The following is a 115,343-nucleotide window of genomic DNA, read 5'->3' on the forward strand; positions in this document are numbered from 1 at the left end:
GGGTTTGTGCTGTGATGAAAAATAGAGTACGATTAATTTTATACAAGCAGTATAATGAAAATCAGGTGATATAATGAACAATCGAAGGCAGAATGTCATCGATACGGCTCATAAGCTGTTTATTGACAAAGGCTACCAAGCGACGTCCATTCAGGACATTTTAGACGGCAGCGGTATATCAAAAGGTACATTTTATAATTATTTCCCTTCGAAGGGTGAATTATTTATAGCTATTTTCCGCTCATTTTATACAAAGATTCGCCATGAACGGGAAAAACTGTTGATTGGTCAAGATTCCGCCGATATTGAAATTTTCATCCGGCAGCTCGAACTGCAATTGATGGTGAACAAGCAAAGCAAATTGCTTATCCTGATCGAAGAAGTCCGTGTTTCCAATGATGAAGAATTAAAGCAATTCATCAATAAGACGCTATTGTTGAGCTTACGCTGGATGTATAACCGTTTTATCGATATCTTCGGTGAAAGTAAAAAACCCTATCTTTTAGATAGCGTCATTATCTTTCATTCGATGATGACCCACATGAATCATTTTAGTTACCGTGCTAATCCCGCCGGTACACCGGATATACAAATTATCCGCTATTGCATGAATCGCATTGTCCATTTAGTCAATGAAGTGGCTGAAAGCGGGGAACAGATCATTGATCCGGAATTAATGGATACATGGTTTCCAAATTTCACAAACCAGCTTGATGCTTGCCATAATGATTTGCTTCATTCCACCACGGAATTGAAAAAAGCGATAAACAAAGCTATTCCTTGCGATGAAGATCGAAGAAGAGCCATTGAATTGGTCGACTTCATCCAAGATGAGCTGATGCAGTCAGATAAACCGCGAGAATTCCTGATAGAAAGTCTGCTGGCCACTCTGAAAACCGGATATGCTTCACAGATCCAAGCATTGGAGACTTTTGAAGAAAGCATCCATTCTTGCTTGAGCCGATGAAGATTGAAGATACACACCTACCGAAAGCGGCAGGTGTTTTTTTTATGGCTTTTTGAATTAGCCTGATTTAAAAAAAGAGTTGGTTTTATAAAAGCTACCTCAGGAAACACTATCCTTATCATAATAAAGGGAGGTCTATCTACTTGAGTGTGAAAGAAAATGCTTTGTCCATATTGGCTCTGGGCGGAGTGAATGAAATCGGTAAAAACATGTATGTGATTCAATATTCTAACGATATCGTCATTATTGATTGTGGTGCAAAGTTTCCTGATGAAAGTTTATTAGGAGTCGATTTGATCATTCCTGATATTTCCTTTCTTCAGGAGAATAAGGAGAAGATCCGCGCTTTGATTGTGACTCATGGGCATGAAGATCATATCGGCGGTATCCCTTATTTCTTGAAAAAATTGAATGTGCCCATTTATGCCACACGTTTAACACTTGGTTTGATTGAATTGAAGTTAAAAGAACATAACCTTTTGGGTGATACGGAATTAATCCAGATCGATTCGGATTCAAAGCTGGAATTCGGGGAAATGGTTCTGGACTTTTTCAAAACGAATCATAGTATTCCCGATTGCCTCGGAGTCACCATGCATACGCCGGAAGGCACGGTCGTTCATACTGGGGACTTCAAGTTTGACTTGACTCCGATGAATGATCAGTATCCCGATATTCATAAAATGGCCAAAATCGGGAGTGAAGGTGTCCTCGTTCTACTATCGGAAAGCACGAACGCAGAGCGTCCCGGCTCCAGTCCCTCGGAGCATCTGGTTGGCAGCCATATTGAAGAGGCCTTCATGCAGGCAAAACAGAAAGTCATCCTTTCGACATTCGCTTCAAATGTCAATCGTGTCCAACAAGTTGTGAACGCTGCACAGAAGACAAACCGGAAACTAGCCCTGATTGGACGAAGCATGGTGAACGTCGTAACCGTTGCCATTGAACGCGGCTATCTCGAGGTTCCTGATGGGATGCTTATCCAACCACAAGAAGTCGATAGTTATGCTCCGGAAAGGGTCGCGGTTTTATGTACAGGAAGTCAAGGAGAGCCGTTTGCCGCCCTTTCCCGCCTTTCCAGTTCGAATTATCGGGATATGAGCATATTGCCTGATGATACAGTGATTCTTGCCTCCACACCAATACCCGGAAATGAACGGGATGTTTCACGTATCATCGACAACCTGTTTCAACTGGGCGCGAAAGTCATTTACGGTTCTGGGACTGTAACGGGCATGCATGTATCCGGACATGCTTATCAGGAAGAGTTAAAACTCATGCTTACCCTGATGAAACCTAAGTATTTCATCCCGATTCACGGTGAGTATCGGATGCTGCACCAGCATCGATTGTTAGCTGAGTCTGTCGGGGTGGAGAAGGACCATACTTTCATCATCAATAATGGTGATGTGGTGGATATTGAAAACTCCGTTGCCCGTCAAACAAGAAAGGTGGCTGCCGGCAATACCTTTGTCGATGGTGTTGGCGTCGGGGATGTTGGAGAGATCGTTCTGCGGGACCGCAAGCAGCTTTCCGAAGATGGAATGCTCGTCATCGTCATAACACTAAGCAAGACAGAAAGAAAAATAGTATCAGGACCCGATACCATTTCCCGGGGATTTGTATATGTTCAAAATTCCGAGGACCTCCTAAAAAATGTAAATCGTATTGTCACGAAAACGGTCAACGACTTACAAAGTGAAAAAATATACCGGTGGAACATCATTAAACAAACCATTAAGAAGGAACTGGGGCAATATCTCTTTAATCAAACTAAGAAAAAACCAATGATCCTTCCAATTATCATTGAAATTTAGCGCCAAATTGAAAGGAACTCGACTTTGAATTAGTCGAGTTCCTTTTTTAATCGAGTCCTGATTTACTCGCTTTTGCGGCCATTGCCTTGTTCTTATTCCATACCTTGAACTTCATGAAAAGGGCTGCAAGACCGATGATCACGATGAATAAAAGGCTGATGAAAAATCCTGGACGTATCTCTTTTTCAAGCAGTGTTCCACTTACTGCCGCTAAAATTAAAAGCAGTCCGAAAACCGCCGTAATCTTACTCCACATCTTATTTTCCAAGATTTTGAATGAAGAAAGAATGATGAATGCCCAGTTATACAAAAGCAATATACCAGCAGATGTTGTAATGTATTCATAAATCTTTCCTGGCAGGAGCAAGGCAGTGATGATTGATCCTAAAAGACCTAAGGCTCCAAGCCCCAGTGACGGCAGCGGAAGATCTTTGAATTTCTTGATCTTTTGCATGAATAATGTGGGTGCATTCCCATCATTGGATAGCGTTACCAATAAATTGGTTACACCGAATAGTGAAGCGGTCATCGTCGAGAAACCGGCAATGATGATCGCACCATTAAAAACGTGCGGGAAAAATGTCAGGTGATAACTGTCCAATGCCGAAACGAATGGGCTTTCTTTTTCACTGAATGCCCCTAATGAAATCATGGATACGGCTAATCCCAATGAAACCACATATATAATGGTAAGGACCAAGAGCATGATCGTCCCTGCCTTTGGTGCATCTTCTTTCTTTTTAAGCTGCATCGCCATCAATCCAATGACCTCAATGCCGCCAAACGCATAAAAGGCATAGATAAGGGATGTCCAAAACCCCTTTAACCCTATTGGGAATAATTCATTGAACGTATTCGGAAATGATGGCGGTTTCGCTCCAGCAAGACCGAACCAGCCGCAAACGGCACATATTGCAATGATGATAAACATTACGATAGCTGCTGTCTTAATTACAGCAAGGATGTTTTCCACCCCGTCGAACCCTTTTGTTCCCAGCAATACCACCACAATTGAAACAATGGCAAAACCGGATGCAAATAGCCAAAGCGGCACTTTCGGGAACCAAAATTGAGATAATAGCGAAAGCGCAGTAAGCTGGCTTCCCATGATCAATATATTGGAGGACCAATAATTCCAGCCACAGCTAAAGCCTGCCCAACGTCCAAATGCTTTATTGGCATAATAACAAAAAGAACCTTCTTGAGGGTCGGCAGCCGTCATCTTGGCAAGCAGATTATAAACGATATAGGTACCCAGTGCAGCCAATACAAATGAAAATACAATGGATGGCCCAGTCGTTTTAATCCCTATGGTCGATCCGAGGAAATACCCTGTCCCGATCGTACAGCCTACGCCGACCAATGAAAGCTGCCACCATTTCATGTCGCCCTGTTGTTCACCCGAAGCATTGGAATCTTGGACAGCCTTTCCTTTCGCTGAACTGCAATTGGCTTTTGTTGTCATAACATTACCCCCTTCCATCATTCATAGTGTTGATAATGCCACAATGAATTATGCAAGAAAGAAGTTTTCAAATACCTTATGTAATAATCTAATGCATTCTGCTTTATGATAGGATGGCAGCAATTCCTTGGTAAGCAAAATAAACCCCAAAGCCGACCAATGATAATCCAGAGATGATCGAAATGGCCATTAAGCTTTTTTCATTTAAAAACCTGCGAAATCCATTCGTTAATGCCGCTACAAAAAAATCCCAGCAAGTAAGACCAAGAAAGATCATCCCGCTATAAATGAAAAGTTGGGATGTCCCATAACTTGAAGCCGTTTTAGCTAAAACAGATCCATATATCCCCAACCAAAATAAAATGGACAATGGACTGGTCACGGACATGATGAACCCAGTCAAAAAACAGGAAATTAAAGAATCTCTATTCCTGTATTCATTTAATAATATCGTATTAACCCGTAATATACTTTCGATCCCGGAATAAATAAGCACAAATCCGCCAAAAAGCCAAAGAAATATCTGGACGATCGGGATTTCTAAAAACCGCACCATTCCTACATATACTAAAATCATGAACAAGGCATCTGCGATCATCGACCCTGCCCCAACGATCCACGCGTGCCAAAACCCGTTCTTGATTCCTTTATCGATACGAGCGGAGTTCACCGGGCCGATCGGTGCTGCAAGGGTAAGTCCTAAGAAAAAGTAACTTAGCAGTAAATGTACACTCAAAAAGCATCACTCCTTCGAGCTAGTTCATGACTTGTACATTTTATGTGACAACCCTCTGCCTATAACCACATGCCAAAAAAATTTCCCGATTCACAAAAAAAGCCGTGGAAAGCCCGGCTTTTTGGAGATGTATTGAAGCCGATTAGGCAGCAGCTTCTTTTTTGTCTGAACTAATGAATTTCATAACAATCAATACGATGCCTATACCGATGATCCCAGAAATGATATAGGTCATATTGATATGATTTTTCATGACAAGGGACATGACCGGAGGGCCTGCCGCAACGCCGATGAACCTTGATGACATGTAGAAGGAGGTTATCGTCCCCCGCTGTTCCTTTTCTATATTTTGAGTGATGATTGCGTCGAGTGTCGGCAATAAAGCACCAATTGCTATGCCCACCAGGCTTGTTATTATCAATAGAAGGACGACCCTGTTTTTAGTAAAACCGACAAATACAAGGCTGATTGAAAGGACAGCTAAACTGATCATGATGATCTTTTTCATGATTGGTAATTCCCCCTTGATTTTTTTCCCTGCAACATAAGAAGATACGCAAAGAAAAAATAGCGGGATCGCTATCACTAAACCTTTTTTGATACCATGCAAATCATGGATTTTTTCCAGATTATCAGACAAAAAGAAAAGAACACCGAACAAAACCAACATGACAAAGACACCAATGAGGAAAACCGTATATAACCATTTTCCTTCCTTTTTGAATATTTTTTTCGTATCATGCCAGAAATCCTTGAATTTCTTCGGCTCATCCTTCTCCTTTGGTACCTTTATAAAGAAAAAGACCAAAACAATAGATATTAAACTGAAGAATGAAATCGAGAAGAATGGTAAAAACCAGATAAATGCAGCAAACAGGGAACCCAATATTGGACTAAGCACTTTCCCAAACGTATTCGAGGTTTCTATGATTCCCAAACAAGAACTCGTTTTTTCATCATCATCTTTGTATAAATCCCCCACCAAAGGCAATATGATGGGTGAAGCCCCAGACGCCCCAATCCCTTGCAATACCCTCCCAATGATGATCCATGTATAGGGATTTTCCATTTTCCATGACGCATAACCAGCTATCAAACCACCGATAAGGGCTAGGATCAAGCTTGGCAGAATGACCATTTTCCGTCCGAATCGATCTGATAAATAACCAGCAATGGGAATTAAAAAGATGGATGCAACGGAATAGCTTGTTATCACCATACTTGATTGAAATGAGGATATCCCCACCTTTTCCTCGAAAATGGGCAAAACCGGGATAAGCATTGAATTTCCAAGTGTCATAACCAATGGAATCGATGCCATACTAATCAAGCACCACACGCTTACATCTTTATTTTGCTTCTCATGAACTTCCATACTTACACTCCTCATCCATTATAAAAGCAACTTATTGCATAAAAGGTAACTATTTGTGAAACCAATTTGTTTTGCCATCATATATTAGATGTCTTAAATTATTATGTTATAGTGCAGAAACATTTATTCAGTTGCGCTTCTCCCAAAATTACCCCTATTCCCTTTAAAACAAAAAAACCATTCTGTTTAAGAATGGTCTATCTTTTTTTTGCTTGTACAAATTTGGATAGAACTCCATTTGCCTACAGTCTAACCATTCTGTTTAAAAATGGGTTTCCCGCTTTCGTCTTTATAAAAGAATAATATTCCTTTTTTCACATTCCTCTATTATTTGGTCATTCCATACCGAAACCTGAACCTCGCCAATATGTGCTTTCTTCAACAAAAACATGCATAATCTGGATTGCCCTATTCCCCCGCCTATTGAATACGGAAGCTTTCCTTCCAATACGGCCTTATGATAATCGAGTACCTTACGATTCTCGTTTTTGGATAATCTTAATTGTTTTAACAATGACCTTTCATCTACTCGAATGCCCATTGAAGAAACCTCAAAAGCACATTCCAAGAGTGGGTTCCATAAAACGATATCTCCATTTAGATCCCAATCATCATAATCCGGTGAACGTCCATCATGCTTTTCCCCCGATTGTAAAGCTCCGCCAATTTTCATAATGAAGATTGCACCATATTTCTTCGCTGCCACGTTCTCTCTTTCCTTCGGAGTAAGATCCGGGTATAAATCCTCCAACTCCTGGGTCGTAATGAAGTGAATGTCCTCAGGTAACACAGGCTTAAGCAGATGATGGAATTCAAACATATAACGTTCGGTCGATTTAATGGCACTATATATTTTTTTCACTTCGGATATTAATGTATCCACGTTACGTTGTTCTTTCGTTATGACTTTCTCCCAGTCCCATTGATCCACAAATATCGAGTGTAAATGATCCAGTTTTTCATCACGTCTTATTGCATTCATATTCGTGTAAATGCCTTCATCACAAGCCAAACCATACCTAGAAAGAGTGATTCTTTTCCACTTTGCCAAAGATTGAACCACTTCTATTTGTTTATCCTTAATATCCAGAGCATCAAAGGTAAGAATCCGCTCCACACCATTTAAATTGTCATTGATACCATTACCTTCATGTAAAACGAAAGGGGCTGATACTTTAATAAGGTTTAACTCATTTGAAAGTCCTTCTTCAAAATGATCCTTCATTTCATTTATTGCAATATCAGTATGCATGATATCAAGTATTGTTTTGTATTTATTCGGCATTGATAATTCAGGCATAATACTCCTCCAATTCCGCTTTGAATAGCGCATGCACTAAAATAGGCGTCTTTCCATTTGACTAAATTACATTATGAAGGAGTTTTCTGTGTTGTTACAAAAATACCAGGTCAGACAAGGCGGACTAAACTCAAGAAATAGAACTAAAAAGGTGGTACAAGTCCAAATGTTTGAATACATTCAAATAAGCGAAGATGTATAAACGATGAGGTGATGAATTGGGTGTTTTTTTCAGCTTTGTATTATTAGGTTTATCACTGGCGGCTCCTATCGGTCCCATAAACGCTGCTCAATTGGACAAAGGAATCAAGAAGGGTTTTTGGCATGCCTGGGTATTTGGCTGGGGTGCCATTTTAGCGGATTTTGTTTTTATAGCCCTCGTCTTTTTCGGTGTCGTCCACTTTTTGGACAACTCCTTCATGAAGACATTTTTATGGCTTTTTGGATTTTTCGTCCTGACCTATACCGGAATCGAAAGTCTGCTAAGTGCAGGTAAGATTGAAGTGAATGCACGAAAAGCGAAAGATTCCCTTTTCTCTTCATTCCTGACAGGATTCATCATGTCCCTTTCGAATCCTTTATCCATTTTGTTTTGGCTGGGAATTTACGGATCCATTCTCGCAAACTCCGCTTCAAAATATGATATGGATCATTTACTTTTATACAGCTCAGGAATCCTTATCGGCCTCTTAATCTGGGATTTCGCAATGGCCATCATCGCCAGCACCTTCAGACGCTTTTTATCCAAACCCATTCTAATGGGCATCTCGATCATTTCGGGGATATCCCTTATAGGAATCGGCATATACTTTGCCATCCAGGCAGCAAAGGTTTTATTTACATAAGTATTTACTCGTGAGTTCGCATTAAATAGATAAATTAGGCCGCCTATTTTAATGTCCTTCTTTGTCCCCTCATTGTTCATAGCCTGAAAGGGTAAACACAAAGGGAGGATTTCTTGAATGTATAATTACGGCTACTACCATTATAATGTTCCATATTATACTGCTCCATATTATTACGATGATTCTTATGCTAATTTGCCTTATTATGATGACAGACTGCCAGTACAAACACTGGTTCCAGTAGCCACTATCCAGAGCCATTTAAACGCAGGCCGGCAAGGTCATTGCTTCAGAGGATTTTGGGGTAACACCCCGCACACCTTTATTTTAATGGGGATAAATAATACTACTGGAATGGTACAGATACTCGAAGGCGGCATACCAAATGAGGTACATCATACAGATATAGTTGGATTACAATACCTAGGATTAACATGCCTGTCGAAGGTCATGGCGGTGGACAAGGCGGTGGACAAGGCGGCGGACATGGTGGCGGACAAGGCGGCGGTCATGATGGCGGTCATGGCGGCGGACAAGGCGGCGGTCATGGCGGCCCTGGGGGTAACTGTTTTCAGCAGTTCATTCCTAGTGTTGGCTGGGTATGGATTTGTAGATAAAAAGAAACAGCCGATTTATTCGGCTGTCTTTTTTATTCCATTTACTCGTGAGTTTCTCGCTTTTACTCGTGAATTCTGGCCTTTTACTCGTGAGTTTCTCGCTTTTACTCGTGAATTTCGGCCTTTTACTCGTGAGTTCCAATTTAAGCTGCTTTCTTGTTAGATGCTGCGTTCTTTTATTTGCTGGACCATTTTCTTGATGAACGTTTCTATTGTGACATTTTCAAATTCTTGTTCCCCATATTTCCGGACATTTACTTCATTTTCTTTTTCTTCTTTATCTCCAAGGACCAGCATATATGGGATTTTCCCCAGCTGTGCTTCCCTGACTTTATACCCCAGCTTTTCATTCCGATCATCGATTTTCACTCTTATGCCTTGATTCTTCAGTGCATTTTGAACCTGTAAACAATAATCCAGATGAACTTGTGAGACTGGGATGATCTGTACTTGCACCGGGGCGAGCCATACCGGAAAAGCACCGGCAAAGTGTTCTATCAGGATTCCGAAAAAACGATCGATCGATCCAAAGATGGCACGATGAATGACCACCGGACGAACTTTTTCATTATTTTCATCGATGTAAGTCAGATCAAATTTGTCGGGCATTTGAAAATCAAGTTGGATTGTTGCACATTGGTGGCTTCGTTTTAATGCATCTTTAATATGAAAATCAATTTTCGGTCCATAAAATGCCCCGTCTCCTTCATTTACTTGATATTGTATCCCGATGCTTTCCAGAACATTTTTCAGGGCTGTTTCAGAAGCTTCCCAAAGGGAATCATCGCCCATTGAATCCTCCGGACGAGTCGAGAGCTCAACGGAATACTCGAATCCGAAAGTGCGATACACCTTATCGATCAGATGAAACACTTGTTTTATTTCACTTTCGATTTGATCCTGCCGTACATAGATGTGGGCATCATCCTGACAAAATGTACGGACACGCAGCATCCCGTTCAATGCACCGCTATATTCATGACGGTGGACTTGACCGAATTCGGCCATCCGGATGGGTAAATCCCTGTAAGAATAAAGACTGTTTTTGAAAATAAGCATATGACCCGGACAGTTCATTGGCTTCATCGCGAATTTTGTTTGATCCACCTCAGTGAAGTACATATTCTCGTGATAATGATCCCAGTGGCCCGACTGTTCCCATAACCGCTGGTTCATCATGAAAGGAGTCCGAACTTCGTCATAATCAGCTTCAGTCTGAAGCTCCCGCGAGAACTTCTCCAATTCATTTCTAACGATTTGTCCTTTCGGTAAATAAAATGGCATTCCAGGGGCTTCCTCCGAAAACATGAATAATTCCAACTGCTTCCCTAATTTACGGTGGTCGCGTTTGGCCGCTTCTTCAAGGAATTTAAAATGATCCTGTAAATCCTTATTCTTTCGAAAAGCCACGCCATACACCCTTTGGAGAACTTCATTTTGATTGTCTCCCCGCCAATAGGCACCAGATACACGAGTCAATCTGAATGATTTTACAAATGATGTGGATGGAAGGTGCGGCCCTCTGCAAAGATCGATGAATTCCCCCTGTTGATAGAGCGTTAATTTTTCACCATTGGGGATGTTCTTTGCTATATCCAACTTGAAAGACTCCCCTCTGCCCTCGAATAACTTCACAGCTTCTTCATAAGTCACTTCTATCCTTTTAATTTCCAGATTTTCACTTATGATATGTTCCATCTCTTTTTCAATGGCCTGCAGATCTTCTGAGCTCAAAGGATGATCTAACTTAAAATCATAGTAAAAACCGTCTTCCACGACTGGTCCCATCCCTAATTCCACATTTTTGTATAATCTTTTCACAGCCTGTGCCAAAACATGCGCAGATGTATGTCGCAATACGTGTAATCCTTCATCCGAATCGAGAGTCAAGATCGACAGTTCACCATCCTGAATAAGCTTGTGACTTAAATCAACCAATTGCTTATCCAGTTTTCCAGCTACTGCCTTTTTCCTTAAACTTGGGCTGATTGAGCCTGCCACACTTTCCACTGTGATCCCTTGCGGATACTCCTTTTGCTGCCCATCCGGGAATTGTACTTTAATCATTTTTTCATCCATCACATAAACACCCCTTTTTAATAATAAAAAAACGCACACATCCCTATGCAAGGGACGAGTGCGTTTACCCGTGGTTCCACCCAATTTCCCATAAGCAAAAAACACTCATGGCTCTGGAGCTTGTAACGCAGCTTAGACGATATCAGTTACTTTTTGTTCACCGATATAGCTCAAAGGCGGTAAATCAGTTTCCTAAGCCAGGAAGTTCGCAGCTGCCCTTCCCTCTCTGCAGGCCGTAAAAATGATTCATGTCCTTATCATCGCCATATTTTTATATAGAAAAAAACGCACTCATCCCTATGCAAGGGACGAGTGCGCTTACCCGTGGTTCCACCCAATTTCCCATAAGCATAAATCACTCATGGCTCTGGAGCTTATAACGCAGCTTAAACGATATCTGTTACTTTTGTTCACCGATATAGCTCAAAGGCGGTAAATCAGTTTCCTAAGCCAGGAAGTTCGCAGCTATCCTCCCCTCTCTGCAGACCGTAAAAATGATTCATGTCCTTATCATGGCAATAATTATAAAAAACGCACCCATCCCTATGTAAGGGACGAGTGCGTTTACCCGTGATTCCACCCAATTTCCCATAAGCAAAAAATACTCATGGCTCTGGAGCTGTAACGCAGCTTAGACGATATCAGTTACTCTTGTTCACCGATATAGCTCAAAGGCGGTAAATCAGTTTCCTAAGCCAGGAAGTTCGCAGCTGCCCTTCCCTCTCTGCAGACCGTAAAAATGATTCATGTCCTTATCAATGCTTCTAAAATTTTATATTGTTATATATATTACAATATATTCCCATAAGTGACAACCTTAATTTTTTTCATTTCATTACTGACACCAAATTGGTATAATTAGTAAAAAAGGAGTCTCTATGAAACGTTTAAGCAATTGGTCAATCGTATTTGCAGTGATTGGTATCCTTTCATTTTCCTGTTCCCTAGCTTTTTCAAAAGCCTCCGAGCTGCTTATGATTTCAGGATTCGGTGCGTTGCTAATTGGTTTGTTATGCAGCTTAGGGGCCATATATAAAAATGAAAGAGGAATGTCAAAATTTTTGGCTGTGGCTGCATTCTTTCTTTTAAGTTTCATTATCGTTTGGAATGAACCATTTCAAATTGTCAGGCTCTTGACCTGGATGAAAAATTAAATGAAAAAACCCGTTCACCATGACGGGTTTTTTTATTAATTCATTCTTCATCGGTTATCGTTCGGCTTGAATTCTTTATTCCTAGCCATAGCGTAAGTCCAGTGGCCCAGAGTATTAGTGCGCATCCAAGGCCGAGCAATGATAACGGTGCAAGGATTTGGTGCTCCCCAACCATGACGGTGTCTGGCACAATCAGCCATGTAATAAGCGCCAATAAACAGAGAAGCACACCTGTTGCATAATAAACCTTGATTTGGAAAAGTGACGCCAATGGTAAAAAATGAATCCCTACAATAATGGCGATGACTCCCGGTATAAGATCGGTCTGATTGATCAAGTTACAGATGGCAATGGCAATCCCAATCAGCAAACCTTCGGCAATGAAGACCATATTAAACAAAAATCCGATACGCTTAAGACGTCTTGCCCCATCATCTGAAACTTGATTGGACATTTTTTGTGAAGCATGTATTAATGAAATGCCAACGATAACCATGATGATTCCCACGAATATGGCTGCGAGTTCCACGTATGGAAACCCCCACCCCTGCAATCCCATTACACCAGTACCCGCCCACAGTGTTCCGAAGACCGCCATGAAAGTGACTCCAATTCCAGAACCGCGAAAAGCCTCTTTCATCATCAGTTTCCTTTCATCCACAGTATAATCGTACATAGAATAATATTGCACCACTTCCCCAATTATTCAGCTATAAAAAAATCATTTGAGATGAGATAATGGCCGTTTCGCAGATATATTCTGTTTTTCGCAGATATAATTCGATTTTCGTTGATATAATTCGATTTTCGTTGATATAATTCAATTTCCGCAAATATATTCCGTTTTTCGCAGATATAACTCGATTTCGATACAAATCTTCATAAAAAAACCTGAGTCTCCAAAGGGAAGCTCAGGTTTTTTCCATTGGTATCAAGCCACATCTGATTTATCGAATTGACAATCTTTTAATGCTATTAATTTGGTCTTGTGATAAATCTTGTATCCTAGCCAGACTCCCAGGAATATCGGTAATCCGATATAGGAGACGGCGACTCCATACCAGTCGATGCTGCCGCTTAGGAATGCTCCATAGTTCTGTCCTGCTATGACGAGTATGCACAGGGTGAATGAAAGAATCGGACCGAATGGAAACCATTTTGCTTTATATTTGAGTTCGTTCAGGTCACCACCCTGTGCAACATAGGCTCGTCTAAAGCGATAATGGCTTATGGCGATTCCAATCCAGGCGATGAAGCCAGTCAGCCCGGATGCATTCAATAGCCATGTAAATACATGGTCCCCGAAAATGGAGGTCAAGAAGGCGAATCCCCCAATTATGGATGTCATGATCAAGGCATTCATCGGGATCCCCCTGCGGTTGACTTTGGCCAGGAATTTGGGAGCTTGATGATCTTTTGCCATCGACCATAACATCCGCGTTGATGCATATAGCCCCGAGTTCCCGGCGGATAGTAAGGAGGTTAACACGACCGCATTCATGACGGATGCAGCGAATGCCAGCCCTGCCCGTTCAAAAACAAGCGTGAAAGGGCTTACAGAAATATTTTCGACATCTCCGTTCAACAAGCTTGGACTCGTATACGGTATTAAGAGACCAAGTATCAGGATGGCCCCGATGTAAAATAATAGGATGCGCCAAAATACTTGGCGGATTGCATTCGGAACATTTTTTTCGGGTTCTTCACTTTCCCCGGCAGCAATACCAACCAGTTCTGTGCCTTGAAAAGAAAATCCCGCGATTAGAAAGATTGAGATGATCGATAAAAATCCTCCCTTGAATGGTGCCTCATCCATGGTGAAGTTTTCAAATCCGATCACCTTTCCGCCAAAAATCCCCAATATGGTCAATAAACCAATAATGATGAAGCAAATGATGGCAATGACTTTTATTAGTGCAAACCAATATTCAGATTCACCATAGCTTTTAATGGATAGGGCGTTGAGGGTGAAGACGATTCCAAGAAATAAGGCACTCCAAATCAGGCTGGGTACATCAGGGAGCCAGAATTTCATGATGATGGCTGCTGCAGCTATTTCCACGGCAAGGGTGACTGCCCAGTTAAACCAGTAATTCCAGCCAAGTGCAAAGCCGAATGCGGGATCAACAAAGCGTGTGGCATAGGTGGAAAAGGATCCCGACACAGGCATATATGTCGCCATTTCCCCTAAGCTCGTCATCAGGAAATAAACCATGATCCCAATGCAGGCATAGGCAGCGAGGGCACCGCCGGGCCCTGCGCTCTGGATGGTTGCCCCGCTCGCCAGGAATAATCCGGTTCCTATTGAACCGCCAATGGCAATCATGGTCATATGTCTTGCTTTCAGTTGCCTTTTAACTGTCGGTTCTTCATTATCAATGGGATTCCTTTTAACTGTCGGTTCTTCATTATCAATGAGATTCATGTCCATAAGGTTCCTACCTCATTTTCTTTTAAAGTTAAAAGTTCAAGAATAAAAGAGTTTTTTAACAACCGCTTTGTCAAAGACTTAATCGTTCGCTTCACTTGCTGGGATGCCGTCCAGTTCAATTGCCATTTCCCGGTATAGTCTCTCTCTTCCCGGATTGGGTGACCCCATCCTGCTCAGTCTCCATTCCACACCATTGAATTAGAGTGAGCGCAATGATTTCGGCTGTGGAGAACACGTTGTCGAGCAGGATGTATTCATTTGGATAGTGGGCAACCTCGGTTACTCCCGGTCCGAAAACGATTGCTGGCGTTTCACCGACATGTGTCAGCAATCCCCCGTCCGTTCCCCAAGGGGAGGCTTCAATGACCGGGTCCTGTCCGGCAACCTGCCGATATTGATGAACAAGTGCATTCATCAGTTCATGCTCTACATCAATTGCCCCTGGAACCCAGCGTGCCCCGAACCATTCCAATACGGGCGGGTTTTCCTTGAACCATTGGTCCGCTTCCCCGAGTTGCAGCAACCAGGCCGCCATTTCGTCTTTCGCCTGCTCCATCGTTTCCTCCGGCGCAACACCCATCCTTCCTTCGACTTTCACAAGGTCGGGAACGGATGACGGCCAATTACCGCCTTCAATGACGCCTAGATTGATTGGAATCGGAATGGGCGTGTTCTGATAAAGCGGATCACTGATAAGTGCATTTCGCTTTTCTTCCAAGGCACGAATATGATTGATGACGGTCATGCTTTTTTCAATCGCACTTACGCCTTCATACCTTGTTCCGCCATGGGCTGACCTGCCTTTAACATGGATTCGGAACCACATCGAACCCTGCTGTTTCGGGAAGATCCTCATATTCGTCGGTTCAGGGATCAGGGCGGCATCGGCTTTATATCCCCTCAGGACAGCCGCTAATGTTCCGGCACCGCCGCTTTCTTCTTCAATCACACTTTGAAAAATGACATCTCCTTTTAATTGGATGCCATTTTCCTTCAAAGCCTGCATCGCCAGGATCAGCGAAACATTTCCACCCTTCATATCGGTTACGCCGCGTCCAAACATCCTTCCATTCTTAATCGCTCCGCTATATGGGTCGTCGTCCCACTGATCGCGGTCTCCGTCCGGAACGACATCGATGTGTCCGTTCAAGATGATGGAACGTCCGCCTCCAGTCCCTTTCATGATACCCACCACATTGGGGCTGTTGGAAAATTCACTGCGCGGTGAATAGAAATAAGAATGCTTTTTCAGCTCGCTGCCGTCTGGTTCCCAACTATCAATCTGCAAACCCATTTCCTTCAGCTTTTGGGCGACGATAGCCTGTGCCCCCGCTTCATTCCCTTGTGTACTCGGGGCTTGTACCATTTTTTGCAATAGGTTCGTTCCTTCTTCCCGATGATCCTTGATCCATTGGTTTATCCGTTTTTGTATATCCGGCACGTTTATCCTCCTTAATCACACATATTCTCATAGATTACTGAAAGACCCATTCCTCCTGCCATACACAACGTTACCATTCCGTACTTAACTTGTGAACGCAACATTTCATGCATCAGTGTGACTGTCAATTTTGCACCTGTTGCTCCTACAGGGTGACCAAGTGCAATTGCCCCCCCATTGACATTGACAATATCCGGATTCAAATCTAACTCCTTGATCACTGCAAGTGCTTGGGCAGCAAAGGCTTCATTAAGTTCAATCAGTCCGATATCCCGTAAAGATAGACCTGCTTTTTCCAATGCCTTTCGAGTAGCGGGTACTGGTCCAATCCCCATAACTCCAGGTTCAACTCCTGCACTGGCGAAAGACTTTATTTTCAAGAGCGGTTTTAATCCCTTTTCTTCTGCTTGCTGCTTGGACATTAAAAGTATAGCTGCAGCCCCATCATTCATAGGACAGGCATTTCCTGCCGTAATGGTTCCTTCATTTTTGAATACTGCTGGAAGACTGGCTAGTTGATCTAGATGAATGTCCTCGCGTACCCCTTCGTCATGGTTGAAGATTTGAAGTCCTTTTCGATCCTTGATTTTAAGCGAAATAATTTCTCTATCAAAGCGACCCTCTACTATAGCTTTCCAAGCCTTCTTGTGGCTTTGATAAGCAAATTGATCCTGTTCTTCACGACGGATACCGTATTTTTCAGCCAAGCGCTCGGCAGTTATTCCCATATGTTCATTTCCCAAGGAACATATTAATCCATCTGCCAGCAGAGCATCCTCCATCGTTACGTTTCCAAATTTACCGCCCCATCTATTTTTCACGATATAAGGCACATTGCTCATGCTCTCCACTCCGCCGGCAATGATGACGTCTTCTTGACCAGCAGCGATAGTTAAAGCGGCGTTGGTAATGGCCTTTAAACCTGATCCACATGCTTTGATTACAACGTGTCCTGGAACACTGTGCGGGAAACATGCCAGCTGCGACGAAATTCGTGCCGAGTTAAGTCCGCCTCCGTGGACATAGCCGTGTCCGAAAATCACTTCATTTACCTTTTCTTTACCCAAACCGGAATTCTCCATTAAACCTTCCAATACTTGACGGCCCAATTCGGTGGCTTTAACATTCCTGAGTGATTTTCCAAAAGTTCCAACTGCAGTTCGTGCCCCAGCAACGATGACAACCTCATTCAAGCTTTTTTCCTCCTCTTACCTATTCAATGGTGTTGACGGCAGCATGGATTTTCAAAGATGCCTCTGTATTCCTTAGCACATCATCCACTGTATATGGCGCCATGACTTCCATTAGCACCAATCCCTCTTCAGTAACTTCCATGACAGCCATATCCGTAATGATTAAATCCACACTCTTTCTAGCCGTCAATGGCAGCGTACATGTCTTCAAGATCTTAGATTCACCCTGCTTATTCACGTGATTCATCAGGACGATCACCTTTTTGGCTTTCTGGGCAAGCTCCATTGCCCCGCCCATACCCGGCACCCGCTTTCCTGGGACGATCCAATTCGCCAAATCCCCTTTTTCACTGACTTCCAGGGCCCCAAGGATAGTGATGTCGATGTATCCTTTCCTGATCATCCCAAATGCCGTTGCACTGTCAAAGTAAGAAGCTCCCATTACAGTGGTGATCGGGAAACCTCCCGCATTACAGAGGGCAGGATCTTCTTTTCCGGGATCAGGACTTGGACCTGTACCGAGAACCCCATTTTCCGCATGGAACAGCACATGGATATCTTGAGGAATATGATCTGCCACCAAGGTTGGGATGCCGATGCCTAAATTGACGATCAACCCGTCATGGATTTCCTTGGCGGCGCGTTTCGCGATGCGATTTCGTACATCTACTGCCATGCCCATTTCCAATTCACCCCTTTTGTCGGAATCACCATATCTACATAAATGCCTGGTGTGGCAATACATTCCGGATCCAATTCGCCTGCAGGAACGATTTCCTCCACTTCCGCAATCGTGAAGGCCCCTGCCATCGCTACCAGCGGATTGAAATTACATGCAGTCTTGTCATACATTAAATTCCCAAGTGAATCGGCCTTTTTGGCATGGACGATGCTGACCTCAGCCGTCAAAGCGGTTTCCACCAAATATTCTTTTCCTTCTATCACAATCTTGTCCTTGCCTTCTTCGGCTATCGTACCAATCCCGACATCGACAAAAATCCCGCCTAAGCCTACACCGCCGGCACGAATCCGTTCGGCTAATGTACCCTGCGGTGAAAATTCGACTTGCAGCCTTCCTTCAGTCATGAGCTTGCCGGCATTAGGATTGGATCCAATATGCGAGGCGATCACTTTCTTTGCCCTTTCAGCGGTCACAAGCCGGCCAATGCCGATATCAGGGAATCCAGTATCATTGCCAATCAACGTCAATTCCTTAACGCCCTTGTCAAGGATACCCTGTACAAGTGTCGGAGGCGTCCCCACTCCGCCAAATCCGCCATACATGAGTGTGCATCCATCGGAAATATGCTCCAGCGCTTCTTCCATGGTCACAATTTTGTTTTTCTTCGTAATGACCTGCTTCATACCGTTCCTCCTAAATAGCCTGCATGTCCTCAATCAAACCTTCCGCGTGCAATTCTTGCTGCAACTCATCGAGGGAAGCTTCCAGTATCATGACGAGGCGGTCGATTTCTTCATTCGTAATGATTAATGGCGGAGATAAAATAACCGCATCGCCAGCGATTCCTTCAATCGCACCTGCAGCAGGATAGATTAACAACCCCTTCGCAAAAGCCTTATTGACAAGCCTTGTAGTCAGGCCGATTTGCAAGTCGAATGGAGTTTTTGAAATCCGATCGGAGACAAACTCAAGCCCAAGGAGCAGCCCTTTTCCTCTGACATCACCGATGATGTTGAATTTCTCAGCCAATCCTTGTAGCTTCTTAAACAGATATTGACCTTTCTTTTCCGCTGCCTGAACCAGGTCATTTCCCTCAATGTAGGAAAGCACTTCCAATGAAACGGCAGCAGATAGAGGGTTTGCACTATATGTGTGTCCAGCCATGATTGATTTCGAGCCTTTTAAAATGGGCTCCATGACACGGTCAGTAACCATTGTGGCTGCCATTGGAGTATAGCCTGCGCTCATTCCTTTACCCAATGCGATGATATCCGGAGTGACTCCCCAGTGTTCCATCGCGAACATTTTTCCTGTCCGTCCGATTCCCGTCATTACCTCATCGGCAATAAAAAGAATGTCATAGGTTTCGCAGATTTCCTTAATCCTTTGATAGTAGCCATCCGGCGGTGTTACAGCACCAGCGGATGCTCCGATTATTGGTTCTGCGATGAAGGCGGCGATATTCTCGGAGCCGACCCTTTGAATGGCTGTCTCCAGTTCATTTGCACACTGAAGCTTGCATCCGGAAGTTTCATTATTATAAGGACAGCGATAACAGTATGGAGCCGAAATGCTAGGGAAATCCTCCAATAGCGGCACAAAACGCTTTCTTCTTGGTACATGGCCGGACATCGATAAAGCGCCCATCGTGATCCCGTGATAACTCGTCCACCTGGAGACGATGCGGTTTTTTCGCTCAAACCCTTTTTCTTGCCAATGTTGAATCGCGATCTTCATCGCCGTTTCGGTCGCTTCCGATCCACTATTCACGAAAAATGACCAATTCAAATCCCCTGGAGCCAACTCACTTAGCTTTTTGGCCAATGCCTCTGCGGCTTCACTCGTAAAATGAGACCTATATGCAAAAGAAACTTTGCGGGCCTGCTCTGTCATTGCCTCGACAACATCCAATACGCCATGGCCAATACTTGCTGTGACCGCTCCTGATGATCCATCTATATACTGATTTCCATCTATATCATAAAGATAAATTCCATTCCCATGAGAGATAGTGGGATAGTCATGATCTAAAGTAGGCTTAATCAAATAATTGCGTGTCATGTCATCTCTCCTTTTAACGTTCGTACACATTATCTATTAATCTATTACGTTCTTAAAAGACTAAAAGGCTCATCCTGAATCAGGATGGATTCTGTAGGGCAGCCTTCCATAGCATCTTGCATGTCATCATGCAGGATTTCAGGAACCTCGGCAATCCCCTGATTATCGTCCAAGATGACGAAAGCGATCCCTTGATCGTCATAGTCATAAATCTCAGGACCTGTTGAACCGCACGCCCCGCACGCAATGCACGTTTCTTTATCAACCCATGTGTATTTAGCCATAGAAAAATCCTCCTACTTGAGGGATAAATCTTTACCCCAAATATTCATGTCCTCATACTTATCCCAAATATTGCAATTCTTCGTTAATCTGCCTCCATATTCATAACCCAGCTGATGAAAGACGGCGTTCATGCCCATTGACAATGATCGGGCCAATGAATATGAGCAATAAATGTTTTTCCTGAACAATTCTTGTTCCAATGCGGAGATGAGCACCTTCATGAAACCATGCTTCCGATGCTGGGGAATTGTTGCACAGTCCGTTATTTCAGCATTATGATACATCTCATTCACTTCAGCGGATGCAGCACTCACGATGGTTCCTTCATATTCGATAACACTAAAGATCGTCCCTTCCTTCATCACTTTCTTGATATACCGTTCATCATTCATCGGTGTAGGATAGGTTTCAAAAATGGCACCATATAGCTTCGCCAGCTCTTGTGCATCTTTCTCCGCAGCAGACCGGAGGATATAACCATCAGGTATTTGCTGGGATTCAATCGGTCTAGAAACCTTGGTTACATCTTGGATGACCATATCTTCCTTGACCCAAAAGTCGCTAGTCCGCCTTTCATCCGTTAAATAGAAGGCCATGCAATAGGCATCATTCCCTTTGAAATACTTGCTCAATATTCCTTCCAGCATGAATCCCTGACCCAACGCCGCTGATAAATCTTCATTCCTTGCTTTAAGTATCACTTTTGTAAAGCCCTGCTCCTTTGCGATGGCAAGGGCCCGATCGATCGCTTTTTTGATATTTCCCCGATAATCATCCATGCGCAAGCGCTGATTGGCATGATCATGATAGAGCTCCATCGTATAACAATCCCCGGTCTCCATTTGGGTGAAAAAAGGCAGCTTTTGAACAGGCATCATGTATCCCCCTTATTTAAAGAATTCGGGAGAAGAGATGCCTAACATCCGCTTCTCCCGGCATTCTATTTCCAATTGAATAATTTTTTGACAGGTGCCTGAAGAAGCTGTTCATACGTAAACTCATCAGGATATTCACTCACATCATATATGGATAAGGCTTCATCCACCTTTTGATTCATTGAATCAGACACATAGATTCCGCATTCAGGACAGTTTATGGCCGGAACTTGAAGGACTTTTATTGAGCGTTTCCCGTCAGGCATGATCCAGTAACAATCCTTCTTTTCACTTTCTTCTACGTTTGGGGTATTGCACCATAAGCAGTCCATCTTCATTCCTCCTTGCCATCAGATTTCACCGAGCCGCTAGCGGCCAACTTTTTTTCTTGGGCCAATCTTAATTTTTCCTTCATTTCATCCCGTTTATCACGGCGATCCTTCAAGGAAGCATGTTCATCAGTGCTTTCATACGCTTTTCTCTTGTCAAGACGACGAAGGCCCTCTGGCACCAAGTTGAATTTCTCATCCGTCATGAGCGCGGAAATCCCGACGGCTTCTTTCCTATCCGCAGTACCATACACTTCATCAAAGTAAGCATCCGCACTGCCGGCAACATAGTTCTTCGGCTCCGGATAGCTAGTGATTACTCCTTCAAAGTTCCGTAAAACGACTTTATCCGGACTTTGCGAAAGAAGGTAATTCGGGGTCAAGGCAATCTTTCCGCCGCCGCCAGGAGCATCCACCACAAAGGTTGGCACTGCATATCCTGATGTATGGCCGCGCAGCGCTTCAATGATTTCCAGTCCTTTTGAAACCGGCGCCCGGAAATGGCCAATCCCTTCAGATAGATCACATTGATAAATGTAATAAGGTCTTACCCTTGCTTTAACACAGTCATGCATAAGCTTTTTCATGATATGGACACTATCGTTGATACCAGCGAGGATGACTGCCTGATTACCAAGCGGCACACCTGCCATCGAGAGCATATCACATGCTTTTTTCGCTTCATCCGTCAGTTCAAGTGAATGATTGAAATGCGTATTCAACCAAACCGGATGGTATTTTTTCAGAATATTACATAAATTTTCCGTAATCCTCTGCGGGAAAACGACCGGTGCACGTGTGCCGATCCGGATGATTTCCACATGCGGGATGGCGCGCAGGTTACTCAATACGTATTCAAGGATCTTATCATTGATCAACAGGCCGTCACCGCCAGAGATCAGGACGTCCCTCACTTCCGGAGTGTTCCGGATATATTCAATCGCCCCGTCAAGCTGTTTCTTGGGAACACCCATGCCAACCTGACCTGAAAAACGGCGTCGTGTACAATATCTGCAGTACATGGAGCATTGGTTCGTTACAAGGAATAGAACGCGATCCGGATAACGATGCGTCAATCCTGGAACAGGGGAATCCTCATCCTCATGCAGCGGATCCTCCAAATCATATCTAGTCTTGTTCATTTCTGCCGAAAGCGGTACCGACTGTAAACGAATCGGACAGCGAGGATCATCGGGATTCATCAATGAAGCATAATAAGGCGTAATGTTCAACGGAATCGTTTGAGTCGAAATCCGGACTCCTTCCTCTTCATCCGGTGTCAAGTTGACGACCTTTTTCAGATCATCCAGTGTTTTAATTGTATTGGTCAATTGCCAGATCCAATCATTCCACTGCTCTTCCGTTACATCCTTCCACAATTCGATATCATTATAATGCCTGCGTCCACCTAGGTATTCTTTATGTTTTACATCCATTCCCATCAAATTCATTAATAATGCCCCCTTATTGTAAGAACTTATCTATATACTCTCGCAAGAATGATGCCAACATTGATAACAAGGAAATCATAAGCAAATGGGGGTAAAACGAGCTTAAAATCGCAAGATATTTTTCATTATGCATAATTTTTTGCAGCCAGATTCTTTGCACTAGGCAGAAAATTAAAAAAAAGAGGGCCTCGACACACGAGAGCCCTCTTCAAGGTACATTATCATTAAGGAAGTGACAGCGTTTTCAAAAACCTCAATTTATTTCGATTCCTTCGACCCTGCCGTATAAACTTTTTCAATGCCGTACTTGTTTAGCTTATATTGCAGTCCCTGCCTTTTAATATTGAGGGCTTCTGCCGTTTTGCTGATATTCCCGTTATATTTCTCGAACATATTGATGATCATTTCCCTTTCCATTTCTTCAAGAACGACAGGTAAATCAATCCTGTTTTTCAATGGGGAAGGCTGGCTCTGCGCATTTGCTGCAGCATAATTTCCTGAAGGGAAAAGATAAGCAGGAAGATGATGTTCATCAATCATATCTTCCCCAGCGTCCATTACGTTAAAGGTTAACTCGATGGCATGTCCCAGTTCACGAATGTTCCCGGGCCATGAATATTGAAGAAGCCGCTGCATCGCCTTTTGACTGATTCCGCGCACTTCCGTAAAAAATGATTTGTTGAATTTTTGAATGAAGTGATTGACGATTTCCGGAATATCCGTTTTACGCTCGGAAAGAGAAGGCATCTGGACCGTTACGACATTGAGGCGAAAAAACAAATCCGAACGAATGATTCCCCGCTCCAACGCCTCTTCCGGAGAAATGTTCATCGCAGCAATGATTTTCACATTAATCTTTTGCTCCTTCGAACCTCCAACACGGCGCACTTCACCTTCTTGAAGCACCCGCAGCAATTTTGCCTGCAGACCGAGGTCGAGACTATTCAGCTCATCAAGGAAAAGAGTACCGCCATTTGCCTGCTCAAAAATGCCCATGCGATCCATCGCTCCGGTAAAAGCCCCTTTCGTCGTGCCGAACAGCAGCCCCTCCATCAATTCCTTTGGAACGGCCGCACAGTTTTGCGCGATGAAAGGCTGATTTCGCTGAGCACTTACATTATGTATACTTTGCGCGACCAGTTCCTTCCCTGTCCCTGTTGGTCCATAAATCATGACTGGGGAATGTGTACGGGCCGCTTTTTTCGCCAAGGAAATCGCTTGCTTAAAAGCAGGACTATTGCCAATCAAATCACTAAAATGATAGGTCGCCGTCCCTTCAGAAAACTTATTTTTCCTATGCGTCTCCGCCAGCTGGGAACGCAAATCGACAATTTGGTCATACATATTCATGACCTTCGTAATATCCTTTGCGATTTCCACTGCCCCAATAATTTCACCATCCTCATACAAAGGATACGTACTATTGATCGACGTTATTTTTTTCTCCTTTAAATTGACATATGTTTGAATGGACTCAATCGTTTCATTGCCTTTTTCCAAGGCCACATTCAGCGTACTGGATTCATCTGTCAATGAAGGATAAAGCTGAAAAATATTCTCCCCCAGCACCTGCTCCCGATCCAGCCCGTCAATATGCGCCATCATTTCATTGTAAAAGACCGTATCCCCATCTTTATTCACAATATGGACACCCACATTGATCACATTCAATATCCATTCAAATTGAGTGGAAAACTGATTTACTGAAGATTTCATTTCTTCATCTCCGTTCTCTGCCATTTGATAGAATCACCTGTAAATTATAGCATTTAATGGGAAACATTCATCTCTTTATTCTTATTAAAATCAAACTTCAGCACAAAGGCAATAGAATAATAAGGTCAAATAAAGGAATCTCGCATTAAGCCAAGAAGATTATAAGAGAAAATATAATATTTAGGGGTGAGTCGGATTTCGGAAACTAGATTGGAAATTAAACCGTGGGAAGATAAAGACCTTCCATTACTATTTCAACTAAATGCCCCAGAAATGATGGAACACCTTGGCGGACCAGAAAGTATTGAACAAATCCTGAAGCGTCATCAGCGGTATCTACAGATTGGTGATAAGGGAAGCATGTTTAGCATCATCCCGTTTCCAGAGGCAAAGGCAGCCGGTTCCGTTGGCTACTGGCAAAAAGTGTGGAACGATGAATTCGTTTACGAAATCGGTTGGAGCGTCCTCCCTTCCTTTCAAGGAAAAGGAATCGCATCTCATGCCGTGAAGGCACTGATGGAGAAAATCAAAGCCGAACGAAATTACAAATACATTCACGCATTCCCTTCGATCACTAATCCTGCATCTAACGCAATTTGCCGCAAGCTCGGCTTCAACCTCATCTCCGAATGTGAATTCGAATACCCGCCAGGAAGCTTTATGCGTTGCAATGATTGGTGCCTGGAACTTGATTGAATTTCATAGATGAATAGCGAATTTGTGTATAGGAAGGATCATTCCGTGGTAAGTCGAATTATGTTAGGTTTAGGGGAATTATTTCCCGGGAAAGTCGAATTATTCTGGGGGTTGGTCAGATTATTCCCGGGGTAGGGCAGATTACATCCCTTAGAATTTCTTTAGTATTTGTCTGAAAGGATAATGTACTGAATAAGGAGCTTTTATATCACTATGAAGGTTAGGTTGATTCTCTGATTTTAAGTTCTGTAGGCAATTTAATAATGTCGCGCTTTAATTTCAAATCTTCATTTAAATATTTTATCAATTCTATTACAGTGCGTTGTCCCAGTTCCATAATCGGTATATCGATTGTGGTTATGGTGGGGGTTGTGACTTGGCAAATAGATTGATTATCATAACCAACTATGGCTAGGCATTCCGGTATTTTGTAGCCCAACACAGTTGCCTTTTTAATAATTCCTGCTGCTACCTGGTCATTTCCAGTAAATAAGGCAGTAGGTTTTTCTTTTAATTTTACTATTTCATCACAAATACGGAACCCATCTTCAATATTAAATCCATGTCCAAATATCCAGTCGTCATTATGTAGTAAATTATTATCCGCTAACGCTTTTATAAATCCTTCTTTTCTTTGACCCTGAGCCTGACTATAAGAAGTATCGTAACAAAAACCTATTTTCCTATGGCCTTTTTCTATTAAATGATTAACCGCTTTGTATGTCGCTTCGAATTCGTCATATCCAATAATCGGTATAGAAGCGGAATGATGGTATTCATTACACAGTAAAATCGGGCCGTATTTCAAATAAGGCTTGATTACATTCCATTCATTTTCTAACGCTCCTAAAATAACCCCATCTACTTCTCTATTCTTTAATTTCCCCATAACATCCAATTCATTTTTCGCATCATAAAAGGTTTGAAAAATAAGAACTTTATAATCATTTTCCAATGCTGCTAGAGATACTCCTTTAACCAATTGGGCAAAGAATGGATGGTCGAAACTTGGGACTGATATTGCAATGGTTTGGGTTTTATTTGTCCTAAAATTCCGGGCTAGTGAACTTGGTGCATAATCAAGCTCTTCCATGACCTTTAAGATTTGTTCCCTTTTTTCTTTCGATACATATGGATGATTATTTAAGACTCTGGATACTGTTGTTTTAGAGACATTACATATCTTGGCTATCTCGCTAATGCTCGTCATTTAATCCCATCCTTGTAATATGTGGTTGACATGTTATCGATTTCAGAAGTTATGATTAAACCCGTTCCTAATATATTAACAAAATTATTCTGAGTTGTATTTTTAAAAAGTTATATTTGGAGGGATTGTTATGTTATTGAATAAAAAGGGCGGGTTTCAGTTATTGCCAAAGGTTGAAGACCCAAAATACATTGTATTCTGTGATTTCGATGAGACCTATTATCCTCACTCCATGAGTCACGAGAGACAGGAAGATGTATATGAGCTTGAAAATTACTTAGAAGCAAAAAGCATGGATGAAGAACTTGTCTTTGGCTGGGTCACTGGGAGTGGTATCGAATCAATATTACATAAAATGGAACAAGGTGGATTCAGGTTTTTCCCGCATTTTATTGCCAGTGACTTAGGAACCGAAATCACTTATTTCTCGGAGAATAACTTTTTGGAAAGTGATCCGGATTGGCATTCGCAGATTAATATCGAAGAATTTAATAAGGGGAAAGTCGATGAAATTTATAATGTTCTACTTAACGGCAATATACCATTGATTCCTCAGACTCAAATGGGAAGTTCACGCTACAAAAGAAATTATTATTATCAAATACAACAGGAATCCGTCGACAAGAAGAATTTAGCTACCATCCAGAGGGTGGCCAAAGAGTATGGGATAGGGGTAAATATCAATCGTTGCAATCCCCTTGCCGGCGATCCTGAAGATAGTTATGATATAGACTTCATTCCATTAGGCACTGGAAAAAATGAGATTGTCCGTTTTATGCTAGACAAATTCGGGCTGAATCGGGAGCATGCCTTTGCTTTCGGGGATAGCGGCAATGATTTGCTCATGTTAAAAAGTGTTAAACATGGTTACCTTGTTGGGAATGCAACTCAAGAAGCAAAGGAAGCTCATACTAAAATAGCGACAGGTACGTACTCCAAAGGAATATTAAGAACTTTGCAATCCATCATTACTATTTGAGTGGAAGTATAAGTAATGAGGAAAAGGTAGTTGATGCGCTCTTGCACAGCTTTACTTTCTGCTAACGGCATGGATTTTCCATCAAGCAAACAATTCATTCCATGTTACTTTACTTGCAAGCTTATCAGCGAAAATCCTGCTTGCTTTCTGGTATTTGGATAATGCCGCCTCGGTTTTTTCCCCGAATTCTCCGTCAAGAGTACCGGGGTTAAATCCTTTCATATATAACGCTGCTTGTAGAATCCATGTGATATTGCAGCTAGCCCCTTTTTTTATTGTGACGGTGGCATTCTTCGTTTTAGGCCCCCATTTTCCATCGACAACAAGCTTTTTATTGAATTGCTTATTCAGTTCCGCTTGTAAACCTTTTATAAGGGCCGATCGGGTTTTGGGACCATAAACGCCATCTACGGCAATAGACGTTTTATATCGGCTATTTATCGTTTTTTGTATGGAAATTATATGTCCATCTCCTTTGCTGGTCTTTGGAGAAGTAATATGAGGTTTTTTTCCTGCTTGTAACTGTTTATAGGATAACCCGCCTGTCATCTCCAAGTGGGGGTAATCCTTGAATGAACTCCAATCCCCGCCCCAGATAAATCCTAATTCTTTACCTATGGCAGCCACACGCTGCCATTTTGAGTTCACTGTCCATATCGCTTTCTTGCCATCATCACTCACAATGAAGAAATCAATAGCCAGTCCAAAATTATGATAGGATTGCCCAGGCTTAGCGTTTGTCACATTAGGCTTAGCTAGATTACTATAGTTTTTTCCATTGTAAATATAAACCCGTCCTTGACCGTAAAGCGAAGCTTGTTCTTCCAAAGAACGATAACCCGCACTAATCTGTACATAAATCCCTTCATTATAAGCACGTTCAATCATTTCCAATGCTACTGCCTTCACAATAGGATTCATCCCTTTGCCCATCTTTTTCACTGACCGCTCCAATAATGTCTGTAATGCTACTTTCACTGTCATCCCTCCTTTTAAGTTCCCATCAAAGTTTATATAAGACTTTTTAACGGAAAAGTAGCAGAGTTGGTAAAGTTTGTTCTCATTTAATAGAGAATAGAAGTGATATGTTATTTATCTGCTCCTTTTCCGCCGACTGCCTGCCAAGCCTCCTCGACGGTAAACAGCTGCGGGGCCTCGGCTAGCCAGTTTTTCGGCAGAAAAATTAGTCATAAAAACACCATGTAAATGTTAGTTTGGTGTCTAACATTTACGGGGCAGTTCAGAGTAGCCTACAGTTTCTTCTTAACAAACGTTCCAATTGAGTTCAGAAATCCGCTCCCTTTCCGCCGACTGCCTGCCAAGCCTCCTCGACGCAAGCGTTTCCGGGGTCTCGGCTAGCCAGTTTTTCGGCAGGAGTGTCGCATATTTCTTCCATTCATTAAGGATGACAGGAAAAAATATAAAGAATAACCTTGTCTTAAATAGGGTTTGGAATAAGACGAGCCAGCAGTTTTTTCTTTTAAAACACAAGTTGATTGGAACGGAAGGTACGAGACTCCTGCGGGAAAAGCGTGTCTAGGGGAGACCCCGCAGGCCCAAGCCGAGGAGGCTCCCCGACCGCCCGCGGAAAGCGAGTGCCTGGAGTGGAAATCAACGTTCGAGTTTCACAAACAAAAAAATATAGGCAACATGGAGTTCTATCTATTAAAACTAAATTGATGGAACAGAAGGTATGAGACTCCTGCGGGAAAGCGTGGCCAAGGGAGACCCCGCAGGCGAAAGCCGAGGAGGCTCCCCGACCGCCCGCGGAAAGCGAGTGCCTGGAGTGGAAATCCATTACACATACCCTCCTTTAGAAATCCGCTCCCTTTCTGCCGACTGTCTGCCAAGTATTGATAACTAAGTGAAAAGGCTTGTCGTTTCTTCATTATAGAATGGGAATTTCCAAAAAAAAAAAATTAGACGGCTTCCGTTCGCCCGTTTGCGAATGAAAGCCGTCTAATCATGTATTATTTTATTAATCTCTTAACCTTACGCTTTGATTTCAATAGATGGGCTTATTGTAAAGTCAGCCTCTGTTTTACTTTTCACTTCATCAAGTGTTACCCCATTTTGCAATTCAATCAATTCCATGCCAGCGTCTGTAAATTGAAAAACGGCCAGTTCGGTAATCAGGCAATGGACGACTTTTTCTCCCGTCAATGGCAATGTACAGCTTTTTTTCACTTTGGATTCCCCGTGTTTGTTCACATGGTCCATGATGACGACAATTCGTTTTGCGCCTTGGACGAGGTCCATCGCTCCTCCCATTCCTTTTACCATCTTCCCTGGAATCATCCAGTTTGCCAAGTCCCCATTCTCGGAAACTTCCATCCCGCCTAAAATGGCTAGGTCGATGTGGCCGCCGCGAATCATCGCGAATGATTCAGCGCTATCAAAAAATGATGCCCCCGCTTTTGCCGTTACCGTTTCTTTTCCTGCATTGATCAAATCCGGATCAACTTCATCCTTATGGGGATAAGGCCCGATTCCGAGTAAGCCATTTTCCGATTGAAGCATGACATTAAAGTCATTTGGAATCATGTTGGCAATCAAGGTCGGCATTCCAATCCCTAAATTCACACACATCCCATCTTTGATTTCTTTAACGGCCCGTTCTAAAATTAGTTGTCTAGTCATTCGATACTCCTCCTTTTTATGCGTTAGCAGTTGTAAGTCTTTCAATTCGTTTTTCATAGTCATTTCCTACAAGCACTTTTTGTACATAAACCCCTGAAGTATGAATTTCATCTGGATCGAGCTCCCCTGTGCCCACAAGCTCCTCCACTTCGACAAGTGTGACTTTCCCTGCGGTGGCAACGACAGGGTTAAAATTCCTTGCCGTTTTCCGATATACAAGATTACCGAAATGATCTGCTTTCCAGGCTTTTACAAAGGCAAAATCCCCGACTATTCCTTTTTCCATAATGTATGTGCGGCCATCAAACTCTTTATGTTCTTTACCTTTTGCGACTTCCGTCCCTACTCCTGTAGCTGTATAAAAGGCAGGAATTCCCGCTCCGCCCGCTCTTAAACGCTCGGCCAGCGTTCCTTGGGGAACTAGTTCGACCTCCAGCTCGCCACTTAAAAATTGCTGTTCAAATAATTTATTTTCCCCAACATAAGAAGCGATCATTTTTTTGATTTGTTTATTTTCAAGCAATAGACCCAGACCCCAGTCATCGACACCGCAATTGTTGCTGACAATCGTCAAATCCTTTACACCTTTGTTACGCAAAGCAATGATTAGTTTCTCTGGTATTCCGCTTAATCCGAACCCGCCTACGATAATGGTTGCTCCATCCTCGATTTGTTGAATAGCGCTATCAAAAGATGTTAATAATTTACTCATTTTCCATCATCTCCATTCTTAATACTATTCTATTAAATAAACAGTGATGTTGCAAAAGCTATGATGAACACGGTCACTGTTTTCAAAATCGTAATCGCAAAAATATCCTTGTAAGATTGACGATGTGTCAGTCCAGTAATGGCAAGCAAGGTAATGACGGCACCATTATGCGGGAGCGTATCCATTCCGCCAGATGCCATGGATGCTATTCGATGAAGCATTTCCGGGGTGATTCCGACACTTTGGGCCACCTGCAAATAGTGACTTCCCATCACTTCTAGCGCAATCGAAAGTCCACCTGATGCGGATCCGGTAATCCCTGCCAGCACATTGACGGCAATAGCTTCGGATACAAGCGGATTACCACTTGCATTGAACACCCAGTTTTGAATGACCGAGAATCCAGGAAGTGTTTTCACCACATTCCCAAAGCCAACTTCAGATGCAGTATTGAATATGGCAAGCAATGATCCCATTGCCGCAGCTGTTAATCCACTTGCCAATTTGACCTTGATGCGTCCAACATTCAGAAGCATCGCTGCAATGATGCCGATTGTCAATGCAACAATCAAAGACCAGGATGAAGTGACTGTGCTTACATCGGCAATGTTGAAAGTTTCCTTCAACATCGAAGCATCATACCAATGCTTAACCGAAATGGCACTGCGGCTGAAAGCAAAATTAAACGCTACGACAAGGATGAGCGGTACGATGGACAGCCAAAAGTTAGGCAGGTTTTGTTGTTCTGCACTTTCTGGCTCATTGATATGTCCTTCCCCGTAGCCTTCACCATTTGCCACCGCTTGTTTACGGCGACGCTCTAACCAGATCATTCCTCCAGTGAATACCATGATCGCGCCAATAATCCCCATGATTGGAGCTGCATACGTATCTGTTCCGAAATAATTCGTTGGAATGATATTTTGAATCTGAGGTGTTCCAGGAAGGGCATCCATCGTATATGTGAAGGCGCCTAGTGCAATCGTTCCCGGCAATAATCTTTTTGGAATGTCTGCTTCTTTAAAAATTGCCGCTGCAAATGGATAAACGGCGAATGCCACTACAAACAATGAAACCCCGCCATATGTCAGCGCCGAGCACGCCAGCACTACAGCAAGAATGGCCTGCTTGGAGCCTAGTGATTTTACGATCGTCTTGGCGATGGATGCAGCTGCACCGCTCATCTCCATGACTTTTCCGAATACGGCCCCTAATAAAAATATTGGAAAGAACGCTTTTATATAGTTAGCCGCAAACGTCATATATGTCTCTGTATAACTCGGCAGCAAATGTCCGCCGGATAAAATGACCGCCAATAAAGTAACAATTGGCGCTATGATAATGACCGGATAGCCCCGGTAGGCTAAAAAGATTAAAAGTCCCAGCGCCACCACAATGGCTAAAATTTGAATCACCAATTCAATTCCCCCTTTTCTCCCTTGCCCCCAAATAATTCGGAAGCCCTTAAATAGAACTAGTAATCTCCTAAATTCCATATTTTTAATTTTTCCGCTTTTACCATTCAAGCCTGCCTTCCCCAAGTCAAGCTGAATGATCCCCCTAAATATCCCCTAAACATTGAGAACGCTTTCAATAATCCCTTTTCATTTTACGTGGAAACACAATATAAAATGACAGATGGGCCATTCACTAAAGTAATTATGCAATTATTGTGCCAACTTAAATACAAGGAAAAATCTCATCTTTTAAAGCTTTTTCAAACATTTCCTTACCTAAATTCACTTAAAACTGTAAAGGTTTCAGTACATACAAAGATAAACTCCAAAAAAGTGTAAGACTTTTCTTACAACTCTTAAATTCCCTTTCGTTTTATGTACGGATTTCCTAACACACGCAAATATTTGCTAGTAAAAGCTTGGGGAGGGGGATTCAGGCATTCGCTTACATCTGGCGGAAAGGGAGCGGACTTCTGAAAGCACCTTGCACGTTTTAAAAATAAAAAAACTGCAGGCAAACGTTTTATTTCGAATTTGCCTGCAGTCTGAACCCTTTGGCAAAAGGGTCCTTTTTTCAATCATAAACCATATTTATTCATTTTTTCATACAGTGTTGTTCGGCTCACTCCGAGTCTCTTTGCCGTTTCTGATTTATTGCCGGAAGTCATTTCCAAACAGGAAACGATCGCCGCCCGTTCGGTTTCATCCATTACTTCAGCCAAGGTGCGGATCGAGACGGCTTCTTTATGACCCGTTATTTCTTTAGGGAGATGCTTGGAACGTATCATTTCCCCTTCTTCAACTATATTCATTGCGCGTTCAATGATATTCTCCAACTCACGAATATTCCCCGGCCATTTATAAAGACGAAGCAGGCGCAATGCTTGATCGCTCATCCCTCTTACGCGTTTCTTCATGAGATTCTGGTACTTTTCAACAAGATGATTTACCAGTATTTCAATGTCCTCCGGTCGCTCCCTTAAGGAAGGAACATGGATTTGCAGGACCTTCAATCGGTAATACATATCAAGCCGGAACTCCCCTTTCGAGACCATTTCCTCCAGGTTACGGTTCGTTGCAGCGATTACCCGCACATCGATCGGAATACTTCCCGTCGAACCGACCCTCTCAATCTCTTTCTCTTGTAAAACACGGAGCAGCTTCACCTGCATATGCAGTGGCAGCTCACCGATTTCATCCAGAAAAATCGTACCGCCTTCAGCCGCTTCGAACTTACCCGCTTTTCCGCCTTTTTTTGCGCCAGTGAAGGATCCCTCTTCATAGCCAAATAGCTCTGACTCCAGCAGTTCCGCCGGGATGGCGGCACAGTTCACTTTGACAAACACACCCATGGCCCGTCTGCTGTCATTATGAATGGAATGGGCAAACAGCTCCTTACCTGTTCCGCTTTCACCCAAAATCAATACATTCGAGTCGCTTTTAGCGGCAATTTTGGCCTGACCTTTCACTTCCATGAAAGCTGGGCTTCTTCCCATCAAATGATCAAACGTATATGAGGCCTTATTTCTCTCGCGAAAATCGCCTTTGTACTTTTTCAGCTCTACTTCAAGAGAATTTATCCGCTTGGAAAGAGCGGTGAATTGCCCGACATTCTTAAAAAGAATCTTCCCGACCGCCCCTATTAACTTGCCTTGTTTCCTTATCGGGGAACGGGTCGCAATTATATAATTATCTTTAATTTTTTGTAATTCAGCGACCTCTTGCTTGCCAGTTTTGGCGACCACATGCATACGGGTGTTTTCAATGACCTCCGTTACATGTTTCCCTATGGAGCTTTCCTGATCGACCCCAAGAAAATCCGCATAAGCATGGCTCAGCATTTGGACATACCCTTCCGTATCGACCATCACCAAGCCGTCATAGGCAAATTCGATAATATCCTTAAACAGAAGTTCTTCATGATTATCGATATTAAGAAAATCACTTTTATTATTTGTAAATAACAGGAGATAAATCTGATACTCCTCATCCCCCATTTGAATGATGGCTTTTCTGACAATTCCATTATTATCATTCAAACGGATCGGAGTATTTACAGCTGGTACAAGACTTTTTTCAATAATCAAATTCATTTGCAGATCAAATTCATTCTCAGCAAAAGCCTCGGATAATACGCGATTGCAGAGAACGATTTCTGTTTCGTTTTTCGTAACCAAAACACCAAAAGGCAATTCTTCCAATATCGCTTTCACTAATTCCAATTGAATCGTTTCATTATCGCTGGCCATTCCTATTCTCCTTAACCCGTCCGAAGTTTCCTCCATTATATCATAGGAAAATGAGGCCAAGTCTTTACCGTTCCACAATCAGCGCAGTTCCCTGTCCGCCACCGATACATAATGTGGCAAGTCCGGTCTTTACATCCCTGCGCTTCATTTCATACAATAAAGTCACTAAAATGCGGGCACCGGAAGCACCTACGGGATGACCCAGAGCTATCGCACCGCCATTTACATTCACTTTCTCCGGCTTCAGTTCAAGGTCTTTAAGCACGGCGAGTGATTGGGCCGCAAAGGCTTCATTCACTTCCATCAAATCAATTTCATCTATTGTCAATCCCGCTTTTGCCAAAGCTTTCCTTGTCGCAGGAACCGGACCGTATCCCATGATTTTCGGATCAAGCGCAGCGTTTGCATATGACTTAATTGTTGCTAATGCTTCCAGTCCCAGCTCGTCCGCTTTTTCTTTAGACATCAGGACTAACATCGCACCCCCATCATTGATTCCAGAGGCATTTCCTGCCGTAACCGTTCCATTTTCCTTAAAAGCAGGACGCAGCTTCGCTAGCTGGTCGATCGTCAGCCCATGACGCGGGTGTTCATCTTGGTCCACCAAGATTGTCTTTCCTCTGCGTTTATATTCAACAGGTACGATTTCATCTGCAAATCGTCCCTCAAGCTGTGCCTTTTCAGCCTTCAGTTGGCTATCTAAAGCAAATTCGTCCTGCTTTTCACGGCTGATCCCCCACTGCTCGGCGATATTCTCTGCAGTCACGCCCATATGATATTGATTAAATACATCCGTTAAGGCGTCATATGTCATGGAATCGACTGCTTCAGCATTACCCATTTTCTGTCCAAAACGATAATTGGGAAGTAAATATGGAGCATTGCTCATGCTTTCAATCCCCCCGGCAAGAATCACATCCGCATCACCAAGGGCAATGAATTGCGCTCCCATTATGACCGTACGGAGGCCAGATCCGCAAAGTTTATTAATGGCCATGGCCGGCGTTGTTTCCGGAATCCCTGCATGAATCGCAACCTGACGTGCCACATTTTGCCCTAATCCAGCAGATAGAATATTCCCAACCAATACCTCATCGATCATGTCAGCCGAAATATTTGCCCGCTTAATCGCTTCCTTAGCTGCCACGACTCCCAAGTCAACCGCCGAAACATTGGCAAGACTGCCTCCAAACGCACCAACCGGTGTTCTTGCTGCCCCTACAATCACCACTTCTCTCATAATACTTCCTCCTTCTCCATTTTTAATTTTCCCAGTTTAATAAAATTACGGTCCCTCTCATTGATTTTTTGAGAAACGGTAGATTCTTCATACGTAAAAATGCCTTCTCCCGACTTCGTCCCAAGCTTTCCCTCAGCCACCAAATCACGAATCAAATCAGGAGCTTCCTTACTCTGGTCCAATACCGGTGAAACATTATCGAAAACACGCTGCCATGTATCAAGTCCGCCAAAATCGGCAATCTCGATCGGCCCGGTAAATGCCCAGCGAAAACCTGGTCCAGCCGTTATCGCCGTATCGATATCCTCGGCATCGGCAACGCCCTCTTTTAATAGATAAAAGGCTTCACGCATCAAGGCAGTCTGGAGACGATTGGCAATGAACCCTGCTATTTCTTTTTTCAAGAGAATCGGAGACTTGCCGATTTTACGCATTAAATCCATGGTTGTCTTGACGATTTCCGGCTTCGTTTCGTCATGCTGAACAATTTCAACCAATGGAACCAAATGGCCAGGATTAAAGAAATGCGTGATGACCATTCGCTCCGCAAACGAGGCCTTCTCCATCAATTGGGAAATCGGAAAGGTCGATGTATTTGAAGCAACAATGGCATCCGGTTTGATTATTTCCTCCAGTTGCTGATATAGATTTAATTTCAGCTCGATGACTTCCGGAATCGCCTCAATGATAAAATCAGCATCCCTTACTGCACCTTCCAAGTCCACGCTGTATGTAATATTCGCTAAAGCACCTTGCTTTTCCCGATCAGTCAAAGCCCCTTCCTCGATGAGCAATGATAGATTCTCAGAAATTCGATTTTGGGCATGGTATAGCAGCTCTTCCTTTATATTGTTAATGGTGACGAAATACCCGCTAACTGCAAAAGACTGAGCGATCCCACTACCCATTACACCTGAACCGATAATGGCTATTTTTTTAATCATCCAGCTTCCCCTTTCCGTTTCAATTACCTTTATTTACTCACCTTTTTATATATGCAATATCCATGCCAATGATAAGGGGAAATAAAATTCTTTTTTTATCTTGAAAATCATGATAGACTCTTACTCATTAACCTAAACCATATTTTTATACCCTTCCCTTTATATACTTACTCTACGGAATACTTCCCTGTTCACGACATAAAATGACAGACTTGGACCATTACATTTTTTATTGGAGGAATGTAATATGGTTAAAGATAAAGTGGCGATAATTACCGGATCTGCTAGAGGAATCGGCTTTGAGATCGGAAAGATATTTGCTGAAAATGGAGCAAAGGTCGTTTTGTCCGACCTTGATCAAAACACAGTTGAAAAAGCTGCTCTGGAACTAAGGAACAACGGCTTGGAGGTTATCGGCTTAAAAGCTGACGTAACAAGTGAAGAGGATATTATCCAACTAATCAAACAAGCTAAAGACAAATATGGACGAATCGATATTTTCATCAATAACGCCGGCCTTCAGCATGTTGCACCAATTGAAGAGTTTCCAACTGAAAAATTCGAACTGATGATCAAAATCATGCTGACCGCGCCATTCATTTCAATTAAGAACGTTTTGCCAATCATGAAAGAACAAGGCTTCGGCAGAATCATCAACATCTCTTCCATTAACGGCCTGATTGGATTCGCCAACAAAGCCGCATACAATAGTGCCAAACACGGTGTAATCGGCTTGACGAAAGTCGCTGCCCTGGAAAGCGCCTCTTTTGGCATAACCGTCAATGCCCTTTGCCCAGGATACGTAGACACGCCTCTCGTCCGAGGTCAATTGGAGGACCTGGCAAAAACAAGACAGGTACCGTTAGAAAGCGTTTTGGAAGAGGTCATCTATCCACTTGTCCCACAAAACCGCTTACTCGATGTAAGTGAAATTGCCGACTACGCCATTTTCCTTGCAAGCGACAAAGCTCGGGGCATCACAGGCCAGGCAGTCGTATTAGATGGCGGATATACCGCTCAATAAAATGCATGTTAAAAACCCCGAATAAATGGCACCATAAAAGTGCTCTTTATTCGGGGTTTTCTGTATGGGAATGTGGGAAAATTTGGTGACGAGAAGATATCCCCCATGTTAAAGTAATATAGGGATACCTCCCATTTTACAACTATTAAAAGGAGGCCGCGTCATGATTATTAAGTGGGTTAGACTGCGATAATGAAAAGCGCAGGCCAATCATCATGCTCCGGAAAGTATATATTGATCTGCGCCATCGTAACGGCTATTGGATAATATTTAATACGGAGGTAAAAAACATGAGTGAACAGATACTGAAAATTAATAAAGTCGATATATGTACTGAAAGTTTTGGAAACCCTAAGGACCCTGCCTTGCTTTTGATCATGGGAGCGATGTCTTCATTAGATTGGTGGGATGATGATTTCTGTCTACGCCTTGCCGATTCGGGGAGATTTGTGATTCGCTACGACCATCGGGATTTGGGACGGTCTACCGTTTATGAACCCGGTACCTCCAACTATACAATAACGGATTTGGCTGACGATGCCGCGGGTGTCCTGGACGCTTATTCCATAGAACGTGCTTCTATCGTTGGGATGTCCCTAGGCGGTATGATCGGACAGATTCTTGCCTTAAGATATCCGGAACGCGTAAATACGCTTACGCTAATTGCTTCAAGCGTGTTCGGGACTGTAATGGAAAAACTGCCTCCAATGGATCAGAGCATATTGGATCATCATGCAAAAAGTACTTCAATTGATTGGTCAAATCGGGAGACGGTCATCGCTTATCTTGCGGATGGATGGAAAACTTTAGCCGGTTCCAAACCCTATGAGCAGGAAAGAATGCATAAACTGGCAAAAAGAGAAGCAGACCGTGCCAAGCAGCTACCGAGCAGATTCAATCATGCCATGCTTGCTGGAGGAGATGAATATTTCGATCGAATGGGTGAGATTTCCGTACCTGTCCTCATCATCCACGGCACAGAAGATCCAGCCTTGCCATACGAGCACGGACTTGCTCTTGCGAAAGCCATCCCTAAAGCTGAATTAGTGACTCTTGATGGATCAGGGCATGAAATTCATAGTGACGACTGGGATATGATTATCGAATCAGTCATAAAGCTTACTTCGCGATAATTAAAATAAGTTTCATAAAGGAAGCCGACCAATAAAGGTCGGCTTTTCTTTATGCATTTGTTAGCAGAAACCGCCATATCCTTGAACGGGATAACAACAATCGTTACCTCTATCTCCGCCGCCGAAACAAGCTGCTCCAACGATGATTAAGAGGATAAACAATACGACTATAAAAGCGAAACCGCCACCAAATCCACCAACATCGTTACCGCAACCGCAATTTGAATCATGACCACAATTTGACAATAGAAACATCTCCTTATTTGTTTTAGGAGGAAAAAATTAAATGGGTTAATTCAACTTATGTTCTAAATAGGATAATGACACAAAAATCACCAAAAACTTTTTTCAACCACCCGCACGACCTAAAATCAACAGTTTATCAGCGCCTATTTTCACTGTTTGGAAATTTCATACAGATCCGCCTAACACCTTATTTACTCATTGAAATTAATGATTGTTTGCGACATCCAATTCCCACTAATTCAAGCTTATTGTACAATGAAGGTAAAAAGGTCCGAGGTATTTATGATAAAAGGAAATTCTTATATTCTTGTTTTTTCCATGGCTGTTCTGTTAACAATCATACTTGTTTCAACTACACCGGAAAACCAATTATATCTTCGAAAATAGGAATATATCTGCGAAACTCCAGTTATATGTGCGAAAATCGGAATATATCTCCGAAATTCCAGTTATATCTGCGAAAATCGGAATATATCTGCGACAATAATAATTAAAATTCCACTCCAGATAACCAGAAACGATTATGGAAAATTCATTGAGATAAATTCAGCAACTAAGTTATATTCGGTTTCTTATTGACTTAACCAGAAAACAAAAAAATGAAAAAAAGGATAAAAAGAAATTACTCTCTTTTATCCTTTTCAAGCAGCTCAATTACTCTATCAAGTTTTTGTTCTATACTATTGGATTTGTTTGACCTTGCAAGAAGAGAACGAACAATAAAGTAAACCGCAAAGATCATACCAAGCAACAAAATAGTTGATATACTAAATCACCTATATTGATACCCAAAGAACCCCACTTCTTTCTTCTTTTCTTATATCTAATAAACAGGACATAGAGTCGACAAAAAACTATTACTATAGTTTTTTAGATATCACTTTTATTTCTTTATATATTTGTGTAAGTACTATTAGGATATGTATAGGGATACCGACTGCAAGTCCCACCAATGGCGAATAAGGCCCAGCGAAGGTAAAGAGCGATACAAGTGTAATAGTTATATATATTGATATAATTAACGCTGTCATAAAGATTTCTCCTTTTTTGGATAATTATAGCATACGTGCACAGTCCGAAAATACCTCGGCTGTCTTGCTTCCCTGGCACTTAGTATTCAAAAGAAATAACAATATATAAAAGTAATAATTCCCCCTCTATAAACCACATGAATTTAAAAACGAAATTTCAGACGCCTTAAAAAGAGCCTAGGACTTCTTTGTTCACTTTTTGTAAAAAGCGAGCAAAGAAGTCCTTTTTGGGTTTATCTATATTTTCGCTGGCATCACTTAGCTTTTTGCTTCCCTTTATATTCGTCCATTTCTTTACTCGCGTTCCATACTTCCTCTAATGCCAAATTATATAAGTGTAAGCCCGATAAATATTTACGTCTTGTCCGCAAATATAAGCAACCTGTCCAAGCAATTACCTTATTTTATTAATACTATATTTTGTAACTACAACGAAAATGCTTTTGGCAGTGCTTTAGTACGGTTCGATACTACACTCCATTTCATTTTCGAAAAAAAAAATAGTTACAAGAAAGGATTGAGATTTTATGGGAAATTTCAGTAAACAAAATCCAATGCACAGCAACTGGGGCTCTGCCTGTTCCGACAGCGACTGGGGTATGGGCAATGATTCAAGATTTGGTCATGATTCCAAATTCAAAAAATCATGTAACGTTTGTAAGTCTCAAGACGCTTCAGCTTGCAATTGCAATTTTAGAGCTCCAGCTCGCCAACTCGCTGCACCATTAAACAGCGACTGTGTCCTAGTTAATTCAGTTGTAGGCTCAAAAGCGGTACAAAAGGTTGCAGAAGCAACATTTCCTTTTACCGCGTTTACTGCAGCAATACCAGCTGGATCCACTATTCTTAATGTAGTTGTTACACCGAACCTAGCTGGTGTTGTCCGTAACACTAGAATCCTTAGGGACAAAGTAGTTAACATCGGGCTTCTTCCTGTAACTATTGTGGTAACATTTACGCCACCAGGATCAACCATTCCTGCAACAGCCACACTTACAACGAATTTACCATTCCAGGAGCATACAGATTTTCCAGGTGCCTGCCCTCAGGATACAGTAATAGAATCCCCATTTGAAGTAGAAGGTAGCTTTGCTCAACCAGGAGTTCCAGTCATCGGCACTACGGGAGCCGGAGCGGGACTTGTTACTCTCAATGCTATTTTAGTCAAGGTTATACTACGCACTACAATTACAGTGACTCGACAAGTTATTGTGGATCCACATGGTGGTATTTGCGACGTAAATGAACGTCGTTGTGAAACGCCAACTACTCCAACAACTAGTACTCTTGGTACTCTTCCTTCTGCGTAATGACGGTTTGATTAGTTTTTAATCTTGACTAGCAAAGCCCTCTCTAAATAGAGAAGGCTTTGCCTTTATTAATCTTTTAAAAATAGAAAGGAGTGACATTTCCATGTCTTATCACGAGGATTGTTGTAAGAAGAAACACTACGATAATGAGCAACACGATCATTGTTGGAAGAAAAAATGCTGTGATAATGAGCATCATGATCATTGTTGGAAGCAGGAGAAATGCTACGACAATGAGCATCACGATCATTGTTGGAAGCAGGAAAAATGCTGCGACAATGAGCATCACGATCATTGTTGGAAACAGGAGAAATGCTGCGACAATGAGAAGCACGATTGCTGTAAGAAGAAAAAACGCTGTGATGATGAGCATTGCGATTGTAAGAAGAAAAAACGCTGCGATGATGAGCATTGCGATTGTAAAAAGAAAAAACGCTGCGATGATGAGCATTGCGATTGTAAGAAGAAAAAACGCTGCGATAATGAGCATTGCGATTGTAAGAAGAAAAAACGCTGCGATAATGAGCATTGCGATTGTAAGAAGAAAAAACGCTGCGATAATGAGCATTGCGATTGTAAGAAGAAAAAACGCTGCGATAATGAGCATTGCGATTGTAAGAAGAAAAAACGCTGCGATAATGAGCATTGCGATTGTAAGAAGAAAAAACGCTGCGATAATGAGCATTACGATTGTAAGAAGAAAAAACGCTGCGATAATGAGCATTACGATTGTAAGAAGAAAAAACGCTGCGATAATGAGCATTACGATCATTGTTGTAAGCAGAATAAATGCCATGTTGACTTTGGGTGTCATATGTCATGGAATTGGTAGTTTGTTAAATGAAAAGTACTTTGATACCTTAATTATCAAAGTACTTTTTTTGTTCCCAAAAGATGAGTCATGTCAACCTCACATGTTTTGAGTACTCATTCTGTTGCCCTTTATCACATTTCCGAAACAAATACATACCCATCGTCAGTCTCATTTTGCGCCACCTTGGAAAATATGATTTATGATTCGCTTGCTGCTTCAACTATCCTGCCCGTTCATCTTCAAGAGAATCAACTATATCCTTTATAATATTTATTTTTGAAAAAAAGTAATAATTTTACACATTAACTCTGGAACATTTGTTCTGTTTATGTTATTCTTATAAAAACAAAAGAAAAGATCTAATCGCAGCAAACGATTTGATCCGTAATTATAATTAACGGTCGGTTGTATCCGCGGGCCTAACACGGTTGTACCGCTGAGCCGAGCCATTCGCTAATCTTTAGGGTGCCGGTTATAAAGACAGCTCCGAACTTCAGCTAAGCACCCATTAGTTCTATAAAGCATTTATAACACTTGTCCATCTTCATCATCAGGGAATCATTTCATTATTCATCAACTCCTTCATTCTTAATCAGTGAATTAGTTCCTCCTAATACTAGGGGAACATAAAAAGGCTGCCGCAGCAACCCATGATAGCAGAGTATAGTCTTAAACAAGGTTATTACCTATTCTCGGCAATCTTTTTCAGTGCCTTTGCACGAGAAACGATAAATGCCCTCATATACTTCTCTAAAAACAACTTATCAGCTAATACTCCAATTGGACCGAACGGTGACTTATATTGAAATGTATCCATCATTATAGTTCCGCCTGGTTCTTCTTTAAACTGATGTGTGTGTACGAAGGAATGGAAGGCACCCTTCACCATAATATCTACAAACTTATTTGGTTTTTCCATTAGTGTCACTTTGGCTTCCAGCCTTTGTTTAATACCAAAGTGAATGGCTTCCCAAGTAACAGCATCTCCCTCCTCTAATAGCCCTTCTGTCACACCATCAACAGCCATTTCCTTTGTGTTAGCTGTCGTTTTGGTATGGATATCCACACTCCTCGCTAGGTCAAAACATAATTCAACTGGTGCTTTAATAAATTGTTGATACTCAATTACAGGCATTTTCCAATCTCCTTATATTAGCACTTTCTATCCACCATTATAGCTCGTTAAAGCAAATTATACCCAGCTCTTATTCCCTTATCCTTCTCTGTTTGCTCCATAAGAAAAAGCTGCCATAAGACAGCTCTTCCGATAAATTCTTCGCCTGGTAAACTTACTTTTTCATAACGGGGATCCATATTTCACTTCTAAATGTTGGTGAGGTTATGTCTTTATTTTCATTCCAAAGGATTTCCGGCCCTTCTCTTTGTTCATAGTTAGAGGATGGAAACCATTCTGAATAAATGCGTCCCCAAACATTTTGCAGTGTTTCAGGAAAGGGGCCGACTGCTTCGAATACCGCCCATGTAGACGCATCAACATTCAGCTGTGTTAAGTTATCTGGACATTCCCTCGTTGTAGCTGCGCCGATATAATGATCAAGCTCCCCTTTTTCCTCCAACCGGCCTTCGGAAAAGTTCGCGGATGCACTAAGCAGCCCTAATGGCTCGACATTCGATAGGTTTTTAAGTTCATTTATCGTTTTCTCGTCTAAACTTTTCCACATAGATGCAATCTCTGGATTGACCCCGTTAAAAATGATTGGAACCCTTTTTTTAATTCCAATTATGTGAAATGCCTCTTTTTCTTCAATTCGATAGTTCATTTCACTGCCTCCTTTAATGGATAATTGGAAGGACATCGGTGGATAGGCTTTAAGTGAATGGCCATTACTTCTCGCTTCTGATGGCGTGATACCATGCAAATGCTGAAACGCCCTTGCAAACGAGTCTGGTGAACTGTACCCGTACTTTATCGCAATATCAATGACCTTTATGTTGCTATTTTTAAGCTCAAACGCTGCAAGTGTAAGTCGTCTTCGGCGGATATACTCGGATAGTGAAATACCGGCAAGGAAGGAAAACATCCTTTTAAAATGATATTCCGAGCAATAAGCGAGCCTTGCAACTTCTTTAAAGTCAATTTCGTTCGTAAGATTTTCTTCAATGAATTTAATGGCACCATTCATATTTTTGAGCGAATCCATTCAATGACCTCCCTTATATCAACAGAATAGCAGGAGTTGAAATGAAACATCCGACATTCTGTGCACGATTATGCAGGGTCTAATCCCTTTGTGTTAAAAGTACTTATTGTTGAAATGGGGTTTTACCGACTTTTTGCATAAATAGCTCTGGTTTATCAATCTCATTAAAACCAAATTTTTCATATAATGAATGTGCATCATTCGTTGCTAACATAAACCTGCGAACCTTTTTTAGTTCGGAATGGTCGGTGATAACGTCCATTAACCATTTTGATAATCCTAATTTACGATAGTCAGGTAATATAAACACATCGCAAAGATACGCATGGGTTGCTAAATCGGTTATTACCCTTGCAAACCCAACTTGATCACAACCTTCATTTCCTATTTCACCCTTATAAACCCCAAAACATAAGGTCGTATTTTCAATTGACTTTATTACTGTTTCCTTAGTTATCCCCTTTGACCAGTAAGCTTCATGATTCAAAAAATCATGTATTACATCTACATCTAAATACTTTTTATTAGTAGAAATCGAAAATCCTTCATTATTCATTTTACATCCCCCTATACTTTTTTAATTTTCTGTAATTATATCAACTGATTTTATCTTGAACTATCCTGCGTTATCGAAATATTTAAAAACTGCCATACAAATAGCTCACCCACCAGTTCGTTAAGTAAGGGATTCTTGGAAGAATTTTAATTACAACTAGTATATCTAAGTAAATCGGAACAAATATTAAACATGTTGCAAATTTAAAGGAGGTGGCTAATATGAACGCACAACGAGCAGAAGAAATTGCTTCTTCACCAAATATGGTTACTGTAACCTATAATGAGGAAAGTATCTACATTGAGCACGTGGATGAACAAAATGGAACAGCTACAATCCATCCCCTTGATGATCCAAATAAAAAACAAAGTGTTTCTGTAACCAGCCTGCAAGAACAGTAATTTCCTCGATTCATTAATAAACCTCCACTTCCGGGTGGTGGTTTATTGTTCGATTAAGTGCAAGCACCACCTCTTGTATAGCATGTATCCATCCAGAAGCGTAACAAAAAAAGCCAACATCAATTGTTGACTTGTATCCCTATAAAGTTGACAGCCTGCACTTTCAAAAACGAATTTTGATGGGCTAAGTAAATTTTTAATAGGATTACTTATATTTTTCATTTTCTATTATAATCACTTTTTCCCCATTCGCTGCTTTTCCTATTTGTTTCGTGTTTTCAACCAAGCGAAAAATATTATCACAGCATTGTTTGGTGCCTATAATTAATAATGGCACACCTATGAAATCAATTTTTAATGCTCTTGATAAATATCCCCCTATAGACATGGCAATAGGGACAGTTGGGGATGTATTGGAGAATACAATTTTTTCGTTAAAGTGAAATTTCTCTTCCAGTTGTAAAGTCAATTCTTTTAATGCCGGAACAACGAGTTTCTCTCTTTTATGTCCCATTGTATAAACGGAATTGCCATCTTCATCGACCCCGCGAAAAATCAGCTTTCCAAATTCCTTCTTCGTTAATTTATTAAAATATTTCACATTTAATATTTCTTCCGATGTTAGTTTTCTTTCCGATTGAGGTAATTGTTTTAAATGATAGGCGGCAGCCAAAGACGTGGTATGTGTACCTCCATAATCATTATAGATATACATCATGAAATCATCCCTAATAGTTTTTTAATACTATTATGGTCATATACTCCATTTCCAATTCAGGTAGCCTTTTGCTGTCCGATTAGTATAGTCCTGTCCTCGGATCATCAATAAAAATAAAAGAGTGCACCTATCAGTCATGAATGATAAGGGCACACTTTTATTTTTTATATACTGGGGTATGTATAGTAACAGGCTCTAAAACCCTCCCAAACCTAGAGATGGGACAGAAAATTTTATTAGATTATCATTGATTGTTTCTTGTTTAATCGGGGCAGGCAATACTGTGTTCCTAACATCAGCGACCGTTTTAAGGTCAAAGGAGTCGATTGCTTCCCCTTCTTGGTTCATGATTGAAAGCACTCCATCATTACTCGTTTTTAGACTAGGTTGATCACTGATTAAATGAGTATAGTATATGTCTTCGTTCAGCGTGTAGGAATTAGAGTAATCCGCTGAATAAAGTTTGCTTTTTTTATCTATTTTTCCTGATTTAAAGTTTTCAAAGCCATAGTTGAATAAAAGCTTGGTATCAGAGTAGGCAACTTTGTCAGAAGGAGCTTTTAGAGTGACAGCAATCAATTCCTGTTCTCCTCTAGTGGCAGTAGAAATCAGGGTGTAGCCGGATTGACTTACGAAACCGGTTTTCCCGCCGGTTATTCCCTTATAGGGGAGTTCGCCTTTTAACATTTTATGATGGGTAATCAGAGTTGTGTCCCATGTTTCCACTTCCCATGGTAACTCCTTCTTCCCAAAATACTCACGGAATGTTTCATTTTTCATTGCATATTGGGTAATTTTCGCAAGGTCACTGGCCGTAGTTACATGGTCTTTGTCAAACAATCCATGGGGGTTCGTAAAATGAGTATCGGTGACGTTTACTTCTTTTCTTAAAAACTCATTCAAATCTTCCATGAACAATTTTTCACTGCCAGACATATGCTCGGCAATTGCGATGGCTGCATCATTTCCGGAGTTGATTAGCATGCCTGCAATTAATTTGGAAAGCTCTATTTCCTCCCCAGGTTCAATAAATACCGAAGACCCGTCTGCCTTCGCCGCTTTTTTGCTAACAGTCACCAGTTCGTTCTTATCCCCGTGTTCTATAGCATATATCGCTGTTGCCACTTTCGTTAGACTGGCTGGATACATACGTTTATCCATGTTTTTTCCGTATAATACTTTTCCACTTTTCGCGTCAATAATGATCCCGGCTTCACTATTGAGAGGTAAGTCAGATTCTGCACTTACCTTCGTAGAGGCGAAAGGGATTATAGCCAAAATGAAGATGATTAAAAACTTTTTCATATGCCGCTCCTTTGATGATAGTTAAATCTTATATAGTTATAATAAAATAAATCTGAATGTTTAAAGTTGTTTTATTGAAAGTGAAATACAAAAGTAATTACCCCTTAATAATTTTGGAAACATTTCGGGTAATCACCTTCATTTTCTTTCCTGAAATAACTTTAAAAGGCTTGTAACCCTTTTAGTGGAGCCTCCATTTAATCCCCATTAAACGGATTTTTTAGCAGCTCACTAAATACCTGGAAATTTCTTTTCATGAAAAAACCCTTCAAACGGAAGGGCTCTGCCTGTAGAGAAACTCTAAGAAAAGCGAGATTGACTGCAGTTTTTTCTTTTAAAAATTCCAGTTGATTTCAGAAATCCGCTCCCTTTCCGCCGACTGTCTGCCAAGCCTCCTCGACGCAAGCGTCTCCGGGGTCTCGGCTAGCCAGTTTTTCGGCAGGAGTGTCGCATATTTCTTCCATCCATTAAGGATTACAGGAAAAAAACATGAAGGATAACCTTGTCTTAAATAGGGTTTGGAATAAGACGAGCCAGCAGTTTTTTCTTTTAAAACACAAAGTTGATTGGAACGAAAGGTGCGAGACTCCTGCGGGAAAAGCGTGGCAAGGGAGACCCCGCAGGCGCGCCGAGGAGGCTCCCTGACCGCCCGCGGAAAGCGAGTACCCTACGTTCCAATCGACGTTCCAGGTTTAATAAACCCTTATAAAAACTGAAGACAAAAGGGGCTTATCTAAATTTCAACACAAAGTCGATTGGAACGAAAGGTGCGAGACTCCTGCGGGAAAAGCGCGTCGAGGGGAGACCCCACAGGCGCAAAGCGCCGAGGAGGCTCCCCGACCGCCCGCGGAAAGCGAGTACCCTACGTTCCAATCGACGTTCCAGATTTTATAAACCTAAATGAAAATTGAGCAAACTTGTTTTCATCGAGTTTGTCTACAGTGTTAAAATTCTGTTATGTTTTCATTTTCATTCCTATTAACGCGCATTCCACTTTTACTATCGGTTTTCTTGATAATATAAATATTATGGTTACAGGTATGACTAATAAAACATAGTATTGGCCACTTTCTTTGATCCAATCATAAATAAATGAATTGTAAACATATTCCAGGAAAAACATATGAAAAAGATAAATACCTAATGTAATGGATCCTATTTCAGTAAAAAACGTTTGTTTTTTAGGAACTATACATAAAAAACAGTAAGTTGCTGCTCCCATAATTAAATATACGAGTAACTTATATATAAAACCGAGGGCAATGGAGCCTTCCATTAATTCTTGATAACCTAAGCGGCCATAAAACCATTCCCTCCAAGTCATTTCCCCATAGAAATAAATTCCAATAAAGATCAACCCTAGTACAGCCCAGCCGATCAGGGCATTACTTTTCTTTTTAACCCATTCAAAATGATTTTTTTCTAAAAAATGACCAATTAAAAAGAAAGGAAAGAAAAAGAAGGTTCTCGATAAACTTAACCATTCATTCACTTCACCAAAGTAACCGATTATTAGAGAGACAATGATTGAAAGGGCGATTCCATATTTCCTGGAGGAAAATATAAACAATAATATATTCCAGCAGAATAAGCTTATTAAGAACCACAAAGCCCATCTTGGAGTCAATATTGTGAAGTCTATTGGTTCATCAAATACCTTCCGATAATAGAAGGTATATATCACCTGGAATATTACATAGGGAATTAATATTTTCTTAATGAGCCCCCAGAGGTCCTTTTTACTTTTTATCTTCCTGGAAAAATAACCGGATACTAAAATAAAAGCTGGCATATGGAATGAAAAAACAAACAGATAAATAGTTAAAATCCATTGGTTTTCTTCCACCATTCTAGCTAATGTGTGCCCCAAAACAACTAGTACGATTAAGACAGCTTTCGCATTATCAAAATACGGATCACGTTTCATGAAATCTTACCTCCTATAAAGAAACTGCCAGTTATATTTTCTAATCCTCATTTATGGTTTGAATGAAAAAGCCGGCGTTCCTCTACTATAGGATTGCCGGCTTGGAACTTCATTGGAGTATCTACCATATCACAGCTTGTTTACAGTTTAGTTAATGGAAAATAACAGTTTGATAACAGTCAAAATCCACCCGCCAATTGGCTTACGTACCCGTTAGTGACTTGCCGGAACGAACAATCTCTTCCATCATCAAAACTCCAGGCAGTTCCAGACGTTTTCGTCTTTTCAAAACGGGTAGTGTATTATATAAGCATGAGTATGATAACGTCTCTCTATAGGAGGAATGTTCATGAATCCGGTCATTTTGTTTGATGGTGAATGCAACTTTTGCGATTCGAGTGTCCAGTTCATTATCAAGCGGGATCCGCAGGGGCTTTTTCATTACGCTTCTCTTCAAAGTGAGGCAGGACAAGAGTTGCTGAAGAAGTATGATGTTCCTGCAGATATAGATAGCATGGTGCTGATCGAAAAGGATAAGGCCTACTATAAATCGTCTGCAGCCCTGAGGATTTGCCGCGGCTTACAAGGGGCATGGAAATTGCTTTACGGTTTCATCATTGTCCCAAGCTTCATCGGGAACTTCGTTTATGATTTCATTGCCAAGAACCGTTACAAATGGTTCGGAAAGAAAGAAGAAAGCTGTATGCTGCCGTCGCCAAGTGTTCGAAAGCGGTTTTTATAAAAAAATGTAGTGGTTGGATTGGCATTGGTCCTCAACAAAAAAAAGGACGATAAGCGCTCTTGGCTTTTCGTCCTTTTCATTGTGTGAATGTGGAGTATCTCCATAAATGATTGGCCGTAGGGTGCGCCATCATTTCGAGCCCTTTGTTTTCCGCTAGGTGCAGCGGTTTCCAGTTTTGGTCATCTGCCTCCTTTAGGTAGACTTCGTGATGCGGGGCCTGATCATGATAGCCGGCGATATTGATTTCACCATTTCGGTAAAAGGTGCCGATCACTTTATAATCCACGGCAGGTGAAATGATGATCGGATTGCCTACAGAGTGTGTCAGCTGAATTGTCGTTTTCTCATGATTGGATACTACGCGCTTCACTATAACACCTTCATCCGAGGCCACTCCCTCCTCAAGGAAATCCCCATCATGGTTGTAGGCCTCACTTTTCCCGACCGCTTTGGAAAATTCAATCTCGGCTTCCCTTTCCTTTTCGTGAATGAACACATCGACCCTGGTCCGGAAACGGGATGATTCAGGATCAAACCCGCGGTTGTCTCCTTTAAAATAGGGAACCTTTGAGGCCAGATTGGGGTTTTTCAGCCACTCTTCCGGTAAAAAAGTGGAATAGCGCAGCTGCCAATTTCTTTTCCTTTTACCATCCACATCGTTTTCAACTGACTGTAAAAGCTGTTTTACAGGTCCTATTTTTTTAGTATTCGTTATTTCCTCGATCGCCGCCTTTGCTTGGGATGAACCTTTTTTTACGGTTCCGACAATACTAGCTACAAGGGATTTCACGGCAAAGGACTCCTGCTCCGAGCGCGGAAGGGGCCGCTTCGCTTTAATGGTATATGTGTATTCCTGATTTTCACTAATACTCCGATCATTGAAGGAACATCCGCTCACTTTCCCAATATCCACGCCGTTTCGATAAATCGTATATTCTTTTATTCCCTTGATGGGCTCCCATTCCAGGCTGGCTTGGCCTTTTGCGACAATTGTGGTGAATACCAAATCCAAAAGGATATTATCCTCTTTTTTATTTTCGGCGGTCGTTGATGTCTGTATTTTCATCCTGTTCACTGCCTGTTCTTTTTCATTCAAGCTATCTATCGTGTACGTATAGATGGTTCCTGGAGTCAGGTCCCGATCTGCCATTTTCGGCTCCGAGCCGCTGTAAATCAGCTCTCGCCCCCTGAATACCCGATAGTAACCACCTTCATCAGGCCAAATAAGCTTGATGGAATCCTCTTTCCGTTCAATTTTGCACATCAATGAAGCCGTTTTGAATACCGCTTGATGCTTCCTCTTATTGGAAACCAGATAAGCAATTCCCGCAAGACCAAGAGCAAGCAATGAATGCCGTGCAGTGAATGTAACACCGCCTACTTTTAAACGGGGAAATGAATAATGGGCAATCAACTTCTTCATCACCTCTTCTTTTTCTAGGTGTTATTCTTTACCCACTTTAATCCCTGAGCACACTTTGCGATGTGCTGTGCTGGCATAAAAAAACCGGGGGAATGTTTACTCCCTCGGTCATGTATAAGTTTCACTGGATTATATTTTAACGGCGGCTTTTTTCCCCGCCTTTGCGTCCTGCTTCTTCACGGCTCATTTTTCCATCATCGGAATCATCACTTTGATTGCCCCGTGCCTCTCCGCCTTTTTCGCCGATTTCCTGATAGAATTCCTTGCCATGGCTGTCGGATGTCGCTTCTCCGCCTTTTTTACCAATCTCTTGATAGAATTCCTTATCATGATTTTCGGATGTCGCTTCTCCGCCTTTTTGGCCAATCTCTTGATAGAATTCTTTATCATGATTTTCGGAGGTTGCTTCTCCGCCTTTTTGGCCAATCTCTTGATAGAATTCCTTATCATGATTTTCGGATGTCGCTTCTCCGCCTTTTTGGCCAATCTCTTGATAGAATTCCTTATCATGATTTTTCGCTGTTGTTTCTCCACCTTTACGTCCTGCTTCTTCGCGACTCATTTTCTCATTGTTGTTAGCCATTAAAAATTCCTCCTTATTATTTGGATTTTCCATGTACTAGCTACATATGTCATGTACCCGCTTGAACAGCCATAAAACTAGATTCAGCTATAAACTTCAGATCGTTTTTTTTAGCGGCGGCTTTTTTCCCCGCCATTAAGTGTGATCATTTTTCAATTGGAATCACGTTGATCGGCTCTAGCCTCTCCGCCTTTTTTGCCGATTTCCTGATAGAATTCCTTATCATGATTTTCGGAAGTGGCCTCTCCGCCTTTTTGACCAATCTCTTGGAAAAATTCCTTATCATGATTTTTTGCTGTAGCTTCCCCGCCTTTGCGGCCAGCTTCTTCCCTGCTCATTTTTTCATTGTTGTTAGCCATTAAAACTCCTCCTTATTATTTGGATTTTTGATGAACTAGCTACAGTTTTATGTATACCCGATAGTTTTGATATAAAACTAGAATCTATTAAAACTTTTCCATTTTAAAAGGAAAAGCCTCATGGATGATATCACCCACGAGGCTCCCCGCTTATCCTTAACCTGACTTCGGAATCCCTTCTCGCAGGCGTTCTGGCAGCTCCACAAGGGTTTCATTCAAAGTATCCAATTTCGTTTCAATCCTATGAAGCAAATAAAGGGTAACAATGATCGGGAACCCAATATCACTGACAAACGGCAGGATTTGATCCACTTTTTCCACCTCTCTTCCAGGGTGACCTACAAAACCGTTCTTAGATGAGTTCCACTTCCTCGACATTCCGCTCGACAAGGCGTGCCGCTTTCAAATCGACGAAATCCCCTGAAGATGTGACGAACACGTTCCCCGCAATGATTTTTTCCATTGCCAGTTTAACCGTATTCACTTCGACCGGCTCCTTCGGATTATCAACGGAAATCGTCGCTGACTTTCCTTCCTCCGTAACGAAAATCAATTCCAGTACTTTAGCCATTTCCAATCACCTCCCCCGCTTCCGGCATCTTTCCAAATACCGTTTAGCCAATCAATGAATACATATCGACCCTGGTCACTTCACCCATTGGATAATTCTGCACACTTGTGATTGCAACAGCCGTCGAAAACAACTGATCCGCCGTCGCCTCGACCTTGATGTTCGAAAAGGTCCTCCGCTTGAAAACGAGAGCCCCTTTTTCATTTAACCCCGTCTCAAAATCGATCCGCAACGTACTTGAAACTGGAATCTGTTTTGCCATGCCATTCACCCCCTTTCACACTCTATATAAACTTTTACAGGATGAAAGTAGCATGATCTTGAAATTTTGCAGGGAAACGCAAAAAAGGCTCCCCATCATTTGGGCAGCACTAAAATCAGGAAATCCTTTTAATTATCTACTGGCATCATCCATTGTCTTCTTCTCTCACTAATAAATCCTTCTCAATCATGAGCGGTTTTTCTACAAAATTAATTCTTCTCATTATTTGTTGTATGACTCTCGGAAAAAAGTAAGCTCCAAAGAAAGCACAAATAAAAGCCTGTGACCAAGTTTTTAACCATGCAGATAAGAATTGATGATCATACCCCCTATTTATTGAGACTAATATGAATGAAATAAAAAAGGACATACAAAAAGCCATTAAACATGCATAAATAATATTTCTGTATTTAACGTTAATCTTCATTATTTTTCTGCTTCAACTCCATGATTTAATTTTAGATTCCAACTATATTTTATTTCTTCCATTTACATTAGTAAAACCAATTTTTATAATAGTTCTATTAGAATTACTAATGCAAAGGGGTAAGTTCGGTTGAATTCGTATTATGCTTTTATCAAAACCATAGAAACAGGCAGTTTTACAAAAGCGGCTGAAGAACTTGGCTATACGCAGTCCGCCATTAGCCAGATGGTCCATTCATTAGAGGAAGAGCTTTCCACCACTCTTATCTTACGTTCTCGAAAGGGTATTACACTGACACCAGATGGCGAGGAATTTTTGCCTTATATCAGGAAGATTTGCAATTCACATAGGGAACTGACTGAAAAGCATAAAGAGATGGAGGGACTGCAAAGCGGCCTTATTCGTATTGGTACCTTTTCCAGTGTTACATGTCATTGGATACCAGGATTGATCAAGGATTTTAAGGAACTTTATCCAACTGTACATTTCGAATTACATCAAGGAAATTATACGGAAATCTCAAACTGGATTAAAGAAGGCAGCGTAGACTTTGGCTTTGTGAATTCAAATGTTTCGGAATTAACTACGATTCCCTTGCAAGAAGATGAGATGGTGGCTGTGATGCCAGTAAATCACCCTTTAACATCATCCACAGTAGTCTCCTTGGAGGAATTGCTAAAAGATCCTTATATTCTGTTGGATGAGGGAGTGATACATGAACCATTAATGATTTTTAAACAGTACGATTTTGAACCTGATACACAATACCGGGTATATGATCCTTATGCGATTATGTCCATGATTGAACAAGGGCTTGGCATTTCGATTTTACCGAAACTGCTCTTACATAAATGTCCCTATAATATTGTAACGAAAAGCATCTCTCCTTCTATTATCCGAACCATTACTTTGGCGTATAAGGATAAAAGGGTATTGCCAATCGCCAGCAGGTATTTTATTGACTTTATCATTGAAAGGTATAGGGAAATCTAACGTTTTTGCTTTTATCTTATTTTCCCTTTACATTCTTTTTTTATAACTTACATTCCTGATGCGAAGTTAAATTGCAGCTGCCTTTAAATGGCATGTCATGTTCGGCTTTTCTGGGAAATAATAATCTCGAAAGGAAGTGGATGTTGATGTCATTAGAATGGTTTGACAGAGTAAGCGGGGAATTGCAGGATCATCTTAAATCAATTTGTGAGAAATACGATCGCAATGGCAGTATGATCGTGGAGCGCGGGTCTAAGCATCCACGCATCGAGTTTTATACTGAGCTGGAAGACGATGAGCGGGATTATTTTTCCTCGCTGTTTTTTGATCCGTATAATGAAGAATTTTATATGGAATCGTTCGATCCGGATTTAGGGCAGATCAGCAAGGTCATTCTTTCGGATATTGAAGATATCATCGATGCTGTCCATGAGAGCTTCCATAACTATTTGGAAGAAGATGAGGATGAGGATGATTACGATTATGCATATGAAATGGATATGGATGATGATAATGATGATTTGTATGATCCTGACGGCGAAAATTCCGATATATACGAAATCGATGTAGATTGGGAAACGCCTGAAGTGACTGCCTATATCCAGGATAATGAAGTGGAGGTCACCTACCAGTTCGGTATCATTCAGGAGACGGGTGATGGTGTGCTGAAACGGATCAATCGGATTCGGACAGCGGATGATGACCTGATAAAGGATGAAACGAATTTCATTTTCAGCAAGGAAGAAGCAAGCACGATCATCGCCATGATAGCCAGTCATATGGATTCACTTAGTGAAATGGAATAAAACCAACAAAACCTTGTCCATGATCATCATGGACAAGGTTTCATCATATAATAATCAGTTCATATACCTCTGATAATTGCGTGACCCGTTCCGAATCACTCGCTTCCTTTGCATGCTTGATTTCCTGAGGAAGAATATGGTTAAGGAGACTGGCCTCTTTACCGGATAGCTTATTGACGAGTTCTTCTTCCGAATGAAAGTGTCCGCTTTTGATTTTATTATATATTTCCTGCGCTTCAGGATATTGGTCCGTATAGTTAGACAATATCTCACGTAAGTAACCAATCGTACGATCCATCAAACCATCCCTCTCGAATGTTAGATTTTTGCTTACATGCTATACCTTCCCCCATTTTTTGATGATAAATTCCTGAAAAAAAAGATATCCAAGTCAATGGATACCCAATTAGTCTTCCTCCCAAAACAAATCATCCAATGTACGGGATAATGCTTTACAAATTCCGACACATAAACTTAATGAGGGGTTATACTTTCCGGATTCAATCAATCCTATCGTTTGCCTGGATACGCCGACAATCTTAGCCAGTTCTTCTTGTGACAAGTCCTTTTCTACTCTCGCAAGCTTCAGTTTTATATTTTTCAAGGGACAGCACCTACTATTTCTTATTATCTTAGCTATTTTTCATTCCGATTTTCTTCGCCAGCAAGTATATACCGCCAAAAAACAGAAGTAAAATCGGCAAATAGATCATGACGGATACAAACGATACCAATATAAAATACCATACGCCCTGGGAACTGCCATCGGCATAGGATACAGCACTATTCACGCCCATGAATATAGCGATGATAAGTGCTAAAGCAACTGCCCCAAGAACCGTCTTCTTGCTCATCGGTGTTTTGCTGTTGCGGTCATGCATCTCCACCTCATCCCAGAATACACCTAAGAAAATCGAACGAGCTAAGTAATACAGCCCCCCTCCAACAAGGATCGCGAATTCCAGATATAACTCCCCGCTGCCTGCACCATATTTATATAATTTGAAAAGTGCACTCGCCAGGCAAATGACCAAAATGACATAGTACATTTCTTTATAAATTTTATTTCTTACATTCTCAATCCGCTCATCCGTGATCTTTTTCGTTCGTTTAAATAGATTCATCTTTAATCGACCTCCATTTAATTCCATCGCTTCCCCTTATTATATGATTCATTTTACTTTTTGCAACATATATATTACATTTTATAATTTATAAATTGCATTATGTATAAAAAAAGGGACCCATACATCAAGTATGGATACCTATTTATGGCTTTACTCGTAAGTTTTGGGGATTTACTCGTGAATTCTAAGCATTTACTCGTGAGTTTTTGGGTTTTACTCGTGAATTTCAACGTTTTACTCGTGAATTCATCATTTTACAAGTATATTTCATCATGCTTAACAATTACTCTTCATTAAGATGATAGCAAAGTTGGACAACGCCAGAGGAAAAGCTTTTTGTATTAACCAGTGTTAGGTTCAATCTCTCCTTTATGTCAATAAACAAAGGTTTTCCTTCCCCTAAAATAACAGGGTGAACAGATAACCTGAATTCATCAACCAGCCCCAATCTTATAAAAGATGTAATAAGACTTGACCCGCCATAAAGCCAGATGTCTTTACCAGGCGTATTCTTTATTTTATTTACTTCTTCAACAATATCATCATTTATTGTCGTTACGTTATTATCCGTGCTTTTTTTCGTTTTAGAAAACATGAATTTTTGTTTGCCATGAACGATATTCCACATTTCTTTTTCAGTATCGGATCCCTCATTTTCTGGCGTATATTGCCCCCATAAATCATAGCTTTTTCTTCCATAAAAAATAGCATCAATTTGATTCAAGAAATCAATGAACCCCATATCAGAGTCCATAATGCACCAGTCGATTTCTCCTTTCGGCCCTTCAATAAATCCATCTAATGTAACTGCTAAATCTAAAATAATTCTTCTTGGTCTTTCATTAATGGTCATTCTTTAATCTCCTTCTTTTATAGAATTCCCCTTGTTGATCAGCGTTACTGCCCCTGACCGATACTGGACAAATACCTGCTGCTTTTAAGCATTCATTCTAAAGTTTTTTCCGTTTCTCTTACATGTAGTTTTATATTACAGCTTCTATCATAGTATTAAAAGATTGTATCAAAAACTAAGGAGACTTGCGATGAAAGCAATGGTATGCACGAAATACGGTTCACCCGATGTACTGGAACTCAAAGAGGTAGTAAAGCCAACCCCAAAGGACAACGAAATACTGGTAAAGGTTCACGCGGCAACAGTGGCTTCTGGGGACGTAAGAGTCCGGAGTTTCAATAGCCCTTTCTTATTATGGCTGCCGATGCGAATGTTCCTGGGCCTTAGAAAACCGCGAAAACCGATACTCGGAGTGGAGTTGTCCGGGGAGATAGAAGACACGGGGAGGAATGTAACAAAATTCAAAAAAGGCGACCAGATTTTTGCCATGACTGGAATGAATTTCGGGGCCCATGCCGAATACACATGCTTACCTGAAGACGGCCCAATCGCAATGAAGCCTGCCAATATGACCTATGAAGAAGCTGCCGCCGTTTCTTTTGGTGGAACGACAGCTCTGCATTTTTTCAGAAAAGCCAATATCCAGGACGGACAAAAAGTCCTCATCTATGGCGCATCCGGTTCGGTGGGCACTTCCGCGGTACAGCTGGCCAAATACTTTGGAACAGAAGTTACCGGAGTATGCAGTGCCGCTAATTTTGAATTGGTGAAATCATTGGGTGCCGATAAAGTAATTGATTATACGGAAGAGGATTTTTCGGAAAGACAAGAGCAATATGATATCATCTTTGATGCAGTCGGGAAAAGTTCGAAAGCCACATGCAAAAAAGCACTAACCCTGAACGGGCGATACGTGTCCGTTGAAGGACAGGGAATAGCAAAGGAACGTACGGAAGATTTACTATTTCTCAAAGAGCTCATCGAAACTGGAAAATTAAAATCGGTCATTGATAAACGCTACCCGCTGGAACAGATTCCCGAAGCTCATAAATACGTAGAGCTAGGACATAAAAAGGGAAATGTCGTGATAACTTTGGTTGATCATGATAGCCCCTGACAAATCAGAAATCCGCTCCCTTTCCGCCGACTGTCTGCCAAGCCTCCTCGACGCAAGCGTCTGTGGGGTCTCGGCAAGCCAGTTTTTCGGCAGGAGTGTCGCAAATTTCTTCCATCCATTGAGGATTACAAGAAGAAAACATGAAGGATAAACTAGTCTAAACATAATTGAGACTAGCCTACAGTTTTTTCAAGAAAACATTCCAGTTGATTTCAGAGATCCGCTCCCTTTCCGCCGACTGTCTGCCAAGCCTCCTCGGCGCATGCGCCTGTGGGGTCTTGGCTAGCCAGTTATTCGGCAGGTGTGTCGCAAATCTCTTCCATCCTTTAAGGGATTACAGAAAAAAACTTAAAGGATAATCTAGTCATAAACATAATTCGGGATGAGACTAGCCTACAGTTTTTCCAAGATAACATTTCAGATTATTGCAGAAACCCGTTCCCTTTCCACCGACTGTCTGCCAAGCATGCGCCTGTGGGGTCTTGGCTAACCGTTATTCGGCAAGTGTGTCGCAAATCTCTTCAACCCTTTAAGGAATACTGAAAAAAACTATGAAGAGTAATCTAGTTTACCTTTAAAATTTTGGTTCTGGGCGAGAGCAATTCGGAACTCCTTTTACCGGAAAGTTGATGGACCGCCAGACCCTACAATATTTCTTAAAAAAGAAGTTCCAGTGATTGGAACGTAAGGTACGAGACTCCTGCGGGAAAAGCGCGTCTAGGGGAGACCCCTCAGGCGCAAGCCGAGGAGGCTCCACGACCGCCCGCGGAAAGCGAGTGCCTGGAGTGGAAATCAACGTTATTATCGAATTAGACCCCCTTAAACACGAACATTAAATTATATTTATATTTTAATGTTCACTTTTATGTTGATTATCTTTCATTTGTTTGTTATATTAGCAAAGTAATAATCATACATATCATTACTCGTATATGCTCGGAAATATGGTCTGAGCGTTTCTACCTGGTTCCCAGTTAAAGAACTAGACTACGAGTTAAAGTATTCGGCCGCCCGCTTTTTGAGCAGCTAATGATTTAGCAATCGCTTCATTTTTGCTTGATTATCTATACTTTGGCTATCGTAGGTCTAGAAGGCAGCATTCATTCTGCCGTTCTGGACCTTTTTCTTTGACCACAACTGCGAGTGTTTCAAACAATTGGATAATTTGTTTTTAAGGAGAGAAAAAACATGTTAAAAAAGTACACTCTATTAGGAATCATTACTTTACTTTTCGTGTCGGTGATTGCAGCTTGCAGTTCCACTTCCAAAAATGAAACGGTCGAGAAAAAGACACAAAGGCCGATCATGATTCAAGGTCCAATGCCAATCGAAGCTGAAAATTTCGCGAAAAGGTTAAAAAATGTTAAAGAAGAAAAATCAGGGGATTTTGTATTTTACATTGGGACTTTAGACAATTATCCTGTAATCGTTGCAAAAACAGGTAAAGGGATGGAAAATACGGCTGCCGCTACAGCATTGGCCATTGAAAGATATAACCCTATTGCCATCATCAATCAAGGGACATCAGGCGGACATGATCCAAGCTTAGACGTTTTTGATATTGTTTTAGGAAAAAGAACGGTAAACCTAGGTTCATTAAAAACGGCAGATAAAACTGAAAACGAAGGAATCGATCCAACCGTTTGGAAACCAATGGACCTAATGGCTTCTGAAGGAAGTGCAGGAGAAGATCCTAATGCTGAAAAACCACGCTTCTACGAAGGAGATAAGGATTTACTTGCAGCTGCTCATGCAGTTAAAGATACTTACACAAAAGGTAAGGTTGTCGATGGTACTATCGGTTCTGCAGACGTTTGGAATAATGAAGTGGATCGAATTAAGTGGTTCCATACGAAATATGGTACATCTGTTGAAGAAATGGAAGGAGCTTCGGCAGCACAAATCGCCAAAGCTTACGATGTGCCCTTCCTAGGTATACGAGTGCTATCCAATAATAAAGTGAATGGCGGTAAATATAACCCTAATACAGCAGCAGCCAATCAAGAATATGTGTATGAAGTGGTCAAAAAATATATCTCTTCGATGCCAAGCAAATAAGATCGGGCTCGGAGCATATAGAATTAGAATCTTTTTGGTCAACTATCCCTATAATGAAAAAAAAGAAGAGCACATAATATGTGCTCTTCTTTTTTTCGCGGGTGCCCTAATTAGCTGACTATTGATTCTTCCTCCTTGCAAAAGGTTAAGCTGAGGCTATTCAACGTGTAAAGTCTAGCGGTGAAAATGAATAAATCGCTATAGTTATTTTCAACGTACTCTTCAATGATTGCCATCCCTTTTCTGAATCTATCAACTAATAAGTGCGTATAGTTTTCATCCCAGGTAAATCGGTTGATCCGTTTAAGTTCATCGGCCAATACTTGAAACTTAAATTCCTCAACAAGAAGCTTCAATTGATACAATTTATCTTTATTTAAACAAAAGCAATTATTTTCATTTTCATGATTTTCCCGGACGAATGTAATGAAACCATTTAAATTATCAGCTAACATATTCGCTATTTGCATCTCGAAGTTCATTTCCAACAGCTCCTCAATGTCTAAAATCTATATGAAGAGTGTATGATTTGAAATGATATTTTAACACCAACAATTCTTTTTCGAGATAGATTCCTTGTACATTTCCTTCTATGATAGAATTCACAAAAAAATTGCCCCCCTTCCTTCCAAGGGGACAATCTTACATCGAATCCAGAACTAAAGAGATAAGCAGGCCCGCAGCCGTGAATATGCCCGTGATCGGCCCTCCGTCTTCATATGCTTCAGGCATCATCGTTGAGGCGATCATGGCGATGATTCCCCCTCCCGCAAAGGCTGCCATCGCTGCCAGGACATAGTCCGGGGCATGATCGAGGAATAGATAGCCCGACATCGAGGAAAGTGCCGAAATGATCAGGACGGAAAACCACAGCAGCATGATTTTCTTCTTGGAGTAATCACTTTTGAGCAGACCTGTCGTACTTGAGAGCCCCTCCGGAATATTACTGATGAAGATGGCAATGACCAATAGCCAGCTTACCGAGCCGCCGCTTATTAAGCTTGCGCCAATCATGATCGACTCCGGTATGGCATCCATCACCGTCCCGATGAAAATGGCTAGGCCCGCTTCCTTCGAAGAGCTATTATTGGAGCGTTTCCTTTTATCCGCACCTTTTTTGGAAATAAGAAAATCCAAGGCAGTAAACACGGCGGCCCCTGCTATGAATCCGATCCCCGTCGCCCAGATTCCTCCATCACTCACCGAATCAGCAAGCAGCTCATATGCCGCGGCACCAATCAATACACCCGTACCAAAGGCCATAATATAGCCAATGATGTTTTTCTTTATCGGAATGAGGATGGCGGCAAGTGCGCCAAGCAGGACGGCAGAACCCGATACCCCTCCCCAAAAGACCGCATTCCACATAGAATTCCCCCATTTCCTTTTTATAGGATAGTGTACCCGGGTTGATGTTGGGGTAAACAAGGGACGCTTTTGGCTATTCCAGCAAAAAAAAGCAGGTATATTCGCTGCCTAGTTTTTGGGTATAGAATAGTAGAGTACTTATGAGTATCCTGCCCTTCTCTGCCTTATATGACTGATATTTGCGGTTTTCCTTCTTCTCTTTCACTAACCTTTTCGATTTTATCGACAAACATTTGAAAAACCTTTCTCTTTTCTTCCAGCTCTTTTATCGACTCTTTCAATTCGTTCAATTTTTGTTCAAAAGGTTTATGATAGAGCTCGCGGATGTTTCGAATTATTTCATCATTTATAGTGGATTGCACAACTTGTTTAGTAATATTGAATTTATAGGAATAAACCTGAAGGTCACGCTTAACTTCTTCATACTCTTTTTCTATCCCATTTAATACATCACTGATTTCTTCATTCCATTCGATTAAAGCCTTTTTCACATGTTCCTCCACCCTTATTCCCCCTCTTTAACTAACAAAAAATCCATCTCGCTAAAAACTTATTTTATCAAAAGAACATTTCGGTTTCTTTTCGGCTTAGTTACTTAACAAATAAGTTTTATTAAAAACAGATAACAGCTTACAACGAGTTATGAAACACTTTTGAAAAATCACATAGAATGGAACATGACAAATATGACCTATGGAGGTGTTCAGACTGATTCATACAGTTAAACCAGGTGAAACACTGACACAGATATCCAGGGACTATCGTACACCACTATCTGAAATCATCGCTGCTAACCCGACCATAAACCCTAATGTCATTTATCCTGGCCAACCCATTATGATCCCTGGTTTTCCTCCTCCTGATACCATTCCATTTCAGATCGATGTGTCCGTTAACAATCGTAAGCTAAGGCTGCTAAAAAATGGAGTATTGCAAAAGCAATACCCGATCGCCGTTGGAAGAATGCTGTTCGGTACACCGGTAGGAAAATTCATCATCATTAATAAAGCCCCCAACCCCGGAGGCCCATTCGGTACAATGTGGATGAGTCTATCCAAGGAGCATTACGGCATTCATGGAACGAACGATCCCAGCTCAATTGGTAAAGCCGTCTCAAAAGGCTGTATTCGCATGCATAATCGGGACGTGGAGGAATTATCAAGGATTGTTCCAATCGGGACACCGGTTACGATCCATCCTTAATGGATGATTAATAACTCTGGAGGTTTTTTATCAGAGATTGGTAGGTACGTATCATGAAGATAATGTGGAGACTGAAGAGGGCAGCCTGACGTCGGCTGTTCTTTTTTGTTTTGATTTTAAAAAACCGCTCCCTAAAAAGTAATTATTTTACAATTAAATTTTGCATGATATTATTAATAATTAAGTAGGCAAGAGCAAGAAAAGATACATCTAAGGAGTGAAAAATATGAAAAAGAAAATCATCATGTGGGTACTGGTGTTCTAGTAGCCACCATTCTTCTTGGGTCAGTAGGCATGACATTCTATAAATACGCTCCAACTGAAGGAAAAACAACTACTGAAACCATTGAATGATTTTACTTTTGATTTCTGTTTCAATAAAGCATGTTCCACATCGAAATGATATACATCATGAATCGCCATTAAACTGTGGCGGAACAAATTCGATGTCTAATTTATTTCCATTGCCAAGATGACTCCATCAACAAACAGTAACTCTGGCGGGCTTCATATTAATTAATAATGGAGGGGATTAGTGAATTGAGTCATTTTGTACATAACACCCTATCTGGACTTAAAAAATTGTTGGATAACAACGAACAAATGAAGACAATATCAGAGGAAGGTGAAGTTGGTAGCGTTTCTTGTTCTTTTAATGCTCCAATACAAACAACTGAAATTGAAATGTTTGAAAGGGAAAATAACATCAAGCTTCCTGAAGACTATAAGGCCTTCTTAACACTCCATAATGGGGCAAGAATATATGAATTGATCGCAGAAGACGATATTAACATAGGGGGCGGCCTCCATTTATTTAGTTTAGATGAAGTAAAGGAAGCTCAAGAACTTGAATTAATGGAGGGACTTGGGCTTCCTATTGGGCATTTATTGGGTGATTGTTATCTAATATTAGATACAGAAAAACTAAAGGTTGGGAATCCAAATTACCTTAATATTTTGGAGTTTACAGAACTTACATCTCTAAATCTTAATTTTGAAATCTTTTTAGACCGCTACATTATTTCACAAGGTGAAGTGTTTTGGAGCTGGCCTATATACACAGCTGAAAACTACTATAGAACTAGGTAAAAAAATAAAATAGCGATTGCTAATTAATGCAGTCGCTCTTTTTGAATATTATTTCGATTCGATTTCAAGTATCACTGTTTGTTTATTGTCGTTTTTGTTTGTTTGAGAAATATCACCTGCGATATCGTTATGTTCAAACTCTTCTTTAGAAGGTGAGGGAAAATAGTCATAGTGATACATAGTTTGAAATTTAGCTAGTTACAGAAAAAATGACAGGGGGTTCCCCCTGCCATCTCATTCAATTCATATTGATCGGCCAATAATAAAACACCAGTGTAACCATGATGATCATGACGCCGCTGATCATTAAATAGGCTGGGTATCTGCGGGTGATGTTCATTTCTTTTTGCTCGTCTATTTCAATCGGGGTTTGAAGGATATTTGCCTGAAACTCCCTTTCTTCGATGGTGATCGTTCCATACTTGGAGCCAATGATAAGTGCACCTATGCTTAAAATTAAACCAATGATGACAGGATTGAGGTAAACGGGAAGGCTGATTCCGAACATGCCGAGACTTTCTCCGAGTATCACGCCAACGAAGCCGAATACGATGCTCCAAAAGGCGCCTTCTTTCGTTACCTTCTTTGAGAATACGCTTGATATGGCAATCGGTCCCCATGATGCCGCAAATAGTGTAGCCGCAAAGTAGCCAATCCACATGACGGCAGGCGGCTGGAACAAGCCAATCAATAGAATGATCAAGCTGATCACGACCATGGATATGCGGCTGGCCCGTAATAGATGATGATCTGTGTATTCCTTTTTCCGTGATTGTTCCATGATATCCCGTGTTATGCTGCTTCCTATAATCTGAAGGAAGCTCGAACAGGATGATAAGGCCGCAGCCATGATGCCGCTGACGATGATGACTCCAAGCCATGTCGGGACAATATTCATCGCTGCCCAAATGAATACCTTTTCCGTCGGGGCGATATCCGCTTTAATGGTGGTGATTGTCGATATGCTGATATGGAGAAACAAATAGACGGTCAAAATGGATATCGTTGCCCAAACGCCGGCCCGGATGGCTACGTGTTCATTTCTGGCCATTAAATATCGGCTGCTTTGCCATGGACTCACGGCAATGACAATGCCCCAGACCAAGCCCATGATGACGGCCCAGGCCAATGCTTCCCAAGGAGTGCCCATCGTTGCTGCAGGTCCGGTAATGCCATGCCAGCTTAATAAATCAGGTCGTTCAGCCAGGTTTGCCGCTTTCGTAACGGCATCAGGAAACCCGCCTGCGGATTTGATGATATAAGGAAAACTAAGATATGTTGCGATCGAGAATAAAAAGAACATCACCGTATCATTGACCATGACCCCCTTCGCTCCTGAGAGAATGGTGAAGGATGAATACACGACCCACATGATCACCAGAGCCATTGGATAGGAAACACCAGAAACCTCGGCCAATAAAACGGCTGCCCCTTGAGTAACGGCAACCAAGTATGCAGCGATTCCGAGAATCGTCGTGATCGCAGCCGCCAGCCTTACCTTCTTAGAATGAAAGCGGTTACCAAAAAATTCAGGAACGGTCAATGATTTGCTTCTTCTTAAATACCTGCCAAAAAGGAACACTCCGAATATATAGCCGCTTGCATTAAAAATAACGAGGATAAGCAGCAGGATCGGATACCCTTCATAGGAAAATCCCGCTTCTCCCATGAAAGATACCGTACTTAGGAAAGAGGCAACAAGCGTACCCGTAATCATCAATGTGTTTCCGCTTCGTCCAGAAACATAGTATTCCTCTGAGCTTTTCACTTTCCTGAATAAAAAGATGCCGATCGAGACGTATACACAAAAGGATATGATAATACCAAGGAGAAAGGCCACTTACATCCCCACCTTTTCAATCGGATCTTTTGCCTTTATTTCTTCTTGATTTCTTTTCATTCTTACTAGGAAAACCTTCGTGATCCACCCCATGACAATTAAGGAACCTCCATAGCTTAAAGAGAAAATCAGCTCACCCATTTCTTGACCCCCTTATCAAAATAAAAATAATCAATCATTAAATATGCAATATCCATACCAAGTTTTTGAATATTCAGATTTTAAAGAGGTTAATTTATTATTAATCGTCCTGATAGCTAAATTGGTATTTGCCCAGTTTGCGCATGATCGTCGTTTGGCTGACCTCCAGGGCCTTGGCCATTTTTCTGGTTGATTTATAGGTGGAAAGGGCCTGTGACAATAATTGCTTTTCCGTTTCCTCTAACGCTTTTTTCAATGGAATGATTCCTGTTAAATTGACCAGTGCCGTATCTTTGTAGGTTAAATCGGAAGGCAAATCCTCTATCGTTACGATAGGCTTTCTAGCCGTCACGACGATTTGTTCAATTACATTTTCCAACTCCCGAACATTGCCCGGGTAATCCTGCAGCTGCAGAATTAACTTGGAATGATCATCTATCGTGATGGATTGACCGTATTTTTCATTGAACTTCTTCAGAAAATAATCGGTTAATAATAAGATATCTTCCTTCCGCTCACGCAGCTGCGGTATTTCCATTGGAACGACATGCAGCCGATAGTATAGATCTTCACGAAATTGATTATTCTTGATCATTTGCTTCAAGTCTTTATTCGTGGCGGAGATGATGCGAATATTTACCTTTTTCTCCTTCGTTCCTCCCACCTTCATGAATGTTCTGTCCTGGACCAAATGCAGGATTTTCACTTGGATGTCGAGCGGCATTTCCCCGATTTCATCAAGAAACAACGTGCCGCCATCAGCACTCTCAACAAGCCCCTTTTTCCCGTGCTTATTAGCTCCCGTAAATGCACCGCTTTCGTAGCCAAATAGCTCGGACTCAATTAAAGCCGATGGAATCGCGCCGCAATTCACTTGAATGAAATTCTTATCCTTTCTGCTGCTGAGATCATGAATGACCCTTGCTAAAACCCCTTTTCCGACTCCGGTTTCTCCATGGATGAAGATCGAGGAATCCATCGGAGCGACTTTTTCAGCTAACTCAAAAACCTTTACCATCTTATCCGAATTTGTAATGAAGTTATTGAACGAAACGGTTCTCGAATTTTCATGCTGGGCCCGCTGGTTCCTAAGGTTCACTCTGTTCAATTGACTCTTCATCTCAACCAATTCGGTGATATCCCTGGAGTTCGAAACAATTCTATATAAGTTCCCCTCCTCATCAAAAATCGGCTTCGCTGTGCTGAATACCGTCAATCCATGCGGATAGGTTTGCTCCGCCGAATGGATTGCTTTCGTTTTCATCGTTTTTAATGTAACCGAGTTGACGATCAATCCCTTTTCAACCAACTCATTAATGTTCTTATTAATAAAGGCCTCCGGCGGCAGCCCTGTAAGCTTCTTGCACGCCTCACTCACGAATAACGTATCCCCATTCGCATCCGTCACGAAAATTTCATCATAGCTGGAATGCAGGATTTGCGTGAGCTCCTTTACCTTCTTTCTTGTCACCTCCAGCTCTTTCTTTAGTGATTCATTTAGACTGATTAAGCTCTTCATCTTCTTTTTAAGCAGCATTTCCCTGACTTCGGAGATCGGATAGCAGCTATATTGGTTATCGCCATGTCGAATCACAAAATCATAGGTGCTCATATCCTCTTCACTAAGCTTATCTAAATCATCAACGACGACAAACGATGAATTAAGATAAGCCGTGATTTCCTGATTTTGACCATCGCTATCCAATCTCTTCAAAAAGAAACCTTCCTCCAATATGCCGAGGATCTCCAAGTGATTTTTCATGACAATAAAAGGCGAAGAATTAATTTTCAATAATGCTTTCACATCCAAAATAGAAATATCGGAAAATACAATTAGTGATTCCTTTTTTACTTCCATCACATCACCCCATATTTTGATTTCGAACCGATTTTGTTACACTTTTTGATACAAAAAAGAAATAAGTATCATTTTCATAAGCGACGAATGTCTCTAAATCAACAAATTCAGAACTGAACCTTTTATGAATCACCACTTTCCAAAAAAGGTTCACTTATCTATATATAAAATACGATACTCATGAGCCATACCCTTTTTATCCAAGTAAAATAACGAATATGAAACCACATTCCCCCAAACGGCATGGTTATTGCATATTGAACCTGTATAGAGATAGGTAGAGGCGGTTGCCCTCTATACTCTCATTCTATCTAACATTAGGGAGTGGTCATGGATATGGCTCAATTCAAGAATCTGTTTACCCAATTAACGATCGGTTCTACTGAATTAAAAAACCGGATCTTAAGTACAGCACATCAAACAAATCATGTCACGGACGGAATCCCCACTTCGGATATGGTTGCCTATCATGAAGCCCGTGCTAAAGGGGGCGTCGGATTGATCATCCTTGAAGCGGCATCGGTACATCCATCCGGCATGCTTACGTCCAAAACGATCGCAGGCTATGACCGGAGAATTGTCGATGCCTACAAAGAGCTTTCCGAAACGCTTCATATGTATGGAACGAAGGTTTTCTCGCAGCTATTCCATGGCGGACGGGAAGTCGTATCGAGCGACTACCGAAATGCGGCATGGGCGCCATCGGCCGTTCCCAGCCTGCGCTTCGGTGTGATGCCAAAACCAATGAGCTTGGAGGATATTGACGGAGTGATTGAAGGGTTCGCCCATTCAGCACAGCTGGCAAAGGAAGGCGGACTTGATGGAGTGGAAATTTGCTGTTCACACGGATATCTTCCTGCCCAGTTTTGGTCAGTGCATACAAATAAGCGTACGGATCACTATGGCGGGTCTTTTGAAAATCGGATGCGATTCATCGTGGAAATATTGGAGAAGGTATGGGAAAGAGTCGGGGAAGACTTTACCGTCGGCATTCGCATGAGCTCAGATGAACTGACGATGGACGGGACAACAATGAAGGATTCCGTGCAAATCGTCGAATATCTTGCAGAAAAAGTCCGATTGGATTTCATTAATGTCACTGCCGGAGATTCAAGTACCTTTGAGGGATCAACCCATATCGTGCCGCCATCACCGATAAAGCACGCATACCTATCTCCACATGGATTCAAAATCAGGATGGCAGGAGCCGTACCGGTCTTTGTCGGCAATCGAATCGTCGACCCCGTTGAAGCGGAACAGATCGTATCCACCGGAAAAGCCGATGTCGTCGGAATGACCAGGGCCTTAATCGTCGACCCAGACATGCCCAACAAGGCAAAAGATGGCGACCTGCAGGCAATCGATGCATGCGTAGGCTGTTTACAAGCCTGTATCGGTCACTATCATAAAGGACTGCCGATTGGCTGTGTCCAAAACCCGACAACAGGTAAAGAAGCATGGATTTTACCAGAATTAAAGAAAACGAGAAACAAACAAAATGTCCTCGTGATCGGCGCAGGACCTGGCGGATTACAGGCAGCCATAACCGCGGACTACCTAGGTCATTCCGTTACACTGATCGATCAAAGCAAATCAATCGGCGGCCTGCTTCGCACCATGCGCAAAGCCCCAATGAGGCATGAACTCGCAGAATCGATGCTCGATAACTATTCTCGGAAACTAATGAGAAGCAATATAAATGTGCAATTAGGCAAAACGGCCACCGCCCAGGAAATATCCGAATCAAACCCGGACGCCATCATCTGTGCAACAGGCTCACGGCCCTATACACCAGCCATCGAAGGAATCGATGACCCACGAATCATCATGAGTGATGACCTCTTCAACTCAACCAAAAAAGTGGGGGACAACGTACTCGTATTTGACTTCGGCGGCGACTGGCCCGGCATGGAAGCAGCCATCTATCTAGCCGAAAAAGGCCACCAAGTAACACTCATATCATCCAGACTGCACATCGGCGAAACCGTCCACCAATATCTCAGGAACGAATACCTAAAAAAACTATACAACCTAAACGTCACACTCCTACCCCATTACGACATCGGGGCAATCAAAGAAAATCACGTCATCATCCGGAACCTATTCACACAACAAAAACAAGAACTAACCAACTGGGACTCCATCGTCCTCTCCCTTGGCCGCATTCCCAACACAGAACTATTCGAAGAAATGAAAGGCCATGCGCCCATTGTGAAACAGATTGGGGATTGTCTTGGACCGCGGACTATTGAGGAAGCTACGCATGAAGGGATGATGAGTGTGATTAGTTTATAGGAGGGGAGAGACATTCCTTGGGGGATGTCTCTTTCTTTTGATGATATAGGTCTGACACGACCTGCTTATTATTTTTATCTTCTTGTCTAACACTTTAAACCAACTATTATATACTCTATTTTTTTCTCTTTATCTCCAATTCAATTCCTTTTTATTCTTTAAAATGTATTATTTTCAATCCATTTTGTATATAATACTATACATAAGAGGTGTAGAATTTGAAAAGAGGAAAAGTAAAAAACAACGTGAGATATTATCGAAGATTACATGATTTTACTCAAGAAGAACTTTCGGATCGAATAGGTGTACACAGACAAACCATCGTTGCTTTGGAAAAACAAAAATACGAACCCTCAATAGGAATTGTTTTAATGCTCTCTGCTGTATTAAATGAACCAATCGATAAATTATTCTTTTTAGAAGAAAAAACAGATTAAATTCAGGAGGGATCTTTATGCGTTTGAAAAAGTGGATGCTTTTAGTTGGTTATATGTGCTTATTCTTAGGCTTTGGATATTCATGTTATTCAATTTTTGTAGATGAAACAGGAAGTAATTTCTGGATTATGTGGGGGATAGCTTCTCTTGTTATGGGTTATCAAGTAATTAATTTCTTAGTCAAGAAAAAAAACGATAAGTGGAACGATAGTTACGTTGTTGCAGATCAACGTGTTTTTCGTAAAATTTTAGTTTCTCTCTCTATATCATATGTTTTTATTCTGATTTTTTTATTGGTAGGAACAATTGGATTCTATAATGATTTCATTTCAGGCTATAATATTTTGGTCGGAGCTATTATTTCAAGTTTGTTGGTTTTTATGATTTCTCAAATTGTGCAACGCTTTGTACACTAATCCAAATAAAACTTCATATAGGTTGTAAAAAAGTTAGTAAATCCTCCCTTATAGAATTGTAAGGTAAAAAATTATAAGGAGGATTTTAAATGACAATCATTAAACCATTATCTTTAAATGCGCTAGAAAAACAATCGTTTAAAGAGAAAATCCAGGAAAAAGTAACATCCCAATTTAATCTAGCAGCTGACTTTGGTAAGTTGCAGGCAAACGAAATTGATTATTCTGTGTTAAATGAAGGCAAAGTTGCAAAAATGGAAAGTACGATTGGTAAGCAATTTACTATTCCTGTGAAAACACACGAAGGATTAGATGGTGAAGTACATTACACCGAAGTAAATGGGTCCTACCTTTATAACGTTGCAACTAAAACGACAGATGATAAGCTATTAGCAGATCTTCGTAAACTTGCTAATTCAAATGAGGAATTTAACAAACTATCAAAGCACATTACTAAAGATGGTTATACTCTAAACAATGATGAAGAGTATGTAATTCAGAACACCAAGTATTTAGAAGATAAAGAAGGTAAAGTACTTTCAGACTCCCTAAGTATGTTTTCTATTCCTTTATACCAAAAGGAAAATTTAGTTGGTATGCTATCTATTGATGAAAGTAATATGAAACCAGTTATTTTAATTGGTAATGAAAGATTATTTGTTCATGAAAATGGAGAAATCGTAACAATCCAGGCAGGTTCTTGTTCTCTATCATGGGCAGCATGTATGAACAAACAATTAGGATGTTCTACTTGGAATAGTTGTTTAATAATATATGGAAGTTGTCTTGGTGCGTGCTGTACCTGTCTAAATCCACTTTCTTGTATTGTATGTGCAGTATGTGCAGTTGCAGTTGTAGGTGCTGCATGGACCTGCAGAATGTGTGTTCCAGGTGCCGCAAGACCAAAAGAATGTCCAAAATAATTTTCAGAGACTGTCTAGTTTAGACAGTCTCTTTTTCTATTTTAAAATACTAAAAAACTAAATTAAGAAATCACTAAAATGGTTGTTTTATTTGTGACTTTCGGACTTTAAGAAGAGAAGGGGGAAATCCTAATATTCTGGTTGTACTGCAGGAAACAATTGAAATGTGGATAGTTATATTTTCAAATCCCGATTACTACCCATTTGAGCTGTTAACTATCCTATTATCCTTAGGTTAAAAAAGGAACATTAACAAACATATGCTCCAATTATTTCTTTCTATAAAATAGGAGCAAATAACCAATTAAAGTATTATTTAACTAAATAACAAACAATGTTATAGATGTTAAGGAGGATATAAAATGAATAAAGATTTATATGAATTGGTGAGTGAAGCTAAGTCTAAACCTCATAATTTAGAGCCGGTTATCTTTTTATTTCAACCCAAGATTCTAAAATCATTATTTCAAACAAAACAACAAGAAAGAGAAGATTTAACTCAAGAATTAGTTATTTTGATTATTAAAATCATTAATAGATACGACGTTGATAAAACTCCAGGATTTTTTGAGTTTCAAACTAAATATCACAAAAAGAAATAAAATGGAGGGGATCTTAAATGGAAACTTACACGACCCTTGTTAATATAATTGGTAATTTCGGATTTCCAATCTTTGTTGCCTTATATCTTTTTATTAGGTTCGAAAAAAAGTTGGAAAAGCTTGAAAAAGCTATTGTGGAATTAGGAAATAATATTCGAGGTGAGAGGAAATGAATCCTAATATTTTCAAGTGTTTTTGCAAAGTAAGAAATACACAAACATTTATCACAAAATGTTTAGATGACAACTCACTCTCCAATGAAGACAGAGATTTTCTGATTGATTTAGTTCAACGGACATCAAAAATCTCTAATAAAATAGAACAGTATTATCCACAAAAAGGAGGTGATGATAATGATTAAATCTGATTGTTGCAGCAATCAACTTTTCGAGTTTGAAGATAACAATAAGAAGTTTATAAATAGTAAGATTATAAAATCCTTTTTAAAAGAAGAAAAAAATTATGCACTGTATAAAAAAGCCATATGTACTCCTTCAATCAAAAATAAGAATAAATTAGATGAAGAATTCAAAAAACATTTATTCTATATTCGTTTTGTATCGCTCATATCCAAAACTATACATTTTACAGCAGTTAAATACGATATAAGTATTAACGATCAAAATAAAAATTTTCCTATCATTCTAAATGCTGAAAATGATGAGTCTATCCCCTTATTAAACACGATTGAAGTTAAAGAAGAAGGATATGAAAAGATTTATAATGAAGATGCTGAAACCATCGAAGATATTACCTCAGATAAGGAAATCGCCAACGCTCTTTCTCAATTAACCAATACTCAAAAGAAAACACTAAAGTTAAAATATGTTGATAATTTGGCATTTAAAGAAATAGCAGTAATAATGAACGTTTCGCAGCAGGCAGTTTCTAAAAACCACAAACTAGCAATTAATAAATTAAGGAACCTCCTTCAAAAAAAATAGTTGCTTGTCCCCTCATTCTGCCTGCAACCACATTCCCCTTGGAAACCACAAAAATAAGCTCCCATATTAATGCGAATGAAATTTCAGATCTTTTTTTAATAGATGTTTTTCATTTTAGTTTCCTAACTGCTGAAAGTCCTTGGCTTACAACCCGAAAAAAATAAAAATATAGACTAAGTTTGGAGATGGCCATTAAACTGCAGTACCTTTTTATGCTAGGAATACGGTTTACTACACCAATTATTAAGACCAACAATAAGGAGTTAGAGACATTCCTTTTGGGAATGTCTCTTTTTGAGGATGGTTTCTTTTTATTTAGCCTTCCGCTCAAAGTGATAATGAAGTCGATATTCACAAATATCCTTGGTCATATCAAACAAAACCCTCTGGTCTTCTGGTCTGACATTAAAGTTCAGCTTAAAAATATCGTCTTCGTAAGAAATTAACCCTTTAGAGCTGCCACTCCACTTAGCCATAGGCATAGTTGCAATCAACTTGCTAACCCCATCTTTATCGTAATGCCATAGCTTTTTAGATGATTTATCAGCAAAGTCGATTTGTTTTCGATACTCTGTTTCTGTTAAGTAGCTATGAAAGAATGGTGCTGCTTCCTCAGAGGTGATTGACTTGAACCAACTATACTCTCCACGCTCTAGCATCGCTAGCAGAACGACCATCTTATAGCTCTATCAACCAAGATGTGACCATAACTTTGAGGAGCAGTGTCAAAAACATCCCTAAAATGATACATCAAAATGACTTTAGTACGCTAATACTTCCCCCGCTCATAAAAATACTAAGCATTTAAATAAGTAAAAAGGATAATGTAATTTTAGGAGGTTGAAAAAGGGCAAAAAAATGACTTTTCTGTAATCTGTATGAAAGTCATTTTACAATTGTCAACTGCTTTTTACTTTTAATTTCAGTAAAAAAAGTGTTATATTTCCCCGAAGAATTCCATTCTCCTGCCACAATAATTAAATGATTTCTATTCTCATAAACGCTCTTTCTAATTTCTTTAAACAGTCTTTCATCACCAAACTTTACAATAAAGGTATACTCTTTCCCGTTTGGCAGACAAACAAGGGCAATTTCATTTCTGTCGGAACTATAATACCTATACTTTAATTCAATTAATCTCCAACCAAATACGCCCTTGGGATACATATAAGCACTTCTTTCATCTAACAACATTTGACCAATTATTTTTCCGTTATATAAGTCTGAACTATCATATGATTTACACATAGAATAAATCTGACGAATTGTATGTATTGGTTTTGGTGCAACTTCTCCTGTTCCATGCTCTCCCGGAATCTCACTTTTGGACTGTGGTTTACTTGGCATAGTTAACGAAAACAATGCATTTTCAAAATCAAATCCATTTTCATCATATAAATCATGTTGAAATCTACTTGTTCTATATGGACATCCCTTTACATGGGTATGTGATTTAATTGCTGCAAAATATGCTTTCGATACTCCATCAAGATTACGTACATACATATGAGCATCGCAGTCCTTATTAGGACAATAAAAGCGTATACTTTTATCCTGTCTTAGTGCGTCTCTTGCCAGTAGTTTATGTTCTCTAGCAGCATCTTTAAAAACGTACATTGCCATTTTCATCTCTCCCATCTTGCCAAACACTTAAATAGTATGGTTCTGGTGCAAAAACCAAGACAACTAGAAAAAGTTGTAGGTTCACTTTCAGAAAGTCCCTTAGTAGTTATCCTTAACAGTCTATGTTTGAATTCCACTTCATTTTGGGCACACTTCTAACGCAACCATTTTACCATATATTAGTACAATATATCATTTTAGACCAACCCTAGAGCAAGTAAAATGATATTATGTAGTTGAAGCCTTACGCAATATACGTAAGAGCTTCACAGAAAAGGTTTCTATTGAATTTATCGTGGTTGTCTCATACTCTCGATTTCCTCTTTCATCTCATCTATGCTAGTCTCAGGAGTTTTATGATACTTCGTTCTATCGTCGACTTTTAATCGGTCAGTTAATAATTCGACCGACTGCAGCACCATTTTAGCCGCTTTAGACGATTTATTTTTTAAGACAGCCGCCTAGATCGATCATAACGTCGACTACTTCCGGTATTCGTGACATCGTATTTCGGTAATTCTAACGTTTGATTCATCTTTAAATTCGATGTTCTGACACCCTCTATATAACCTTTGACGTGTAACTGCAATTGAATCGGCAACTTCATCTAACGTAAGGCTGTCATTTTTCGGTGAGCAAGTAATTGAATGCCACGTATTGCTCAGGTTTTAACGGTTTACTCATTAGTTATCAACCTCCATCATTAAATTGACTAATGTTCGAAAACATAAAAAACCACCATACAAAAGTATAGTGGTTCAAAGCAAACCAAGCACTTCTCTAAATACTTTAGACGGTTGGTGTATTAGAAAATCTGTACCCAATACTCGTTCCTGACTATCATTTCTAACGGATAAGGTTTGTTTCTCTTTGTCCAACCTGATTTCGATTCCTTTAAACGAGAAAGTCCCTACTCCTAAGGCTTCATCTAAAACCTTGTTATCCAGGTTAATCTCTATCTGATCAGAAATCCTTCTGAGCATCCTCCAAAGTGTGGTTTCCTGTTTGTTTTTCATGTACAGCTCTGGCAGCTCTTTCGCCTCGTTTAGTAAAGAAAGAGTTGTCATCATATACGTTGCTATGCCATATTTTACAGGACGGATAACCTGCTTTGTATTTTTCCAAACCTCCACAAAGAAACGGACAGAATCTCCTTCAGTAGCAATTCGCTTGATTTCTCCATACTCTCTAACACCGTTCTCCCCAAGCCCTGAAGTCATATAAAGTGCGACATATTTTGCTTCTTGCCAGCCCTTTTTTAGGCTATTAACAGAAATCTGATAGTAGCCCTGCTGAATAAAGTCTCGATAAATTGCTTCGTTCGAAACCGTCCCGACAAGTACTTTTTCTTCTAATGTTGATTCCCATTCCTCTTTCGTTCCCCTAGGTAATATCCCTTCACGCTGAATTTCCTCAGGACTTTTTTCAATGAGGCACTCTAGGAATCGCTCGACCATATCGGTAGCGTTTGGCAAAAATGGCAACCCGCCAATATTGACTTGATCTATACTTTTATAAAAATGATGGTCTTCATAACTTTGCTCATTTGACCAAGGAAATAACACATACGCTCCAAAGGCTGTCCGCTCATATGGACCATTACTCATGGAAACGAGCGAATCCCTATAGCGGTGCATCGTATTAATATCGTCTTCCACCGGTCCCGGCGTTTTATAACGGGATTGATAATAGCTTTCAGGTTGTGCATAATCAATTCGGTATTTGGCATCAAATACATAATTATAGCGGTGATTCTTGCCTTTTTTCTCAATCGTCAACATCGAGTCAGGCTTTTGAGGAATGGTCGGTAAATCTTTCTCATATTTTTGATAGATTAGTTCAATCCTTTCCTTAGTTACTGGGTGCTCAAAGACTCGTTTAGCAGTTCGGTTCGCCTCTAAATTCACAAACAGCCCATCACGGTTTACACTGACAATATCCTGACTCAACAGGGTATATTTACTGCTCAAAATTTGTCCTAGCTTTAAAAAAGTCCAGTATTCATATAAAGTAGCAACATCCTTTACAGACATTTGATAGAGCTTCCCTTGCAGCATAAGCCCTTTTGAGACCGTTAAATAAATTTGAAAAGCATCTCGATAACCTGGTGCCATTTGCAGTACCAAGCTCATCACCGATCGATCTAGCCTGCCAATCGAGCGCCAAAAGACATTGTTCTTCCTTGACTCAAGCTGCTGTTTCATTTGATTCAGCCGTAACAGAAGTTCCGTATCAGGTACTTCCTTCCAGCGCTTATTCTTATTCATTAAAGCGCCTAACAAATCATCAAACTTATGAATCAGTCTTTCCATCATCCATTTTACATAACGATTTTCCATCGTATCGTAACGAAGCTCTTTTTTAGGCTTAACCCCTTCACGAGGCATCATCGTTTTCCCATGAATTCTAATTCCATTCTCCACTTCCATAAAAGATTGACTGCGTTTTTGCAAATACTTCCGTGTATTAGAATCAGTCTTGCTGAGCTGATCACCGCGCGCTTTTACATATGATGTTTCTAATATATGATGCGGCTGCCTCTCGATTCGATTTACAGCCTGAATAAACTGCTTAAAATGCTTCGTCATCAAACGATAGAATTCAGCCCTGCTTGGCTTGCCCTCAAGCTTGATGCTTGCCCCTAAATACGTTTTCCGGATAAAGTGAAAAGCCAAGTTGTAAATCTCATCATTCACTTCCTCAAGCAGCTGTCGATAATCTTTCTGATAATCCAATTTAACCGGAAATATTTCAAGTGTGACTTCCACTAACGTTTGTGCACCTGAACGAACTTCAAAAGTCGTATACCCTACCTCATTTTGAAATTGAAGATTCCCTGTTAAAAGCGACATTCCACTCAATTCCATTCGAGATATTGCCTGGCGTAATATAGGATGTTCATGATAAAAGTCCAGTTCCTGATTTTGTTTTGAAATGATAAGAACTTGATATGTTCCATTTTCAAAGAAAATTGGCCGCATCTGCTGGGAATCAGTTAACTTTCCTGTTTCGATATCATAGACTTCAACACTTTGAACGTCTTCTCCTGAAACAGAAAATTGCATGACATCATGATAATCCATCTTTCGATACTGCTTTAACCCCTCATACCGGTGATGATACGGCTTTCCCTTAATCACCAATGAAAATGCCTCTGCCTCTATTTTGACCAAGTCGACATCATCAGGAGATCCAGAAGGATGTAAAGCCATCTTGTAACCTCCTAAGCATCTCTACTACCTTACCGGTACTTTTCGGATATCTCGCCGTACGTATACTGATTTCATTACTTTCCTCATCATCAATATATTCTTTTGTAGTAAACAAACGATATAAACCCTCTAATAACCTTTGTACCCGGGTATCACTACCTGAAATGCGCGGCAGGATCTTTTGTAAAATACAATGATCAAATGCATTCTCAAAACTCATCAATTCACTGTCTTCGTTATAAGCAAGATAAAAACAGATCTCATCCCGAACACGATAACCGATATGGGCATTGGTAAGCAGCAACGATTTATTGATATCTTCCAATTCTGCGGTAACCTTTTTAACAAGCTCCTGATTCCCCAAATAAAGATCCTTCAAGTGCAAATATTTCGACCTGAACATATGATCCTGAACCAATTTTGGTTCCACTTCCACCTGCTCTTCCAAAAATGCAAGATTCGATAGCTCCACCCGGTTGAACTCAATCGTATTAGCCCGGTCGAGCACCTTTTTACTAAAAGGATGTGTCGTTTCATCCATATTGACCGTCCCAATAACATAAAGGTTCACTGGCAGTCTAATATCCCGCTTAGCCATTTCCGCAGAAAGAAGAGCAGACGTAACCATCTTCCCATCCTCCCACTTACGGCTCTCCATCACGCTCAACACATCGCTAAAATAATGCTCCACCCGTGCTAAATTCATCTCATCCAACAATACAAAATAAGGATCATCCGGATTCTGTTCCGCTTTTTCAATCACAGTCGTAAACGGACCTGGCTTAAAGTCTCCCTTAATATCCACATACCCAAGTAAATCCGAACCATCATTCCAATCCGGACGAATCGGAATCAACGTAAATTGCCCATTATCCTCTGTAGCCCCCACGCTCTCCGCAAACCACTGAACAATCTTCGTCTTCCCTGTACCAGAAATACCGGAAAGGATAACAAATGGCTTTGTTTTCAGAGATAAAAATAAGTTCATTACTTCTTCTAAAGTGTAGGAAAAACCTTTTGCTGTAATGTAAGAATGGATGTGGTTGATTAGTTCTTTGTTAGATAAAAAAGTATAGAAGCTTTCCTTCACTTCATCTTTAGTACCACTTTCAATCAACTCTTTAACATAATTAAAACCAGTATTTGATATTTCAAAGATTGTCGAAGACCCCATAACTTGATTACTCCCTTTAATATCAAGGTTCCTTTTGAAATCACGTCCTTCGTATTGAATAGGAGAATCAAGAGCCTCAATCCAATCAACCCCAACCCTCTGTCTCCAATTCCCCCCACCTACATTGATAAACTTTTTCGCTTCTTCTTCTTCATAAAATTTTTTATTCACCTTACCAAACCCTAAAAATCCTTTAGCACCAGTATAGGCTATAATATAATCTCCTATGGAAATTTGGTTTATTACATTTAAGTTTCGAGTGATGGAAGACAAATCCTCTTTACCCTTTTCATATTGCATCGCTGCAACATTTAACTTTTTTGATTCTTTCCAGACTTCAGAATGGCTTATATAGGAAACATTGAATAGCCAATATCTTTTGTCACGTTCTTCTGACTTTCCCGTTACCTTCTTATAAATCCATTCCAACTCTTTAATTGTATTACCCATTTTCTTAGAGAAATCCGCACACTTTAGTACATCAGCCTTATCAAATACCTTACCTACTCGAATCCAGTCCTGCCCACTAGCTAAAGCTTCCAATAAACTCTCTTTTATGATTTTATTATTTATAAACTCTTCAAGAGTCTTATATTCTAAATAACCTTCATCTGTCTCCTTATTTGTCCAAACTCTGTACTCTGAAGGATTGATGCCTTTCTCTTTTATCCATTCCTCAACCGACAATATCCAATCATTATGTTGTTTTCTCAGTTCAACAAGGTTTCCATTTTTATAGGCATGCCATTCAAGATAAACTCTAAGGTTGGTTTTACTAATCATGGCTGCAATACATGATGGATGCTCCAATAGTTGTTCGTCCTTTATCCTTGACCAGAATCTTTTGGATAGGTTGCCACTGTTTTGCCATTTTTCAGTATTCTCTACCACCAAATCCGGGCAACCTGAATCAGATACAGAATTCCCAACAATAGCTTTCCACTCATTCCAAGCGGATGTATATTCCCTTTTTACTTTTGTAGAACTTTCTTCTTTTACCCTATAAATAAAATCTTCCCTATCAAAAACTTCAAAAATGCTATTATTGATATTCATTAGCTCCCCCTTGCTCTCAACTATATTTTATAAATTCTGTTAAACAACTTTAAAGACGTATATTAAGGAAATTACAATACTTGTTATAAAAGTACCCACAATAACATGGTACATGTTCAGAATTTACTTGTCAGCCCTTCAAAATTATATCCAAAAGATAATAATAACGAACTTTATTCTATTTCATTATACCCATAGCACCATTGCAAATATGAATGTTTATAAATCGGAAGGATAGGTACTAATAAAGTAAAGGACAACACTTCTTTGCTGAAAGGGGATTCTTCAAATGGCAAATAAAGCACGATTACCGGAGACGAATGAAACCCGGAGTAAAATCATGTCATCCATTAAAGCCGTTTCAAAGCTGGAAACGTTCGTTTCACATGAACTATGGCACAGGGGATATAGATTCAGGAGGAATGTAAGAAGTATGATGGGGACACCAGACATCGCCATCAAAAAGTACAAGGTGGTCATATTCATCGATTCGTGCTTTTGGCACTTCTGCCCGATACATGGAAAAATGCCGAAGAGCAATATAGATTTCTGGGTGAAGAAGCTTGAGAGAAACCAGGAACGCGATTTAGAAATCACCCAATATTATAACGAAGAAAATTGGAATATCTTACGAATCTGGGAGCATGAGGTAAGAAAGGAATTTGATAATACCATCGAAAAAATTACCGCTTTCATCGATAATGCCAAGAAAGATGTGGCACAATAAAAATGGTCCCTGACAATTTTGACAGGGACCATTCTAAATTTAAAATAAACTCAGTTGTTGTGGATTCACTTTAATAGCTGCTGCATCTTCTTCTTCGATTTCGAGAATTCGCTTGGCCATTCTTTCAATCAGTCCAACCACCAAGGCATTTCCCATACAGAAGTACCTCATCCGCTCGGACATTCCCTCCGTCCAATGATCTGGGAACCCATTCAATCGTTCACACTCCACCGGGGTCAGGATGCGAAGCCTTTTCGTTTCGGGATCTTCCACCACATGGCTGCTCCGATTCACAGTACCTTCACTTGTCAGCATCGTACGACCTGGCTTGTCCAACGATTCAGGGAAAGCCATCCCACCCTCTGAGAATACATATTTATGTCCGTTAGCAGCCGTCCTCTCAATCTTTTTCGGGCCCTTAAGGTAACGGAATTTCTCGATTGCATCTGTGCTAAGATAATACTTTTCGTCCACACCAGATTGCAAGATTTCACCTAATAGCCTTGGCCGCTCCTCGATTGGGAGCAATTCCTCTGTATATACAGCGCCATCTCTCATAATTCCTGAATTCAGGTATGTCATCGTGAACTCATCTGAAATTTCGAGAATACCTTCTTCCATAGTGAACGAATTTGGTTTATGCTTTTTCGAAATTTCCCATTTGACAGGAAATGCATTCGCGAAGAAACCTCGTTCATGCAACATTACCGCATCATCTTCCTTGGCCCTACTTTTGACATACGGCGTATCGTTCCTGATGGCAAAAATGAAGACCCGTCGCCTCCTCTGTGCTTGTCCATACTCGGCAGCATTGACCACTCTCCATTCGACTGAGTAATTCAAATCCCTGAAGCTTGCCAGCATGATGGAGAAGTCCCTTCCACGCTGTTTTGATGGAGACTTCAATAATCGGTCCACATTTTCCAGCAAGATATACTTCGGCCTGATTCCTTCTGCAAGCCTCATGATTTCCCAGAACAGGACACCCTTCTTCCCTTGAATTCCCTTTTCACCGGAAAGACTTCGGGCAACGGAGTAATCTTGACAAGGAAAACCGCCTACAATTAGTTCAATCCCTTGATTTACAAATATCTTTTCATCTACCGTAGAAATATCTTCATTGGAGTGTATTCCTCTATCGAACTGTCTAGCATAACAGTTAAAAGCATCCTGTGATTTTTTTGAAGGTTCCCATTGGTTACCCCAAACCACATCAAATCCTTTTGCCGCCTCAAGGCCCAGCCGGAACCCACCGACCCCCGCAAATAATTCAATTGCATTTATCATGACCGAACATCCTTTCGGCTTTTATACCTATTATAATAATAATCCCTAGTGAGATCAAGAACTATCCATTAAAAATATAAAATAAATTCATTTATCCAAAATAAGTTAATTCATATACCTGAATTTTGAATATAGCGGTATAATATTATATACCCTAACTCTATCATTTTAAAGTGTAATGCGTGAATTGTAAAAGATTTTAAAATTCCATTTTAACAGAACACTCAAGAAAGGAGCTTGTTATTTTATGGAATATAGAACAGTCGAAGAGTTAATGACCAAGGCACAAGAAGCCATAGGTAAAACCTTTGGGGAAATTGATTTAAAAGGTCGGCTCACGAACACTAAATCAAAAGGGGGACTTGGACAAGTAATCGAAGAAAGTTTCTTTGGCTATAAAATCAATTCCGATGCAAGACCGGATTTTGAAGAATTGGGTATCGAGTTGAAAGTCACCCCTTTCAAGCAGAATAAAAACAAATCCATCTCTGCAAAGGAACGATTGGTTTTAAATATAATCAATTACATGGATGAAGTTAATACCACATTCGAGACCTCGAGTTTTTGGAAAAAAAACGAAAAAATTTTACTGATGTTTTATGAATGGCTACCTAACTATGAACCTAAGGATTTTTACATATATAAGAATATCCTATTATCTTATCCGGCTGCAGATTTGGAGATCATTAAACAGGACTGGGAAACGATTGTAGAGAAAATCCGAAACGGCAAGGCCCATGAAATTTCTGAAGGTGACACCAACTATTTAGGTGCTTGTACAAAAGGAGCCAGCAAAAACTCTTTACGTACACAACCGAAGTCAAACATTCCGGCCATGCAAAGGGCTTTCTCCCTTAAACAATCATATATGACAGCCTTGCTTCGCAAATATGTTAATAATGAAGAACTCGTGTCATTTGCAAAACAAAGCGACTTACAAGAAAAATCCCTGGAAAGTTTATTAAATGACAAGTTTGCTCCCTATATCGGCTTAACTGACAAAGAAATAGCCACAAGATTGAATGTTACATACAACAATGGTTCAAAATCTTTCGTCCCTTCCTTAGTCAGTTCACTGCTTGGAATAAAAGGAACTCGTTTGGACAATATTGAGGAGTTTGCAAAAGCAAACATTCAATTCAAGACTGTACGCCTCGAGCCTAACGGAAAGCCTGAACAAAGTATGTCATTCGAAAATATAGATTTTCATCAATGGACAAGTGAATCATGGGAAGAAAGCTTGATACGGGAAAAATTCACATCAACGAAGTTTCTTTTTGTAGTCTTTGAATTTACTGAAACAAAAAAACAAAATCCTGACCGGAAATTGTACTTCAAAGGAATTAAACTATGGAATATGCCCTTACCGACAATTGATCAAGAAATCAAACAAATATGGGAAGAAGTAAACAGGCGTATACAACAGGGACTACATATTGAATTTAAAAAACGAGGAAATCAAATCGTTGAAACCAATGATTTACCTAAGAGTACTTTTAATGGAGTAGCACATATACGTCCAAAAGGAAAAGATGGTAAGGATAAAGTTGTTTTGCCTAATGGGCAAAACATAACGAAACAATGTTTTTGGTTGAATAATGGGTATGTAGCGGAGATAATAAATCACCTTAATACAAGGAGTTAACAATGCAATATAAGTATTTTTCTCACCGTAATGCAATAACAATATTAGAAAATGAAATTGAATTTCTAGAATCATGGCAAGAGATACGACATGCGCTTACAAAAATTACAGATGAAATGTTAATCAATACATATCAAACACATTATCAGACAAAGAATAAAAGTTTATCTACTACAATCAACAAATTATTAAAAGAAGAGTTCAAAGAATTAAATTGGGCAGTTGAAAGTCCTATTTTTCAGGACCCTTACTATGATGATAAGAAAAGTGACTATTGGCGCTTGGATTTTGCTAAAAAAACAATATCCATAGAAGTTGCATTTAATCACGGGTCAGCAACAGCTTGGAACCTTTTAAAACCAGTTTTAGCTTCCGAATTGAATCATGTTAGAAAAGCAATTCAAACTAAACTGGGTATTATAATAGTAGCAACTCAGAACATGAAAAGTGCAGGCAACTTTGATGGGGCAATAGGTTATTATGAAAAGTACATAGATCATTTGAAACCTCTAATGAACCAGTTAAGTGTTCCATTACTAATTATAGGTTTAGAAGCTCCTGAATCATTCCATATAAAAAAAACAACTAAAGACCACAGATTTAAAGGAGAAATTATGTTATCTAATAAATTCCATAAAGAGCACTAAGAGCTCTCCCTTTTAGGTCGTAACCTCTAAGTTTTCAGTCTGATGAAACTATATCTTTATAGTTTCTTTTTTTATAGCACACAGGACACTATTGTCATTGAAAATTTTCCGGAATTTTAAGTTGTTCCAGTTTTCATTCTGATAAGTAATGCAAATCATCAAATTAAAATTCTTTAAATTAAGGATGGAATGGTACTAAAAAATTAAGCAATGGCCCAAAGTTGTGCTTGGTGTAATAATTTCTGTCAAGCATTAGAACATGATTCAAGACTAATGATAAATGACTTTTCTATTGTTAGCATTTAATACCTTTGAAAAATGGGGCTTACACCTCTTTAATAAACTTACTTCAAAAACATACATTTTTTATATGTTTTCACATTTGTTTTGGTGCCAGCCATATCATTTGCTCTAGCCCAAAACTAGCCCTAAAAAAAGTAAAAGGTTTCTCCTATCCTAAAAATCAACTTTTACTACTAAATCCCCATAAAAGTAAATATCCCTACAAAACACCATCTATTGTCTTTTTTAATTCTTCATATGGACTTGGTTGAGCTATTTTTTTTAGTGAATTTAAAGATATTGTTTTTTGATGAGGAAAATGTATATCTAAGTCTTTAGTTAATGCAACATAAAATTCCCATTGTGTCATATTTAATGGTTCAATTAATTCTAAATTTTTTTCTTTAAGTAAACAAAAGACATATATATCTGCATTCCGTTTTATGGTAGGGCTATATTTATTTGTTTCATAATCATATTCTTTTTTTGCCCCAATACTAAAACTGATGTTTGAATATTTTTCCTTATGCCATGCTTGGATATATGCAGAAGATTTCACCTCAATTTTCATGCCTTTATAGACTAAATCAAATGCGTCCCATTCAACTCGTAATTGATTTAAACAGCCAAGAGCCGTTCCAATTATAAACTCAGCAAAAATTCCCCTTAGGTTGTTTGTTAATATATTTGAAAAGCCCCATTGCCAAAATTCTAACATAGTATGGTCTGCTCCTATTATTGGAGTTTCTGATTTAATACGTATATCATTTTTCATTTAAAAGCACATCCTTTTATACAAATTTCAGAAACTACGTTTCCTTATAATTTTCTATTCCCAATTAATTTCCACATAAACCTAAGGCATGTCCAATTAGATGAATCGCCAGAACTTCTTCTACTAGCAGTTAAAATATGCTTTCAAAAATTCATAAAATGTGGGCCACGTTTTCTTTTAATTCTCCTTTTAAAAGTAACTCATCTCCGCCCTCAAAGTTCACCGTATAGACTTTATCCGTTACAGTATCAAGCACTAATTCAGCATTTGCTGACATTTCCTTAAAACTAAATACTTGTTCGGAAAGCCATACTTTTTTCGGGAAGTAAATGTATATGATTCAATATTATTCTCTTCATCTACGATATCTAGTAACTCAAAAGGTACATACTCTTCCCAAAAGGTCCAGCATAATAATAATAAAATTCACGGAATGTATCTGATACATCTGCTTCTAATCTATGTAAAACCCCATTTACTTTATCTTTAAGTTTTTATATGTCTGCCATTCTACCACGGTTGTAATCCTTCAGTGCTTTATAGCTAGACTCTCATCTTGGTTAATAATAACTGCTTAAAAAGGTAATACCGAAAAGAATATACTCTATTAGATCCTCATGAAAATATGTTAGTTCAACAAATCAATGGAGTAAATATGCTTCAAGCTAATAATCTGGCTGGAAGCGATGTTTTAATTAATTTATTTGAAAACTATGGAATAAAACAAAGATAGTGTTTGGCGGCGTTTTTAATAATAAGGCTGAAATTATAGAGTTGAAAAAACGACGAATCATTGGAAATATTTTTCCAAGACAAGTAAACTACCTTCTATTCATACCTAAAAAAACTACTTTGTCCGTTAATTTCAATCAAAAAAAGAAGCAAATGATTTTTTAGCTTAAAATGATTAAATTTATGATTAAATTTATAATTAATAAATATCCCAGCAAATGTATCTTAAAAACAAATTTGCTGGGATTAATTATTGTACATGAAACTTCTCAAACACATTAACTTTAAAGAAGTTCGTATACATTTGGTAAATCAAATTTAATCTCGTATGGTGAATAATAACGAATGTTATTATTCGCTAACTTTTTCTCAATGTTATTTTTTAAACCAATCAAGTTTCCATCGATAAGCTTAATAAAAACATTCCCATTTACTTCTATTATATGTGAGTAATTCTCACCATGATGCAAATCGTAAGCAGCTTTAACAGGTTTTAAATACTGAATTTGTTCTTCGCACGTATATTTTGTATGTTCTCCTTTAACTAAATATGTTAAAAGTTCCAAGCCAAGTGGACGATTCAAATGTTCATGTTTCAATTGATTTTGATAATTGCGTAAGCACTTGTAACAAGATGATTCACAAGCATTTATACATTGGCTTAGTACATTAAATGTCTCATTAATAATTTCTTCAATCCGCATTCCTGCTACATAGGAATAACCTGCACCACCAGATAATGTGTCAAATAAGTATAAATCAGCATAGCTTTCGCCCTGTTCATTATGAACAATCCTGTAACCTACTGTCAATTCCTGAGCATCAATATCTAGTACCCTGCTAGCCGCTAATACTAGGCCTTCTCCTAACGTTAATAAAGCATCATGTAACCATTGTTTGTTAGCATTGAAGTCAATATGATTGTCCATATTTAAACGGATTAAAAATAAATCTGATGTAAACTTATTACCCAGATAAATTTGATGTAAGTGACCCGAACATTTTTTCTCAATCATCCCATGACGTTGGAATGGTTTATAGTGCCCTTTAAATAAATCATCATTTTCAATGACAGGCTTGATGAATCCGCAATCCTCGCACATGAAGAAGCCACTTTCACCATCAGTACCTCTATTCATCACAATAAGTTCTTCATCTTCTCTGTGTTCGTATTTAATAAAACCAAAATTATTTAAAGTTTTGAAATCAAACTTAACTTTTTCATTCGGTACAGGTAACTGTGGCGTACTCGCAAAGCTGTATTCTTGTGTTAAATCACCTTTTGGTACCTCTTTACCCTTTTCTGGTGAGAAGCCCGTAGGACGAATGTATGGCATTGATTTGAGTTTCTCTTTACAGTTAGGACATTTCTCAGTAGATTTACTTGCAATTTCTGTATAATTACATTTCACACATAGGGCTACATGTTCCCCATGTAAATTCAGGTCTTGAGCAGGTGCTTCAGGATTTTTAGAAAATGGATTATAAATACCACCAATACGATAAGTCTTCTTGTTTACTACTATTTGTCGTCCTGGTGCATATTCACCTAAAGCACGGTTTAATTCTAGTTGGGGTCTTTGTTCCATAATTAATTTGTTTTTCTTATCACGACCTTGAATATAAAGACTTGTTAAATCTTTAGGAAACGCATAGGTCGGTAAGAAACCATGATTAAATAAAAAGTTTAATAGCAATTCATCTGGATGCTGCTCTGTATATTGATCATCTTCATCGATCAATCCTTCATACTCCATTAGTTCTTTTTCAATCACACAGAAAGCATCAACTAAATCTTGCCCAATATTGTCAGCAGCTTCTTTAATTAGTGACCATTTGTCCCCCTCATTTTTTATAGCTTCTTCAGGAATAATAGCAAAAATCTCAGGGTAATTTTTGAATTGTTTTTTTACCTGTTTTACTAACCAATCCTCAAAACTATCTAAATTAAATTGAGAAATTCCTTTAAAGAAGTCCTTAGTAGTACCTAGTGATTCAGAAATATTACTAGTTGCTAGTTCTCCATCTTGCGCGTGGTTATGGAAATAAGTCTGAATAAGTAAAGCGTTTAAATGGCGCTTAATAATCTTTTTATTATTAATATAAATTAGCGCCTTTCGTGTATCTCCACTAATAATTAACTTGGGATTATTGAAGTAATAGTGATCGTGTGGACCATCTTGTGCATACGTTATAACTGTCGATAATGATGAACCACGACGCCCTGCACGCCCGGCTCTTTGCTGGTAATTTTCACGCTGTGGCGGGATATTACGCATTCCAACAGCTGTTAAAGAGCCAATATCAATACCCACTTCCATCGTCGTTGTACAACTTAAAATATCAACAATTCCTAAGCTTTCATCAAGCACGATATCTTGAAAGGCCATCTCATATTGCTCTGTTGTAGCTAACGCAATACTTGAATCCTTTTGAGATAACTGTGCTGTGTGTTCTTCAACAGAAACATTTGTAATTTTTTCGCCTTTTAAAACTTCTGCAATCGTTGTACGCCAATAACCTTTTTCTGCTTTTAATATTTCACTATCTGATGGCAATTCTTCAATTGTATCGGCATTACAACTAGGACAATTATTATGTGGAATAACTGCATTGATTTGTTTACACGAAGTACACTTATACCAAGTGTAATTAATTCCGTCTATAATTTTTAATCTTTCCAAATCTAAGTAATATTTATCTAACTGACTTCTACAAAGCTGATCAAATAAATGTTGAATAAGTACCTCAGAATTCTCTTCACCAACATAAGCAGCTATAATCACTTTAAGTTGCTTTGAAATAGAATGGCTTGTTTTGCCCCATTCTGAATCATCACGATACACTCCTAGTAATTCACGTCTATCAAAAACATCAAGGCTAATATCAATGGCTATATTATCTAGCAATTCCTTAATAAACAGTATTGCGACCTTCTCTAAATCCTCTTTGCTAATCCAATCTTGTACCTGCTCATCACGATATAATCGTCTCATATTCGCTGGTACGACAATTCCGGTAGTTGTATCATAAATTGAATAACCTGGAGAAGAAATGATTTCTAACATGCGTAACTTAAATTCTTCTCGAATAGACATGGAAATCTCATCAAATTCTACATCTGATAATTTTCTCTCATAAAAATCTTTGACATAGCTTTTTACATCCTTCATTAAGTCTTTTCGTTGTAACTGTGAAAACAGAAGTAAACGATTTTCATAGATGAAATGAAGAACAGTAGGGTATAATTCGCGACCAATTGTTGCACGTATACCTTGTTTTTCAAGTTCATATGCAGCTTTTAAAATTAATTGACGAACAGAATCCTTTTCTACTTCGTTTGGAATATCCCGTGCAAGACGCGCGGCCTTTTGACGACCATCCGAAAAGATAAGAACTTTACGCCCTTCGTTTATGTTTGTTGCTTTTCCTTCCATTGGTGGTTGTATATTAAATTGTTCTCGAATTAAGTTAGCAAAAGGCTGTTCCCCTTTAATGCGTAAATCTCGTATATTAAACTTTGCACTTTTTAAACAGCAAGGACATTTTTCAAACGAACGAGCATTTGAATAATATTTGTTATGTTTCCGCTTTGAAACTTTTTCAACAGACTCATACACTTGAATAAATCCTTCCATAGAATTCGGTGGTTCATCACTAATAAAGCCTGTTTCTATATGCAACCATAATGGAGCGATCCTTTTCCTTTCTAAAGCTTCAGGATGTGGTTGCTCAACTAATAAATGAATCTCTGTTAGTTTTTCTCCAACAATACCATGACCACTTTCATTCCAAAGATAAGTTGGATAATCTGTATTTTCTAGAATATATCCTTTAATAAAAGTAGATCCACAGTAGCGATGTGTTACTACTTCATAAACGCGGGCACCACAATCGCAAGTTAAGCGATAATCATCATAAATCTTTCCTAGTAGCCCATTTTCATGACAGCTTTTACATTTTGGATCTATACACGTATAGATACCAGATAACCCACGGAAAAAGATATGTACACGAGCAGGAAGTAATACACGTCCATCTTTATTCGCAGCATTTGCTAATAATAAAAGGTTACTCATTGCTTTTTCAGCTAGTCCTTGCTCATTATCTGGACAAACAATCGCTACAATTTCCTTTAATGAAGTTGCTTGTCCACTAATTTGAGCAATCACTTTTTCTAAGGGACCAAATCCATCTAATTGCTCATATAAATATCGAGGAAAATCCTTTTGTTCAGAAGGTGGTTGTGGCCATTCCATAGATTCAAAAAATACTTTCATCTCTTGTAAGTTGTCATCATAATTTGTTTTATATTTTATAAAAGATTCGCTATTCATATTAGCTAAATTTTGTACTTCTGCTATCGTTACAGTTCGAGCTGGAGGACGTATCTCTTTCGTTCCTTTGATAGGTTTGAATCGACGTTTTGAAGGTTTTCCAGTTAGTTGTTCTGCAAATTTAATAGGACCGTCTACATCGTCTTCTTTTCCTAAACTAGCGGATGTTAGTATGCACTTCATACGATCACGTTCAATTCCTAAGCGGGATTGGAGACGACGAATCAGTAACGCTACTTCAGCACCGCCAGTACCACGATACATATGCGCTTCGTCTAGAATTAGTATAAAGTGGTTGTCTGCACTTTCAGCTAACCATTCCTTTGTTTGTTCCCAAATAGAACGTTCAATAGGACGCATGAGCATATATTCTAGCATTGAATAGTTCGTGACAAGTATATCTGGTGGTGTATCTTGCATTTCGTGACGTGAAAATAGCTCTGCATCTGAAGGAAGTCCTCGATAACGATCTCGATTATTTTTTTTAGAGTTCTTGAATGATTGTAAATCCTTTGCAGGCCATTTACCTCTTTCTTTCATTTGCTCTACTTTATCAGGCATTGTTTCTTCTAGTTTCGTATAGTAATTTAAAATGTCATTTAACTGATAACGATCTTTAGTCGCAGAATGTGCGCCAGCATATGGTGTTCTAGATGTGTACATCCCAAATTGAACATTTCTGCTTGCAGCATCAGCATCATTAAAAATTTGTTTCACTCGTTCATCACCAAATAAACGCCGTAAACGAGTCATTTGGTCACTAACTAATGCGTTCATGGGATAAAGAATTAACGCTCGTACAGCTCTTTTTTTGAAATGCTGAGGTCTTTCGCTAGCTTCCTCATATAGTGTATTTAATATCGGATGTAAAAAGGATTCGGTTTTCCCGGAACCTGTACCTGTTGAAACAATTAAGTCATTATGATGCTGTAAAAAAGCTTCCATAGCTTGTTGTTGATGTAGATACGGTCGCGGAAACACACCGACAGATGGTTGTAAAGCTGCTAATTTGGTCATTAACTTTTGAGCAGATTCTGGGATATCCATATTTTCAAAAAAGTTCCCAGGCTCATAGACAGGTGTTGATTCAATATAAGGTTCTGTAGAAAGAATACCTGGCTTATACAGTAATTCTGTACGCTTTCTTTGAAGAGATGGTTCACTGATTGGATATTGTGTTTCAATATACTCCACTAATTTTCGATGTAAACGCTTAGTTACAAAATTAATTGTGTACTCCATCCTTTAACACTCCTTCTTTTAATTTGCAATATGCCAAAATAGCACGCACATTATTGATTTGATCTTCTGTAGTAAGGTAGCTTTTAGGCCATTTATTTTCATTTGGCGTTGCAATTAGGCGTAATAGTATATTTTCTTCTCTAGGAAGTGAAAAAGGTAGCTTAATCTCAATATAGCCGTTATTATGTTTAATCATTTGATATGTCGAGGTTGCATTTTTGAGAAAACGTAGCGCGTATCGGAATCGAGTGAGCATAGAACTAGGTATCTGAGTGACATACCATTCTCCTTTTTTCCATTGGGCGAAATACTTCTCAGGTTTGATTTTGCTTCCAATTACTCGATCAAAGTAAAGAATATAAAATTCACCTTCCTGCATATTTTTGATGGAAGATGTTTTAAATGAACCTTTTTCAGTAAAGTACACCATTTCGTTAGGGTCAATGTCGTGATGATTTGATAGCTTGTTAGTGTATACGTTTAATAATTTTTCAAATGTTGGACGATACATATAATCATCATACGTAAGAGAAATAGCTAATGATTTAGAAGTCAGCTGCCCTATTCCTAGACTCCTTTTCTGTATAGGAGCCTTTAAAGAACTTATCGCTATATACTGACCGTCATGTAGTTGAACAGTCCTCTCAGGGAACAATGTATAATAGCTATTACCCACATGAATGATTTCTCCTTGTTGAGAAAGGAATTGAAGAAACTGCATGGGAACAGATCTTTTCTCATCTTTAAAAAAAGAGAGAAATATGTTAGTTTCTTTATTAAATAATCTTTGGAGAACAGGCATTAATCTGTGAGAATGGACTTTATTTGTTTGAAACTCCTCACAAAGACCAATAATCAATTGCTTCACATAGTAACTGTAATGATTAATGGTTCGTTGCACTGTAATGTATTCATTAATCATTTAACTTCTACTCCTACTACGTCATCATTTTGACGGATATTAATAGCATTTTTAAATACTGTATAACACCATTCGAATATTTCATCGTCAGAAACGAATGAACTTAATTGATTTAACCATTCAACCAATTGATAAGGAATTTCTACATCCCTGTCTTTATAATCTTCAATCCATTCTCTAAATTCTCTACGAATAGATATTGAATCTTCTTCCACAACAGATCCTTCAATTTGTTCAAGCATTAATTGTCCAGATTGAAGCGCTCTAAAGTTACGTCTATTCATAAAACGAGACATATAATCCATCGAATTAATTAGAGGTGCATAAGGCATTTTCTCTATAAATGGTAGGGCTTCATCTAAGGAATCAATTGTGATAATTGTTAAATCTGGCATCACCTCATCCACCCATTTATTCTGTTTAAAGTATACTGGTAAGCTATATAATGCTGCAGTTGTATGTGGATTATGAATAACAAGTGCTTTTACCGCTTCGTTTCTCGTAAATTGGGTGTACTGCTGATTTAATTGATTTAAACTGAATGTTTCAATTTCAGGAATTACAGTTACCATTTGCTCGCAGGCAATTGTTTTAGCAATACATTTAGCTAATTCAAAGCTACTGGCACCAAATATAATAATAGGCTCGCGCAGTATAATTGCAGATAATATAGTTGCAGATAATGTCCCTTTTTCATCATTACCTTTAAAAATAGAAAGGTTACCATTAAGTAGATTACTAAAATCGCTGACACTCGATAAAGATTTTCCTAAAATAGATTGAAATTGAGCAAAACCAAGTTGTGCACTATTAGGAACCGAAATAGCTGCCATTGGTTGAGTTGGAAGATTCGATAGAGCCATTTGTTCTGCATACACACTTGCAAAATTACTTTTTAAGTGTTTTATTTTATCGTGCATTGTGTTTTTAATTTCAGAATACTGGTATTTTATTGTTTCTAAAGCTTTGAATTCATTAATATAAGCACTTTTTATGTTATCTAATTCTTGCTTCCTTACATTATTTTCTTTTACAAGCTTTGCATTTTCTTTTAAAAAGTTCTCATATTTATCTTCAAATCCTTGCTGGACACGTTGTTCTATAATTGTTTTTGTTACATCTAACTCTAAAACTAATTCTGTAAATAAAGTGATTTCTTCTTGATTTAACGTATGACCTTGCATAATGTGAATAGCTCTTTGTAAACGTTCTTGTAAGTGTGGACCCTTTGCTTTATCTGAATCGTACCATTCTTTTAATCGAGCAATCATTTTTCGAGACAATTCGGCTAAATCGGCATTATCCTTTAGCTGTTTTAGGGCATCACTAATTACACGCTGTTCATTTGCCACATCAATCCAGCCTACTAAATTTTCTGAGTCTAGTTGGTTCATACAAAAAAGACGTTCTTGGTTCTTATCAAGAATCGCAGTAATAACAACTTCTTGTTGGTAGTACTGAATAAAATCTTGTTCTTTACAACGGTATACACCATTGATAAATTCCATTTGAAGAGGACCTACTAAATAGTCATCTGCAGTTCTAAAGATAACGTGGTTAGAAACAACAAATGGGATCGATATTCCTTTGTTTAATAGATCCACTATTTGATGCCTATCGTTTGCAATAGTTTCATCAAGATCAATGACTTCAAAAAATTTAAGATTAAATACTTCTTTTCCTAAGAAATATTTACACGAGGTAGGTCTAGAGACATCAAATGTGTTAGATTCAATAAGCTCATGAAAGCGGAAAACTTCTTTCTGCGGTGGTTGGTAATGTTCTGGAACGAAAATCTTACCTGAATTAGGGAAAATAGAGAGTAAATCACTTTCATCTAACTCTTGTAAATTTCCATCATTGTAAATAGCATATGGTTGTGCACCTGCAATTTCACTTGTATTTCCATCTTTTTGAGTAATGTTTCGTTTATAAATTTTAAGTAAAGCAATCATTGAATATCTTTCATCTCCTTTATTATTTCTACAATTGGTTTAGGAGCACGTATACTAAAGCGCCGAATATAGTAAAGAATCCTATCTTTATACACAAAGGCACTATTCATTACAATTGATTCTAGTAACCGAATCTCTTCTACTAAACAAATAACTTTTGGATACAGATAGTGCTTTTCATATAAGCTAAGAATATTTTCAAATGCTATCCTATTTGTTAAAGATACGGGTTGTTGAACATTTACACTCCATAATGTAGGAAAATCTATACGAATAGGTGCTTTAAAGGTATTTTTGCCACCATGTTTTATTTCATAATTGATATCCGTTTCAGTGTGTACCAATACAGATAAATCTGTCTCGAATTCTATTTTTTCTTCGTGTAATTCACGAATTGTAAATAACGCATCTTTATTATCAATTATTGCTTGCCCTTTGAAGTTACGAGTATGCTCTAATATCGGGGTGTAACGTAATGTTAGAATCTCTGAAACTTCTTGATCAACATATAGCAAATAATCCCCTGAATCTGATATATTTAGTTCCACAATCTGGTTTTTTGGTACTTTTAATACTTGACGCCGATTATTCGGATGTACCAAAATTACTCTCTGTTCCATATGCCTCATGCCAATATTGGTTACCAGCCAGAAACTTTTATGACTATTTATTTCTACAATTGTACCTATTTTTTTGAAAGAAACTGGAGGAAGAATATCTAAATGACATGTAGCGGCCAAAAGTGTATAGTAAAGAATTCTCGTAAACCATGTCTGTAAATCATCAGAGAACTCTATTGGCATAATTAATTCATAGATATAAAATTGCTCATATCGTATTCGGCTTACCACCTCTAGCTCTGAATGAATATATATTAACGGAGTTGCTGATACTACAAAAAAACGACCAGATAATGTAATTTTACGATAAGGTATGCTATTAAATTGACCTTGTATATCTTTAAAAATAAGGGGACCATCACTAAATGGCTCAAACATGCCACTAATATGAAGCCCCAACATTTTTTCATATCGCTCATTTGTACATTTAAATGTATATCTAGCAAGCAAAGGAACGTCTTGCTCACAAGCTGGGCGAGCTGGTAATAAACGAACAGTATTTAACTGGAATTCTGAAATCTGTTCACAATGATATGTATAGTACATATTATGACGTTGCATATTTACATTTAATTGATTAATCAATGGGAACTTTAATTGAAATATGTATTCCTCATCTTGCTTTTTTAATACAAGTCGAACTCTTTGGCGTGCTGCAAGCTCTTGATCATACATAGTGTATTCACCAAGACTCTGAGAATATAATTCGCAGGCAGCTTTTACTTCTTCGGGAACCCCCTTGCCATGGCGAAAATGAGGGGTATTCTTCGTTCCCGGATAAAAATGAAGAGCCCCATTACATCTAGGGCAAAAATATAATCGTCCTTTAATTGCCTGTAACGCTGTAATTAATTGATAATCAGCTGTATAGGCTCTGTCCATTTAATCACCTCAGCATATATTCATATTAAGTAGTTATTTTTAATCATACTATATTTCCTACTTTTAAAGAATTTAATTAAAAAACTTATCTTTCAATTATTAACACTATAGAAAAAAGCTTTAGTAATATTCTAATAAACATAAGAAATACATCTTACTAAATAATAAATTCTCATGAGATAACCAGATGCATAAAGGATGCGAGGGCATGTAGTAGGGAAAGAAGAAGATTGAACTAGTTGGATCAATCACAAATATTTATAAGCTTTTTCTTCTTTCGGCCTTCATTGAACAAAAAAAATGGATAGCCCCTTTTTCAAAAGGCTCTATCCACTTCTTCTTATATAAAAATATTTCATACTTTATAACAAAGCAATATAACTATTACCCTCAGCTTTTACCAATCTTCTTCATCTTCATCCCAGTTTTCTTTTGCCTCTTTAAGACTTTCGATCAAATAGTCTAGGAAATTATCAGCTGCGGTAAAACCATATCCTTCTTGGTTATCCCAAAGAATCACTGGGCATTCTCCATTTTGCATTTTATTAGTATCGAGACAGTAAGCAAATTCATCAACACTTTCTATAACCACTATCCCGTCAATTAATTTATACTGCTTTTGATAATCTTTAGTGGCATCTACTACTGATGGACCTACTAAATCATACCCTATTATATCTACACCAAAAATTCCTCCTGAACCATAGTTTCTTAAAAACCATTTGTAACTTTCCGGAAGTGGGACCTGTAATTTATTTTCAGTTTCTTTAACTTGATCTTCACTTACTCCACCTGTAAAATCATCATCTTCGCCATACTGCTTAATAAATTCTTGTAAAGCTAAATATTTCACTAAAATCACCTACTAATATTGAATTTAAAATGTCCTTTCCAATATATTGTTTGAAAATGTTATCCATTTAAAATGGTAATCATAATAATACGGTTAACCAATTAAGGCTAACCGCAATTGCTTAAAACAATTTAATCATCTAATAAATCATCATCTAGCCACAGCTCTACATCATCAACATCTATATTCTCAGTTTCATTAATTAATTCTAATCCACTTAAAAAACCTAAGAATGTTTCCGAAACTAGATGTATATTTTCCCAATATGAGTTAATATCATCTGAAGCAACTTCTATTCCTACCATTATTTTAGCTTCACGTTCATTTTCATGGTCCCAGAAGTAAACTTTACCCATAAAGCTTTCCTTTACTCCTATGCAAATTAAATTTCCTCCCGGGCTTTCCCCAATTGGAATCATACAATCTGGCATCCGATTTAAATAACCTTCGATTTGGTAGAATAAATTATTTTCACTAGATAATCCATAAAAACCTTCAAATACTTGAGTACCCTCCTTAGATGTCCAAGGTGATGTCTCAATCGGTTTATAAGTTACCTCATTTTCAAAAAAAGTTTCATCATAGTTAAGAAGAAACTCCCTATAATCTTTTGGAATGTTAATATCATACATTGTCTCTATTTTCTTTATCTGATTTTCTCTTGAACTTAAAGAAAAGACTTCTTGTTTCTTAATATTTAAGGTGTTTAATTTATTTTCTATTTGATCTATATAATTATTACTCAATTCAAAACCCTCCTCTTAAATCTGATGCAGAACCAATGTGTGGTATATTTTTATGTAACTTTGTAGGTATTAACTGTATTGTAATGTCATCTGCATGGTGGGGCGTTAAACCCTTTTCTCTCAGCCAGTTTTTCGCCTGGTTTTGACTACTAAACCCTTTGGCTTTCATTAATTTTTCATAAACTAACTTGAAGTCCCCATCAGATCCATTTTTCCCTTTAAATAGTCAGCAATTTCTGTTTGCCCTCTTTCAATGGCAAATGCATAAGCATCCATATCTTTCATGTTGTCACCAGAGTATTTTATGGAGATATCTATATTTTTCTCAACTAACAATTTAACGATCTCAAAATGACCACCATATATTGCAGCAAACAGAGGATTTCTATCTGGTTCACTAGTATCAATCTCGACATTCTGGGTAATGAGATATTCGGCAATATCTAAATGCCCTTTGGTAGCTGCTCTTTCAAGGGCATTTGTAGAAAAAGTTCCGCCCTGCGCATTAGTATCTATCCCGGCATTAATAAGATATTCTATTATTTCTAAATGTCCATGAGCTGCTGCTATATGTAACCAAGTACCAAAGGGCGTCATCCATGTTAACATTTCTGGTTCTTTCTCGAGTAAATCTCTTACCGTATCCAATTGGCCACTTTTTATCGCACCTCTAATGTCTTTCGAAATTTGAGTTTTATCCATTTAGTTTCTCCTTTATTTCCGACTATCTTTTTATTCTTAGTTTAGAAATTAATGCTTCAATACTTTCTGATATAACCTCAAATGAATTCCTTTCGAAATCCTCTAACTTTACTTTACCGTTCTCATTATCAATTACCACTAACAAACCATTCCCCTCGATACCTAAAGGGATATTTTCTAGTCTATTGTTATGATTGCTCTTATACCCCTCTAAGGTCCCTCGTAATGAATCAAATTCGATGTTTGGCAAAACCGCCTCTAATTTGATATAGGAATCATTTAAAAATCCGTCTAAATCAGCAAACCAGTACGAATTAAAATATTCAATAATTGATTTATGGAATCCCACCCCTAATTTCTCTTCTAACTCCTTTAAGTCATGTGAAGTAGTTTTTTCTACAGGTTTCCATGTAATATAATCTTCTTCGTCAACTTCACCTTCATAAATTATTGAATTAATATCTTCAGTAACTGGAGTCTTAAATAAAAAGTCCATTCCGTCATCCGCAAGCTCTTTTCTCCTTCTGAAGTATTGGCCCATTGATTTCTTAATAGACAAAAATATCACCCATTTCAGTAATTAATTTAGCTAATAGAATTACAACCTAAAAAGTCGATCTCTTTTAAGTTAAAGAATCGAGGCAACCTCTTTTATTTTAAACTTTGAACTATATAGACAAAAAAAACCTTGAGTAGCTTAAGCCAATCAAGGTTTTTCAACTAAATTACAAGTATTCTACTGCACCTAAAAACTCTAAATTACTATTATTAATTGTAGTATTCTTTTTAATCCCCTCATATTTAAAGTTGTATAGAAGAATTACAACATTATACTGTCTTGGCAACTGTGCGCCACACAATGAAGAAAATTTAGGAATAATGTCATCATCGTAAGAGAATCCTTCCAATAATCGACTAAGCGAGTTATCAGCTTCATCATAAAAATCCGCTTCTCTAACAGCGTCGTCATATCTATCGATTCCAAAGCTTTGAGCAAACATTGATGGAATAAAATCCCCATCCTCTGTATAAGAAATTTCAAGTAAATTGTCTAATTCCTCTGATGAGTTAATATTCCCTACCCAAAATGATACAAATCCTTCTTTTTGCATAAGCTACCTCCTATTTGGTTTCAATCCACTTGGCAGTGCATCAGAACCACCCTCAAAACGATAATCTGCCCAATTTTGCAGGCGCCTTTTAAACATATCATAGTCTTCAGATGTATCAATTATTTTTAATAGCTCATTATGTGCTTTTGTAGAGCCTTTTCCACCATGTTTTCCGGTTGGATTAACAAACTTCGTTTCACTTATCAGTGTTCTCATTTCTACAATTTGATCGGCAGTTACCCCCCAGTATTTAAATGTATCAGCACGGGAAACCAAGTGCCATTCGTGCAACCCACCAGGGTGGCGCAACCGGTCTTTAATTGACTCTCTTAGCTTAGGGTCTCCCCATACTTTATCAAATTCTTCCATAGTTAAGGAATTAAACCAGTTTTTAAATTGCCCATTTCTTACTGTTGGTACAGAGTCTAGAACTTTACCCGTACTCTTACCACTAACTTCAGACTCCACTTTCGCCATTGAAATTAACTGATCTCTCAACCCAACACCATTAACCACATTATAAGGTACTCCACCTGCCAACGACAGTTGGTTTTTAGGATTGTATGGCAATAGGTTAGGGATAGTGGCCAGTTCTTTTGCCTTTGTTGCACCTTTTACTGCAGCGGCTTTTGTTGTGGCTACCCCAGTCTTCGTTACGGCTCCTGCGCCTTTTGTTCCGACCACAGATGTGACGACTGTTCCGAGGGCATAGGATACCCAATGAGACCTAGAATAGGCATCTCCATTTACCATATCCCGTTCATATGAGTCGGAGATGGATTTGGATATATATTTATAGGTTTTTATCGGGTGCATGATTGAATTTGCCACGCCTTCAACCGTTTCTCCAGGATCTGTGACAAAGTCCCAAACTCCGGTCACGAAGTCTTTACCTACATCATAAAGGCCTACGCCGATTCCTTTTGCAATGTCTGCCGTTTGCTTGGATGCTTCTAGCTGCATGACATATTGCTGCTGGGTGGGCGCTAAGTTTTCATACCCGATCTGCTTGGCGATTTTGAGGAACTCATCTGGATCTGTTACATGATCGAGTTGGGCCTTCAGGTCTTTGATCCGGCGATTCTCCGCTTCTTCTTTCTTAACCTTGAGATATTGCGCGGTTTCTTTTTTCCTTACTTCCAGGTTTTTATAGGCTTCACTATTTTTATAAGCTGCTGCATTAAAATAGAGAGGGGATACTACTCCTCCCCTTGTACTGGATATTTTCAATTGCTCCATGAGTGCTGCCACTGCTGCTTGGTCCGCTTCGGAATTTGCATATTCAGTCGTCCACTTATGATCGATTTCGTTTACTTTGTCTATCGTTTGGGTCCGTTTCGTTTCAGCTTTCTCGATATTTTCAAAGAACGCATCATCGGAAAAAGGCTCTAACTGAATGATATCATCAATTCCAGCCAATATTTTTTTCAAATCATTTTTCTGGGCTGTGACCATTTCCTTGGAATTTCGAGTGGCATTTGTCAGCTCTTCCTCTAAAAAAGGAACAGTAACCACGGTTTCACTAAGGTTCGCTTCGATTGTATCTCCTTGAATTCCACTTAAAAAGGCTACATGCCGATTGATGAGGCGCAGCCAAGAATCCACGACATCGATCTGTGCTTTGTAAAACCCTTTAATGGCCTCTGCACCTTGCCCCTGCAGCTCATCATCCAAATGAACGATACTCTCAAATCCTTTTTTTAATTCCGTGAGCTGTTCTTTCAGGTCCTTATATTGTCCGACACGCGTTTGCATGGCAGAAACTAGTGTTTGAGATTCGTAAATCATCGACATAATGGAAAGTCCTTTCAACTTCTTTTCTTATTCATTTCTATGTAATATTTTTATTCACTGTAAAATTATGGACTAAATATATTTTAGAAGAGTTTCTATATTTATTCAAGAAATGAAGGGACTTTTTATTAAACGGATTTATAGTATAAAGAAGGTAGGATAATAGAATATTTCTTTATGCTTTGTAATTTTCCAGGAGCCGCAAAATTGGCAAAGTTAAACTGAAACGTAAATAAGGGCTATTCCTGTTGAAGGAATAGCCCTTTCTTTGTATCAAAATTAAAAGGCCGGTATGGCCGTTTCACTATATTTCTCTTCTAAAAATTTGCGTACCTCCGGGCTTGTCATGGCCTTGGCCAACTTTTGGACTGGCTCGGAATCCACGTTATCCTTGCGTGCCACTAATGTAATCGCAAAGTCATTTTCAACACCTTCTGTGAGAAGGGCGTCATTTTTTGGTGTCAAACCAAGCGGTGCAGCGTAAGCAGGTGTTATTACGATTGCATCTGCTTCATCATACGTTCTCGCTAGCATTAATAAATCGACTTCTTTAAACTTATAGTTTTTCGGGTTCTCAGTGATATCAGACATTGTATAGTATGGACCCTTTTTTTCCTTTAAAGTGATTACTTTATGCTGTGCCAGCAAGGCCAATGAGCGGTCGATATTCGACACATCATTTGCAATGGCAATAACGGCACCCTCTGGCAATTTATCCATTGAGTCGTATTCTTTGGAATACACACCATAATTGGCAAAATAAATGGGTTTCACTGGTACTAGCTCGGCATTTTTGTTTCGGTTGAATTCCTCCATATATGGAACGTGTTGGAAGAAGTTCACATCCACTTCTTTTGCCGCTAGTGCGGTGTTAGGCTGCACATTATCACTTAATACGACCATTTCCAGGTTAATGCCCTCCTCTGCCAGCTTTGGTTTAACAAGCTCAAGGATTTCCGTCATTGGGGGAATGAGTGAGGCCACTTTCAATGTAACCTCTTCCTTTTCCTGATTCTGCGTATTTTCTTTCTCTTTTACTTCATTCGTCTTTCCACATCCTACTAAAAACAACATAATTGCTGCCATGAGAAAGAGTATTTTTTTCATGATGTTTCCCTCCATTATTTATCTTTTATCAATCATTCTGGCTACAGCTGTTCCAATGAATTGGATAAGCTGTACTAGAATAATCATAATGATAATCATATAAATCATTAGCTCCGTCTTAAACTGCTGGTAGCCATACCTGATGGCAAAGTCGCCGATACCGCCGCCTCCGACCACTCCCATGATCGTTGAATAGGAAATAAAGCTGATGATCGATGTTGTTAGTCCGAGGACAAGCCCTGAACGAGCCTCTACGTAAAGAAATTTAAATATGACATCCTTAACGGAAGCCCCCATCGAAATAGCTGCCTCGATCACACCCTTTGGCACGTCCAATAAAGATTGCTCGACCAATCGCGAATAATGGGCAATGGCGATGATGGCTAATGGAACGCAAGCAGCTGCTGTACCAATGGCTGTACCGATTATGAGTCTTGTAAACGGGATTAAAAAAACAACCAATAATAAAAACGGGAATGAACGGATAATATTCACAAGTAAATTTAAAATCGAGAAAGCCCACGGATTTTCAAGCAAATGACCCTTCCTAGAAAGAAATAGCAAGGTCCCGACAGGCAATCCTATCAAAATAGCAGCTAAAATGGACACACCAACCATCGTAATGGTTTCTCCAATTGACTGCCAAATTTCTGCCTCATATTGAACTATAATCTCAGGCATGACCTCGCCCACCATTCTCTGCTAATTGTTCGATAAAGTATTCTGGACGATTATCCTTTTTTTGAATCCCGGTTGGTTCGATTAAGACCGTGTCATAAATCTCTCCCTCTGCCATGATCGATACACGATTGCATATACTTTTAATGACATCCAGCTCATGACTAACAATGACGATCGTCACACCGAAGCGTTTGTTGATGTTTTGTAGCACGTCTAATATTTCAGCGGTTGTATTTGGATCAAGGGAAGAGGTCGGTTCATCACATAACAACACTTGAGGGTTATTTGCCAATGCCCTTGCAATGGCAACACGCTGCTTTTGTCCCCCGCTTAATTGTGCAGGATATCTCTCCATCTCACCCTCCAATCCGACAAATTGGAGACACTCTACCACACGGCTCCGACGTTCCTTCTTTGGATAATTTGCCAGCTCTAAAGAGGCTGCCACATTGTCATAAACCGTTTTATTTGCCACAAGATTAAAATGCTGAAAGATCATGCCAATCGACTTCCGTGCCCCTCGAAGTGCTTTATTGTTCAATGTTGTCAAGCTTTGGCCGTTTACCTCCACTTCGCCCGCATCTGGGGTCTCCAACAAATTCATTAGCCGCAGCAACGTTGATTTCCCTGCTCCGCTTGCTCCGATTATTCCATGAATTTCACCTTTAGGTATTGTTAAAGTAACAGACTTAATAGCCTGAAATTGTGAAAAATTTTTACTCACTTGATCCAGGTTAATCATAAAATCCCACTTTCTATTTGTTGAAAGGTATGTATAGCGCTCCTCATTAATAGTTTCATCAAAGAAACAGAGCTGATAAATCATTCTATCAACTAATGAGGACCTAATGCAAAGACACAAATTAACAGTTAGAAAGGATAGATGAACAGTGAGGAATCCCTGTTTACATCTATCCTTTTGTACGACATGTTTCGTTAACTGGATATACTTTTATTCAAACGTTATTTCGACGACACAACCAAAAACCGGACATTTTGATCCGAGAAGTTAAACCAGTAATGGGCTTTTCGAGCATCGAACATGAAAGACTGCTGTTCATGGAGTTCCATTCTTTCTCCCTCTATTTCCACTGTTAACTTCCCTTCGATAATGAATAAGAATTCATGTCCGCTATGAGAAAAGGCGCTTCCTTTATTTTCTCCTGGCTTTAAGGTGACAAGAATAGGCGAAAAAACAGCATCACGAATGCCGCTGGATAAATTCTGATAGTGAAATTGTTCATGATTATAATCTGAATTTTCTTGGGAACGGTCCTCAGAAAAAAAGAAACTTGGGCTGACATCCAAAGTATCAGCGATTTTTTTTAATGACTCTAATGTGACGCTTGATTTACCCCGTTCTACTTGTGATAAAAAGCTGATCGAAACGCCTGTTTGTTCAGCAAGGCTCTTTAATGTTAGTTTTCGCTCTTTCCTCAATGATTTCATTTTTTCCCCGATTGAATCAAAAGGCATAGAGATGCCCCCTTTTTTTACATAGTATCTAGCTTCATTATACAGTACAAATTTTGATGAATGTTCCGTCATTAATAAAATAATTGACAGAAAATTATAAATTATTTACAATAAAGGAAATAATAAATTGAAGTGACACTTCAATTTTAATGGGGTGACTCAAGATGGAGAAGAAACAAATGCGGCGAATTTTAATTGCGAGTTTAGTCGGAAGTTCGATTGAGTGGTTTGACTATTTTTTATATGGGACCGTTTCAGCTCTCGTGTTTAACCAGCTATTCTTCGTAAATGAGGATCCGACAATAGGGCTGTTGCTTTCCTATGCATCCTTTGCGTTAGCATTCTTCATCCGCCCCTTTGGCGGAGTGATTTTCAGCCATATTGGCGATCGTATCGGGAGAAAGAAAACCCTTGTTTTAACACTTAGTTTAATGGGTGTCGCAACCTTTGGGATGGGGCTTCTTCCTACGTATCAAGCCGTTGGGATTTGGGCGCCGATTTTATTGATCACGCTGCGCTTAGTACAAGGTCTGGGAATTGGCGGTGAATGGGGAGGAGCGCTTTTATTGGCCGTTGAATATGCTCCCGCTGAGAAACGGGGCTTGTTCGGAGCCATTCCTCAAATGGGTGTTACGATAGGAATGCTGCTTGGTACCGTTGCCCTATCCATTATGACACTGCTGCCTGAAAACGCATTTATGACTTGGGGATGGCGTATCCCATTCATTTTTAGTGCTCTGCTAGTATTTTTTGGCCTATGGATTCGTAAAGGAATTGATGAAACACCGTCTTTCAAAAAAGTGAAGGAATCGGGAGAAGTTCCAAAGCTGCCGATAGTGGAAACTCTTAAGAATTATTGGCGTGAAGTGCTTATCGCCGTCGGAGCCAAAGTGGTAGAAACAGCTCCATTTTATATTTTCAGCACGTTTGTCGTATCATATGCCACTGCAAATCTCGGCTTCTCCCGGACAGCTACATTAACTGCAGTCATGATTGCGACAATTATAACGACGATTTTAATACCAATCATGGGGAATTTATCTGATAAGATTGGCCGCAAAAAGCTGTTTATAGGCGGAACGATTGGGATGGCCCTGTTTGCATTCCCATACTTCTGGTTGCTGCAGCAAAAATCGGTACTGCTATTGATCGTTGCAACAGTGATAGGTTTAGGAGTTATTTGGGCTCCCATCACAGCAGTTCTTGGTACGATGTTCTCGGAAATTTTCGATGCAAAGATCCGTTATACCGGCATCACGCTTGGCTATCAAATCGGAGCAGCTCTGGCAGGAGGAACAGCGCCGCTAGTTGCAACGGCTTTACTTGATAGGTTTAATAACTCCTATGTTCCTGTCGCCCTTTATATTATTTTTGCATCTGTCCTGTCACTAGCAGCGATTTGGGCAGTTAAGGATCGCAGCAATCAGAAATTAGACGAAACACATAATACTAGTGCCATGTAATCTATGGTTCTTTTACTTCAAGGAGGACAATTGAATGTTGGTAATAAGCGAGAAGGAAATTCAACAATCATATGGAATGAAAGACGCAATAGCGGATATAAAGGCCGTATTGCGTGCACATGGTGCTCAACAAATAGATAACCCTCATCGCACAGTGCTTGCTTTCCCTCAACACGAGGCATCGGCCCTTTACATGCCAAGCGCTGATTTATCTGAAGAGGTTTCGGCAGTCAAAGTCGTTACGATTTTTCCAAAGAATCCTTCAAGGAGGATGGCAACCACACAAGGAGTCATCTTGCTGTCAGATGCAGAAAATGGCGAACACCTAGCATTGTTGAATGCCTCCTATTTAACACGTCTCAGAACAGGGGCATTGAGCGGCATTGCCACAGACTTTCTTGCTCGTAAAGACGCCCGGGTTCTCACGATCATCGGAACAGGAGCTATGGGATTTGAACAAGCAATCGGGGTGTTGGCCGTAAGGGACATTGAGCGTATTTTATTAGTAAATCGCACACCAGAGAAAGCGCAGAAATTCAGTGAAAAGCTGCGGACATTCGGAGTAACCGTTCCTATTGATGTTTGCGAAGATGTTTCAGCAGCTGTTCGTCAAGCAGATATCATTTGCTGTGCAACCCGCTCGAACGAGCCAGTATTTAATGGGCAGGATGTAAAGCCGGGCACACACATTAACGGGGTCGGGTCTTACTTACCGGATATGAAAGAAGTGGATAATACCACCGTTTCACGCGCTGCTAAAATTATCGTCGACGATTTGGCGGGTGTGAAGGCTGAAGCAGGAGAACTCATTTCTGCAGCCAATCAGGGAAATTGGTCGTTTAATGATATACACGGGGAGCTTTATGAACTTGTCATGCGGACCAAAACAGGCAGGGAAAATGAAGAGGAAATTACCTTCTTTAAATCAGTCGGTGCCGCTTACTTTGACCTCGCTGTGGCAAAAGGTGTTTACAGCCAATCGAAAGAACGGAACATCGGGATGGAGATTGAGGTATAACAGAAGTCCATACATTTTTCTAACGCTGAATGCAATAACAACCCGAAAAAAGCTACGTTCAAGCTTGCAGTAACATTTCATCTTTAAATAAAGAGACCCTTCTTTCGGAAGGGCCTTTTGAATAATCCATATCTTTCACAAGCGATCAAGCCTTTATCACGGTCGCTTTTTTTATTGGCATCATATAGTGCCATGTGGCTTGTATTTCAGTTTGAATCCACCTTGAAAAAAGGTGGATTATTTTTGATTTGTGTTGCTGTGTCGACTTAGTTTTCACGCAGAGTTGATTGGAGCGGGTGTGCGAGACTCCTGCGGGAATACGCGTCCAAGGGAGACCCCGCAGGCGCAAAGCGCCGAGGGCGGACCGCCCGCGGAAAGCGAGTGCCTGCAGTGGAAATCTAATATTTACATACCTCAAAAGACTGTAGACAAAAGGGGTTCTATCAAAAGTTTAAAACAAGTTGATTGAAACGGAAGGTACGAGACTCCTGCGGGAATACGTGTCCAAGGGAGACCCCGCAGGCGCAAAGCGCCGAGGAGGCTCCCGGACCGCCCGCGGAAAGCGAGTGCCTGCAGTGGAATGAAACGATCAAAGCACACCCTCCAACATAGGCAAGTTGTATGCCCCCTATAATACGGAAGATTGACTTAATTAATTCATTAACTACTTGTTTCTGCTTCAGCTACCTTTTTGACACGATCTAAAAATTCCACGACCACTTTATCGGTGGCAAATACTAAAAGTAATTTCAAAAACCACTTTAACGGGCGACTGGTGACTGTATATGTAAAGGAAGTTCTATTGTCATTGATTTTATTTAGTTCATAAAAAGCTGTAATTTCAAACATTTTAGCAAGTATGAAGCCTACTTTTAGCTTTTTCTCATTAGTTTCATTCAAATATTCCAATGTTTCTATATCATACTCTTCTGTTCGTTTTCCTTCTCGATATTTTTGGCGATATACACTTCCAACCACTTCTTCCGTTATTTTAACCGGCTTTTGTTCAACTACTTGAGGCATGATTTTTTGCAAATTTTCTACAGAACCATCAAGAAACTTCCATACCTGTTCAATTGGGGCATTTATTTCTATTTCTTTTGTCCATTTTTTCAATGAAAATCACCTCTGCCTCTATTATATTTCCTTTATTATGTAATAACCAAATTCGAACGGATGAATCGTTAAATAATTCTAATTAAATAGATACATTAACCAACTTTTTTTTGAATTTAAATGTCATTCTGTAAATAAATTACTTATTAAGATTCTCTTTTTTGGTGTTATTCTTGTATAATAAACCAAACGGTTACTTTTTCAGGAGAATCCTATGAATTTTATTTATATTAATCAAAACATATTAGATAATCTTTTTTATATCTTAGTAAGCATTTTGATTTATTACATTTTATTAGATCATGGCAAAAGGTTAAGTCAGTATGGCAAGACCCTTATTACTGCATGCATGAGCATTCCTATTATTTTATGTATGAAGTTTCCTATTTATATCGATGAATATTGTGTCCATGATCTCAGGCAAATCCCTTTTATAATAGGGACCCTTTATGGTGGTTGGCCTGTAGGGGCTGCACTGTTAGTCATCATATTAACTTTTAGGTTTGCTTTTTATGGTTTCAATTTACTTACGTTAACTGTATATATCGTAATCTTTATTATAACGGCTTTATTTTCTTCCAAATTCAAAAATTTCAATCGAAAAAATAAGCTTAATAGCTCGATACTATTAATTTTGTTTCTTGGAATACTAACGAGCTTCATTTCAATCGTTATGTCTGATTATTTTCGAATAACGGAGGCGTATGTATTTTACTTTATTATCCTCCCTCCTTTCATTATCGTTTTGGCTTTATATATCATAGAAATTTTAAAAGATGCCATTATAATCCGGACACAAATGGTAAGGCTTGAAAAAATGGAGGTAGTCAGTCAGCTTGCAGCCAGCATTTCACATGAAGTTAGAAATCCTTTAACGGTTGTGAAAGGATTTGTTCAACTGCTAAAGGCTCCTGATCTGACTCAGGAAGTAAGAGAACAATATATACAACATGTAGTTAGAGAGCTTAATAGTGCAGAATCCATTATCAGTGAATACTTAGCATTTGCAAAACCTGCACTTGAGAAAGTGGAAAATATTTTAATTAACCGTGAAATAGGATATGTAATTGAAATGATCAAACCATTGGCTAACATGAATTTAGTTACTATATCTAATCAGTTGGCTCCAGGCATCACCCGGGGGAATATTCAACATTTCAAGCAATGCTTCCTAAACCTCATCAAGAATGGTATAGAGGCAATGCCAAACGGCGGGGAACTTAATATTGTTTCTTATGTAAATAATTTCGATATCATTATCGAAATCAGTGACAATGGAGTGGGAATGAACAAGGAACAAATAAATCGTTTTGGTGAGCCTTATTACAGTTCCAAAGAAAAAGGGACTGGGTTGGGATCTATGGTGGCTGTCAAGACCATCCAAACGATGAATGGTACACTTCATTTAACTAGCGCTTTGAATAAGGGAACAACGATTTCAATAACACTTCCCGTTTATCAAGAAGATCATTCTGCAAAATAATAAAAAAGTCCGCCGTAAATGGCGGACTTTTAGTTTGTATAAGGTTTTTAAAATTTGATTGTTGATTTCCACTCCAGGCACTCGCTTTCCGCGGGCGGTCGGGGGAGCCTCCTCGGCTTTCGCCTGCGGGGTCTCCCCTAGACGCGCTTTTCCCGCAGGAGTCTCGTACCTTCCGTTCCAATCAACTCCGTTTTGAAATTTAGATAAAACCCCTTCCGTCTACAGTTTTATGAGGGTTTATAAAACATGGAACGCCGATCTCCCTCCAGGCACTTGCTTTCCGGGGCGGTTCGCCCTCGGCGCTTTTGCACCTGCGGGATCTCCCTTGGACACGCTTTTCCCGCAGGAGTTTCGCACACCCACTCCTATCAACTTTGTTTTAAATCACTTTTCGTCGACTGTCTGCACTGTCTTGGGCCATTGACGCAGTTTATCGTCCTGAACCACATAGTATTCGACCGCTCACGAATTTTTTTCGACCTTCACCTCACTATTCGGATTCTAAACCCCTTAAGTCCCCAAAATAAAAGTCCGCCATTTTCGGCGGACTTTTTACTTTATTTTTTCTGGTCAAGGCATTGATAAACCGCCATCATGTCTCGTTTGTTCAATTCACGTATCCGGGCGAAAATGGGGATATCGGCCACGGCCTCGGTACGTTCACTTTCGGCCACGACATCCTTCACTTTCCCTGTCAGCCAGGTCTGGACGTCGATGCTTTCGACGATTTCTTTGCGCCCTTCATCATCGATGCCACTGGCATGACAGCTCACACAAGGGATCGTTAATTTATACACACCGTCATGGATGTTGTCTTCTGAAATGACTTTCTTGCCATTACAGAATGGGCATTTATGACTTGCTTTAATTTTATTGATTTGGGTAACGATTTTTTTGTAGCCGAATGCTTCATAGACATAGGTTAGTTTTTTGTATTTGCCATTGGTGAAGTATTTATCAATAATGGTTTCTCTTGTTTCGTTAATATTGGCAAAGTCACAGATGGTAATCTGATTTTTGCTGCTGATTGCTTCGATATTGCCTTTGATGCTGTCCCAGAATGGTTGGGTATTTTGTAAAACCACTTCATAGCCGACAAAGCTTGCTAGTTCGAGTTCGAGCATTTTCAACGCGGCTTTTGTTTCACGTGGAAGGAATGAGACATCATCAGTGAGTGCGATATCGCCGCCCACAATCGCTTTTAGTTTTTCCAGTTCCGGCAGCTTTTCTACAATTTTGATGACTTGATCAATTGGCTGTTGGATGATCTCGCGAATGTCCGTATCACCAAACATCAGCTTTTTATGATGTTTGAGAACCGTTCCTTGACAGACTGGACAGTCGATCATCTCTTTTGTTTCTTTCATCTGCTCTTTAATGATTGATTTCGATACGAAGATATAACGCCCAATGATGAAATTGAACCCTTCCCAAATTCGCGATGCCTTGCCTGCTTTATCGTAAAAGGACTTTTCCCAATACCCATATAAGAAGGTATGCTTTTCGGCATCTGTCATCTCATTATAGCTTTTACTAATGTCGTGACCTAGTTCATTCTTGATCTCATCAAACAGGAATTGCAGTTTGGAATGCTGATAATATTTTAATACTTCCATCACGTCCGGATGTAATAAACCATCCCAGAATGGCACGTTTTTGTCTTGTATGACTACATCGAAATCGAATTTTTCAATGAACCGGCGTCCCGAACAGCTTGGACAATGATTTTCTGCAGAATAGAAATCGAAGCTTCTTGTATCCTTATTGGTCGGATGTGCAGCCACTATATGGTTGATCATTCCGCCCAATTCATAAAGAAACGTATATTGACTGTACAAGTGCCGTTCAAGATCAATGGCGATCACAGGTGCAATCGTATCGGACTCGTACTCCCCATAAATCACGCGAGCGATTGGTGATAGGCTTTTTAAAATGCCGCCCTTATAAACGTTCTCTGCGTTTTTGAAATAGTCCAGATGATTTTCCTGTAAATAATCGATACCAGTTTTTGACCGGATCGTCGAAGAGATATGCAAACGCTCCACCCGTTCGTCACTGTTTTTGTGACTGTAATAATCATCATGACTGACAACGTCAAGATGCTGGACAGGTGTTAGCTGTCTTTTGCCAAAATCCACGATATAATCCGAGCTTTCCAGCATATAGGCATTATGTTCAATCATGATGATGGAGACGGATTCATCCTCCAAAATGACCCTGACACTGTCAATGAATTGGTTTAAAATATTTTGCGATAACCCTTTTGAAGGCTCGTCAAAAATGAACAGCGTGTGCGGGTTCCTTGTCTTCGCAAACAGCTCGGAAACTAAGTGGACACATTGAAATTCACCCGTCGATAGTGTTTGTGTTTTTCTCTCTAACGTCAAATAACCAAGCCCAAGTTTGATCAATAAGCTCAAACGTTTATGTGCGATGTCTTCTTTTGGGAGTTCATCGATGATATCTTCGATCGAACGCTGAAAAATATCATCAATTTCATCACTGTATTTGGTTAGCTTCTTTTTAATATCAAGAAACGTCGCAACGGTCGACCGGCTGGTGATCGATTTATTTCGGTCCTGCCCGACCATGACCAGCTTATCCTTTGGATACCGCTTCTGAAAATCTTTGGAGATGCATTCATTGACTAGTGTAGATTTACCGCAGCCGGACTCACCCGTAAAGGTAACGAGTCTATTCTTGGGAATCCGGATTTCTTCCATTTGAATATTACGGCAGTAAAGATCCTGAAATTGATAGTATTCCGTTGGCGCTGCTTCATTTCGCTTCCAGCTGATTGGTTTGGGCCGCGGTGATTCCTCAACGATTTTCCCGCCATATTTTCCGCTGCCGGGTCCAAAGAACAATTGATCATCCGTGCTATCCAACACTGTGTCGGAGTGATCAATGAGCCAAATTTGATTTTTATAACCTAATTGCTTAATCTGCTCCAAAATTTTCAAAAGGGTTTGATGATCAAGACCGACGGAGATTTCATCGATGATGATCACGGTATTTTCACTTGTTGCCATGAATTCGGCCAAATAAAGCCGGGTTAATTCCCCTCCTGACACTGTCCCCATAATACGGTTCAAGCCTAAATAACCAATATTCATATTGATAATATTTTGGAGAATATGCTGTTTAGCTTCACTTATATGTAAGGTCTCTGCGAGTGAAAGGATCATTTCGATGCTTAAGTTGTTGATATCGGATATAGTATGCGGGCGGTCTAATAATTCAATGGTATATTGCTCGACTTCTTGATTGTAGCGCTTCCCCTCACACTTTGGACATTCGACGTTTTTCGTCGTACCGCGTCCTTTACAAGTGGGGCACCAGCCTAAGGCATTATTAAATGAAAAAACTTCCGGAGAAAGATTGAATTTTTCTGCAAGACAAACACGTATCTCTTTAAACACACCAGTATGTGTGCCAATGGTCGAACGGGGATTAGCTGAAATGGATGATTTGCCGAGAAAAAGGACCAGAGGCATTTCCTCCATCTTGATGGCACTGAAGTTGGTTTCCATAATATTAGGGAATAAATACTGATATTCAGACTTCGGCAATAAGGAAACGAGACGCTTCTTGGATTCTTCGCCAATGGTTTGACAAAAAGTCGTCTTCCCGGAACCTGATAAACCAGCAATTCCTAATGATTGGTCGTCTGGCAGTGACGAATCTAAATGGCTTATATTGTTCGCTATTAATCGATTTATTTTCATTTGTAACTCCTCTCATTTTTTTAAGCTCAGTCTTTCATATTAGCACAGCGGTATATGTATTTGGTATTTTTTTAACGGTAACCCCATCCTTTTATTCTTTCACATCCCGCTGCTTCAAGGACGTATGATTCATCGACAAAAAACGAGGAGCAAGGATTAGATTTTTAAGATGATTAAAACCTTCTTTTAGATTATAAAAGCCCCTCTCGACTAAGAGAAGGGCTTTCCTTATAAAATATGACCGCATTTTTATCCAATACGTTTATTTTGTATTGGACTTTTTTGCCTTGTTTTCAAGATCGCTTTTAGGCTCGGTGGAGAATTCCACATCTTTTCCATGTCCCTGCGGGTTAACACTTGGTGCGATGCGACCTCTTCCTGTCTTTTTACTCATTTCTTTCACCTCCAAGTATATGATGTTGGACGGATTTACTTTACATTACGGGTGTAATTAAATGTGTCTTTGTTATGAGGAACATCAGGATCTTTTTTCCCGGCAGGCTGTACGGCTCTTCCTGTATTTCCGCTATAGCCTTCTTCCACGGGCCCTGGATAATGATAATGGCCATCATTAACTGTTTGAGTCGTTGATTCACCAGTCACCTGGCTTCCTCCCGTTTCCACCTGTTCTTTCTCGTTAGTCAATCCATCTCCTCCTTTTCTAAAGCTTTTCTTTTATAGTATTTCGATAAAAGAGCAATAAAATGAAAGGAGAAAAAAGGAAGCACTAATAATGACTCCATTCTTTGTTATTTGGAGGTCAGAAGTGAACTCTCCGCTGCACTGTTTTTCAAGAAGGGACTGGGTTCGCCAACCGTATAAATTTTCAAGTCATGCATAGCCCTGGTGCATGCGGTGTAGAACAATCTACGCAGGCTCTCATCACCATATGTTTGCATGGATGCATCATAAATGATGACTGCATCGAATTCGATG

The 115,343-nt window shown here is 39.7% G+C and carries 108 protein-coding genes, 2 pseudogenes, 1 riboswitch and 2 other annotated features (1 of these 113 running past the window's edge); of the genes and pseudogenes, 32 read left to right on the top strand and 78 right to left on the bottom strand.

Annotated features, from left to right (window positions below):
• The first annotated feature begins 73 nt into the window (after positions 1-73).
• Both ACJ9PY_RS20595 and ACJ9PY_RS20600 read left to right on the top strand, forming a co-directional pair.
• Positions 74-967: a TetR/AcrR family transcriptional regulator gene (locus tag ACJ9PY_RS20595; protein WP_187049948.1), complete on the top strand. Its 894-nt coding sequence runs from the start codon at positions 74-76 to the stop codon at positions 965-967.
• A 143-nt stretch (positions 968-1,110) separates the two neighbouring features.
• Positions 1,111-2,784 carry a ribonuclease J gene (locus ACJ9PY_RS20600; RefSeq protein WP_106026133.1) on the top strand — a complete coding sequence of 558 codons (1,674 nt, stop codon included), beginning with the start codon at positions 1,111-1,113 and terminating at the stop codon, positions 2,782-2,784.
• Positions 2,785-2,830: 46 nt separating this feature from the next.
• On the opposite strand, the gene ACJ9PY_RS20605 is transcribed toward ACJ9PY_RS20600, so the two are convergent.
• The 4 genes from ACJ9PY_RS20605 to asnA all read right to left on the bottom strand — a co-directional run bounded on the left by ACJ9PY_RS20605 (position 2,831) and on the right by asnA (position 7,660).
• Positions 2,831-4,249 carry an amino acid permease gene (locus tag ACJ9PY_RS20605; protein WP_411738861.1) on the bottom strand — a complete coding sequence of 473 codons (1,419 nt, stop codon included), beginning with the start codon at positions 4,247-4,249 and terminating at the stop codon, positions 2,831-2,833.
• A 103-nt stretch (positions 4,250-4,352) separates the two neighbouring features.
• Positions 4,353-4,985 carry a LysE family transporter gene (locus ACJ9PY_RS20610; RefSeq protein ID WP_098865504.1) on the bottom strand — a complete coding sequence of 211 codons (633 nt, stop codon included), beginning with the start codon at positions 4,983-4,985 and terminating at the stop codon, positions 4,353-4,355.
• 142 nt (positions 4,986-5,127) lie between these two features.
• Positions 5,128-6,360, bottom strand: a complete 1,233-nt coding sequence (locus ACJ9PY_RS20615) for an MFS transporter (protein ID WP_411738862.1) — start codon at positions 6,358-6,360, stop codon at positions 5,128-5,130.
• Between the two features lie 289 nt (positions 6,361-6,649).
• Positions 6,650-7,660, bottom strand: coding sequence for an aspartate--ammonia ligase (gene asnA / locus ACJ9PY_RS20620; RefSeq protein WP_411738863.1), 1,011 nt, complete (start codon positions 7,658-7,660; stop codon positions 6,650-6,652).
• 218 nt (positions 7,661-7,878) lie between these two features.
• Between asnA and ACJ9PY_RS20625 the strand changes: the two genes are divergently transcribed.
• A complete protein-coding gene (locus tag ACJ9PY_RS20625; RefSeq protein ID WP_063575328.1) occupies positions 7,879-8,505 on the top strand; it encodes a LysE family transporter in 627 nt (208 codons plus the stop codon).
• A 117-nt stretch (positions 8,506-8,622) separates the two neighbouring features.
• Positions 8,623-9,285: a hypothetical protein gene (locus ACJ9PY_RS20630; RefSeq protein ID WP_411738864.1), complete on the top strand. Its 663-nt coding sequence runs from the start codon at positions 8,623-8,625 to the stop codon at positions 9,283-9,285.
• Here the strand turns inward: ACJ9PY_RS20630 and thrS are convergent.
• A complete protein-coding gene (gene thrS, locus ACJ9PY_RS20635) occupies positions 9,282-11,189 on the bottom strand; it encodes a threonine--tRNA ligase (RefSeq protein WP_411740301.1) in 1,908 nt (635 codons plus the stop codon). The genes ACJ9PY_RS20630 and thrS overlap by 4 nt on opposite strands.
• A gap of 59 nt (positions 11,190-11,248) precedes the next feature.
• Positions 11,249-11,471, bottom strand: a binding site (T-box leader).
• 31 nt (positions 11,472-11,502) lie between these two features.
• Positions 11,503-11,724 (bottom strand) — a binding site (T-box leader).
• Between the two features lie 355 nt (positions 11,725-12,079).
• Between thrS and ACJ9PY_RS20640 the strand changes: the two genes are divergently transcribed.
• Positions 12,080-12,355 (top strand): hypothetical protein, encoded by a 276-nt coding sequence (locus ACJ9PY_RS20640; RefSeq protein ID WP_187049952.1) that lies wholly within the window; start codon positions 12,080-12,082, stop codon positions 12,353-12,355.
• A 40-nt stretch (positions 12,356-12,395) separates the two neighbouring features.
• On the opposite strand, the gene ACJ9PY_RS20645 is transcribed toward ACJ9PY_RS20640, so the two are convergent.
• The 12 genes from ACJ9PY_RS20645 to ACJ9PY_RS20700 form a co-directional block, all read right to left on the bottom strand.
• Positions 12,396-13,031 (bottom strand): DUF7010 family protein, encoded by a 636-nt coding sequence (locus tag ACJ9PY_RS20645; protein ID WP_411738865.1) that lies wholly within the window; start codon positions 13,029-13,031, stop codon positions 12,396-12,398.
• A gap of 255 nt (positions 13,032-13,286) precedes the next feature.
• Positions 13,287-14,780 (bottom strand): amino acid permease, encoded by a 1,494-nt coding sequence (locus ACJ9PY_RS20650; RefSeq protein WP_411740302.1) that lies wholly within the window; start codon positions 14,778-14,780, stop codon positions 13,287-13,289.
• Between the two features lie 121 nt (positions 14,781-14,901).
• Complete coding sequence (locus tag ACJ9PY_RS20655) at positions 14,902-16,227, bottom strand: peptidase (RefSeq protein WP_411738866.1); 1,326 nt, start codon at positions 16,225-16,227, stop codon at positions 14,902-14,904.
• A gap of 11 nt (positions 16,228-16,238) precedes the next feature.
• Positions 16,239-17,420 (bottom strand): thiolase family protein, encoded by a 1,182-nt coding sequence (locus ACJ9PY_RS20660; protein ID WP_411738867.1) that lies wholly within the window; start codon positions 17,418-17,420, stop codon positions 16,239-16,241.
• A gap of 19 nt (positions 17,421-17,439) precedes the next feature.
• Complete coding sequence (locus ACJ9PY_RS20665; protein ID WP_411738868.1) at positions 17,440-18,102, bottom strand: 3-oxoacid CoA-transferase subunit B; 663 nt, start codon at positions 18,100-18,102, stop codon at positions 17,440-17,442.
• Positions 18,087-18,785 carry a CoA transferase subunit A gene (locus tag ACJ9PY_RS20670; protein ID WP_328143865.1) on the bottom strand — a complete coding sequence of 233 codons (699 nt, stop codon included), beginning with the start codon at positions 18,783-18,785 and terminating at the stop codon, positions 18,087-18,089. Before ACJ9PY_RS20670 ends, ACJ9PY_RS20665 begins: the two co-directional genes overlap by 16 nt.
• A gap of 10 nt (positions 18,786-18,795) precedes the next feature.
• Positions 18,796-20,163, bottom strand: coding sequence for an aspartate aminotransferase family protein (locus ACJ9PY_RS20675; RefSeq protein ID WP_328143864.1), 1,368 nt, complete (start codon positions 20,161-20,163; stop codon positions 18,796-18,798).
• A 44-nt stretch (positions 20,164-20,207) separates the two neighbouring features.
• On the bottom strand, positions 20,208-20,447 hold the full coding sequence (locus ACJ9PY_RS20680; RefSeq protein ID WP_063594590.1) for a ferredoxin: 240 nt from the start codon (positions 20,445-20,447) through the stop codon (positions 20,208-20,210).
• Between the two features lie 12 nt (positions 20,448-20,459).
• Positions 20,460-21,326, bottom strand: coding sequence for a putative beta-lysine N-acetyltransferase (gene ablB, locus ACJ9PY_RS20685; RefSeq protein ID WP_411738869.1), 867 nt, complete (start codon positions 21,324-21,326; stop codon positions 20,460-20,462).
• Between the two features lie 62 nt (positions 21,327-21,388).
• A complete protein-coding gene (locus ACJ9PY_RS20690) occupies positions 21,389-21,655 on the bottom strand; it encodes a YokU family protein (protein ID WP_048688594.1) in 267 nt (88 codons plus the stop codon).
• Positions 21,656-21,657: 2 nt separating this feature from the next.
• Positions 21,658-23,088 carry a lysine 2,3-aminomutase gene (ablA, locus tag ACJ9PY_RS20695; RefSeq protein WP_063577638.1) on the bottom strand — a complete coding sequence of 477 codons (1,431 nt, stop codon included), beginning with the start codon at positions 23,086-23,088 and terminating at the stop codon, positions 21,658-21,660.
• Positions 23,089-23,361: 273 nt separating this feature from the next.
• Positions 23,362-24,843, bottom strand: a complete 1,482-nt coding sequence (locus ACJ9PY_RS20700) for a sigma-54 interaction domain-containing protein (RefSeq protein WP_411738870.1) — start codon at positions 24,841-24,843, stop codon at positions 23,362-23,364.
• A 186-nt stretch (positions 24,844-25,029) separates the two neighbouring features.
• Between ACJ9PY_RS20700 and ACJ9PY_RS20705 the strand changes: the two genes are divergently transcribed.
• Positions 25,030-25,515 (top strand): GNAT family N-acetyltransferase, encoded by a 486-nt coding sequence (locus ACJ9PY_RS20705; protein ID WP_411738871.1) that lies wholly within the window; start codon positions 25,030-25,032, stop codon positions 25,513-25,515.
• A gap of 220 nt (positions 25,516-25,735) precedes the next feature.
• Here the strand turns inward: ACJ9PY_RS20705 and ACJ9PY_RS20710 are convergent, their stop codons facing one another.
• The gene (locus tag ACJ9PY_RS20710; protein WP_411738872.1) at positions 25,736-26,725 is read right to left on the bottom strand and encodes a LacI family DNA-binding transcriptional regulator; all 990 of its coding nucleotides are present in this window, start codon (positions 26,723-26,725) and stop codon (positions 25,736-25,738) included.
• 130 nt (positions 26,726-26,855) lie between these two features.
• Here ACJ9PY_RS20710 and ACJ9PY_RS20715 point away from each other — a divergent pair, with 130 nt between their 5' ends.
• Positions 26,856-27,704 (top strand): HAD-IIB family hydrolase, encoded by an 849-nt coding sequence (locus ACJ9PY_RS20715; RefSeq protein ID WP_411738873.1) that lies wholly within the window; start codon positions 26,856-26,858, stop codon positions 27,702-27,704.
• Between the two features lie 81 nt (positions 27,705-27,785).
• Here the strand turns inward: ACJ9PY_RS20715 and ACJ9PY_RS20720 are convergent, their stop codons facing one another.
• The 7 genes from ACJ9PY_RS20720 to ACJ9PY_RS20750 all read right to left on the bottom strand — a co-directional run bounded on the left by ACJ9PY_RS20720 (position 27,786) and on the right by ACJ9PY_RS20750 (position 36,946).
• Positions 27,786-28,688: a M15 family metallopeptidase gene (locus ACJ9PY_RS20720; protein WP_411738874.1), complete on the bottom strand. Its 903-nt coding sequence runs from the start codon at positions 28,686-28,688 to the stop codon at positions 27,786-27,788.
• Between the two features lie 1,008 nt (positions 28,689-29,696).
• A complete protein-coding gene (locus tag ACJ9PY_RS20725; protein WP_106026146.1) occupies positions 29,697-30,344 on the bottom strand; it encodes a 3-oxoacid CoA-transferase subunit B in 648 nt (215 codons plus the stop codon).
• 16 nt (positions 30,345-30,360) lie between these two features.
• On the bottom strand, positions 30,361-31,056 hold the full coding sequence (locus tag ACJ9PY_RS20730; protein ID WP_034309718.1) for a CoA transferase subunit A: 696 nt from the start codon (positions 31,054-31,056) through the stop codon (positions 30,361-30,363).
• 32 nt (positions 31,057-31,088) lie between these two features.
• The gene (locus ACJ9PY_RS20735) at positions 31,089-32,474 is read right to left on the bottom strand and encodes a GntP family permease (protein ID WP_191928635.1); all 1,386 of its coding nucleotides are present in this window, start codon (positions 32,472-32,474) and stop codon (positions 31,089-31,091) included.
• Between the two features lie 617 nt (positions 32,475-33,091).
• Positions 33,092-34,762, bottom strand: a complete 1,671-nt coding sequence (locus tag ACJ9PY_RS20740; protein WP_411738875.1) for a sigma-54 interaction domain-containing protein — start codon at positions 34,760-34,762, stop codon at positions 33,092-33,094.
• A 64-nt stretch (positions 34,763-34,826) separates the two neighbouring features.
• Complete coding sequence (locus tag ACJ9PY_RS20745) at positions 34,827-36,002, bottom strand: acetyl-CoA C-acetyltransferase (protein ID WP_411738876.1); 1,176 nt, start codon at positions 36,000-36,002, stop codon at positions 34,827-34,829.
• Positions 35,999-36,946: a 3-hydroxyacyl-CoA dehydrogenase family protein gene (locus ACJ9PY_RS20750; protein ID WP_411738877.1), complete on the bottom strand. Its 948-nt coding sequence runs from the start codon at positions 36,944-36,946 to the stop codon at positions 35,999-36,001. Before ACJ9PY_RS20750 ends, ACJ9PY_RS20745 begins: the two co-directional genes overlap by 4 nt.
• 247 nt (positions 36,947-37,193) lie before the next feature.
• Here ACJ9PY_RS20750 and ACJ9PY_RS20755 point away from each other — a divergent pair, with 247 nt between their 5' ends.
• Positions 37,194-37,970: a 3-hydroxybutyrate dehydrogenase gene (locus tag ACJ9PY_RS20755; protein WP_098866134.1), complete on the top strand. Its 777-nt coding sequence runs from the start codon at positions 37,194-37,196 to the stop codon at positions 37,968-37,970.
• 290 nt (positions 37,971-38,260) lie between these two features.
• On the top strand, positions 38,261-39,103 hold the full coding sequence (locus ACJ9PY_RS20760; protein ID WP_411738878.1) for an alpha/beta fold hydrolase: 843 nt from the start codon (positions 38,261-38,263) through the stop codon (positions 39,101-39,103).
• A 60-nt stretch (positions 39,104-39,163) separates the two neighbouring features.
• On the opposite strand, the gene ACJ9PY_RS20765 is transcribed toward ACJ9PY_RS20760, so the two are convergent.
• Positions 39,164-39,349, bottom strand: a complete 186-nt coding sequence (locus ACJ9PY_RS20765) for a YjcZ family sporulation protein (protein WP_411738879.1) — start codon at positions 39,347-39,349, stop codon at positions 39,164-39,166.
• Between the two features lie 622 nt (positions 39,350-39,971).
• Positions 39,972-40,091 (bottom strand): DUF4083 family protein, encoded by a 120-nt coding sequence (locus tag ACJ9PY_RS20770; protein WP_411738880.1) that lies wholly within the window; start codon positions 40,089-40,091, stop codon positions 39,972-39,974.
• An 816-nt stretch (positions 40,092-40,907) separates the two neighbouring features.
• On the opposite strand from ACJ9PY_RS20770, the gene ACJ9PY_RS20775 reads away from it, so the two are divergent.
• On the top strand, positions 40,908-41,690 hold the full coding sequence (locus ACJ9PY_RS20775) for a hypothetical protein (protein WP_411738881.1): 783 nt from the start codon (positions 40,908-40,910) through the stop codon (positions 41,688-41,690).
• A gap of 146 nt (positions 41,691-41,836) precedes the next feature.
• Positions 41,837-42,613 carry a hypothetical protein gene (locus tag ACJ9PY_RS20780; protein WP_411738882.1) on the top strand — a complete coding sequence of 259 codons (777 nt, stop codon included), beginning with the start codon at positions 41,837-41,839 and terminating at the stop codon, positions 42,611-42,613.
• Between the two features lie 573 nt (positions 42,614-43,186).
• Here ACJ9PY_RS20780 and ACJ9PY_RS20785 read toward each other — a convergent pair.
• The 3 genes from ACJ9PY_RS20785 to ACJ9PY_RS20795 all read right to left on the bottom strand — a co-directional run bounded on the left by ACJ9PY_RS20785 (position 43,187) and on the right by ACJ9PY_RS20795 (position 45,222).
• On the bottom strand, positions 43,187-43,639 hold the full coding sequence (locus ACJ9PY_RS20785; protein ID WP_057276932.1) for an SRPBCC family protein: 453 nt from the start codon (positions 43,637-43,639) through the stop codon (positions 43,187-43,189).
• Between the two features lie 154 nt (positions 43,640-43,793).
• Positions 43,794-44,666: an AraC family transcriptional regulator gene (locus tag ACJ9PY_RS20790; RefSeq protein ID WP_063575304.1), complete on the bottom strand. Its 873-nt coding sequence runs from the start codon at positions 44,664-44,666 to the stop codon at positions 43,794-43,796.
• A gap of 103 nt (positions 44,667-44,769) precedes the next feature.
• Positions 44,770-45,222: a GNAT family N-acetyltransferase gene (locus ACJ9PY_RS20795; RefSeq protein WP_411738883.1), complete on the bottom strand. Its 453-nt coding sequence runs from the start codon at positions 45,220-45,222 to the stop codon at positions 44,770-44,772.
• A gap of 221 nt (positions 45,223-45,443) precedes the next feature.
• Between ACJ9PY_RS20795 and ACJ9PY_RS20800 the strand changes: the two genes are divergently transcribed.
• Entirely contained in the window at positions 45,444-45,623 is a 180-nt protein-coding gene (locus ACJ9PY_RS20800; RefSeq protein ID WP_054399815.1) for a small acid-soluble spore protein H, read from the top strand.
• 205 nt (positions 45,624-45,828) lie between these two features.
• Here ACJ9PY_RS20800 and ACJ9PY_RS20805 read toward each other — a convergent pair whose 3' ends face one another.
• The 3 genes from ACJ9PY_RS20805 to ACJ9PY_RS20815 all read right to left on the bottom strand — a co-directional run bounded on the left by ACJ9PY_RS20805 (position 45,829) and on the right by ACJ9PY_RS20815 (position 49,573).
• Entirely contained in the window at positions 45,829-46,341 is a 513-nt protein-coding gene (locus ACJ9PY_RS20805) for a DUF3189 family protein (RefSeq protein ID WP_411738884.1), read from the bottom strand.
• A gap of 195 nt (positions 46,342-46,536) precedes the next feature.
• Complete coding sequence (locus tag ACJ9PY_RS20810) at positions 46,537-47,646, bottom strand: D-alanyl-D-alanine carboxypeptidase family protein (RefSeq protein ID WP_411738885.1); 1,110 nt, start codon at positions 47,644-47,646, stop codon at positions 46,537-46,539.
• A gap of 955 nt (positions 47,647-48,601) precedes the next feature.
• Positions 48,602-49,573: an acyltransferase family protein gene (locus tag ACJ9PY_RS20815; protein WP_063575299.1), complete on the bottom strand. Its 972-nt coding sequence runs from the start codon at positions 49,571-49,573 to the stop codon at positions 48,602-48,604.
• A gap of 349 nt (positions 49,574-49,922) precedes the next feature.
• Between ACJ9PY_RS20815 and ACJ9PY_RS20820 the strand changes: the two genes are divergently transcribed.
• Positions 49,923-50,315, top strand: coding sequence for a thiol-disulfide oxidoreductase DCC family protein (locus tag ACJ9PY_RS20820; protein ID WP_411738886.1), 393 nt, complete (start codon positions 49,923-49,925; stop codon positions 50,313-50,315).
• A 76-nt stretch (positions 50,316-50,391) separates the two neighbouring features.
• Here the strand turns inward: ACJ9PY_RS20820 and ACJ9PY_RS20825 are convergent, their stop codons facing one another.
• From ACJ9PY_RS20825 to ACJ9PY_RS20855, 7 genes are all read right to left on the bottom strand, one after another.
• On the bottom strand, positions 50,392-51,738 hold the full coding sequence (locus tag ACJ9PY_RS20825; protein ID WP_411738887.1) for a DUF3238 domain-containing protein: 1,347 nt from the start codon (positions 51,736-51,738) through the stop codon (positions 50,392-50,394).
• A 136-nt stretch (positions 51,739-51,874) separates the two neighbouring features.
• Entirely contained in the window at positions 51,875-52,321 is a 447-nt protein-coding gene (gene gsiB / locus ACJ9PY_RS20830; protein WP_411738888.1) for a glucose starvation-inducible protein GsiB, read from the bottom strand.
• Positions 52,322-52,473: 152 nt separating this feature from the next.
• Positions 52,474-52,680 carry a general stress protein gene (locus tag ACJ9PY_RS20835; RefSeq protein WP_306804719.1) on the bottom strand — a complete coding sequence of 69 codons (207 nt, stop codon included), beginning with the start codon at positions 52,678-52,680 and terminating at the stop codon, positions 52,474-52,476.
• A 156-nt stretch (positions 52,681-52,836) separates the two neighbouring features.
• The gene (locus tag ACJ9PY_RS20840; RefSeq protein ID WP_034309764.1) at positions 52,837-52,992 is read right to left on the bottom strand and encodes a YvrJ family protein; all 156 of its coding nucleotides are present in this window, start codon (positions 52,990-52,992) and stop codon (positions 52,837-52,839) included.
• A gap of 40 nt (positions 52,993-53,032) precedes the next feature.
• Positions 53,033-53,251 (bottom strand): DUF2922 domain-containing protein, encoded by a 219-nt coding sequence (locus ACJ9PY_RS20845; protein WP_053536155.1) that lies wholly within the window; start codon positions 53,249-53,251, stop codon positions 53,033-53,035.
• Positions 53,252-53,294: 43 nt separating this feature from the next.
• Positions 53,295-53,513 (bottom strand): DUF1659 domain-containing protein, encoded by a 219-nt coding sequence (locus ACJ9PY_RS20850; protein WP_053536156.1) that lies wholly within the window; start codon positions 53,511-53,513, stop codon positions 53,295-53,297.
• 145 nt (positions 53,514-53,658) lie between these two features.
• A complete protein-coding gene (locus ACJ9PY_RS20855) occupies positions 53,659-53,940 on the bottom strand; it encodes a DUF2798 domain-containing protein (protein WP_063575294.1) in 282 nt (93 codons plus the stop codon).
• Between the two features lie 129 nt (positions 53,941-54,069).
• Between ACJ9PY_RS20855 and ACJ9PY_RS20860 the strand changes: the two genes are divergently transcribed.
• On the top strand, positions 54,070-54,933 hold the full coding sequence (locus ACJ9PY_RS20860) for a LysR family transcriptional regulator (protein ID WP_330501546.1): 864 nt from the start codon (positions 54,070-54,072) through the stop codon (positions 54,931-54,933).
• A 146-nt stretch (positions 54,934-55,079) separates the two neighbouring features.
• On the top strand, positions 55,080-55,739 hold the full coding sequence (locus tag ACJ9PY_RS20865; RefSeq protein WP_411738889.1) for a hypothetical protein: 660 nt from the start codon (positions 55,080-55,082) through the stop codon (positions 55,737-55,739).
• Positions 55,740-55,782: 43 nt separating this feature from the next.
• On the opposite strand, the gene ACJ9PY_RS20870 is transcribed toward ACJ9PY_RS20865, so the two are convergent.
• The 4 genes from ACJ9PY_RS20870 to ACJ9PY_RS20885 all read right to left on the bottom strand — a co-directional run bounded on the left by ACJ9PY_RS20870 (position 55,783) and on the right by ACJ9PY_RS20885 (position 57,719).
• Entirely contained in the window at positions 55,783-56,037 is a 255-nt protein-coding gene (locus ACJ9PY_RS20870) for a sigma-G-dependent sporulation-specific acid-soluble spore protein CsgA (RefSeq protein WP_034309781.1), read from the bottom strand.
• A 108-nt stretch (positions 56,038-56,145) separates the two neighbouring features.
• Positions 56,146-56,343, bottom strand: a complete 198-nt coding sequence (locus ACJ9PY_RS20875; RefSeq protein WP_034309784.1) for a helix-turn-helix transcriptional regulator — start codon at positions 56,341-56,343, stop codon at positions 56,146-56,148.
• A 28-nt stretch (positions 56,344-56,371) separates the two neighbouring features.
• Positions 56,372-56,863, bottom strand: coding sequence for a DUF6773 family protein (locus ACJ9PY_RS20880; RefSeq protein ID WP_063575291.1), 492 nt, complete (start codon positions 56,861-56,863; stop codon positions 56,372-56,374).
• A gap of 286 nt (positions 56,864-57,149) precedes the next feature.
• Positions 57,150-57,719, bottom strand: a complete 570-nt coding sequence (locus ACJ9PY_RS20885) for a dihydrofolate reductase family protein (protein WP_411738890.1) — start codon at positions 57,717-57,719, stop codon at positions 57,150-57,152.
• Positions 57,720-57,909: 190 nt separating this feature from the next.
• On the opposite strand from ACJ9PY_RS20885, the gene ACJ9PY_RS20890 reads away from it, so the two are divergent.
• Positions 57,910-58,836, top strand: a complete 927-nt coding sequence (locus ACJ9PY_RS20890; protein WP_411738891.1) for an NAD(P)-dependent alcohol dehydrogenase — start codon at positions 57,910-57,912, stop codon at positions 58,834-58,836.
• Between the two features lie 906 nt (positions 58,837-59,742).
• Positions 59,743-59,846: riboswitch (purine riboswitch) on the top strand.
• 178 nt (positions 59,847-60,024) lie between these two features.
• Positions 60,025-60,894 carry a 5'-methylthioadenosine/S-adenosylhomocysteine nucleosidase gene (locus ACJ9PY_RS20895; RefSeq protein ID WP_411738892.1) on the top strand — a complete coding sequence of 290 codons (870 nt, stop codon included), beginning with the start codon at positions 60,025-60,027 and terminating at the stop codon, positions 60,892-60,894.
• A gap of 110 nt (positions 60,895-61,004) precedes the next feature.
• Here the strand turns inward: ACJ9PY_RS20895 and ACJ9PY_RS20900 are convergent, their stop codons facing one another.
• From ACJ9PY_RS20900 to ACJ9PY_RS20910, 3 genes are all read right to left on the bottom strand, one after another.
• On the bottom strand, positions 61,005-61,376 hold the full coding sequence (locus ACJ9PY_RS20900) for a hypothetical protein (RefSeq protein WP_063575287.1): 372 nt from the start codon (positions 61,374-61,376) through the stop codon (positions 61,005-61,007).
• Between the two features lie 160 nt (positions 61,377-61,536).
• A complete protein-coding gene (locus ACJ9PY_RS20905; protein WP_034309799.1) occupies positions 61,537-62,262 on the bottom strand; it encodes a ZIP family metal transporter in 726 nt (241 codons plus the stop codon).
• A 164-nt stretch (positions 62,263-62,426) separates the two neighbouring features.
• Positions 62,427-62,765, bottom strand: a complete 339-nt coding sequence (locus ACJ9PY_RS20910; protein ID WP_034309801.1) for a hypothetical protein — start codon at positions 62,763-62,765, stop codon at positions 62,427-62,429.
• 205 nt (positions 62,766-62,970) lie between these two features.
• Here ACJ9PY_RS20910 and ACJ9PY_RS20915 point away from each other — a divergent pair, with 205 nt between their 5' ends.
• Both ACJ9PY_RS20915 and ACJ9PY_RS20920 read left to right on the top strand, forming a co-directional pair.
• Positions 62,971-63,465 carry a L,D-transpeptidase family protein gene (locus ACJ9PY_RS20915; protein WP_230135107.1) on the top strand — a complete coding sequence of 165 codons (495 nt, stop codon included), beginning with the start codon at positions 62,971-62,973 and terminating at the stop codon, positions 63,463-63,465.
• 540 nt (positions 63,466-64,005) lie between these two features.
• On the top strand, positions 64,006-64,554 hold the full coding sequence (locus ACJ9PY_RS20920) for an SMI1/KNR4 family protein (protein WP_098863822.1): 549 nt from the start codon (positions 64,006-64,008) through the stop codon (positions 64,552-64,554).
• Between the two features lie 238 nt (positions 64,555-64,792).
• Here ACJ9PY_RS20920 and ACJ9PY_RS20925 read toward each other — a convergent pair whose 3' ends face one another.
• From ACJ9PY_RS20925 to ACJ9PY_RS20935, 3 genes are all read right to left on the bottom strand, one after another.
• Positions 64,793-66,394: a sodium:solute symporter gene (locus tag ACJ9PY_RS20925; RefSeq protein ID WP_283929178.1), complete on the bottom strand. Its 1,602-nt coding sequence runs from the start codon at positions 66,392-66,394 to the stop codon at positions 64,793-64,795.
• Positions 66,395-66,535, bottom strand: a complete 141-nt coding sequence (locus ACJ9PY_RS20930) for a hypothetical protein (protein ID WP_153246165.1) — start codon at positions 66,533-66,535, stop codon at positions 66,395-66,397.
• 100 nt (positions 66,536-66,635) lie between these two features.
• A complete protein-coding gene (locus ACJ9PY_RS20935) occupies positions 66,636-68,393 on the bottom strand; it encodes a sigma-54 interaction domain-containing protein (RefSeq protein ID WP_411738893.1) in 1,758 nt (585 codons plus the stop codon).
• Between the two features lie 336 nt (positions 68,394-68,729).
• On the opposite strand from ACJ9PY_RS20935, the gene ACJ9PY_RS20940 reads away from it, so the two are divergent.
• The 7 genes from ACJ9PY_RS20940 (at position 68,730) to ACJ9PY_RS20970 (ending at position 74,010) form a co-directional block, all read left to right on the top strand.
• Entirely contained in the window at positions 68,730-70,688 is a 1,959-nt protein-coding gene (locus ACJ9PY_RS20940) for an FAD-dependent oxidoreductase (RefSeq protein ID WP_411738894.1), read from the top strand.
• A gap of 218 nt (positions 70,689-70,906) precedes the next feature.
• Complete coding sequence (locus ACJ9PY_RS20945) at positions 70,907-71,125, top strand: helix-turn-helix transcriptional regulator (protein ID WP_411738895.1); 219 nt, start codon at positions 70,907-70,909, stop codon at positions 71,123-71,125.
• A gap of 17 nt (positions 71,126-71,142) precedes the next feature.
• Entirely contained in the window at positions 71,143-71,541 is a 399-nt protein-coding gene (locus ACJ9PY_RS20950; protein WP_098863827.1) for a hypothetical protein, read from the top strand.
• Between the two features lie 89 nt (positions 71,542-71,630).
• Positions 71,631-72,464, top strand: coding sequence for a hypothetical protein (locus tag ACJ9PY_RS20955; protein WP_411738896.1), 834 nt, complete (start codon positions 71,631-71,633; stop codon positions 72,462-72,464).
• 362 nt (positions 72,465-72,826) lie between these two features.
• Entirely contained in the window at positions 72,827-73,066 is a 240-nt protein-coding gene (locus ACJ9PY_RS20960; protein ID WP_072273494.1) for a hypothetical protein, read from the top strand.
• 17 nt (positions 73,067-73,083) lie between these two features.
• Complete coding sequence (locus ACJ9PY_RS20965) at positions 73,084-73,239, top strand: YvrJ family protein (protein ID WP_072273495.1); 156 nt, start codon at positions 73,084-73,086, stop codon at positions 73,237-73,239.
• Between the two features lie 180 nt (positions 73,240-73,419).
• Positions 73,420-74,010 (top strand): sigma-70 family RNA polymerase sigma factor, encoded by a 591-nt coding sequence (locus ACJ9PY_RS20970; protein WP_411738897.1) that lies wholly within the window; start codon positions 73,420-73,422, stop codon positions 74,008-74,010.
• 311 nt (positions 74,011-74,321) lie between these two features.
• Here the strand turns inward: ACJ9PY_RS20970 and ACJ9PY_RS20975 are convergent.
• The 4 genes and pseudogenes from ACJ9PY_RS20975 to ACJ9PY_RS20990 all read right to left on the bottom strand — a co-directional run.
• Positions 74,322-74,696 (bottom strand): annotated as a pseudogene (locus ACJ9PY_RS20975) (DNA helicase); the annotation flags it as partial.
• 199 nt (positions 74,697-74,895) lie between these two features.
• Positions 74,896-75,633, bottom strand: coding sequence for a hypothetical protein (locus ACJ9PY_RS20980; RefSeq protein ID WP_411738898.1), 738 nt, complete (start codon positions 75,631-75,633; stop codon positions 74,896-74,898).
• A gap of 758 nt (positions 75,634-76,391) precedes the next feature.
• A complete protein-coding gene (locus ACJ9PY_RS20985) occupies positions 76,392-78,845 on the bottom strand; it encodes a DUF2357 domain-containing protein (RefSeq protein WP_411738899.1) in 2,454 nt (817 codons plus the stop codon).
• Positions 78,817-81,075, bottom strand: a complete 2,259-nt coding sequence (locus ACJ9PY_RS20990) for an HI_0552 family protein (RefSeq protein WP_411738900.1) — start codon at positions 81,073-81,075, stop codon at positions 78,817-78,819. Before ACJ9PY_RS20990 ends, ACJ9PY_RS20985 begins: the two co-directional genes overlap by 29 nt.
• A 289-nt stretch (positions 81,076-81,364) precedes the next feature.
• Here ACJ9PY_RS20990 and ACJ9PY_RS20995 point away from each other — a divergent pair, with 289 nt between their 5' ends.
• Positions 81,365-81,802 carry a very short patch repair endonuclease gene (locus tag ACJ9PY_RS20995; protein ID WP_411738901.1) on the top strand — a complete coding sequence of 146 codons (438 nt, stop codon included), beginning with the start codon at positions 81,365-81,367 and terminating at the stop codon, positions 81,800-81,802.
• A gap of 39 nt (positions 81,803-81,841) precedes the next feature.
• Here the strand turns inward: ACJ9PY_RS20995 and dcm are convergent, their stop codons facing one another.
• Positions 81,842-83,089: a DNA (cytosine-5-)-methyltransferase gene (gene dcm, locus ACJ9PY_RS21000; RefSeq protein ID WP_411738902.1), complete on the bottom strand. Its 1,248-nt coding sequence runs from the start codon at positions 83,087-83,089 to the stop codon at positions 81,842-81,844.
• 247 nt (positions 83,090-83,336) lie between these two features.
• Here dcm and ACJ9PY_RS21005 point away from each other — a divergent pair, with 247 nt between their 5' ends.
• Both ACJ9PY_RS21005 and ACJ9PY_RS21010 read left to right on the top strand, forming a co-directional pair.
• A complete protein-coding gene (locus ACJ9PY_RS21005) occupies positions 83,337-84,734 on the top strand; it encodes a Sau3AI family type II restriction endonuclease (protein ID WP_411738903.1) in 1,398 nt (465 codons plus the stop codon).
• A gap of 2 nt (positions 84,735-84,736) precedes the next feature.
• The gene (locus ACJ9PY_RS21010) at positions 84,737-85,381 is read left to right on the top strand and encodes a BglII/BstYI family type II restriction endonuclease (protein WP_411738904.1); all 645 of its coding nucleotides are present in this window, start codon (positions 84,737-84,739) and stop codon (positions 85,379-85,381) included.
• A gap of 502 nt (positions 85,382-85,883) precedes the next feature.
• On the opposite strand, the gene ACJ9PY_RS21015 is transcribed toward ACJ9PY_RS21010, so the two are convergent.
• The 18 genes and pseudogenes from ACJ9PY_RS21015 to ACJ9PY_RS21100 form a co-directional block, all read right to left on the bottom strand.
• Positions 85,884-86,438 (bottom strand): hypothetical protein, encoded by a 555-nt coding sequence (locus ACJ9PY_RS21015; RefSeq protein WP_411738905.1) that lies wholly within the window; start codon positions 86,436-86,438, stop codon positions 85,884-85,886.
• Positions 86,439-86,561: 123 nt separating this feature from the next.
• A pseudogene (locus ACJ9PY_RS21020) lies at positions 86,562-86,926 on the bottom strand (SMI1/KNR4 family protein); the annotation flags it as partial.
• Positions 86,927-87,454: 528 nt separating this feature from the next.
• The gene (locus tag ACJ9PY_RS21025) at positions 87,455-92,749 is read right to left on the bottom strand and encodes a DEAD/DEAH box helicase (protein ID WP_411738906.1); all 5,295 of its coding nucleotides are present in this window, start codon (positions 92,747-92,749) and stop codon (positions 87,455-87,457) included.
• Positions 92,733-93,671, bottom strand: coding sequence for a hypothetical protein (locus tag ACJ9PY_RS21030; protein ID WP_411738907.1), 939 nt, complete (start codon positions 93,669-93,671; stop codon positions 92,733-92,735). Before ACJ9PY_RS21030 ends, ACJ9PY_RS21025 begins: the two co-directional genes overlap by 17 nt.
• Positions 93,668-95,626, bottom strand: a complete 1,959-nt coding sequence (locus ACJ9PY_RS21035; RefSeq protein WP_411738908.1) for a hypothetical protein — start codon at positions 95,624-95,626, stop codon at positions 93,668-93,670. The genes ACJ9PY_RS21030 and ACJ9PY_RS21035 overlap by 4 nt, the downstream gene beginning before the upstream one ends.
• Positions 95,623-97,128: a hypothetical protein gene (locus ACJ9PY_RS21040; protein WP_411738909.1), complete on the bottom strand. Its 1,506-nt coding sequence runs from the start codon at positions 97,126-97,128 to the stop codon at positions 95,623-95,625. Before ACJ9PY_RS21040 ends, ACJ9PY_RS21035 begins: the two co-directional genes overlap by 4 nt.
• A gap of 120 nt (positions 97,129-97,248) precedes the next feature.
• A complete protein-coding gene (locus ACJ9PY_RS21045) occupies positions 97,249-97,380 on the bottom strand; it encodes a competence protein ComK (RefSeq protein WP_411738910.1) in 132 nt (43 codons plus the stop codon).
• 145 nt (positions 97,381-97,525) lie between these two features.
• Positions 97,526-97,981, bottom strand: a complete 456-nt coding sequence (locus tag ACJ9PY_RS21050; protein WP_411738911.1) for an SMI1/KNR4 family protein — start codon at positions 97,979-97,981, stop codon at positions 97,526-97,528.
• Positions 97,982-98,112: 131 nt separating this feature from the next.
• A complete protein-coding gene (locus ACJ9PY_RS21055) occupies positions 98,113-98,727 on the bottom strand; it encodes an SMI1/KNR4 family protein (RefSeq protein ID WP_214809682.1) in 615 nt (204 codons plus the stop codon).
• Between the two features lies 1 nt (position 98,728).
• On the bottom strand, positions 98,729-98,896 hold the full coding sequence (locus tag ACJ9PY_RS21060) for an HNH endonuclease (RefSeq protein ID WP_411738912.1): 168 nt from the start codon (positions 98,894-98,896) through the stop codon (positions 98,729-98,731).
• 14 nt (positions 98,897-98,910) lie between these two features.
• Positions 98,911-99,429, bottom strand: a complete 519-nt coding sequence (locus tag ACJ9PY_RS21065) for an ankyrin repeat domain-containing protein (protein ID WP_411738913.1) — start codon at positions 99,427-99,429, stop codon at positions 98,911-98,913.
• 22 nt (positions 99,430-99,451) lie between these two features.
• Entirely contained in the window at positions 99,452-99,970 is a 519-nt protein-coding gene (locus ACJ9PY_RS21070) for a SecY-interacting protein Syd (RefSeq protein WP_411740303.1), read from the bottom strand.
• A 184-nt stretch (positions 99,971-100,154) separates the two neighbouring features.
• Positions 100,155-100,541: an immunity 22 family protein gene (locus tag ACJ9PY_RS21075; RefSeq protein ID WP_411738914.1), complete on the bottom strand. Its 387-nt coding sequence runs from the start codon at positions 100,539-100,541 to the stop codon at positions 100,155-100,157.
• A 3-nt stretch (positions 100,542-100,544) separates the two neighbouring features.
• Entirely contained in the window at positions 100,545-102,335 is a 1,791-nt protein-coding gene (locus ACJ9PY_RS21080) for a ribonuclease YeeF family protein (RefSeq protein ID WP_411738915.1), read from the bottom strand.
• A gap of 279 nt (positions 102,336-102,614) precedes the next feature.
• Positions 102,615-103,442: a MetQ/NlpA family ABC transporter substrate-binding protein gene (locus tag ACJ9PY_RS21085; protein ID WP_034309854.1), complete on the bottom strand. Its 828-nt coding sequence runs from the start codon at positions 103,440-103,442 to the stop codon at positions 102,615-102,617.
• Between the two features lie 18 nt (positions 103,443-103,460).
• Positions 103,461-104,123, bottom strand: coding sequence for a methionine ABC transporter permease (locus tag ACJ9PY_RS21090; RefSeq protein WP_411738916.1), 663 nt, complete (start codon positions 104,121-104,123; stop codon positions 103,461-103,463).
• Positions 104,116-104,865 carry a methionine ABC transporter ATP-binding protein gene (locus ACJ9PY_RS21095; protein WP_411738917.1) on the bottom strand — a complete coding sequence of 250 codons (750 nt, stop codon included), beginning with the start codon at positions 104,863-104,865 and terminating at the stop codon, positions 104,116-104,118. Before ACJ9PY_RS21095 ends, ACJ9PY_RS21090 begins: the two co-directional genes overlap by 8 nt.
• Positions 104,866-105,086: 221 nt before the next feature.
• On the bottom strand, positions 105,087-105,599 hold the full coding sequence (locus ACJ9PY_RS21100) for a helix-turn-helix domain-containing protein (protein WP_096340110.1): 513 nt from the start codon (positions 105,597-105,599) through the stop codon (positions 105,087-105,089).
• A gap of 164 nt (positions 105,600-105,763) precedes the next feature.
• Here ACJ9PY_RS21100 and ACJ9PY_RS21105 point away from each other — a divergent pair, with 164 nt between their 5' ends.
• Together ACJ9PY_RS21105 and ACJ9PY_RS21110 are read left to right on the top strand one after the other, a co-directional pair.
• Entirely contained in the window at positions 105,764-107,062 is a 1,299-nt protein-coding gene (locus tag ACJ9PY_RS21105) for an MFS transporter (RefSeq protein ID WP_258249062.1), read from the top strand.
• A gap of 34 nt (positions 107,063-107,096) precedes the next feature.
• Positions 107,097-108,080: an ornithine cyclodeaminase family protein gene (locus ACJ9PY_RS21110; RefSeq protein WP_411738918.1), complete on the top strand. Its 984-nt coding sequence runs from the start codon at positions 107,097-107,099 to the stop codon at positions 108,078-108,080.
• 660 nt (positions 108,081-108,740) lie between these two features.
• On the opposite strand, the gene ACJ9PY_RS21115 is transcribed toward ACJ9PY_RS21110, so the two are convergent.
• Complete coding sequence (locus ACJ9PY_RS21115) at positions 108,741-109,196, bottom strand: SRPBCC family protein (protein ID WP_411738919.1); 456 nt, start codon at positions 109,194-109,196, stop codon at positions 108,741-108,743.
• 214 nt (positions 109,197-109,410) lie between these two features.
• On the opposite strand from ACJ9PY_RS21115, the gene ACJ9PY_RS21120 reads away from it, so the two are divergent.
• Complete coding sequence (locus tag ACJ9PY_RS21120; RefSeq protein ID WP_063575262.1) at positions 109,411-110,679, top strand: ATP-binding protein; 1,269 nt, start codon at positions 109,411-109,413, stop codon at positions 110,677-110,679.
• Positions 110,680-111,236: 557 nt separating this feature from the next.
• Here the strand turns inward: ACJ9PY_RS21120 and ACJ9PY_RS21125 are convergent.
• The 4 genes from ACJ9PY_RS21125 to helD form a co-directional block, all read right to left on the bottom strand.
• A complete protein-coding gene (locus ACJ9PY_RS21125) occupies positions 111,237-114,407 on the bottom strand; it encodes an ATP-binding cassette domain-containing protein (RefSeq protein ID WP_411738920.1) in 3,171 nt (1,056 codons plus the stop codon).
• A gap of 262 nt (positions 114,408-114,669) precedes the next feature.
• Complete coding sequence (gene sspL / locus ACJ9PY_RS21130; RefSeq protein WP_034304091.1) at positions 114,670-114,801, bottom strand: small, acid-soluble spore protein L; 132 nt, start codon at positions 114,799-114,801, stop codon at positions 114,670-114,672.
• Between the two features lie 35 nt (positions 114,802-114,836).
• The gene (locus ACJ9PY_RS21135) at positions 114,837-115,052 is read right to left on the bottom strand and encodes a hypothetical protein (RefSeq protein ID WP_411738922.1); all 216 of its coding nucleotides are present in this window, start codon (positions 115,050-115,052) and stop codon (positions 114,837-114,839) included.
• Positions 115,053-115,156: 104 nt separating this feature from the next.
• On the bottom strand, positions 115,157-115,343 hold the end of the coding sequence (gene helD, locus ACJ9PY_RS21140; protein ID WP_411738923.1) for an RNA polymerase recycling motor HelD. 2,153 nt of this gene lie beyond the right edge of the window; the window shows 187 of its 2,340 coding nt (coding positions 2,154-2,340); its start codon lies off the right edge, out of view; it ends in the stop codon at positions 115,157-115,159.

Origin of the sequence: Peribacillus sp. S4, assembly GCF_046715815.1 — a bacterium.
Lineage (GTDB): Bacteria > Bacillota > Bacilli > Bacillales > DSM-1321 > Peribacillus > Peribacillus frigoritolerans.

Bases quoted from the DNA above. Each gene is read 5' to 3' on its own strand.
- ACJ9PY_RS20880 (WP_063575291.1), bottom strand. From the start codon at position 56,863: ATGAATCTATTTAAACGAACGAAAAAGATCACGGATGAGCGGATTGAG.
- ablB (WP_411738869.1), bottom strand. From the start codon at position 21,326: ATGATGCCTGTTCAAAAGCTGCCTTTTTTCACCCAAATGGAGACCGGG.
- ACJ9PY_RS21095 (WP_411738917.1), bottom strand. From the start codon at position 104,865: ATGATTAACCTGGATCAAGTGAGTAAAAATTTTTCACAATTTCAGGCT.
- ACJ9PY_RS20785 (WP_057276932.1), bottom strand. From the start codon at position 43,639: ATGCCTGTAATTGAGTATCAACAATTTATTAAAGCACCAGTTGAATTA.
- ACJ9PY_RS20900 (WP_063575287.1), bottom strand. From the start codon at position 61,376: ATGAACTTCGAGATGCAAATAGCGAATATGTTAGCTGATAATTTAAAT.
- gsiB (WP_411738888.1), bottom strand. From the start codon at position 52,321: ATGGCTAACAACAATGAGAAAATGAGTCGCGAAGAAGCAGGACGTAAA.
- dcm (WP_411738902.1), bottom strand. From the start codon at position 83,089: ATGATAAATGCAATTGAATTATTTGCGGGGGTCGGTGGGTTCCGGCTG.
- ACJ9PY_RS20670 (WP_328143865.1), bottom strand. From the start codon at position 18,785: ATGAAGCAGGTCATTACGAAGAAAAACAAAATTGTGACCATGGAAGAA.
- ACJ9PY_RS21085 (WP_034309854.1), bottom strand. From the start codon at position 103,442: ATGAAAAAAATACTCTTTCTCATGGCAGCAATTATGTTGTTTTTAGTA.
- ACJ9PY_RS20855 (WP_063575294.1), bottom strand. From the start codon at position 53,940: ATGAAGATTAACGTTAAATACAGAAATATTATTTATGCATGTTTAATG.
- ACJ9PY_RS21125 (WP_411738920.1), bottom strand. From the start codon at position 114,407: ATGAAAATAAATCGATTAATAGCGAACAATATAAGCCATTTAGATTCG.
- ACJ9PY_RS20820 (WP_411738886.1), top strand. From the start codon at position 49,923: ATGAATCCGGTCATTTTGTTTGATGGTGAATGCAACTTTTGCGATTCG.
- ACJ9PY_RS20595 (WP_187049948.1), top strand. From the start codon at position 74: ATGAACAATCGAAGGCAGAATGTCATCGATACGGCTCATAAGCTGTTT.
- ACJ9PY_RS20615 (WP_411738862.1), bottom strand. From the start codon at position 6,360: ATGGAAGTTCATGAGAAGCAAAATAAAGATGTAAGCGTGTGGTGCTTG.
- ACJ9PY_RS20885 (WP_411738890.1), bottom strand. From the start codon at position 57,719: ATGACCATTAATGAAAGACCAAGAAGAATTATTTTAGATTTAGCAGTT.
- ACJ9PY_RS20740 (WP_411738875.1), bottom strand. From the start codon at position 34,762: ATGGCCAGCGATAATGAAACGATTCAATTGGAATTAGTGAAAGCGATA.
- ACJ9PY_RS21040 (WP_411738909.1), bottom strand. From the start codon at position 97,128: ATGGACAGAGCCTATACAGCTGATTATCAATTAATTACAGCGTTACAG.
- ACJ9PY_RS20970 (WP_411738897.1), top strand. From the start codon at position 73,420: ATGATTAAATCTGATTGTTGCAGCAATCAACTTTTCGAGTTTGAAGAT.
- ACJ9PY_RS20930 (WP_153246165.1), bottom strand. From the start codon at position 66,535: ATGGGTGAGCTGATTTTCTCTTTAAGCTATGGAGGTTCCTTAATTGTC.
- ACJ9PY_RS20675 (WP_328143864.1), bottom strand. From the start codon at position 20,163: ATGACACGCAATTATTTGATTAAGCCTACTTTAGATCATGACTATCCC.
- ACJ9PY_RS20605 (WP_411738861.1), bottom strand. From the start codon at position 4,249: ATGACAACAAAAGCCAATTGCAGTTCAGCGAAAGGAAAGGCTGTCCAA.
- ACJ9PY_RS21005 (WP_411738903.1), top strand. From the start codon at position 83,337: ATGGAATATAGAACAGTCGAAGAGTTAATGACCAAGGCACAAGAAGCC.
- ACJ9PY_RS21075 (WP_411738914.1), bottom strand. From the start codon at position 100,541: ATGCAAAAAGAAGGATTTGTATCATTTTGGGTAGGGAATATTAACTCA.
- ACJ9PY_RS21120 (WP_063575262.1), top strand. From the start codon at position 109,411: ATGAATTTTATTTATATTAATCAAAACATATTAGATAATCTTTTTTAT.
- thrS (WP_411740301.1), bottom strand. From the start codon at position 11,189: ATGATTAAAGTACAATTCCCGGATGGGCAGCAAAAGGAGTATCCGCAA.
- ACJ9PY_RS20805 (WP_411738884.1), bottom strand. From the start codon at position 46,341: ATGATGTATATCTATAATGATTATGGAGGTACACATACCACGTCTTTG.
- ACJ9PY_RS20790 (WP_063575304.1), bottom strand. From the start codon at position 44,666: ATGGATTCGCTCAAAAATATGAATGGTGCCATTAAATTCATTGAAGAA.
- ACJ9PY_RS21090 (WP_411738916.1), bottom strand. From the start codon at position 104,123: ATGCCTGAGATTATAGTTCAATATGAGGCAGAAATTTGGCAGTCAATT.
- ACJ9PY_RS21025 (WP_411738906.1), bottom strand. From the start codon at position 92,749: ATGGAGTACACAATTAATTTTGTAACTAAGCGTTTACATCGAAAATTA.
- ablA (WP_063577638.1), bottom strand. From the start codon at position 23,088: ATGGATGTAAAACATAAAGAATACCTAGGTGGACGCAGGCATTATAAT.
- ACJ9PY_RS21105 (WP_258249062.1), top strand. From the start codon at position 105,764: ATGGAGAAGAAACAAATGCGGCGAATTTTAATTGCGAGTTTAGTCGGA.
- ACJ9PY_RS21065 (WP_411738913.1), bottom strand. From the start codon at position 99,429: ATGGATAAAACTCAAATTTCGAAAGACATTAGAGGTGCGATAAAAAGT.
- ACJ9PY_RS20680 (WP_063594590.1), bottom strand. From the start codon at position 20,447: ATGGCTAAATACACATGGGTTGATAAAGAAACGTGCATTGCGTGCGGG.
- ACJ9PY_RS20650 (WP_411740302.1), bottom strand. From the start codon at position 14,780: ATGAATCTCATTGATAATGAAGAACCGACAGTTAAAAGGAATCCCATT.
- ACJ9PY_RS20630 (WP_411738864.1), top strand. From the start codon at position 8,623: ATGTATAATTACGGCTACTACCATTATAATGTTCCATATTATACTGCT.
- sspL (WP_034304091.1), bottom strand. From the start codon at position 114,801: ATGAGTAAAAAGACAGGAAGAGGTCGCATCGCACCAAGTGTTAACCCG.
- ACJ9PY_RS20950 (WP_098863827.1), top strand. From the start codon at position 71,143: ATGCGTTTGAAAAAGTGGATGCTTTTAGTTGGTTATATGTGCTTATTC.
- ACJ9PY_RS21080 (WP_411738915.1), bottom strand. From the start codon at position 102,335: ATGTCGATGATTTACGAATCTCAAACACTAGTTTCTGCCATGCAAACG.
- ACJ9PY_RS20745 (WP_411738876.1), bottom strand. From the start codon at position 36,002: ATGAGAGAAGTGGTGATTGTAGGGGCAGCAAGAACACCGGTTGGTGCG.
- ACJ9PY_RS21030 (WP_411738907.1), bottom strand. From the start codon at position 93,671: ATGATTAATGAATACATTACAGTGCAACGAACCATTAATCATTACAGT.
- ACJ9PY_RS20770 (WP_411738880.1), bottom strand. From the start codon at position 40,091: ATGATCTTTGCGGTTTACTTTATTGTTCGTTCTCTTCTTGCAAGGTCA.
- ACJ9PY_RS20815 (WP_063575299.1), bottom strand. From the start codon at position 49,573: ATGAAACGTGATCCGTATTTTGATAATGCGAAAGCTGTCTTAATCGTA.
- ACJ9PY_RS21060 (WP_411738912.1), bottom strand. From the start codon at position 98,896: ATGAAAGCCAAAGGGTTTAGTAGTCAAAACCAGGCGAAAAACTGGCTG.
- ACJ9PY_RS20700 (WP_411738870.1), bottom strand. From the start codon at position 24,843: ATGGCAGAGAACGGAGATGAAGAAATGAAATCTTCAGTAAATCAGTTT.
- ACJ9PY_RS20990 (WP_411738900.1), bottom strand. From the start codon at position 81,075: ATGAATATCAATAATAGCATTTTTGAAGTTTTTGATAGGGAAGATTTT.
- ACJ9PY_RS20775 (WP_411738881.1), top strand. From the start codon at position 40,908: ATGGGAAATTTCAGTAAACAAAATCCAATGCACAGCAACTGGGGCTCT.
- ACJ9PY_RS20780 (WP_411738882.1), top strand. From the start codon at position 41,837: ATGAGCAACACGATCATTGTTGGAAGAAAAAATGCTGTGATAATGAGC.
- ACJ9PY_RS20865 (WP_411738889.1), top strand. From the start codon at position 55,080: ATGTCATTAGAATGGTTTGACAGAGTAAGCGGGGAATTGCAGGATCAT.
- ACJ9PY_RS20730 (WP_034309718.1), bottom strand. From the start codon at position 31,056: ATGAGTAAATTATTAACATCTTTTGATAGCGCTATTCAACAAATCGAG.
- ACJ9PY_RS21015 (WP_411738905.1), bottom strand. From the start codon at position 86,438: ATGAAAAATGATATACGTATTAAATCAGAAACTCCAATAATAGGAGCA.
- ACJ9PY_RS20750 (WP_411738877.1), bottom strand. From the start codon at position 36,946: ATGATTAAAAAAATAGCCATTATCGGTTCAGGTGTAATGGGTAGTGGG.
- ACJ9PY_RS20710 (WP_411738872.1), bottom strand. From the start codon at position 26,725: ATGACGAGCATTAGCGAGATAGCCAAGATATGTAATGTCTCTAAAACA.
- ACJ9PY_RS20825 (WP_411738887.1), bottom strand. From the start codon at position 51,738: ATGAAGAAGTTGATTGCCCATTATTCATTTCCCCGTTTAAAAGTAGGC.
- ACJ9PY_RS21100 (WP_096340110.1), bottom strand. From the start codon at position 105,599: ATGCCTTTTGATTCAATCGGGGAAAAAATGAAATCATTGAGGAAAGAG.
- ACJ9PY_RS20690 (WP_048688594.1), bottom strand. From the start codon at position 21,655: ATGGACTGCTTATGGTGCAATACCCCAAACGTAGAAGAAAGTGAAAAG.
- ACJ9PY_RS20795 (WP_411738883.1), bottom strand. From the start codon at position 45,222: ATGAATAATGAAGGATTTTCGATTTCTACTAATAAAAAGTATTTAGAT.
- ACJ9PY_RS20835 (WP_306804719.1), bottom strand. From the start codon at position 52,680: ATGGCTAACAACAATGAAAAAATGAGCAGGGAAGAAGCTGGCCGCAAA.
- ACJ9PY_RS20665 (WP_411738868.1), bottom strand. From the start codon at position 18,102: ATGGGCATGGCAGTAGATGTACGAAATCGCATCGCGAAACGCGCCGCC.
- ACJ9PY_RS21070 (WP_411740303.1), bottom strand. From the start codon at position 99,970: ATGGGCCAATACTTCAGAAGGAGAAAAGAGCTTGCGGATGACGGAATG.
- ACJ9PY_RS20760 (WP_411738878.1), top strand. From the start codon at position 38,261: ATGAGTGAACAGATACTGAAAATTAATAAAGTCGATATATGTACTGAA.
- ACJ9PY_RS21035 (WP_411738908.1), bottom strand. From the start codon at position 95,626: ATGATTGCTTTACTTAAAATTTATAAACGAAACATTACTCAAAAAGAT.
- ACJ9PY_RS20940 (WP_411738894.1), top strand. From the start codon at position 68,730: ATGGCTCAATTCAAGAATCTGTTTACCCAATTAACGATCGGTTCTACT.
- ACJ9PY_RS20890 (WP_411738891.1), top strand. From the start codon at position 57,910: ATGAAAGCAATGGTATGCACGAAATACGGTTCACCCGATGTACTGGAA.
- ACJ9PY_RS20870 (WP_034309781.1), bottom strand. From the start codon at position 56,037: ATGGATCGTACGATTGGTTACTTACGTGAGATATTGTCTAACTATACG.
- ACJ9PY_RS20755 (WP_098866134.1), top strand. From the start codon at position 37,194: ATGGTTAAAGATAAAGTGGCGATAATTACCGGATCTGCTAGAGGAATC.
- ACJ9PY_RS20800 (WP_054399815.1), top strand. From the start codon at position 45,444: ATGAACGCACAACGAGCAGAAGAAATTGCTTCTTCACCAAATATGGTT.
- ACJ9PY_RS20810 (WP_411738885.1), bottom strand. From the start codon at position 47,646: ATGAAAAAGTTTTTAATCATCTTCATTTTGGCTATAATCCCTTTCGCC.
- ACJ9PY_RS20955 (WP_411738896.1), top strand. From the start codon at position 71,631: ATGACAATCATTAAACCATTATCTTTAAATGCGCTAGAAAAACAATCG.
- ACJ9PY_RS20935 (WP_411738893.1), bottom strand. From the start codon at position 68,393: ATGGAAGTAAAAAAGGAATCACTAATTGTATTTTCCGATATTTCTATT.
- ACJ9PY_RS20645 (WP_411738865.1), bottom strand. From the start codon at position 13,031: ATGTACGATTATACTGTGGATGAAAGGAAACTGATGATGAAAGAGGCT.
- ACJ9PY_RS20640 (WP_187049952.1), top strand. From the start codon at position 12,080: ATGAAACGTTTAAGCAATTGGTCAATCGTATTTGCAGTGATTGGTATC.
- ACJ9PY_RS20895 (WP_411738892.1), top strand. From the start codon at position 60,025: ATGTTAAAAAAGTACACTCTATTAGGAATCATTACTTTACTTTTCGTG.
- ACJ9PY_RS20715 (WP_411738873.1), top strand. From the start codon at position 26,856: ATGTTATTGAATAAAAAGGGCGGGTTTCAGTTATTGCCAAAGGTTGAA.
- ACJ9PY_RS20725 (WP_106026146.1), bottom strand. From the start codon at position 30,344: ATGACTAGACAACTAATTTTAGAACGGGCCGTTAAAGAAATCAAAGAT.
- ACJ9PY_RS20960 (WP_072273494.1), top strand. From the start codon at position 72,827: ATGAATAAAGATTTATATGAATTGGTGAGTGAAGCTAAGTCTAAACCT.
- ACJ9PY_RS20850 (WP_053536156.1), bottom strand. From the start codon at position 53,513: ATGGCAAAACAGATTCCAGTTTCAAGTACGTTGCGGATCGATTTTGAG.
- ACJ9PY_RS20905 (WP_034309799.1), bottom strand. From the start codon at position 62,262: ATGTGGAATGCGGTCTTTTGGGGAGGGGTATCGGGTTCTGCCGTCCTG.
- ACJ9PY_RS20845 (WP_053536155.1), bottom strand. From the start codon at position 53,251: ATGGCTAAAGTACTGGAATTGATTTTCGTTACGGAGGAAGGAAAGTCA.
- ACJ9PY_RS21110 (WP_411738918.1), top strand. From the start codon at position 107,097: ATGTTGGTAATAAGCGAGAAGGAAATTCAACAATCATATGGAATGAAA.
- asnA (WP_411738863.1), bottom strand. From the start codon at position 7,660: ATGCCTGAATTATCAATGCCGAATAAATACAAAACAATACTTGATATC.
- ACJ9PY_RS20965 (WP_072273495.1), top strand. From the start codon at position 73,084: ATGGAAACTTACACGACCCTTGTTAATATAATTGGTAATTTCGGATTT.
- ACJ9PY_RS20985 (WP_411738899.1), bottom strand. From the start codon at position 78,845: ATGGCTTTACATCCTTCTGGATCTCCTGATGATGTCGACTTGGTCAAA.
- ACJ9PY_RS20995 (WP_411738901.1), top strand. From the start codon at position 81,365: ATGGCAAATAAAGCACGATTACCGGAGACGAATGAAACCCGGAGTAAA.
- ACJ9PY_RS21010 (WP_411738904.1), top strand. From the start codon at position 84,737: ATGCAATATAAGTATTTTTCTCACCGTAATGCAATAACAATATTAGAA.
- ACJ9PY_RS20720 (WP_411738874.1), bottom strand. From the start codon at position 28,688: ATGACAGTGAAAGTAGCATTACAGACATTATTGGAGCGGTCAGTGAAA.
- ACJ9PY_RS20980 (WP_411738898.1), bottom strand. From the start codon at position 75,633: ATGGCAATGTACGTTTTTAAAGATGCTGCTAGAGAACATAAACTACTG.